The 115,343-nt window shown below is 40.6% G+C and carries 95 protein-coding genes and 3 pseudogenes (1 of these 98 running past the window's edge); 39 read left to right on the top strand and 59 right to left on the bottom strand.

All coding sequences use genetic code 11. The features are described 5' to 3' along the window. Window positions 1-97 carry the end of a polysaccharide deacetylase family protein gene (locus H5163_RS12255; RefSeq protein ID WP_182735235.1) on the top strand. The gene continues 728 nt to the left of window position 1, outside the view, so 97 of the gene's 825 nt are visible here — the last part of the coding sequence; its start codon lies beyond the left edge, outside the window; the stop codon is at window positions 95-97. On the opposite strand, the gene H5163_RS12250 is transcribed toward H5163_RS12255, so the two are convergent. The 14 genes from H5163_RS12250 to yceD all read right to left on the bottom strand — a co-directional run bounded on the left by H5163_RS12250 (window position 94) and on the right by yceD (window position 11,893). Continuing rightward, a complete protein-coding gene (locus H5163_RS12250) occupies window positions 94-1,947 on the bottom strand; it encodes a metallophosphatase (protein ID WP_182735234.1) in 1,854 nt (617 codons plus the stop codon). The two genes, H5163_RS12255 and H5163_RS12250, sit on opposite strands and share 4 nt — an antisense overlap. 7 nt (window positions 1,948-1,954) lie before the next feature. Then, the gene (locus H5163_RS12245; protein ID WP_145233593.1) at window positions 1,955-2,734 is read right to left on the bottom strand and encodes a TatD family hydrolase; all 780 of its coding nucleotides are present in this window, start codon (window positions 2,732-2,734) and stop codon (window positions 1,955-1,957) included. An 11-nt stretch (window positions 2,735-2,745) separates the two neighbouring features. Next, window positions 2,746-3,072: a PilZ domain-containing protein gene (locus H5163_RS12240; RefSeq protein WP_145233592.1), complete on the bottom strand. Its 327-nt coding sequence runs from the start codon at window positions 3,070-3,072 to the stop codon at window positions 2,746-2,748. A gap of 7 nt (window positions 3,073-3,079) precedes the next feature. Further along, window positions 3,080-3,976 (bottom strand): DNA polymerase III subunit delta', encoded by an 897-nt coding sequence (gene holB / locus H5163_RS12235; RefSeq protein ID WP_149982363.1) that lies wholly within the window; start codon window positions 3,974-3,976, stop codon window positions 3,080-3,082. Window position 3,977: 1 nt separating this feature from the next. Further along, window positions 3,978-4,607, bottom strand: a complete 630-nt coding sequence (tmk, locus tag H5163_RS12230; RefSeq protein ID WP_149982364.1) for a dTMP kinase — start codon at window positions 4,605-4,607, stop codon at window positions 3,978-3,980. Window positions 4,608-4,661: 54 nt separating this feature from the next. Next, window positions 4,662-5,663: an endolytic transglycosylase MltG gene (gene mltG / locus H5163_RS12225; RefSeq protein ID WP_149982365.1), complete on the bottom strand. Its 1,002-nt coding sequence runs from the start codon at window positions 5,661-5,663 to the stop codon at window positions 4,662-4,664. Then, on the bottom strand, window positions 5,657-6,499 hold the full coding sequence (pabC, locus tag H5163_RS12220) for an aminodeoxychorismate lyase (RefSeq protein ID WP_259399809.1): 843 nt from the start codon (window positions 6,497-6,499) through the stop codon (window positions 5,657-5,659). The genes mltG and pabC overlap by 7 nt, the downstream gene beginning before the upstream one ends. Window positions 6,500-6,553: 54 nt before the next feature. Next, window positions 6,554-7,792 (bottom strand): beta-ketoacyl-ACP synthase II, encoded by a 1,239-nt coding sequence (gene fabF, locus H5163_RS12215; RefSeq protein WP_149982366.1) that lies wholly within the window; start codon window positions 7,790-7,792, stop codon window positions 6,554-6,556. 118 nt (window positions 7,793-7,910) lie between these two features. Further along, entirely contained in the window at window positions 7,911-8,147 is a 237-nt protein-coding gene (gene acpP, locus H5163_RS12210) for an acyl carrier protein (RefSeq protein WP_016707440.1), read from the bottom strand. Between the two features lie 240 nt (window positions 8,148-8,387). Continuing rightward, window positions 8,388-9,134, bottom strand: coding sequence for a 3-oxoacyl-ACP reductase FabG (fabG, locus tag H5163_RS12205; protein ID WP_145233587.1), 747 nt, complete (start codon window positions 9,132-9,134; stop codon window positions 8,388-8,390). 12 nt (window positions 9,135-9,146) lie between these two features. Then, complete coding sequence (gene fabD, locus H5163_RS12200) at window positions 9,147-10,073, bottom strand: ACP S-malonyltransferase (protein ID WP_145233586.1); 927 nt, start codon at window positions 10,071-10,073, stop codon at window positions 9,147-9,149. Between the two features lie 59 nt (window positions 10,074-10,132). Then, a complete protein-coding gene (gene plsX, locus H5163_RS12195) occupies window positions 10,133-11,176 on the bottom strand; it encodes a phosphate acyltransferase PlsX (RefSeq protein ID WP_145233585.1) in 1,044 nt (347 codons plus the stop codon). Between the two features lie 12 nt (window positions 11,177-11,188). Beyond that, a complete protein-coding gene (gene rpmF / locus H5163_RS12190) occupies window positions 11,189-11,359 on the bottom strand; it encodes a 50S ribosomal protein L32 (protein ID WP_002962381.1) in 171 nt (56 codons plus the stop codon). Between the two features lie 9 nt (window positions 11,360-11,368). Further along, the gene (yceD, locus tag H5163_RS12185; protein WP_145233584.1) at window positions 11,369-11,893 is read right to left on the bottom strand and encodes a 23S rRNA accumulation protein YceD; all 525 of its coding nucleotides are present in this window, start codon (window positions 11,891-11,893) and stop codon (window positions 11,369-11,371) included. Between the two features lie 142 nt (window positions 11,894-12,035). Here yceD and H5163_RS12180 point away from each other — a divergent pair, with 142 nt between their 5' ends. After that, window positions 12,036-12,629 (top strand): nucleoside triphosphate pyrophosphatase, encoded by a 594-nt coding sequence (locus H5163_RS12180; RefSeq protein WP_182735232.1) that lies wholly within the window; start codon window positions 12,036-12,038, stop codon window positions 12,627-12,629. Window positions 12,630-12,647: 18 nt separating this feature from the next. Here the strand turns inward: H5163_RS12180 and H5163_RS12175 are convergent, their stop codons facing one another. Together H5163_RS12175 and rluC are read right to left on the bottom strand one after the other, a co-directional pair. Continuing rightward, window positions 12,648-13,292, bottom strand: a complete 645-nt coding sequence (locus H5163_RS12175) for an HAD-IA family hydrolase (protein WP_182735231.1) — start codon at window positions 13,290-13,292, stop codon at window positions 12,648-12,650. Continuing rightward, window positions 13,289-14,248, bottom strand: coding sequence for a 23S rRNA pseudouridine(955/2504/2580) synthase RluC (gene rluC, locus H5163_RS12170; RefSeq protein ID WP_182735230.1), 960 nt, complete (start codon window positions 14,246-14,248; stop codon window positions 13,289-13,291). The genes H5163_RS12175 and rluC overlap by 4 nt, the downstream gene beginning before the upstream one ends. Window positions 14,249-14,874: 626 nt before the next feature. Between rluC and rne the strand changes: the two genes are divergently transcribed. Next, a complete protein-coding gene (gene rne, locus H5163_RS12165; RefSeq protein WP_182735229.1) occupies window positions 14,875-18,342 on the top strand; it encodes a ribonuclease E in 3,468 nt (1,155 codons plus the stop codon). A 202-nt stretch (window positions 18,343-18,544) separates the two neighbouring features. On the opposite strand, the gene H5163_RS12160 is transcribed toward rne, so the two are convergent. The 5 genes and pseudogenes from H5163_RS12160 to yejK form a co-directional block, all read right to left on the bottom strand. Further along, window positions 18,545-19,003: a GFA family protein gene (locus H5163_RS12160; RefSeq protein WP_182735228.1), complete on the bottom strand. Its 459-nt coding sequence runs from the start codon at window positions 19,001-19,003 to the stop codon at window positions 18,545-18,547. Continuing rightward, complete coding sequence (locus H5163_RS12155; RefSeq protein ID WP_182735227.1) at window positions 18,984-19,715, bottom strand: alpha/beta fold hydrolase; 732 nt, start codon at window positions 19,713-19,715, stop codon at window positions 18,984-18,986. The genes H5163_RS12160 and H5163_RS12155 overlap by 20 nt, the downstream gene beginning before the upstream one ends. A 214-nt stretch (window positions 19,716-19,929) precedes the next feature. After that, complete coding sequence (locus tag H5163_RS12150; protein WP_182735226.1) at window positions 19,930-20,130, bottom strand: hypothetical protein; 201 nt, start codon at window positions 20,128-20,130, stop codon at window positions 19,930-19,932. 196 nt (window positions 20,131-20,326) lie between these two features. Further along, window positions 20,327-21,121 (bottom strand): annotated as a pseudogene (locus tag H5163_RS12145) (alpha/beta fold hydrolase). Window positions 21,122-21,418: 297 nt separating this feature from the next. After that, window positions 21,419-22,432 (bottom strand): nucleoid-associated protein YejK, encoded by a 1,014-nt coding sequence (yejK, locus tag H5163_RS12140; RefSeq protein WP_149982371.1) that lies wholly within the window; start codon window positions 22,430-22,432, stop codon window positions 21,419-21,421. A gap of 62 nt (window positions 22,433-22,494) precedes the next feature. Here yejK and H5163_RS12135 point away from each other — a divergent pair, with 62 nt between their 5' ends. The 7 genes from H5163_RS12135 to H5163_RS12105 all read left to right on the top strand — a co-directional run bounded on the left by H5163_RS12135 (window position 22,495) and on the right by H5163_RS12105 (window position 28,739). Beyond that, window positions 22,495-22,707, top strand: a complete 213-nt coding sequence (locus H5163_RS12135) for a DUF1414 domain-containing protein (protein ID WP_016707302.1) — start codon at window positions 22,495-22,497, stop codon at window positions 22,705-22,707. Window positions 22,708-22,712: 5 nt separating this feature from the next. After that, window positions 22,713-24,209: a DUF3413 domain-containing protein gene (locus H5163_RS12130; protein ID WP_182735225.1), complete on the top strand. Its 1,497-nt coding sequence runs from the start codon at window positions 22,713-22,715 to the stop codon at window positions 24,207-24,209. Between the two features lie 76 nt (window positions 24,210-24,285). Further along, a complete protein-coding gene (locus H5163_RS12125) occupies window positions 24,286-24,762 on the top strand; it encodes a DUF4124 domain-containing protein (protein WP_182735224.1) in 477 nt (158 codons plus the stop codon). 82 nt (window positions 24,763-24,844) lie between these two features. Next, the gene (aceK, locus tag H5163_RS12120) at window positions 24,845-26,563 is read left to right on the top strand and encodes a bifunctional isocitrate dehydrogenase kinase/phosphatase (protein WP_182735223.1); all 1,719 of its coding nucleotides are present in this window, start codon (window positions 24,845-24,847) and stop codon (window positions 26,561-26,563) included. 15 nt (window positions 26,564-26,578) lie between these two features. Continuing rightward, window positions 26,579-27,517: a LysR family transcriptional regulator gene (locus H5163_RS12115; RefSeq protein ID WP_145233562.1), complete on the top strand. Its 939-nt coding sequence runs from the start codon at window positions 26,579-26,581 to the stop codon at window positions 27,515-27,517. A 167-nt stretch (window positions 27,518-27,684) separates the two neighbouring features. Next, window positions 27,685-28,128 (top strand): PA2169 family four-helix-bundle protein, encoded by a 444-nt coding sequence (locus H5163_RS12110; protein ID WP_145233559.1) that lies wholly within the window; start codon window positions 27,685-27,687, stop codon window positions 28,126-28,128. A gap of 215 nt (window positions 28,129-28,343) precedes the next feature. Beyond that, the gene (locus tag H5163_RS12105; protein WP_145233557.1) at window positions 28,344-28,739 is read left to right on the top strand and encodes a biopolymer transporter ExbD; all 396 of its coding nucleotides are present in this window, start codon (window positions 28,344-28,346) and stop codon (window positions 28,737-28,739) included. A 57-nt stretch (window positions 28,740-28,796) separates the two neighbouring features. Here the strand turns inward: H5163_RS12105 and H5163_RS12100 are convergent, their stop codons facing one another. The 3 genes from H5163_RS12100 to H5163_RS12090 are packed head-to-tail and all read right to left on the bottom strand — an operon-like array spanning window position 28,797 to window position 33,468. Continuing rightward, the gene (locus H5163_RS12100) at window positions 28,797-31,796 is read right to left on the bottom strand and encodes a TonB-dependent receptor plug domain-containing protein (protein WP_404936312.1); all 3,000 of its coding nucleotides are present in this window, start codon (window positions 31,794-31,796) and stop codon (window positions 28,797-28,799) included. A 41-nt stretch (window positions 31,797-31,837) separates the two neighbouring features. After that, window positions 31,838-32,914 carry a FecR family protein gene (locus H5163_RS12095; protein WP_145233555.1) on the bottom strand — a complete coding sequence of 359 codons (1,077 nt, stop codon included), beginning with the start codon at window positions 32,912-32,914 and terminating at the stop codon, window positions 31,838-31,840. Beyond that, entirely contained in the window at window positions 32,911-33,468 is a 558-nt protein-coding gene (locus H5163_RS12090) for an RNA polymerase sigma factor (RefSeq protein WP_145233553.1), read from the bottom strand. The genes H5163_RS12095 and H5163_RS12090 overlap by 4 nt, the downstream gene beginning before the upstream one ends. Before the next feature lie 384 nt (window positions 33,469-33,852). Between H5163_RS12090 and H5163_RS12085 the strand changes: the two genes are divergently transcribed. The 8 genes from H5163_RS12085 (at window position 33,853) to H5163_RS12050 (ending at window position 45,650) form a co-directional block, all read left to right on the top strand. Continuing rightward, complete coding sequence (locus H5163_RS12085; RefSeq protein ID WP_182735222.1) at window positions 33,853-35,049, top strand: efflux RND transporter periplasmic adaptor subunit; 1,197 nt, start codon at window positions 33,853-33,855, stop codon at window positions 35,047-35,049. Between the two features lie 14 nt (window positions 35,050-35,063). After that, window positions 35,064-38,237, top strand: coding sequence for an efflux RND transporter permease subunit (locus H5163_RS12080; protein WP_182735221.1), 3,174 nt, complete (start codon window positions 35,064-35,066; stop codon window positions 38,235-38,237). Between the two features lie 123 nt (window positions 38,238-38,360). After that, window positions 38,361-38,993, top strand: coding sequence for a PilZ domain-containing protein (locus H5163_RS12075; protein WP_182735237.1), 633 nt, complete (start codon window positions 38,361-38,363; stop codon window positions 38,991-38,993). An 87-nt stretch (window positions 38,994-39,080) separates the two neighbouring features. Next, window positions 39,081-40,136, top strand: a complete 1,056-nt coding sequence (locus tag H5163_RS12070; RefSeq protein WP_182735220.1) for an agmatine/peptidylarginine deiminase — start codon at window positions 39,081-39,083, stop codon at window positions 40,134-40,136. Continuing rightward, on the top strand, window positions 40,133-41,026 hold the full coding sequence (locus H5163_RS12065) for a carbon-nitrogen hydrolase (RefSeq protein ID WP_145233544.1): 894 nt from the start codon (window positions 40,133-40,135) through the stop codon (window positions 41,024-41,026). The genes H5163_RS12070 and H5163_RS12065 overlap by 4 nt, the downstream gene beginning before the upstream one ends. Before the next feature lie 44 nt (window positions 41,027-41,070). Beyond that, window positions 41,071-44,544, top strand: a complete 3,474-nt coding sequence (mfd, locus tag H5163_RS12060; protein ID WP_145233542.1) for a transcription-repair coupling factor — start codon at window positions 41,071-41,073, stop codon at window positions 44,542-44,544. Continuing rightward, window positions 44,544-45,380 carry a peptidoglycan binding protein CsiV gene (locus tag H5163_RS12055; protein WP_145233539.1) on the top strand — a complete coding sequence of 279 codons (837 nt, stop codon included), beginning with the start codon at window positions 44,544-44,546 and terminating at the stop codon, window positions 45,378-45,380. Before mfd ends, H5163_RS12055 begins: the two co-directional genes overlap by 1 nt. A gap of 18 nt (window positions 45,381-45,398) precedes the next feature. Continuing rightward, entirely contained in the window at window positions 45,399-45,650 is a 252-nt protein-coding gene (locus H5163_RS12050; protein WP_182735219.1) for a DUF3862 domain-containing protein, read from the top strand. A gap of 45 nt (window positions 45,651-45,695) precedes the next feature. Here H5163_RS12050 and H5163_RS12045 read toward each other — a convergent pair whose 3' ends face one another. The 4 genes from H5163_RS12045 to H5163_RS12030 all read right to left on the bottom strand — a co-directional run bounded on the left by H5163_RS12045 (window position 45,696) and on the right by H5163_RS12030 (window position 51,746). Beyond that, window positions 45,696-46,244, bottom strand: coding sequence for an HPP family protein (locus H5163_RS12045; RefSeq protein ID WP_182735218.1), 549 nt, complete (start codon window positions 46,242-46,244; stop codon window positions 45,696-45,698). Window positions 46,245-46,314: 70 nt separating this feature from the next. Next, a complete protein-coding gene (locus H5163_RS12040; protein ID WP_182735217.1) occupies window positions 46,315-47,670 on the bottom strand; it encodes a hypothetical protein in 1,356 nt (451 codons plus the stop codon). 113 nt (window positions 47,671-47,783) lie between these two features. After that, entirely contained in the window at window positions 47,784-50,501 is a 2,718-nt protein-coding gene (locus H5163_RS12035) for a TonB-dependent siderophore receptor (RefSeq protein WP_145233519.1), read from the bottom strand. Window positions 50,502-51,323: 822 nt separating this feature from the next. After that, window positions 51,324-51,746: a hypothetical protein gene (locus tag H5163_RS12030; protein ID WP_145233516.1), complete on the bottom strand. Its 423-nt coding sequence runs from the start codon at window positions 51,744-51,746 to the stop codon at window positions 51,324-51,326. Window positions 51,747-52,084: 338 nt separating this feature from the next. Between H5163_RS12030 and ccoN the strand changes: the two genes are divergently transcribed. The 11 genes from ccoN to ttcA all read left to right on the top strand — a co-directional run bounded on the left by ccoN (window position 52,085) and on the right by ttcA (window position 61,989). Beyond that, window positions 52,085-53,518, top strand: a complete 1,434-nt coding sequence (gene ccoN, locus H5163_RS12025) for a cytochrome-c oxidase, cbb3-type subunit I (protein WP_145233514.1) — start codon at window positions 52,085-52,087, stop codon at window positions 53,516-53,518. 12 nt (window positions 53,519-53,530) lie between these two features. Beyond that, window positions 53,531-54,205 (top strand): cytochrome-c oxidase, cbb3-type subunit II, encoded by a 675-nt coding sequence (gene ccoO, locus H5163_RS12020; protein WP_145234075.1) that lies wholly within the window; start codon window positions 53,531-53,533, stop codon window positions 54,203-54,205. 6 nt (window positions 54,206-54,211) lie between these two features. Beyond that, complete coding sequence (locus tag H5163_RS12015; RefSeq protein WP_064667100.1) at window positions 54,212-54,397, top strand: cbb3-type cytochrome c oxidase subunit 3; 186 nt, start codon at window positions 54,212-54,214, stop codon at window positions 54,395-54,397. Beyond that, complete coding sequence (ccoP, locus tag H5163_RS12010) at window positions 54,394-55,359, top strand: cytochrome-c oxidase, cbb3-type subunit III (protein WP_145233511.1); 966 nt, start codon at window positions 54,394-54,396, stop codon at window positions 55,357-55,359. The genes H5163_RS12015 and ccoP overlap by 4 nt, the downstream gene beginning before the upstream one ends. 149 nt (window positions 55,360-55,508) lie before the next feature. Next, a complete protein-coding gene (locus tag H5163_RS12005) occupies window positions 55,509-56,000 on the top strand; it encodes a FixH family protein (protein WP_145233509.1) in 492 nt (163 codons plus the stop codon). A gap of 10 nt (window positions 56,001-56,010) precedes the next feature. Next, window positions 56,011-58,386: a heavy metal translocating P-type ATPase gene (locus H5163_RS12000; protein ID WP_182731416.1), complete on the top strand. Its 2,376-nt coding sequence runs from the start codon at window positions 56,011-56,013 to the stop codon at window positions 58,384-58,386. Continuing rightward, window positions 58,383-58,550 carry a cbb3-type cytochrome oxidase assembly protein CcoS gene (gene ccoS, locus H5163_RS11995; RefSeq protein WP_145233504.1) on the top strand — a complete coding sequence of 56 codons (168 nt, stop codon included), beginning with the start codon at window positions 58,383-58,385 and terminating at the stop codon, window positions 58,548-58,550. The genes H5163_RS12000 and ccoS overlap by 4 nt, the downstream gene beginning before the upstream one ends. Further along, window positions 58,543-59,214 (top strand): sulfite exporter TauE/SafE family protein, encoded by a 672-nt coding sequence (locus H5163_RS11990; RefSeq protein WP_182731415.1) that lies wholly within the window; start codon window positions 58,543-58,545, stop codon window positions 59,212-59,214. The genes ccoS and H5163_RS11990 overlap by 8 nt, the downstream gene beginning before the upstream one ends. A 41-nt stretch (window positions 59,215-59,255) precedes the next feature. After that, a complete protein-coding gene (locus tag H5163_RS11985; RefSeq protein WP_145233499.1) occupies window positions 59,256-59,990 on the top strand; it encodes an FNR family transcription factor in 735 nt (244 codons plus the stop codon). A 92-nt stretch (window positions 59,991-60,082) separates the two neighbouring features. Then, window positions 60,083-61,009 (top strand): universal stress protein UspE, encoded by a 927-nt coding sequence (uspE, locus tag H5163_RS11980; RefSeq protein ID WP_182731414.1) that lies wholly within the window; start codon window positions 60,083-60,085, stop codon window positions 61,007-61,009. A gap of 74 nt (window positions 61,010-61,083) precedes the next feature. After that, entirely contained in the window at window positions 61,084-61,989 is a 906-nt protein-coding gene (gene ttcA, locus H5163_RS11975) for a tRNA 2-thiocytidine(32) synthetase TtcA (protein ID WP_145233494.1), read from the top strand. A gap of 68 nt (window positions 61,990-62,057) precedes the next feature. Here ttcA and secF read toward each other — a convergent pair whose 3' ends face one another. The 4 genes from secF to H5163_RS11955 all read right to left on the bottom strand — a co-directional run bounded on the left by secF (window position 62,058) and on the right by H5163_RS11955 (window position 66,616). Beyond that, complete coding sequence (gene secF, locus H5163_RS11970) at window positions 62,058-62,984, bottom strand: protein translocase subunit SecF (protein ID WP_182735216.1); 927 nt, start codon at window positions 62,982-62,984, stop codon at window positions 62,058-62,060. Continuing rightward, window positions 62,981-64,834, bottom strand: a complete 1,854-nt coding sequence (gene secD, locus H5163_RS11965; RefSeq protein WP_182735215.1) for a protein translocase subunit SecD — start codon at window positions 64,832-64,834, stop codon at window positions 62,981-62,983. The genes secF and secD overlap by 4 nt, the downstream gene beginning before the upstream one ends. A 107-nt stretch (window positions 64,835-64,941) precedes the next feature. Further along, on the bottom strand, window positions 64,942-65,439 hold the full coding sequence (locus H5163_RS11960) for a hypothetical protein (protein WP_182735214.1): 498 nt from the start codon (window positions 65,437-65,439) through the stop codon (window positions 64,942-64,944). Window positions 65,440-65,566: 127 nt separating this feature from the next. Beyond that, window positions 65,567-66,616, bottom strand: a complete 1,050-nt coding sequence (locus tag H5163_RS11955; RefSeq protein ID WP_182735213.1) for an NAD(P)-dependent alcohol dehydrogenase — start codon at window positions 66,614-66,616, stop codon at window positions 65,567-65,569. Between the two features lie 222 nt (window positions 66,617-66,838). Here H5163_RS11955 and H5163_RS11950 point away from each other — a divergent pair, with 222 nt between their 5' ends. The 4 genes from H5163_RS11950 (at window position 66,839) to H5163_RS11935 (ending at window position 73,073) form a co-directional block, all read left to right on the top strand. Beyond that, a complete protein-coding gene (locus tag H5163_RS11950; RefSeq protein WP_145234073.1) occupies window positions 66,839-68,581 on the top strand; it encodes an ABC transporter ATP-binding protein/permease in 1,743 nt (580 codons plus the stop codon). 173 nt (window positions 68,582-68,754) lie between these two features. Beyond that, on the top strand, window positions 68,755-70,821 hold the full coding sequence (locus H5163_RS11945) for a M13 family metallopeptidase (RefSeq protein ID WP_182735212.1): 2,067 nt from the start codon (window positions 68,755-68,757) through the stop codon (window positions 70,819-70,821). Between the two features lie 175 nt (window positions 70,822-70,996). Then, window positions 70,997-71,710, top strand: a complete 714-nt coding sequence (locus H5163_RS11940; RefSeq protein ID WP_145233481.1) for a YebC/PmpR family DNA-binding transcriptional regulator — start codon at window positions 70,997-70,999, stop codon at window positions 71,708-71,710. Window positions 71,711-71,798: 88 nt separating this feature from the next. Beyond that, complete coding sequence (locus tag H5163_RS11935; RefSeq protein WP_182735211.1) at window positions 71,799-73,073, top strand: leucine-rich repeat-containing protein kinase family protein; 1,275 nt, start codon at window positions 71,799-71,801, stop codon at window positions 73,071-73,073. 198 nt (window positions 73,074-73,271) lie between these two features. On the opposite strand, the gene H5163_RS11930 is transcribed toward H5163_RS11935, so the two are convergent. The 7 genes from H5163_RS11930 to glk all read right to left on the bottom strand — a co-directional run bounded on the left by H5163_RS11930 (window position 73,272) and on the right by glk (window position 82,672). Next, window positions 73,272-75,026, bottom strand: a complete 1,755-nt coding sequence (locus tag H5163_RS11930; protein WP_182735210.1) for a hypothetical protein — start codon at window positions 75,024-75,026, stop codon at window positions 73,272-73,274. 187 nt (window positions 75,027-75,213) lie between these two features. Continuing rightward, entirely contained in the window at window positions 75,214-76,338 is a 1,125-nt protein-coding gene (locus tag H5163_RS11925) for a sterol desaturase family protein (RefSeq protein WP_145233475.1), read from the bottom strand. Window positions 76,339-76,617: 279 nt separating this feature from the next. Beyond that, on the bottom strand, window positions 76,618-77,622 hold the full coding sequence (gene gap, locus H5163_RS11920; protein WP_145233472.1) for a type I glyceraldehyde-3-phosphate dehydrogenase: 1,005 nt from the start codon (window positions 77,620-77,622) through the stop codon (window positions 76,618-76,620). Window positions 77,623-77,640: 18 nt separating this feature from the next. Continuing rightward, on the bottom strand, window positions 77,641-78,261 hold the full coding sequence (eda, locus tag H5163_RS11915) for a bifunctional 4-hydroxy-2-oxoglutarate aldolase/2-dehydro-3-deoxy-phosphogluconate aldolase (protein ID WP_145233470.1): 621 nt from the start codon (window positions 78,259-78,261) through the stop codon (window positions 77,641-77,643). Window positions 78,262-78,293: 32 nt separating this feature from the next. After that, entirely contained in the window at window positions 78,294-80,144 is a 1,851-nt protein-coding gene (gene edd / locus H5163_RS11910; RefSeq protein WP_145233468.1) for a phosphogluconate dehydratase, read from the bottom strand. 480 nt (window positions 80,145-80,624) lie between these two features. Further along, window positions 80,625-81,638 (bottom strand): LacI family DNA-binding transcriptional regulator, encoded by a 1,014-nt coding sequence (locus H5163_RS11905; RefSeq protein WP_145233466.1) that lies wholly within the window; start codon window positions 81,636-81,638, stop codon window positions 80,625-80,627. A 35-nt stretch (window positions 81,639-81,673) separates the two neighbouring features. After that, complete coding sequence (gene glk, locus H5163_RS11900; RefSeq protein WP_145233464.1) at window positions 81,674-82,672, bottom strand: glucokinase; 999 nt, start codon at window positions 82,670-82,672, stop codon at window positions 81,674-81,676. A gap of 339 nt (window positions 82,673-83,011) precedes the next feature. Between glk and H5163_RS11895 the strand changes: the two genes are divergently transcribed. Both H5163_RS11895 and H5163_RS11890 read left to right on the top strand, forming a co-directional pair. After that, window positions 83,012-84,028, top strand: a complete 1,017-nt coding sequence (locus H5163_RS11895) for a LacI family DNA-binding transcriptional regulator (RefSeq protein WP_145233462.1) — start codon at window positions 83,012-83,014, stop codon at window positions 84,026-84,028. 224 nt (window positions 84,029-84,252) lie between these two features. Further along, window positions 84,253-84,885, top strand: a complete 633-nt coding sequence (locus tag H5163_RS11890) for a trimeric intracellular cation channel family protein (RefSeq protein ID WP_145233460.1) — start codon at window positions 84,253-84,255, stop codon at window positions 84,883-84,885. A gap of 100 nt (window positions 84,886-84,985) precedes the next feature. On the opposite strand, the gene H5163_RS11885 is transcribed toward H5163_RS11890, so the two are convergent. The 7 genes and pseudogenes from H5163_RS11885 to H5163_RS11850 all read right to left on the bottom strand — a co-directional run bounded on the left by H5163_RS11885 (window position 84,986) and on the right by H5163_RS11850 (window position 92,695). Further along, a complete protein-coding gene (locus H5163_RS11885) occupies window positions 84,986-85,636 on the bottom strand; it encodes a membrane protein insertase YidC (protein ID WP_182735209.1) in 651 nt (216 codons plus the stop codon). A 584-nt stretch (window positions 85,637-86,220) separates the two neighbouring features. Then, window positions 86,221-87,075: a CPBP family intramembrane glutamic endopeptidase gene (locus H5163_RS11880; RefSeq protein ID WP_182735208.1), complete on the bottom strand. Its 855-nt coding sequence runs from the start codon at window positions 87,073-87,075 to the stop codon at window positions 86,221-86,223. A gap of 340 nt (window positions 87,076-87,415) precedes the next feature. Beyond that, window positions 87,416-87,736 carry a DUF2834 domain-containing protein gene (locus H5163_RS11875; protein WP_145233452.1) on the bottom strand — a complete coding sequence of 107 codons (321 nt, stop codon included), beginning with the start codon at window positions 87,734-87,736 and terminating at the stop codon, window positions 87,416-87,418. A gap of 837 nt (window positions 87,737-88,573) precedes the next feature. Beyond that, window positions 88,574-89,149 carry a hypothetical protein gene (locus H5163_RS11870; RefSeq protein WP_182735207.1) on the bottom strand — a complete coding sequence of 192 codons (576 nt, stop codon included), beginning with the start codon at window positions 89,147-89,149 and terminating at the stop codon, window positions 88,574-88,576. A gap of 548 nt (window positions 89,150-89,697) precedes the next feature. Then, window positions 89,698-90,447 (bottom strand): annotated as a pseudogene (locus H5163_RS11860) (hypothetical protein); the annotation flags it as partial. A gap of 352 nt (window positions 90,448-90,799) precedes the next feature. Next, a complete protein-coding gene (locus H5163_RS11855) occupies window positions 90,800-91,516 on the bottom strand; it encodes a hypothetical protein (RefSeq protein ID WP_182732678.1) in 717 nt (238 codons plus the stop codon). A gap of 3 nt (window positions 91,517-91,519) precedes the next feature. After that, window positions 91,520-92,695 carry an RHS repeat-associated core domain-containing protein gene (locus tag H5163_RS11850; RefSeq protein WP_182735204.1) on the bottom strand — a complete coding sequence of 392 codons (1,176 nt, stop codon included), beginning with the start codon at window positions 92,693-92,695 and terminating at the stop codon, window positions 91,520-91,522. Window positions 92,696-93,362: 667 nt separating this feature from the next. Between H5163_RS11850 and H5163_RS21350 the strand changes: the two are divergent. Continuing rightward, window positions 93,363-93,659: pseudogene (locus H5163_RS21350) on the top strand (transposase); the annotation flags it as partial. Window positions 93,660-93,869: 210 nt separating this feature from the next. Then, a complete protein-coding gene (locus H5163_RS21345) occupies window positions 93,870-94,433 on the top strand; it encodes a transposase (RefSeq protein WP_310736646.1) in 564 nt (187 codons plus the stop codon). 40 nt (window positions 94,434-94,473) lie between these two features. On the opposite strand, the gene H5163_RS11840 is transcribed toward H5163_RS21345, so the two are convergent. Continuing rightward, window positions 94,474-95,403, bottom strand: a complete 930-nt coding sequence (locus H5163_RS11840) for a toll/interleukin-1 receptor domain-containing protein (RefSeq protein ID WP_182735203.1) — start codon at window positions 95,401-95,403, stop codon at window positions 94,474-94,476. A gap of 251 nt (window positions 95,404-95,654) precedes the next feature. Between H5163_RS11840 and H5163_RS11835 the strand changes: the two genes are divergently transcribed. Beyond that, window positions 95,655-95,801, top strand: coding sequence for a phage integrase N-terminal SAM-like domain-containing protein (locus H5163_RS11835; protein ID WP_259398287.1), 147 nt, complete (start codon window positions 95,655-95,657; stop codon window positions 95,799-95,801). 105 nt (window positions 95,802-95,906) lie between these two features. On the opposite strand, the gene H5163_RS11830 is transcribed toward H5163_RS11835, so the two are convergent. From H5163_RS11830 to H5163_RS11800, 7 genes are all read right to left on the bottom strand, one after another. Beyond that, window positions 95,907-97,619 carry an alpha-amylase family glycosyl hydrolase gene (locus H5163_RS11830; protein ID WP_182735202.1) on the bottom strand — a complete coding sequence of 571 codons (1,713 nt, stop codon included), beginning with the start codon at window positions 97,617-97,619 and terminating at the stop codon, window positions 95,907-95,909. A gap of 69 nt (window positions 97,620-97,688) precedes the next feature. Beyond that, the gene (locus H5163_RS11825) at window positions 97,689-100,094 is read right to left on the bottom strand and encodes a glycoside hydrolase family 15 protein (RefSeq protein ID WP_182735201.1); all 2,406 of its coding nucleotides are present in this window, start codon (window positions 100,092-100,094) and stop codon (window positions 97,689-97,691) included. 14 nt (window positions 100,095-100,108) lie between these two features. Further along, window positions 100,109-101,593 carry an MFS transporter gene (locus tag H5163_RS11820; RefSeq protein WP_182735200.1) on the bottom strand — a complete coding sequence of 495 codons (1,485 nt, stop codon included), beginning with the start codon at window positions 101,591-101,593 and terminating at the stop codon, window positions 100,109-100,111. Next, window positions 101,583-103,475, bottom strand: a complete 1,893-nt coding sequence (locus H5163_RS11815; protein ID WP_145233436.1) for an alpha-amylase family protein — start codon at window positions 103,473-103,475, stop codon at window positions 101,583-101,585. Before H5163_RS11815 ends, H5163_RS11820 begins: the two co-directional genes overlap by 11 nt. Before the next feature lie 123 nt (window positions 103,476-103,598). After that, the gene (locus H5163_RS11810) at window positions 103,599-105,443 is read right to left on the bottom strand and encodes a glycoside hydrolase family 13 protein (RefSeq protein ID WP_182735199.1); all 1,845 of its coding nucleotides are present in this window, start codon (window positions 105,441-105,443) and stop codon (window positions 103,599-103,601) included. Between the two features lies 1 nt (window position 105,444). Next, window positions 105,445-106,944, bottom strand: coding sequence for a tryptophan halogenase family protein (locus tag H5163_RS11805; RefSeq protein WP_182735198.1), 1,500 nt, complete (start codon window positions 106,942-106,944; stop codon window positions 105,445-105,447). Window positions 106,945-107,042: 98 nt separating this feature from the next. Continuing rightward, window positions 107,043-109,829, bottom strand: coding sequence for a TonB-dependent receptor (locus H5163_RS11800; RefSeq protein WP_182735197.1), 2,787 nt, complete (start codon window positions 109,827-109,829; stop codon window positions 107,043-107,045). A gap of 713 nt (window positions 109,830-110,542) precedes the next feature. On the opposite strand from H5163_RS11800, the gene H5163_RS11795 reads away from it, so the two are divergent. Then, window positions 110,543-112,168 carry an alpha-glucosidase family protein gene (locus H5163_RS11795; RefSeq protein WP_145233428.1) on the top strand — a complete coding sequence of 542 codons (1,626 nt, stop codon included), beginning with the start codon at window positions 110,543-110,545 and terminating at the stop codon, window positions 112,166-112,168. Between the two features lie 271 nt (window positions 112,169-112,439). On the opposite strand, the gene H5163_RS21520 is transcribed toward H5163_RS11795, so the two are convergent. From H5163_RS21520 to H5163_RS11780, 5 genes are all read right to left on the bottom strand, one after another. Beyond that, on the bottom strand, window positions 112,440-112,889 hold the full coding sequence (locus H5163_RS21520; protein ID WP_182732461.1) for a transposase: 450 nt from the start codon (window positions 112,887-112,889) through the stop codon (window positions 112,440-112,442). 12 nt (window positions 112,890-112,901) lie between these two features. Next, complete coding sequence (locus tag H5163_RS21340) at window positions 112,902-113,027, bottom strand: hypothetical protein (protein WP_259397419.1); 126 nt, start codon at window positions 113,025-113,027, stop codon at window positions 112,902-112,904. 460 nt (window positions 113,028-113,487) lie between these two features. Continuing rightward, entirely contained in the window at window positions 113,488-113,727 is a 240-nt protein-coding gene (locus H5163_RS21335; protein WP_310736645.1) for a 2OG-Fe(II) oxygenase family protein, read from the bottom strand. Between the two features lie 116 nt (window positions 113,728-113,843). Beyond that, window positions 113,844-114,185, bottom strand: a complete 342-nt coding sequence (locus tag H5163_RS21330; protein ID WP_182760634.1) for a hypothetical protein — start codon at window positions 114,183-114,185, stop codon at window positions 113,844-113,846. A gap of 60 nt (window positions 114,186-114,245) precedes the next feature. Then, window positions 114,246-115,343 (bottom strand): TonB-dependent receptor domain-containing protein (locus tag H5163_RS11780; protein WP_182735196.1); only part of this gene is annotated, 1,098 nt, incomplete at its 5' end.

Genomic DNA, 115,343 nt, shown 5'->3' with positions numbered 1-115,343 from the left:
GCTTGTTTATCTGAAAGATCCTGCTAACGGTTATTGGTTAGATACAGTAAGTAACGTTAGCGACTATGTAAGACAACAGCGCAAACCATTAAATTAATCATTGCTTAAATCAAACTCTGTGGTGCGATTATCGGGATGGAGTAACTGATAACGCGCCAGCTTCCCTTGTTGTAATTCAATCAAACTAATCGCTGAATCACTCACCAAGTATTTTTGCCCCTCCCCGATGGTTTGATGTTTATCGACTTCCATCTGCCAACGCTTTGTAAAAAAGTTTAACGGGCTTTTCGGCGCGTATAAAATCGAGTCTAACTTATCCAGCACGTTAATTAATTTACGCGGAAACTCATTTTTAATACCACTGGCAGTAAGTTGCCAAATTCTATTGGGGTGCTTACCAAAGCGTTTCTGTACGGAAAAACAGAATGAGTAATGTACATCACCCGATAAAATAAGCGTTTCTTTAGGGGTATCGTCACGGCGAAAGGTATCCAGTAACTTTTTAGCTGAGCCTTCGTGGGCCATCCAGTTTTCAACATCAACTAATAATGGCTGTCCGCAAATATTAAACAATGACTGAATAGCTTCAATTGATTTAACGCCAAACACCGGTGCGGGTGAGACAATGATCACTTGTTCATGAGTCACTAAACTGTCTTCGAGCTCAGTGAGACGCTCCCAATCAAGTAGACCAGAGGGCTCATTAAAGTTTTGCTCATTACGCCAACGATGAGTGCGGGTATCCAGCACGACCACTTTAGGCACAGTATTCAGCTCATAATGCCAATGATTAAACTCGAGAATGGTTTTATCAAACGCTTTAAATTGCCATTGTTTTTGCTCAGAAAAACTCGTCTTAAACGCATCAAGTAAAGCGGCTGTTTTATGACCTGCATCATTGCCAAAGCCTTGCATCAGCCAATAACTGATCAAGCCATTATTAACAATACGGCGGCTAACTGGATGTTGGTAAATAACCTGCTCCCAACCAGCCGTCAAGTTCCAATCATCGGTAACATCATGATCGTCAAACATCATTAACGTTGAAATATTTGCCAGTAGCACCTGAACGTGTACTAAGCCATTTTTAAAATCCGTTAAAGCTGCTTTTTCATTATCAAAAACTTGCTGGCATTTGGGCGAGCTTGCTTGATAGCTAATACTATCAAAGTCAATTAAGTCCCACAGTAACGGGCTAAAATTGAGTAAATAAAGGGCTATAAACTCTTCAAAAAAGATCAAGTGATTTGCAGCTTTTAAGCTTGAAAAATGTGGCTCATCTTTTTTTAGCCAATAGCCAACCCCTATTTTATTGCGTTTTTGCCAAGGGACCGTCGGTAAATATAAGTGGCGCTGATAAAGTTGTTCACTTAACTGTGCAGGTAAATCAATTGCCAGTGGTTGCTCTTGGTATATTCCTAATACGCTGATCAGTCGTTCAATTGCTAATAACATCGCACCAGCAACATCATCGGCATACACTTGATCACCAGAGAGCAGTAAAACATCCGCCCCGGTTTGATTTACACTGCGATTTTGCTGTTGAAAATCATTCGCAGCCACTAAGCTATCTTTTGCAGGATGATGTGGGTTACGGCATGAGCCATGTAAAATCTGCTCAAGTTTTTGCGGGATCACAAATTCAGGGGTGGCTTTTCCTTGATAACAAAAATCACTCAAATCAACGTCTAAGTTGCTGTTTAATAGGCGGTAGCTGATCAGCTGATTAACAGGCAATGTTGCGGCAATCGGTTTTACGATCACAAAGTGCAAGTAAAGATGAGTACCTAAAGCAATGCTCTGTTGCTCACTAAAAACGTCTATATCATCAAATTCAATACTAAATTGTGATGCTACCGACGTTGAAAACTGTATGCAAACCTCTGCAGCATCAGCTCGGCGCACCATCGGCCCCATTATTAATAGAGGGAGTGATGCTGTGCTCATATGCTAATTAACCTTTGTTCACTAAGTTGAACAATGAGTAGAAGTTTTCCGTAGTCGCTTTGGCTAGCTCTTTGTAGCTAATACCTTTTAAATCAGCAATGTAATAAGCAACATCTTGCACATAAGCGGGCTGATTAGTTTTCCCACGATACGGTACTGGCGCTAGATAAGGCGAGTCTGTTTCGATTAATAATCTATCAAGAGGGATTTGTTTAACAACATCTTTAAGCTCTACGGCATTTTTAAAGGTCACAATGCCAGAGATAGAAATATAAAAGCCTAAGTCGATGGCTTTTTTAGCCATATCCCAATCTTCAGTAAAGCAATGCAATACACCACCACACTTTTGTGCGTTATGTTCACGCATTAAGTTTATGGTGTCGTCGCGCGCATCGCGAGTATGAATTATAAGTGGTTTTTGTAACTCGTTCGCCACTTCAATATGACCCACAAAACTTGCTTGTTGCACGGCATGGGTGTCTTTCGAATAATAGTAATCAAGCCCTGTTTCGCCAATTGCTACTACTTTATCGTGGCTTGCTAAATCAATTAAGCGTTGTTTATCAAGTGCGTCTTTTTGATCAAGCGGGTGAACACCACACGAGGCAGAGACATCACTATAGCCTTGAATTTTTTCTAGCATACTAGGGAATTGATCAAGTGTGACACTCACACATAAAAAGTGTTCAACTTGTTTAGCCCGTGCACTATCAAGTACTTGGTCTAAGTTTAAATCGAGTTTATCAAAATCGAGTCGGTCTAAATGGCAATGAGAATCTACAATCATGTTACTGCTTACTACATGGTATAAGTTGGATTACCAGAGTTTAACATAGTCCCTAGTAGTTTTTCGATCTTCACATTTAGGTTAGTTTTATCATCGATAAAACTAATACCAATGCCCGGTGGATTAGAACTTTGCGCGCCTTGTGGCGTGATCCATGTAACTTTTCCGGTTATTACATCATCTTCAAGCGCATCCGGTAATGTCACTTTTAATGCCAATGAATGACCCATCTCATAACGCATATTAGTGCGCACAAATAGTCCACCATTTTTTAAATACGGCATATAGCAGCGGTATAATTCATCTAGATCATCTAAATCGACTAATAATTCTTGCACAATAATCCTACTTATAGCTTTTACGTAAACGATACGCTAAACGAGACACGGCCAACGGCAAGTTCAATCCTAATATCTGTGTACTGTTTTGCACAAATTCGGCCAATGCATTTTGCGCACTCTGATATGAATCAAAATCCATTCCAGCAATGAGTTGTTGTTTTAATTGTTCGCTTAAAAATAAACAAAAGACGCGAACACGCTCTGTATCTTTACTGATAATATCAACTAACGCACTGAAATTATGGCCTTGTTTTAGCTCAGTTGCAAACTTATACAATTCATCGATTACTTCCAGCTGCTCATCTTGTTGCCAACGGGCAATCAATAATGGCTGCTGGGTAAACATTTTTAACCATGGATATGCAGGAACGTGCAGTTGGGAAATCCAATTCATAGCAACATTGGCGTCATTCACTTTTACTTGTGTAAGCGCGCAGCGACTTAAAATAGTGGCCGGTAATTGCGTTGTCGCACTCGTTGTTAGTAACAAAAATCGCTGCGGGCTGGGCTCTTCTAACGTTTTAAGTAAGGCATTGGCCGCCGCTGTGGTCATTTTATGGCAATCATTGATCACCACCACTTTATTGGCATTTTGCGCCGCTGATTGATGCATGAAATCGCTGACACTGCGAATATCATCCACACCAATGCTTTGTCCATCAGCTTGCACTACATATTTGTCAGGATGAGTAACCGCTTGATTTAAATGGCAGCTCTTACAATGCCCACAAGGGACTAAGTTAGTTGCAGACAAGCACAATAATGCATTAGCCAGCTGCTCCACTAAGGCGCGCTTACCAACACCTTGTTGACCATTAAATAATTGTCCATGGTGAAAACGCCCAGCATTAAAACTGGCTGCTAATTGCTGCTCAACATTGCTAAGCCAAGGATAAATCATGTTAATTGTTACTTTTCATAAATTGTTCAAGCACGGTAATAATATCTTGATGTACTAATTGCATACTTTGACCTGCATTAACTGTTTTAATAGTGTCATCACTATTTGCGAGTTCTAAATAGCGTGCGCGGGTACGTTCAAAAAAACTCAATGCTTGTTGTTCTATACGATCCAGTTCACCGCGTCCTTTCGCACGGGCAAGGCCCACCGCAGGTTCAATGTCCAAATAAATGGTCAGATCTGGTTTTAAACCTTTTAATACAATATTGGCGAGAGAATCTAACGTAGTAGCGGCAATTTCACGTCCGCCGCCTTGGTAAGCCTGCGATGATAGATCGTGACGATCGCCTAATACCCATTGTCCTTTAGCAAGTGCTGGACGAATAACATTATGTAGCAGTTGCGAACGGGCTGCATACATCAGCAGTAATTCTGTTTCGCTGGCAATCTGTTCGACATGGTTATCTTTTACAATAGTGCGCAGTGCTTCAGCGATGGGTGTGCCGCCGGGCTCGCGTACATTAATAAAATCAACTTTGTGCTGCTCTAAAAACTGTTGGCAAATTGCTATAGCTGTCGATTTACCGGCCCCTTCTAAGCCTTCAATCACAATAAATTTTGCTGCTGTCATGATCTCTCTTTTTAGTTTGAAAAAGCATTAATCGGCTTTCTCGTTTTATATTCTTTACTCTGATTTGCTTAACTGTTTTTGATAACGTAAGTAATCTTGTACTGCTTTGTTATGTTCTTTTAAGGTTTTAGAAAATTGATGGCTACCATCGCCTTTGGCAACAAAATAAAGGTACTCAGACTCAGGTGGATTGACTGCTGCAAGTATTGCCGCTTTTGACGGCATAGCAATCGGCGTAGGCGGTAAGCCATTAATTTTATATGTATTATACGGAGTATGATTAGTTAAATCTTTACGTTTTATATCACCATCAAAGTCAGCACCAATGCCATAAATCACGGTTGGATCAGTTTGCAAGCGCATTTTTGTATTTAGTCTATTAGTAAATACAGAGGCTATTAATGGCCGTTCGCTGGCAAGGCCTGTTTCTTTTTCAATAATTGAGGCCATAATCAATGCTTCGTAGGCCGTTTTAAACGGTAAATCAGCAGCCCTGTTTTGCCAAGCCTCATCAAGTACATTTTGCATTATTTTATGCGCTCGTTTGAGCACTGAGCTTGTCGTATCATTAGCATGATAATAATAGGTATCAGGAAATAACCACCCTTCTAAATGCTGCTCAGAGCCGACTATTTGCTGAGATAACTCACCAAGACTTAAATCTTGACGAAGATACTGGGCTTTACTTATTGCCGCTAACACGTCACGAAGTGACTGACCTTCAATAATTGTAAAACTAAAGCTTACTTGTTTACCTTGATTGATTTGCCGAATGTTATCAAGCACCGTGGCGTTATTAAGTTGATATAAACCAGCTTTTAAATCCGTCAGTGTCGGATCGAGTTTCGCGAGTATCTGATAACGTAAGCACCCATCTAACCATTTTTTTGCTTGCCACTGTTGGCAGAGTTGATTAAACCCCGTGCCTTTTTTAACTTCAAACAACGTATTCGCTGGCGCTTTTAAACTACTGTTAATAGTAGCTTGCAACTGTTGATAACCAACTCCAGTTACCAATAATGCTAGCAACACAATCGATATAATCACTCTTAACACGCAGACTCCTTGGTAAATAAACCATGCAATAATACTAAACTATTTGCTAACTCAAATTGCATACCATCAATCGCTGTAACAGGCACAATTCCCATTAAGCTATTACAACTAAATACTGCCTCCATTTGCAGCAATTGTTCTAGCTTAATATCAGTAAATTCAATGGTTAACTTATCACACAGTGATTGCAGATAAACCCCTTGAATGCCACAGTTTTGCAAACTTGGACTAAAAACTCGACCATTTTTAATAGCAAAAATATTTGCCGCAGAGGTTTCAATCACATTATTGTGATAATCACACACCAGTACATCATCACAATCTTGCCCTTGCATGACGCGTTTGATCATTACTTGCTCTAAACGATTTAACGTTTTCAAACCAGCAAGCAATGGTTGCGATGCAAGTTGCACAGGACTGATAGCGAGTTTAATACCTTGTTGTGCTAATTGAGCGTAGTGTGAAGGAAACGGTAATAGCGACAGTACAATCAATAAATTGCTTTGTTCAGGAAGGCCATAACCACGCCCTCCTTCACCACGTGTAACCACTATTTTTAATACGCCCAGCGAAACCGTCTTAATATACTCAGCGATTGCTTGCTGCAGCGCCGATAAATCCAGCTCACCAAAACTAAGTCGCTGCGCGCATTCAACTAATCGTGCACTGTGAAGTGGCCAATGCTCTACTTGAGCATCAACTATTTTTGCAGTTGTAAAAAAGCCATCGCCATAATTAAAGCCGCGATCATTGCTACTTATGCTAACGCCTTGCTGTGGCGTGACTAATTTTATTGTTTGCGCTATGTGAGTTTTTTGTTTTGGCATATTTTGCATATAAAAAAGCCCAGTAACAACTGGGCTCTTATTTTGTCTCGTTGTTAAAAAAGATTATACCTTTTTAAATACCAACGAGCCATTAGTACCACCAAAACCAAATGAGTTACATAATGCGTAATCAAGTTTCGCATCACGAGCCGTGTGTGGAACGTAGTCCAGATCACAGCCTTCATCAGGGTTATCAAGATTAATTGTTGGTGTTACTTTTTGATCTTGTAACGACAAAATAGTGATAATTGATTCAACAGAGCCTGCTGCACCGAGTAAATGACCCATCATAGATTTTGATGAACTCACCATCACATCTTTGGCAGCATTACCAAAAATTGACTTAACTGCAGAAGTTTCTGCTTTATCGCCAGCGTTAGTCGATGTACCGTGAGCATTAATATAACCCACTTGATCTGCATTGATTTGCGCATCGTTTAAAGCATTTTCCATTGCCAAGGCTGCACCGGCACCATCTTCTGGTGGCGACGTCATGTGATAAGCGTCGCCGCTCATACCAAAACCAACCAACTCAGAGTAGATTTTTGCACCTCGGGCTTTCGCATGCTCGTATTCTTCAAGTACGATAACACCTGCACCATCAGCAAGTACAAAGCCATCACGGTCTTTGTCCCATGGACGTGATGCAGCTTGCGGATCGTCGTTTCGGGTTGATAACGCACGTGCAGCGTTAAAACCACCCATACCAATTGGCGTTGAGGCTTTCTCTGCACCACCGGCAACCATCGCATCAGCATCACCATAAGCAATCATGCGCGCAGCGTGACCAATGTTGTGTAAACCTGTTGTACAGGCTGTCACGATAGAGATATTTGGACCACGTAGACCGTGCATAATCGATAAATGACCAGAGATCATATTGATAATGGTCGACGGCACGTAAAAAGGAGAAAGCTTACGTGGGCCACTGTTTAATAACTTTATGTGGTTTTCTTCAATAAGTGTTAAACCACCAATGCCTGAACCCACAGCAACACCAACGCGGGCTGCGTTTTGCTCTGTGATCTCAAGGCCAGAATCTTGTAGTGCTTGTACACCTGCTGCAATGCCATACTGGATGAACAAATCCATTTTTTTAGCATCTTTTGCCGGCATATAGGCTGACGCATCAAAATCATTCAGCAAACCAGCGAACTTGGTGCCAAAACTAGATGTATCAAAATGAGTGATAGTTTGGATACCACTTTTGCCATTTAACAAGCCTTGCCAGGTTGATTCAACATCATTACCTAGCGGCGTCAACATTCCTAAGCCAGTTACGACGACTCGACGTTTAGCCACGGTTTGCCTCCAATAAGGGAATTATTATTTTTCTGGTGGGTATTAATACCCAAATGCGTGGAAATACAGGGTATAGATAGATTAAGGGCAGCGAACGCTGCCCTTAATATGCGATTGATTACTCAGCGTGAGCCGTTACGTAATCGATTGCAGCTTGTACTGTAGTGATCTTTTCAGCTTCTTCATCTGGGATCTCAGTATCGAACTCTTCTTCAAGAGCCATTACTAATTCAACAGTATCAAGTGAATCTGCGCCTAAGTCATCAACGAAAGAAGCTTCATGCTTTACTTCTTCTTCTTTAACACCTAGTTGCTCAATGATGATTTTCTTTACGCGTTCTTGGATGTCGCTCATTCTTCTTTCCTTTATTAAAAACGCCAATGCGTTATTTTCAGATTGCGGCGTAGTTTACGGCGCATAATTCTGTGATTCAAGGATTTGCTGATAATTTTTTATCTGGTCAAACCTCTTGACGGTTATTTGTGTCTTTTATCGCTTATTTTCAGCACGAATTCAAGTATGTTTAAAGCAAGTTAACAAAAAATTCAACATTTTTCGACAAGCCGCCTCAAAACAAAATAGGAACAAAGTTCCTTACACCATGTACATCGCACCATTTACGTGCAAAGTTTCGCCTGAAACATACGCTGCTGCATCAGATGCTAAGTAACATACTGCGGCGGCAATTTCATCCGGTTGGCCTAAACGCCCAGCAGGAACATTAGCAAGCGTAGCTGCTTTTTGCTCGTCAGTTAAGCTGTCGGTCATATCTGTTTGAATAAAACCAGGAGCAACTACGTTGACTGTAATACCACGAGAAGCAACTTCACGCGCTAACGACTTAGAAAAACCAATTACACCCGCTTTAGCTGCTGCGTAGTTAGCTTGCCCTGCATTACCCATTGTACCAACAACTGAACCTATATTGATAATTCGACCGTTTTTCTTTTTCATCATCGGGCGTAACACTGCTTTAGATAAACGAAAAACTGAGCTCAAGTTAGTATCAATGATATCGTCCCACTCTGCATCTTTCATACGCATAAGTAAGTTATCGCGGGTAATACCAGCATTATTTACTAATACGTCGATATCGCCTAAATCTGCTTTTATCGCAGCAAGTGTCGCCTCGATCGACGCAGGATCAGTTACGTTTAACGCATAACCTTTACCATTCTCGCCTAAGTATTCGCTGATATTTGCAGCACCAGACTCGCTGGTTGCAGTACCGGCAACTTTAGCACCTTGTGCTACCAATGTAGTGGCGATTGCTTTACCAATACCGCGACTAGCGCCTGTAATTAGGACAACTTTGCCCTCTAACGAAAATAAATTTGCCATTTTTTCCTACTCTTATTTTGCTTCGTCAATGGCAGTTTGGCTATTCACCGAACCACATACCATTGCTTTATCAATGCGTTTAGCAAGACCCGTTAACACCTTCCCAGGGCCAAACTCGTAGCTTTGGGTAATGCCCTGCGCTACCAATGCTTGTACTGTTTCTGTCCATCGTACTGGACTGTATAGTTGACGCACTAATGCATCTTTAATAGCGTCCGCTGAACTTGCAGCTGTTACATCAACATTATTAATTACATCACACTTAGGTGTATTAAATGTTAAAGCAGCTAAATCTTTTGCTAATTTTTCTGCCGCTGGTTTCATTAGTTCACAATGTGAAGGTACGCTTACCGATAAAGGCAATGCACGTTTTGCACCGGCTTCTTTACACGCTTCTGATGCTCTGTCTACTGCGGCTTTATGACCTGCAATCACAACTTGACCCGGTGAGTTATAGTTTACTGGTGCAACCACTTCACCTTGTGCTGATGCCAAGCACGCGGCTTTAATTTCGTCATCACCTAAACCAATGATCGCAGCCATTGAACCCACGCCTGCTGGCACAGCTTCTTGCATATATAAACCACGGTTTTCAACCAATTTTACAGCTTCGCCTAAGCTCAACACATCAGCACATACCAGCGCTGAGTATTCACCTAAACTGTGACCTGCCATCGTTACGTCTGCATCTGGATTTGCAGCAAGCCATTGGCGGTAAATTGCCACTGATGCTGTTAATAATGCCGGTTGCGTACGATGGGTTTGATTTAATTCTTGTTCTGGACCATTAAGTACTAATGCAGCCAAATCATAACCAAGTGCCGCTGATGCTTGCGCAAACGTCGCTTTAACAATATCAGATTGCTCTAATAGTTCACTTAACATACCCACAGATTGTGAGCCTTGACCCGGAAAAACAAGTGCAATTTTTTGTGCCATACTTTGCTCTTTTAATTAAACAAATAAATAAATGTTTAAGTACACACCTGACATAGTAATTAATCGTCAGTTGCGACTTTTTTAGTTGAATGTGTTTGCTCGAAGATAGCTGCAATTTTTTCAGGAAGTTGACGTTCCACCTCTCTAGCAGCTTCGTCGATAGCAGCATGAAATGCTTTAGCTGAGGCATTTCCATGGCTTTTTACGACAATACCGCGCAATCCTACCAGAGAAGCGCCGTTATACTGGTCGGGGTTCACCCGTTTATAGAGTTTTTTTATTACTGGCTGTAACATAAATGCTAAACATTTATAGAAAAAGTGCTTTTGCAGTGCTTTGGTAAGCTTAAACATAATGAGCTTGGCAATCCCTTCACAGGTTTTCAAAGCCACATTGCCCACAAAACCTTCACAGACGATCACATCTGACTTACCAGTAAAAATATCACTACCTTCGCTGTAACCAGTATAATTAAGGTAGCTACATTGTTGCATCAGTTGTGCAGCTTGTTTGATATCTTCATGGCCCTTAATGTCTTCGGAGCCAATATTTAATAAACTCACTTTTGGACTATCACAGCCCAGTGCTTGCCCTGCGACAACCGAACCCATAATGCCAAATTGATATAAGGTTTGTGCATCACAATGCACGTTCGCACCTAAATCAAGTAAGTAAACCGGATTTTTTCGCTCAGTTGGCACAGCCGAGATCAATGCAGGACGTTTTACGCCTGGCAACATTTTCAGCACATAGTGAGCCATAAATAATAATGCACCGGTATTTCCGGCACTAACGCACGCTTGTGCCTCACCTGATTTAACTAAATCAAGAGCAACGCGCATTGAGGAATCTTTTTTAGATCGCACAGCAGAAGACGGTTCACAGCTATTGGTGACTACTTGACTACAATGACGAATTATTAAACGAGGATGAGATAGAGAATCGAGAGACTCGAGTTCTTTAGATATTACTTGTTCGTTGCCACATAAGATCAGTCTTAGGTTGGCATTTGCATTTACCGCGTTAACGGCTGCGGGGATAGATGAACGGGGGCCATAATCGCCCCCCATCATATCTAACGCAATTGTTAGATTGGTCAGCATAAAAGCAATCTCTTATTTAGAAATTACTTGAACGCCTTTGTAGTAACCATCTGCAGTCACATGGTGACGACGATGAGTCTCACCAGATGTTTGGTCTACAGTTAAAGTTGGACCACTGATCGCATCGTGTGAACGGCGCATGCCGCGTCTTGCACGAGACTTTTTGCTTTTTTGTACAGCCATAGTCTTCTCCTAAGAATCTTTCTTAAGTTGTTTCAAAATATCAAATGGATTTGGTTTATCATCTTCCGCTTTTAAAACACCAAAGCTGGCAGGCTTTGCTGAATAACTGCATGAAGCTTCGTTGTGGGTAGCAACTAATGGCACGGCTAAAATTAGTTCGTCTTCGATTAAATCAAAAACGTTAACTTCACCATTTTCATCAAGCGCTACTTCATCGTAGTCTTCTGGAAAAATCTCTAACTCTGTATCCTCACCGACTGGTGAATAAACAAAGTCTTGAACCAAATCCAACCCTAAATCACCATTACAACGTTGACAAGTGACAGTAACATGTGTGGACAAATTGCCTCTAATCACAGCGAAACCTTGATCATCGTTTTTGCAATGAATTTTTACCGCTATTTCACCTACTTCTTCCTGCACAACTTCCCGTAAACGAGTAAGTTTTTCAAGCGGTACAATGCCGTCATACTTTAAACGGTGTTGCGCTGCCTTGCCTGGATGAAGAGTGATGGGAATTTTCACCTTTTGCATAGGGGCTGCATCATATAGATAGTTACTTGGTTAGTCAAAGTAAAAAACCAATTTTAGCTGGTTTTTCGCGATTCATTTCTTTGTTTTGCCAACGGATCTGATTTATCCTAACTCAATCTAATTTTCATTAGGAAAACAATCCATGCAGCACCCGCTTATTTTAGCCTCAAGTTCACCCTTTCGTCAGTCTTTATTGCAAAAATTTAATCTGCCGTTCGACAGTTTTTCACCTGACATTGACGAATCAGCACTACCCAATGAAGCCCCTGTTGAACTTGTAAAACGCTTAAGTGAACTCAAAGCACGCGCAGCCACTGCCCTTTTTAAACAAGGCTTAGTAATTGGCTCTGATCAAGTTGCCGTATTTGAGCAACAAATCTTAGGTAAACCACACAACAAAGAAAATGCTATTAAACAACTGAGTTTATTTAGCGGTAATACAGTCACATTTCTAACGGGCTTATGTGTTTATGATATTCAAAGCAATAAAACAAAAACCCTAGTTGAACCCTTTAATGTTACATTTAGAACACTGACACAAGCACAAATATCTGCTTACTGCGACGCAGAGCAACCCTACAATTGTGCAGGCAGCTTTAAAAGCGAAGGCTTAGGTATTTGTTTATTTGAAAAGCTTAGCGGTGATGACCCTAATAGCTTGATTGGTTTACCACTTATCAAACTCAGCCAATTATTGACTGAGTTTGGTATGGATGTGTTAAGTAATCAAGACTAACTATTTATTCGCTACGACTTAAACTAAACGCGCAGCTAGTTGCTGATACGAATCAACTGTCGCAATCGGTATAAACTCGTTTAGCTGCTGGGCGTTATGCACCCCCATAGTTACACCTAAACGGTCAATATTGGCCGCTTTTGCCATCGCCATATCTATTTTAGTGTCGCCAATCATCAGCGCATCATCATGGCTAATATTAAGTTCATCCAGCAGTTGCAACAACATATCAGGAGCTGGTTTTGACAATGCATCATCACTGGTGCGGGTCGCTACAAAGTAATCCCGTAACTGTGTTTCATCCAGCAAGCGTTCAAGGCCGACTCGGCTTTTGCCGGTAGCAACAGCTAACAATACGCCACGGTTTTTTAATGCCGCTAAAGTCTGTTCTACATCAGCAAATAAGGGTGTAGGCGTATTATCAAGATGTTTATACTGATGCTTATAACCGGCGATTAAATCAGCGTGTAAATGGCTCTGCTGAGGAAATAACACCGTCACGGCCTGCTCAAGTGATAAACCAATGATATTTTTAACCGCCTCGTCAGTGGGGCAAACTACACCACAGACTCTCGCTGATTGATGCATACAGTTAACTATTTTAGCCACTGAATCCATCACCGTGCCATCCCAATCAAATATAACTAATTTATAGGGTTTCACGGTTTTGCGGCACGTAACGTTTTAATACAATTAGCCAGCGCTTTATCAAGCGGCGCTTCTACTCGCATAGTAGTTTCATTTTTTGGATGATAAAAACTCAAATCGTGCGCATGTAAAAATAATCGCCCTAATCCCACTTTACGCATCGCCGCATCAAATGCTTGGTTGCCATATTTATCATCACAAGCAATTGCATGACCTTTACATTGTGTATGCACACGAATTTGGTGAGTACGACCTGTTACTGGTGATGCCTGCACTAACGAACATTCAGCAAAGCGCTCCAGTACTTTAAAACGAGTATGTGAAGGTTTACCTTCAATGTTATCCACACGTACTACTCGTTCACCTGATTGTAGGGTGTTTTTACGCAGCCCTTCGGTGACATTTTTAGTTTTAGAATCCCATTGCCCATCAACCAATGCCCAGTAATTCTTTTCCATGGTTTTTTCACGTAACTGTTCATGCAAGCTGGTCAACACTGAACGACGTTTCGAGATTAACAAACAGCCTGATGTATCACGGTCTAAACGATGTACAAGCTCTAAACTGCGCTCATCTGGGCGCAATACGCGCAATGCTTCAATTAAACCATAACTGAGCCCACTGCCGCCATGCACAGCCATGCCTGATGGTTTGTTAATGACGATAAGGTATTTATCTTCAAATAAAATAGCCTCTTCAAGTTTGGTCACTACATCAAGATTTTTAGGCACAAACTCTTCACGTTCAGCTATTTGTATTGGTGGAATACGAACGATGTCATCGAGTTGTAATTTATACACAGGTTTGATGCGTTTTTTATTAACCCGCACTTCCCCTTTGCGAAGAATTCGATACACAGCGCTTTTAGGCACCCCTTTTAAATGAGTAATAAGAAAGTTATCAATCCGTTGACCTAAATGGTCTTCGGTAATCGTGACGAAAGATACTTGTAAGCCGGTTTTTTCTGACATTGCCTAATCACTGATTTAAGTAAAATAATTTTAGTTGCTAACACAGTTATAATAATGGGATAATCACCGTCGCAAATATATATTTGCAAATAACAACGGTGCTTTTTAACACATTAAAACATTCGTGATGCACATTCTGGGTAATTGATCATACAGATCCGAGATAAGTTTTCCAAAGCTTTTATACATACCCAGTTTACACGTGCCTTCAATTAACTCCGATGCGTGTAATATATCGCCAGTTAAGTTTGAGCATGAAGTGTTATTTAATGTTGATGAAAAAAGCAATTTGAACAGATAATTTGTCTGATCGTGACGGCGTACAATACGCCGTTCAGCAGATGTGTTGTAACCGTACAAGTTAATTTAATTAATGGTCGACTCTGGACAGAACTCGAATACGTCACTGTAAAAAAACAGCCGATAGTTTTGGCACCATAATAGAATTTAATAACGTGACAACACGTTATTGTCAGCCAGCACCATAAAGATACTTAGAGTACGGATACAGTACCAAGCTCCCCCCACAGACCCAGTCGTGAGATTGTACAAAAAGAAGCGATGGGAGCAACTGAACAGGCGAAAAGTTTCGTCATGTCAGAGACATAACACAGTAGAGTAACAATATGAAACGTATGCTAATCAATGCGACGCAGCAAGAAGAAATGCGCGTAGCACTGGTTGATGGCCAGCGCCTGTATGATTTAGATATCGAAAGCCCGGGTCACGAACAAAAAAAAGCCAATATTTATAAAGGCAAAATCACTCGTATAGAACCGTCATTAGAAGCCGCCTTTGTTGATTACGGCGCTGATCGTCACGGATTCCTTCCTTTAAAAGAAATAGCCCGTACTTACTTCCCACAAGGTTATACTTTCCATGGTCGTCCGAATATTCGTGACGTGATCAAAGAAGGTCAAGAAGTTATTGTCCAAGTAGACAAAGAAGAACGCGGCCAAAAAGGCGCAGCCCTCACCACTTTCATTAGTGTTGCAGGTAGCTACTTAGTCTTAATGCCTAATAACCCTCGTGCTGGCGGTATTTCTCGTCGTATCGAAGGTGATGAACGCACTGAACTTAAAGAAGCTTTAAGCCGTTTAGAACTGCCTAAAGGCATGGGTTTAATCGTGCGTACTGCCGGTGTTGGTAAATCGTTTGAAGAACTAAACTACGATTTAAAAGCGCTGCTTGTTCATTGGGATGCGATTCAGCAAGCCTCTGATGGCGGTAAAGCACCGTTCTTAATTCATCAAGAAAGCAACGTGATTTTCCGTGCGATTCGCGATTATTTACGCCGTGACATCGGTGAGATCCTAATTGATAAAGCCCGTGTATTTGAAGAGGCTAAAGCGCACATTGAGCGTTTTCGCCCTGACTTCATGAGCCGTGTAAAACTTTATCAAGGTGAAGTGCCTCTTTTTACTCATTATCAAATCGAAAGCCAAATTGAGTCTGCGTTTCAACGTGAAGTACGCTTACCTTCTGGTGGTTCAATTGTTATTGACCCAACTGAAGCACTTACTTCTATCGATATCAACTCATCTAAAGCCACTAAAGGCGGCGATATCGAAGAAACTGCGCTTAATACCAACTTAGAAGCTGCAGACGAAATTGCTCGCCAATTACGTTTACGCGACTTAGGTGGCTTAATCGTTATCGACTTCATTGATATGACACCACCGCGCCATCAACGTGAAGTAGAAAATCGCTTAAAAGATGCTGTTCGTCCAGATCGTGCCCGTGTACAAATTGGTAAAATTTCGCGTTTTGGCTTACTTGAAATGTCGCGTCAGCGCCTACGCCCTTCATTAGGTGAAGCGAGCCAAGGCCCATGCCCACGTTGTAGTGGTCAAGGTACTATTCGTTCAAACGAGTCGATTGCATTGTCAATCCTACGTTTAATCGAAGAAGAAGCGATTAAAGACAATACCTCACAAGTTAATGCCCAAGTACCTGTAGCGGTTGCCTCATATCTGTTAAATGAGCAACGCCGTAGCGTGCATCGCATCGAAAAACGTCATAACTGTGATGTGGTGATCATTCCAAATCAACATATGGATACACCACATTATGAAGTAATGCGTTTGCGTAAAGATGAAACAATTGAAGCAGCAAGCTACGAGCAAATCACATTACCTGAACAAGAAGTGTATGAAACATCAAAAACACCAACGGTCGCGGTACGTGAAGAGCCGGTGTTAAAAGGCGTAGTTATGCCATCGACACCAGCACCACAAGCTCAGGCTCAAGCAGCCCCAGCAGCGGCACCACAAAGTGTTGCAGCCCAGCCGCAGGTAAGTTTATTTACTACCATCAGCAATTGGTTTAAGGCTTTATTTGCAACGCCTGCTGAGCAAACAGAAAGTAAAGAGCAACAGCAGCAAAAAACAGCGAGTGAATCTCGTAATAATCCACGTCGTAACAATGACGGTGATACACGTCGTCGTAATAACCAACGTCGTCGTAACAATAATTCACGCACTAAACCGCAAAGCGAGCGTACAGAAAGCGTAGCTGAAGAAACGCCAGCAGTTGAAAACACGCAAAACAACGAGCAACAGGAAAGAAACGATAACCGTAACAAACGTCGTCGCAATCCTAACTCACGTAAGCGTAACGATAACCGTAACGATGACAGCAAAGTAGTAGCAGAAAAAACCGAAGCAAAAGCTGACGTAAAAGACGTTGCACCAAGCCAAGATGTCGTTGTTGAAGCAACGGAGCAAAAACCTAAGGTTCGTCGTCAGCGCCGTAACTTACGTAAAAAAGTTCGCCTACAAGATGAAAATGCACAACCGGCTACAACCAACAATGACGCAGAGCAACAAGCTACGCCAGTTGTTGATGACAAGCCAACTAAGCCAGTTGTAACTCAAACTGAAGAAGTTAAAGCACCTGTTGAGGCTACTGCTGTTGAAACAACGGCTGTTGAAGCGCCTGAGCAAAAAGCTGAACAGAGGGCACCAAACGAGCAAGAGACAGTAACATCGACTGATGAAGAGCAAGGCCAAACGCGTACGCGTTCACGCCGTTCTCCACGTCATTTACGTGCTGCTGGGCAACGCCGTCGTCGTCCTGAGGGTGAAGAAGCTACGCCAACGCAAGGTACACAACCACCAGCATTTATTCCAGTTGCAGATCAAGCCGCTGCTGAATATGAAGCTGAGTTAAAAGCCAAGCAAAATAAGCAAGCTGCAGAAGTAGTTGAAGAAAAACCTGCCGTTGCTGAATCAGCTCCAGAAGTGGTTGAACAAGCACCTGTTGCTGCTGAACCTACTCCAGAAGCGGTTGAACAAGCACCTGTTGCTACTGAACCTACTGAAGAAGTGGCTGAACAAGCGCCTGTTGCTGCAGAACCTACTGAAGAAGTGGTTGAACAAGCACCAGTTGCTGCTGAACCTACTGAAGAAGTGGTTGAACAAGCGCCAGTTGCTGCTGAAGCAACTGAAGAAGTGGTTGAACAAGCGCCAGTTGCTGCTGAACCTACTGAAGAAGTGGTTGAACAAGCACCTGTTGCTGCTGAACCTACTGAAGAAGTGGTTGAACAAGCACCTGTTGCTGCTGAAGCAACTGAAGAAGTGGTTGAACAAGCACCAGTTGCTGCTGAACCTACTGAAGAAGTGGTTAAACAAGCGCCTGTTGCTGTAGAACCAACTCCAGAAGTGGTTGAACAAGCGCCTGTTGCTGCTGAAGCAACTGAAGAAGTGGTTGAACAAGCGCCTGTTGCTGTAGAACCAACTGAAGAAGTGGTTGAACAAGCACCAGTTGCTGTAGGACCAACTCCAGAAGTGGTTGAACAAGCGCATGTTGCTGCTGAACCTGCTTCAGAAGTAGTTGTTGAGGAAGCACCAATGGCAGAGACTAAGCCTACTGCAAAACCTGTAGCGCACACTAAAACAGTGATCACTTCAGGTAAAGCAAGTGCGCCAATGGCACAACCTACTGCCGTTGCAGATAGCGAAGTCGCCCATACGCCAAAAGCGATGGCACACGACAAACGTGACGCTATTCCAGATAGCGGCTTACGTGCCGGTTCTATCAAACCAGCTGGTCGCGCGAATGCTGCAATGACTAAAACCATGAGTGTTGACTAACACTTTTGGTTTAGCTTAAAAGCACACTAAAAAGCCGCGTTAATGAAAATTAACGCGGCTTTTTTAATAGCAGTTATAAGGTTAAAAAGAACGATTTACTAGGCTCTAGCCTAAGCAGAGATATTAGATAAATAGTGATGGAAAAACAAACAGCACATTGCACTTGTTATTTATAAAAAGCGCATGAAGGATAATGCTATATTTATCCTTGTTTTTGCGCATACTCATGAAGCAATTCAGGAAACTTTTCCTGCGGTGGAAACTTACAAAAACTGTGCTTTGCCCCCGTACTCGCCCACTCAAGTTTTTCATCCGTGTAAGTTTCAATGAATGGTTTGTAGGTGCGAGAGTCATCTAGCATTGTTGAGCGAACATTTACAAAATCATCCAAACCTTCTAGGTGGGTAAATAACCAGCTCATACAATGTCCACAAAAAAAGTGCTGCGTACTACTGTCATGCAGCCCGCCAATAACAGGCGCTCCAGATGTAATAGAAAAGGCAGCTCGTTGAAATAATGAGCTTAAGCTAAATGCGCTAGACGTCATTTTCTGACAGCCAGTGCAATGACAAGCCATAGTGATCATTGGCTTTGCGCTAACTTCAAACTTTACCTGTCCACAACGACAATGGCCTTTTGTTTTATGAGATATACTGTCCATTATAATATTCCTTTAAGTTCAATTTTATCAACGCCGATGCTACGTTGAATCTATTACAAATAACCTTAGCACATGCTACAGGGTTTGATTGCGCTATAAAATGTCCGCCTTCAATCTCAACTTGGCTGAAGCTGGAACACATTGACGCTAAGTACTTCACCGCACTCGCGCTTACCAGTAAATCTCTACTAGGGCGAATATAAGTCACAGGGCAATCTAACTCGCACTGTTGTTTTGAAAGGCCAGCTATGTTGCCTAATCTTAATTTAAGTTTACGTTTATTCGCTGTTTGCAGCGAAGCAAATACGGGATAAACCAACGTTTGGCCACCCGTTAAACTAAAACCAAACAGATAAAGTAGCTTTTTACTTAAATAATTTGCTGACAGTAAGCTAACGGGTAAAAAGCCTGCCAACTTAGATAACAAAGAAGGCGCTGAGATAAAGCTGGCCAAAAATACGATGCCTTTCACACGACTGCCAAGTAGCTTATAAAGCTCACAAGCCACCGGCCCAGAATAAGACTCCGCGACAATATAAATATCAGTATCTTTAAAACGCTTTGCTATTTCTGCCGCTTGTTTAGCATAAGTTACGCCTTCAAGTGATTCATATGAGATCACTTCAGTATTTATATTTTCAGGCAAGTTTTTTGTCAATTTAGCAAACAGACGGCCAGTCCCGTCAAGGCCAGGAAGCAGTATAATTTTCATATTTAAATTCAGCACCCAACGTTAGCATTCAAATACTTGAACTTTGATTTTGGGCAAGTGCTTTTGTGCACAAAAATCATGAGCAAAAAATATGAAAAGTGTAAAAACAATTTAGCTTTGCTCATAAACACCTAGACTCGTTAAATTACACAGTAACTAATTGATTATCTAAAACGATGGCAAGTCGAAGGCTCATATTATTAGGGATGATTTGTTATTTTTTCTTTTCTTGTATTGCGGTGGCAACTGAAAGACCAATGCCAGTGCCAACAGCAATGCCAATAGCTAAACTAAAATGTAATACGTTAAAGATTACACCAATAACCACACCGATAGCAGAGCCAACACCACACCCTATTGCCATATATGCACCTAAGGTTTTATTTGCTGATTTACCTTCCTTTTTATTACTCATATCAGTCCTTAAATCATCACAGCTATGTCGGCTTATCTACAAGTCTAAAAAATGACTCGATTTGATTTATTTTCATTTGTAAACCAACCATAGCCTAGTTACTATTTTGGTTAAATTATTTGTAAGCACATAGCTAACTATACCGTCTCATCGCTTACTGCAGCGGCAAATCATGTAAATCAATTCCCTGCACTTATTAGTCTTTAATTCTTTTCAATAATTCAATTACTTCTTGCACCACCCTATCTGGTTCATCATTTTGAGGATAATGATAGCTCTTATCTGTTAATACAGCTTTACCTTGTGGAAAAGACTCAGCCCAAGCTGAATGCAATTCGCCCCACATTTTTCGGCCTTCATCAGTAAAAAAGAGTAATGGCGGATTTTTATACTTTTTCACGGATGCAATAACGGTTACTGGAATATCTGGGATCTGTGGATAATCTGGCTATGGTCTTTTCGCCCAAAAGTCCAGATACTGGTTGGACATACCATTAGCCATATCGTCTAATTTCACTTGTGCTATTTCTTTCTCAGCTTTTGCAAGATCAATTTGGCGCATGATATCAACATCATGCTCCGAAGCAGGCTCAATCAGCATGAGGGCTGAAACCCACTCAGGGTAAGTTGCAGCGAATCGTCTTGCGATATAAGCACCATATGAATGAGCAATATAGACGATTGGTTTTTCAACGTGTAACGCTTCAAGTAGCATGAGAGCTTCGTTTGCATACTCTTCCGAGCTGTAGTTTTTTCTCAATTGCGTAGAACCGCCGTTACCAATTTTTAAATAACGAATGATGCGGGCTTCCTTTGCAAGCTTTTCAAAAACCGGCTCCCAATCAAATAACCCCGCAGAGCCACCAGCCTCTAAAAATAGAGTATGCTTGCCACTCCACGCGATTTCGTACTCAATATCATAGCCATTAACCTTAATAAAATTAGGCTTGGCAAACACACTTGCCGTAACAAAAAACAGCAAAACATTAATCCAAATTTCACTTTTCTCCTTAAAGACTAGCAAGCCTGTGGATTAACTCATTTTATAATTCACTTTTATTAATAAACCATAGCCAAGTTACTATTTTGGTTAAATTATTTTTTGTATTAAAAGCTAGAGTAATAATCTTATTCGCGGTGGTTTTTTCATACAACTTAATTAATTTAGTATCGACTGTAACTATGCTTCGGCACACAGCAAAAACAAGAAAGCGCGGTGTAAACACCACGCTTTCAACTAATTCAAATCTGCTTAAAACTTACTGCTTATGGCTTATGGCTTATGGCTCTAGTCTTCACTTTCCATAAACCGTTGCAATTGATCTTTAAGGTTCGGCGGTATGCCTTTAATAACTAACGTATCCGTAGCTTCGTTGTACATTACCCGTTCGCCTAGATGTTTGCGTTCAAAGCTGATGCTCACGCCGCCGCCAAGGCCAGAGAATTTAACCATACTGGTAACGGTTTTTTTATCGACCGGGAATGACTCTTCTAGGTCATAGCTTTGCTCTTTGCAAAAGCTTTCAAATGGGTTGTCGTCACCTTTGGTGAGCGTTGCTGATAACTCGCTGACGTTAGCATCTTCACCAGTAGTAACGCAGTCATTACAGTAATCAAATACTTGTTTACGCAGATCGTCTTTTTCAGATTTATCAAATTGTTGCTCTGATAAATAATCTTCAACTGCATTGAGCATTACTTGGCTTTGCTGTTTTGGATCGATGCCTTCTTCGCAACCTAAAAAGTCTAAGAAGAAGTCGGCGACTTTGCGCCCTGCTCGGCCTTTAATAAATGAGATATAACGATTGTCTTCTGCTTGGGTGTCCCACGCAGTTAAATCGATGCGTGCAGCTAGTTGCATGCGGGAAATATCTAAATGGCGTGACGAGGCTAAATCAAGCTCAGAGGTAATAGAGTAATGCTCTTTGATGTTGATCATTGCAATCAGCATATAATCGGTTGCTACGTATTGATAATGACAAAATACTAAATAGCCAGTTTCGTTAAACGCGTACTTATCAAGTTCCTCTTTAAGTACAGCTGAAGCTTGCTCTGTCATGTGCCAAAAGCCAAGCTCGCTGTTGCGGTAACTTTGCATGGCTGATGCAACTACAGAGTTTTTATCACCACTAAAAGCACAGTACCCTTTACCTGGTTTGCCGTTGTATGCGTGATGAAGTTGCTCGATGAATACAGCGACTTTATCATTCACTGCCATTTCGTCATTGCGCAAATGAATTTGCGTATCGTCGTCTTTTTTGTCTACATAATGAACGACTAACTTTTTAACATCTATTGCCATCTTTGTTTTTCACGCCTCTGGTGTTAAAATGTGAGAATATAACTCTTTTATTGAACCAACTGATGCCAATCTTATCAAAATATTCTAATGATGAAGTAGAACAAATCGTCGATCAGCTCATTGATGTGTTAACTAAGCACAATGCGCCGGTTGATTTAAGTCTTATGTGTTTAGGAAATTCTATCACGCATATCTTAAAAGAGCATGTACCAACAGGGAAAAGACAAGCGGTTGCAGACAATTTTGCCAAAGCACTTGCGCAATCGGTTAAATAGACTTTATGAATTTATCGCAGCACAATCAGTTTTCGTCTAAAGCGAGTCAATTATTAAGTTGGGGGCATTTGTTTACTTTTGCCAATATCGGCTTAGTGTTGCTCATAAGTTTAAGTTACTTATTTGCTGACTCTCCACCTACCAGCTTTATGGGTATTCTTTATATGCTAGTGACATGGCTTAGTCACACTAGTTTTATTACCTTTATTGCCTTTGTACTGACGATATTTCCGCTAAGTTTAATATTTCCTTATCCACGTCATATCCGCGGTATGGCTGCAATACTTGCCACTTGTGGTGCATCACTACTGACGCTTGATGCCTATGTGTATTTTAACTTAGGCTACCATTTAAGTAGCTCTGCGTTACCTGAGATTATTACCTTATTGTGGCATCGTTTAACTAGCTCTCCAGCGCTGACAACCCTGTTCGCTGGGGGAATTGTAATGCTTATTTTTGCATTTCAGTTATTAGCAAGTAACTATACATGGCACCATTTAGCTCGCTTAAAACAATATAAATTTGCTCGCTACGCCGGCTCATTGTTATTGGTATGTTTTGCGATGAGCCACAGTATTCATATTTGGGCTGATGCAAATTTGAAGTTTGACATTACTAAGCAAGATAATGTTTTACCCTTGTCCTACCCAACGACAGCAAAAAGTTTATTGGCAAAAAATGATTTACTTGATATTGAAAGTTACGAGCAAGCACATAACGTAAAGGTTAATACACAAAATGTAGATTACACGGCTCCAACACCAATTGCTCGCTGTGAAGACTTTACTGCTGCGACAGTCGATATTTTAGTGTTTAGCTCTGCACCTGCGTTAACTAATTTTGCTAAACAGCACAAAAATTTAAATAAAACAGAGCAGTTTTTACAACCCGTTCACCATCAAGATGTGCTATTTAGCTTGATTTACGGTTTACCTGCATACTACAAGCCAGCCTTAATGACAGAGCAAACATTGCCGGTGTGGCAAAGTAATCGTCGTAGTATTAGTGTCAGTGGCTTTGATGATTTTAACTATATCAATAATACAACAGCGGGTGATGCAGCAATTCGTATCATTAACGCCGATGAAAACACTGCGCTTCGAGAGGGAGTCAATCAAGTATTTGCATTTAGTTTAGCCGATGTTGATCACGGTATTGTGAGTGCTTCATCTTTATACAGCACGGATAGAAAAGTAACCCGCACTGAAGGCTTGATCCAGCCAAGCGATTTAATTGCCACAAGCGTTGGCCAATATTTAAATTGTGCTGATATCGCAAAGCAAAGCATGCTAGGCGTTAATCTGTATAACAAAAAAGGCGATATGGGCGTTAATTATTCGCAAGGCGTATTTATTGCCTATAAGAAAGACCGTATTACATTAATTGATTCTGATGGTAATTATAAAAATATCTCTGCTGCTCAAGGCTTTTCAATAGAGCAAGGTTTAGATATTCCGTTTTTAGCACAAAGCATTAAAAAGCTAAAAACCTTTACCGAATAACTGCCACTGGCAATTTACCCAAGTTAGGTTATAGTTTTTGTATATGATTATGCCCTAACTAGGGAAGGCTAGCGTAATGAAACTGTGTACTCTTTTCGTTATTTTTATTAGTTTGCTATTTGTTGCTGATCAGGCGGCTTCCGCAGATCAATATTACAAGTGCGTAACCGACAGAGGTACTACTTTTAGCCAATTTCCCTGTGGCGGGCAGGCAACGCAACATAAAATAGCACTGTCGCCCAACGTCACTCCGGCCAATGTAAATCATGTCAAAGCGCTTAATTCTCTTGAGCGTGAACAAATTATTCGTAATCTCAACGCTGAGATACGCAGCGTTAAATATAAACTCGCCATTTTGAGTCGTGACCGTGATCGCGCTGAATACGAGCAACTGCAACGGCTTAATCGTTTAATGAGTGATGATGATAAAAAAAAGCTTAGTAAAGAGATAAAAAAGCAGCTAAAAGTGATCAATAAAACGTTTGCCAAAAACACCAAAACGACCAACAAACAGCTCTCTGCACTCGAAAAAAAACTGAAACGTTATGAATAAACTATTGGGTTTTACCAATATTTAGCATACTCTTAACATGTGTAGAGCATATACTCTACAGGTCATTTTGGAGTACCCGTTCATGCAACCACAAAACATTGCCGAGCTAATTTTAAATGGCTTTAAAAAGCATTATAAATTATTTCAGCAGATCACCGCACAAGCACCTCTGGCATTTGCAAATAAAAACTGGACAAAAATGCACGACATTAGTCGCTTGCGGATCACTTATTACGATGATCGGGTTAACGAAACCACCCAGCAACTACAAAATCAGCAATTAGCCAATCAACTGGATGAATCACTCTGGCTGCAAACAAAACAAATCTACCAGCACTTTTTAACGTTTCATCCACAAGCAGAATTAGCCGAAACATTTTATAACTCTGTGTTTTGCCGCTTATTTCATCGACGTTATTTTAATAATGATTTTATTTTTGTAAAAGCCACCTTAGCAGATGCCCCTGCGCTTCCTGTAGAAGCAGAATACCGCAGCTACTTTCCTGTTGTAGACGGCTTAAAGCCCACTATCCGTAAAATAATTAATCAATTTGATTTTAAAGCCGATTTTGTTAATTTAGAGCGCGATATACGACTTTTAGTAAAGGCGTTTTATAAACAAGCACCCGACACCCATCACCGTGCGTGGCAAATGCGCTTTGACATATTACAAACGCCATTTTATCGCAACAAAGCAGCCTATATTGTCGGCCGTGTGGTATCACAAAGTGGTGTGCAGCCATTTATTATTGCGGTGTTACATCATCAAGAGCAAGGTCTGTATCTCGATGCTTTACTGACTAACTCATCGCAAATGCGGGTTATTTTTGGCTTTGCTCGCGCTTATTTTATGGTTGAAACCCACGCTCCTTCCGCATTAGTTCGGTTTTTAAACCAACTAATGCCCAACAAAACCTTAGCAGAGCTTTACAATGCCATTGGCTTTCATAAACAAGGTAAAACCGAGTTCTATCGCGAGTTTTTAACCCATTTACAACGCTCCAGTGATGATTTTGTGATTGCCCCTGGCACACCGGGCATGGTGATGATGGTATTTACCCTACCTTCATTTGATTATGTATTTAAAATAATTAAAGACAAATTTGGTGAAAGTAAACCATTTGGCCGCGATACCGTTCTCAAACGCTACCAATTAGTTAAAAGCCATGATCGGGTTGGTCGTATGGCAGATACCATAGAGTATTCTAACGTCGTATTCCCTGTTGCGCGTTTTAACGCTACATTGCTTGCACTGCTTAAACAAACTATTGGTTCATCAATGATCATCGAAGGCGACTTACTGATCATCAAACATATGTATATTGAGCGACGCATGACGCCACTGAATTTATATTTAGAAAAAGCTAATACTGAAGATGCCGCTGTTGCCATTGCAGAATATGGCCAAGCACTCAAGGAAATGATCGCCGTTAATATTTTCCCAGGCGATATGTTACTTAAAAACTTTGGTGTCAGTAAACACAAACGCATTATTTTTTATGATTATGATGAAGTGCAATATTTAACAGACATGAACTTTAGGGCATTGCCTAAAGCAAAAAGTTATGATGACTACTTAACCAATGAGCAAAGTTACTCTGTGGCACCACAAGATGTATTTCCAGAGCAGTTATGCACTTTTGTAATGCCAAACCCGCAATACAAAGCAGTTTTCAGCCAAACACATCCAGAACTATTAGACGTCGCATTTTGGCAGCAAGCGCAACGAAATATAAAAGCAGGGGTCGTTAGCCATATCTACCCTTATCCAGCAGCGCAGCGTTTTATCCATCAATGGTAGACGAAAGGACACACAATGAATATCAGTAAAATAGATTTAAACTTACTCGTTTATCTCGACACCTTATTACGCGAATGTAATGTTACTCGCGCCGCAAACCAGCTTAGCATTACACAGCCGGCAATGAGTAATGGTTTAAAACGTTTACGTAACCTGTTTAACGATCCGATCTTAGTACGCACCAGTGATGGTATGGTGCCCACTGAACGAGCTATTGAATTGCAGCCGGTGATCCGTGGCATCTTAATGACATTAGAAGAAACGCTTGCACCAAACCGTGAATTTGAGGCCAGCCAAAGCAAACGGGTATTTAGGATTATGGCCAGTGACTATGCTGCCAGCACCTTAGCACCTAAGCTACTGAGTAAATTACACGATGAAGCGCCGGATACCACACTCGATATTCTCACTCCAAGTGATGTTACTTTTCATGATGTAGAAAACGGTAAAGTTGATATGGCAATAAATCGTTTCGAAAACCTACCGCAGTCGTTTCATCACAAACGTATTTGGAAAGATAGCTTTTGTTGTTTAGTAAAAGCTGACAACCCGATCATTGAAAATTTTAGCCTCGATAGTTATTTAAAAGCTCGGCATATTTGGGTAAGTAAAACAGGTTTTGGTGTCGGGGTTGGTATGGATCCTAAAGACGTACAAAAACTTGGCTGGGTTGATGAAGCGCTCGCCCACTTTGGTAAACACCGAAATATTGCCACATTCACCCGTAATTACCACGTTGCAATACATCTAGCGAAAGAGAAGAACCTGATTGCGACACTCCCTTCAAAAGCCGCTAATATTTATTTAGATGATCCCGGTTTGCAAATTCTGGAGCCTCCCTTCCCTATACCACCATTTGAGTTAGATATGATTTGGAGCCCATTACTTCACAGAGATGCCAGTCATATTTGGTTACGCCAAAAAGTAGCCGAAGTTGCAGATGAATTAAAGTAACGCTCTTACAAAAGCCCTGTAAAATTTGCTTACTGGTATTTTCAAGTAAGCAAACATCAATTTAAAAGTATTAATAATCATGATGTTAAAATAATTTAAAAATGGAATGGCAATTGCTTTAAGTTACTTGAACTTTAATATTCATTTAACTTAAAGAGGTCAATATTATGAATGCCCAGCAAGGAAACGAAGTAAATCATATCACTGACATTATCCAAGTAATGAACAGCGGCATCGACTTTTATGAAAAGGCGCAGGAAAAAGTACAAGATCCAGCCATTGGTGCGCTATTTCAGCGTATGATAGACGCACGTAAAGTCAGCGTTGAAAACTTACAGCCTTACGCTATTAATCAGCAAGGTGAACGAGAAGATGGTTCGTCTTTTGCTGTTGAAGCTCGCCGAGCATATACCGCACTGATCACAAAATTTAGTGCCAACAACGACCAAATTTATGTCAAAGAGCTTGAAGAAGTGGAAGATAAAACACTTGAAGAAATTAAAGCTGCCATGAAAAAACCACAACCGCACGATTGTGAAGCCGCCCTCGCTAAAGTATTACTGACCATGCAAAGCTGTCATACGGAGATGAGCCGTATGCAGAAGCATTAACCACAATGCTTAAATGAGAGCCCAGCCACGCGCTGGGCTTTTTTATGCTCATAATTATAGTTAAATGATTTTTATAACAAAACAATGCAAATAATTAATAAAAATAGCATATTTATTTAACCACAGCATGATTTTAATCGTCTAGGCTTATTAATAGGTACCTACTATCCCGCTGTGGCGCCGCAGCATTTTATCAAAAATAACAAGGTTCCATTATGAGAAATAAACAACATGTAAACCCACAAAACGCTGACGTTGATATGACGCCGATGCTTGATATTGTATTTATACTTTTAATATTTTTTATTGTTACAACTTCATTTGTAAAACCTGTGGCAATAGAGCTGCAACGGCCTGTAGATAAACCCAGTATTGATAAACAAACTAAAAGTGCTCATTTTAGTATTGACCAAAGCAATGCGGTGTATTTTGCGGGGCGATTAATTGACTTAAACCAAGTTGCCACTAACCTTGCGATGTTTGCTGCGAAGTATAATATCGCCACAGTACAAATAGCTGCAGACGAAAACAGTACGCATCAAACTTTAATGACAGTAATGAATAATATCAAAGAGTATGATAACTACCCCATCGCACTCACATCACACTAAAAGCAAAAAAAGGGCCAGACGGCCCTTCAAAACTAAATAACGTAGGAGAAGTTATTTTTAGAATCGGTATTCAGCACCTACATAGTAGTAAGCACCGTTAAAACCAAATGGTGCTGAACGGCGTGAGTACTCAAATACACCGGTTGAACTGATAATAGTATTACCAGAAGCATCAACAATTGTGCCTGAGCGAGAATTACCTATGGTATTTTTATCAGGGTAAACGTCAAATAAATTGTTTGCACCAATATTTAGTGACAAGTTATCTGTGACAAAATAGTTTACTTTTACATCGGTAAGAATTTCAGCGCCGTAAGTCTGGCGACCGCCATCTTCAACCGTGTATTCGCCATAACGATTTAGCGATAAGTTTACCGTCCAATCTTCAAGGCGATATAATGCACTTAAGTTTACTCTGTCTTGTGGTTGCCATTCTTCGATGATTGAGGTTTCTTGCGAAGAAAATACATCTTCGACAGGGATAGTTTCCAAACCACTGCCCGCAGGAGTAAATAAATCAACCACATCGGTTTCAGTAAAGTTAGCCGCTAATGTAAAATCTAGGGTACCGCCGAAGCCTTCCGTGTTCCATGTCGCAACAAAATCCACACCTTGCGTTTCGGTATCTGCACCATTTAAGAAAAACTGCCCTGCACCTGCGCCAGAACTAACCAATGCAGCATCTAGCGTTGATGACAACCCTTTACCTAAACGGTTACTGATCACAATACGATCGTCAATATCAATTGAATAATAATCAACGGTAACATTAATATTATCCGTCACGTTATACACAATACCTAAGCTCATGTTTTGTGACTTTTCTTCTTTAAGTTTTGGAATACCAATACTCTGTGCAAGTGTGCTGTCGTTTCTAAAAGTACCAACTTCTTCTGCAATTAGATCGCCATTAGGACCGACTACAAACTGAGTACTAATATTATTGAAGTACAATTGCTGCATTGATGGTGCTCTAAAACCAGTACTCACCGCACCGCGCAGTGAAACGTCATCAGTCACCGACCAGTTACCCGCTAACTTAAAGTTAACCGTATCACCAAAGCCTTTGTAGTTATCGTAACGCAGTGCGCCAGAGATAATTACATCATCAATAATGTAAGTTTCAGCATCAAGGTAAAACGAAATCACATCACGTGATTCATCCACAGAAGATTCCGGCGATGAACCACCAAAACCTTGTGTACCACCTGCTGCATTTTCGCTGCCAATACCACCGCTCATACCATCGTAAATATTAACACCATTATTAGTATCATAATCACGGTAAGCGTATTCACTGCCTTCTAAAATACGATATTCATCGGTGCGAAGCTCGGCACCCATTGCCAGTGAAAAATTATCATAGTCTTGTGTAAAATCAAGATTGATTGTTTGCAGTGATAACTCCATGCCATACGCATACGCTTGGCGAGGAATAGTGGCACGAATATCATCAGCACTTAAACCTTGATCATAACGTAATAAATTAGCGTATGAACCATTGATAGTGTCACTAGTGGTATAATCGATGCTGTTTTCACCATAGGTGTATGACAGGTCAAGACTAGAGCTATTATCAAACTCTTTTTTAAAGCCAAAGTTATACGAGATATCATCAATGGTGGTGTTGATCATTGGCAAGAAGCCCATCGGGATCACCGCATCACCATCTTGTAAAACTGGGTTGCCATCAGCATTGGCATTATGACGGAAGAACGCGGCTGATTCGTTATCTCGGGTTGAATAAGTAATAAAGCCATAGAGCTCACCACCAGCAAGTTCATAACCGGTATTCACCGTTAAAGCAAATTGTTGCGAGTCTGCATCACCAATTCTAAACGTATCACGTGGTGCAGTCAGCTCACGAGGATCGCCCGCTAACAGCGTGCCATCATCAAGCTCTGTGCAACCATAAAACTGGCAAGAGCCATGTAAACCGGCACGATTTGTAGGTGCACGGTCGCGGTAGTTGATAGTGGTATTTAAATAACCATCATCGCCTAAAGCAAAGCCTTTATTAAAATCAACCGTAACGGTTTCGCCATCACCTTCAGAATACTGGCCATAGTTAACCGCGGCTTTACCGCCTTCATCAGCATCTTTTAATACGATGTTGATAACACCCGCAATCGCATCTGAACCATATTGCGCAGCCGCACCATCACGTAATACTTCGATACGTTTAATTGCAGCAGCTGGGATCGCATTCATATCTGTACCTGCGGTACCACGACCTACAGATGTATTAATATGGATAATGCTGGCTTGGTGACGACGTTTACCATTGATAAGTACTAATGTTTGATCTGGCCCTAAGCCACGTAAAGTAGCAGGTCGTAGTGCATCAGTACCGTCACTGATCGATGAACTTGAAAAGTTAAAAGACGGTGCGATAGCTTGTAACATACGGCCGACTTCTGTTTGTCCGGTATTTTCTAGCGCTTCAGCACTTAAAATATCAACAGGTACGGGTAAGTCTTCGACCGAACGCCCTGCTACACGGCTACCAACGATGGCGATTTTTTCAATATTTTCTTGAGCGGCTTGTTCTTGTGCATTAGCAACTTGGCTATTGGTTGCCATTAAAAGTGGTATTACAGCAGCACTGACCCCTGAAAGCTTTCTCATGTTGTTATCATTCCTATTGATTTGTTTGAGTTTTATACTCAGTAAACCATTTTGATCAACAACCGCATCGAGTTCAGTATTTTTCAGCATTGTACTAAGCGCTTCTAACTGAGTGTAATAACCATACACTGATTGAGCTTGGTATTGTTTTGCTAAATCAAACGAAAAAACCACGGTTTGTTCTGTTTGTTTTGCAAACTCTATCAATGCTTGATCTGCTCGCTGCGCTTTTATATCAAATTGTACCATCTGTGGATTTGCAGCCTCAGCCTGAACATTTAGGCTAAATACTAAAGGTGCTAATACAATTAACCCACAAATTGGATACGTTTGGTTACTGCGCAACTTATACAAACAGTTGAGAAAGAATAATCCGCTATGCAATCCTATTTTTTTATTAATTATTTTTTTACTTTTTATATTTACCATTGTAACTTCTGACACTTTAAATCAAAGAGCAAGCATAAAGCTTAGCTGTGATCACCGTGTTTTAGGCTCACGATATGTTCACCTAAACGTTCATGCTCAATGGCTAAATTGATGCGCAGGCTATCAAGTAAACCGATAATATCACCGGCTTTAAACACCCCAGCCACTTTTAAAGAAGCTAATGCAGGATCAGCAAGTTCAAAACGCGTTGCGGTATAGCGACTCACTTCTTGCAGTGCTTCGCTTAACGACTCGCCATTAAAAATTAGCATACCTTGTTGCCATGCCAGATCCCGTTGTACATCATCTTGTGTTAACCGTTTGATTGGCTTGGTAATACTTTCTTTAATTAATGCTTTTTCGCCAGAGATAACAATACTAGCATTAATTTTTTTCACACTGTCTGTATCATTACTAGCACTTTGTAATTGTACAAAATCATCAGCATTTACGGCAACCGAAGGATCCGTGATCATCACTTTACCCTCAGTAACAACCAGCTCAAGATCCGATGCTGCATTACGTTGCACATTAAAAACAGTCCCCAGTGCGGTAAATGACTTATCGCCTGCCATCACCGTAAATGGACGTGCGGCATCTTTAGCAACATTAAAACGTCCTTCGCCTCGACTTAAAATCAGTTGTCGGCGGTTTTTTGTATACGCAACTTCTAATAAGCTATTGGTATTTAATTGCACAATCGTACTATCTGGTAGCACAAACGTTGCTTGCTCACCGACTTTAGTACGGTAAATTTTACTGTACTTGGCTTGTTCTTGTGGTGTAGTTGGCCACTGCTCAATACCAACAAATATAAAGCTGGCAACTAGCAATGCGGCAAAGACACTTGCCGCAATCGAAAAATTAATTTCTCTGCGGGCAGGCTTATTGATGCTGTTTTTATTGGGAAATAAGCTACTCAACTCATTTAATACGCTCAGTTCATCCCATAACTGGGCTAACTCAAATACCGCATCTTGATGGGCTTTATTTTGTTGCACCCAGTGCTGAAATTGCATACGTTCTTGCTTTGATAAGCCCCTATCCATAGCACTTATCCAACGACTGGCATCTGCTTGAATAGCATCTTTAGACGAAAATTGATGGATATTACTCATTTTCCCACCCTCCTGGCAGGTTCAATAGTGGCACTGCTGTGCTCACCTAACTGCTCATGTTGCTGCATGTAGCGCATAGATTGTAACAAACCTTTGGCAATATGTTTTTCAACCGTACTTTCACTTAACTTCATTTGCGCTGCGATTTCTTTTTGGCTCATGCCATATACTTTCTTTAAAATAAAACATTTTCGCACTGGCTGGCTTAGTTGCTCAGTAGCACGGCAAAACAATAAAAAGCGCTCTTTTGAGGTCACTTCGTCCTCAAGCTGCATAGATCTCAACGACTGCTGATAATCATCAGAGGTATCTAATGAATCGCAATGCTGATTATCCCATTTAGCAATGTGGTTAAGCGCCAAATGCTTAGCAGTCTTTAGCATATAACTGCGTGTATATTTAATATCTTGTTTTAAATCAGCTTGATAGCTCTTAACAAAGGTTTCTTGTACTATATCTTCCACGTCATCTGGTTGTACAATGCGCGAAACAAAACGTCGCAACTGTGAAGACAGATCAATAAATGTTGTAGATAATGTCGGCTTGCGCGTCATTATTAACTTTACCCTTGCTATTATTATTACGCCTAGGGTACGAGTTTTAGCGCCAATTACAAGGCAATTTGTTAATTTTGTGGTTATTAAAGCTGTTTCGCTAACAAAGCACTTACAGCACTTCATAATTAAGCTATTGTCATACAAAGTAATGACTTCATTACTTTATAAACAGCTTTACAGAATATCTAAATTCTAAGGTATCAAACTACTTTGAGCTTTAAAAAATACTGAAAAATAAACACGAGCCTGTACCTGTAAAAATTTAGGGTATACACTCGTATTTAACTAAGCTATACGGATTAAGCACCACGTAAGCCATGCTTTTAGCTTATAAAACATTATAAATTATTCATACTTAACAATTGGAACTGTGGAGTAACCATGCGTCTGTCTTTCGCACCATCAAAATTATCTTTATTCTTATTTACTTCGGCTTCGTTGTTTCTACAAGGTTGTAGTGAAGCACCTAAAACTGAGCAAGCAGCAATGCATCCAGCAGCTGTGGCAACAACCATAGCAACCTATGAAGATGCCCCATTCACTATTGAACTACCGGCAACCTTATCAGGTTCTAAAGAAGTTCAAGTACGTGCCAGAGTAACGGGGATCCTAGAATCTCGTAACTTTGATGAAGGCCAGACAGTTAAGCAAGGTCAGTCACTTTTCACTGTGGATTTAGCCCCCTATCAATTGGCGGTTGAAAGCGCGCAAGCAGCTCTTAATGGTGCAAAAGCATCTTTAGTGCAAGCCGAACGTGAAGTGAAACGATTAGCCAAACTACGTGCTGAGAAATCAGTCTCACAACGAGATTACGATAACGCCAGCTCCACCCAAGATATTGCTAACACGACGTTAGAGGCCGCGAAAGTTGCATTAAAAGAAGCCCAACTGAATTTAGAATATGCGCAAGTAAAAGCACCTGTCGCTGGGGTGGTGGGCCGTGAATTTGTGTCGGTAGGTACTTTTGTATCAGGTCCCGATCTATTATTAACGCAAATTACCCAGTTTGATCCTATTCGTTTACGATTTGGTATTTCTGAGCGTGAACAATTACAAATGCGTCAAGATGTTGCAAATGGCTCTTTAACGCTGCCAGAAAAAGGTCAGTGGCACACGAGCATAAAATTACAAGACGGTTCACTCTCCAATAAAAGTGGCAAAGTTAACTTCTCTGATGTACGTATTAATCCAAATACCGGCACCAGCGAACTACAAGCAATTATCCCCAACACTGATTTTGAACTTCGCCCAGGTCAATTTGTGCGAGTGATGTTAAGTGGTGCGGTACGCAAAAATGCATTTGTAATACCGCAACGTGCGGTACTTGATAATGGCACTGGTAAATTTGTTTATGTAGTCGCTAAAAATGAACAAGGCGGCACGATTGCGCGCCCAGCTCCCGTTGAAGTAGGTGAGTGGATCCAAAAGCCAGATAATCAAGGTGATAAAAACTTTTGGTTGATTAAATCAGGCATACAGCAAGGCGATGAAGTGATCATCGATGGTATGGCAAAGATTTTCTTCCCGGGCATGCCAGTGGCCGTTAACAATGCAACAAACAACGTAAGCGCAGAATAGGCGCAGGGAGTTTTATGTTTTCTCGTTATTTTATCGACAGACCTATTTTTGCGTTTGTGATCTCAATTGTTATTGTGCTGGCGGGCCTGGCTGCCATGCGCAGCTTGCCGATCGCACAATACCCTGAAATTGCCCCACCCGTTGTGCAAGTGACAGCAGCCTATCCGGGTGCGTCGGCTGAAGTACTCGAACAAACCGTAGCCGCGCCGATTGAAAATGCGATTACCGGTGTTGAAGGCATGATGTATATGTCTTCAACCTCGACAAGCTCTGGTGCGACAACTATTGAAATAACGTTTGAAATTGGCACCGATATTGACCAAGCAGCAGTTAACGTCAATAACCGTGTAAAGCAAGTTGAAGCTCGTTTACCTGAAGAAACACGGCGCCAAGGCGTAGTGGTGCAAAAAGGTTCATCGAGTTTTTTGCAAGTTCATGCGTTTTATTCACCGGACGGCACTCGTGATAGTCTATGGACTTCAAACTATGTCACCCTGAATATTTTAGACCGTATTAAACGTGTTCCTGGTACAACGAGCGTACAAATTTTTGGCGCGAAAGATTACGCCATGCGTATTTGGCTGCGTCCTGATGTAATGAGTCAGCTCGGTGTTACTGTTGAAGAAGTCGCAGGGGCAGTTCGCAGCCAAAACTCTCAATATGCAGCAGGTTCGATTGGTGCAACCCCCACTTCACAATCAGCGCAAGAGCTGGTTTACAGTGTTACCGCTCAAGGGCGTTTATCAGAGCCTGAACAATTTGAAGAAATCATTATTCGTTCAAACCTTGATGGCAGTAGCTTACGTTTAAAAGACATTGCCCGTGTTGAACTTGGTGCAAAAGATTATAACTTCAGAGGCACTATCAACGGCAAAGAAGCAGTACTATTAGGTATTTTCCTACAACCTGGTGCCAATGCACTTGATGTAGCAGCAGAAGTTAATGGCGTATTAGCAGAGTTAACTCAGCAATTTCCCACTGGACTTGCTCACTTAAATTCGTACGATACCACCCGTTTTGTTGAAGTCTCGATCCGCGAAGTAGTGAAAACACTACTTGAAGCAATGGTGCTGGTTTTCTTAGTGGTGTTCTTATTTTTACAAAATTGGCGCGCCACACTGATCCCAACTCTTGCCGTACCGGTGTCATTACTTGGTACGTTTGCTGGCATGTATATGCTTGGTTATTCTATTAACTCATTGACTTTATTTGGTATGGTACTGTCTATTGGTATCGTAGTGGATGACGCCATAGTGGTACTTGAAAACGTAGAGCGTATCATGCACGAAGAGCATGTGAGCGCCCATGAAGCAGCAATAAAAGCGATGAAAGAAGTATCAGGACCTGTTGTTGCTATTGTTCTAGTACTTTGCTCAGTGTTTGTGCCAATTGCATTTCTAGGTGGCTTAACTGGCGAACTATTCCGTCAGTTTGCGATCACCATTTCAATTGCTGTGAGCTTATCTGGCATAGTTGCACTAACAATGACCCCTGCTTTATGTGTGCTTATTTTAAAACAAGAGCATAAACAAACCGCAAGCTTCTTTTTATGGTTCAACCGTGTATTTACTAAAATAACCAGTAAGTATGTGGGTGCTGTTGGTTTTATGGTGCGCCGTGGCGCATTAGGTTTATTGCTGATGATTGGTATGGTGTCAATTACCATTGGCCTTTGGAAAAGCACTCCAGGTTCATTAGTGCCTGATGAGGACCAAGGCTACTATATTTCAGCTATTTTCTTACCTGATGGCTCATCCCTTGAGCGTACAGAAAAAGTAGTAGCTGAAGTTATTAGCGCCGTACAATCTAATCCTGCCAATGAAAATGTGGTGGCATTTACAGGCTTTGATTTTATTGGCGGCGGTTATAAAAACAGTGCAGCCACCTTATTCGTCACCCAAAAACATTGGGATGAACGAGAGATTGATACTAAAAGTTTGGTTAATGAGCTGTTTATGAAAACTGCGCATATCAACGAAGCACTTGTTTTAGCGTTTAACCCCCCTGCTATTTTTGGTTTAGGGAGCACTGGCGGATTTGAATTTTATATTCAAAACAAAGGCGCAGGTGGCCCAGAAAAACTGCAACAAGCCATGGGTTTAATGATGGCTGAAGCACAAAAAAGCCCTATTTTAAGTGGCCTACAAACGTTGTGGCGACCAAATGCACCGCAACTTAAAGTTGATGTAGATCGTGAACAAGCCCGCGCGATGGGCATTGAAATTGACGATGCCTTTACAGCCCTTGCCGGCACACTGGGTACATATTATGTGAACGACTTCAATAAGTTTGGCCGAGCTTGGCAAGTACTCATGTCAGCAGAAGCTGAATTTAGAATGAAGCCTGATGACATTGGACGAATTTATGTAAAAAACAGTCAAGGTGCTATGGTTCCTATGTCTGCGTTTACTAATATTGAATATAGTCGCGGACCAGAAAGTCTAAATCGTTATAATAACTTGCCTGCGGTAAAACTGCTCGGTAATGCTGCACCCGGTTACAGCTCTGGCCAAGCAATTGCTGAAGTTGAACGTATTGCAAAAGCAGTATTACCACCTGATATGACCTACGACTGGACCGGCTCTGCGTATCAAGAAAAACGCAGCTCAGGTACCACAGGAATTGCTTTAGGCCTTGCGGTGATCATGGTTTTCTTAATCCTTGCAGCACTGTATGAGCGATGGTCATTGCCACTCTCGGTGATGCTAGCATTGCCATTTGGAACCTTTGGCGCATTGGTATCAATCTGGTTAGTAGGCATGACTAACGATGTGTACTTCCAAATCGGCTTAGTGACCTTACTTGGTTTAGCCAGTAAAAATGCCATTTTGATTGTTGAATATGCATTGATGAAACATCAACAAGGTTGGAGCGCAAGCGCTGCAGCACTTGAAGCTGCCCGTCTTCGATTTAGACCCATCATCATGACTTCGATGGCCTTTATTTTAGGTGTAGTGCCATTAGTATTGAGCTCAGGCGCCGGTGCAGGTGCACGTCATAGCGTTGGTACTGGCGTTATGGGCGGCATGATGGCAGCAACCTTCCTTGCCGTGTTCTTTGTACCACTGTTCTTTTATTGGTTAACTGAGCGCAAACTTACTGAAAAACGTTCGCGAGCAGATTTATCCGATGAAATTGCAAGCCACCACAAGCGTGAACATGTCGACACCCAAGAGGGTAATTTATGATTTAAGCTCAGCTACAAAAATATAAGGGCAAACAGTGGTTTGCCCTTTTTTATGGTAATTTGATAACTAGCAATTTTATGCTGTCGGCGCTACTATTAAGCTATTGCGTCGAGGAGCCTTATGATGAATAGTGAAAAATTAACCGAGTTTGAGCAGTACTTTCAGATTGATGAAAGTAATCGAGTAAATTTATTTGCTGTTGACGATAGCAAAGTTCCTACTACCTTAGCGCAACTAGAAGCAGATATCCCACCGTTATTTAAATTGGCCAATGAGGTTAGTGAATTAGAGCAAAGCTCGTTAAGACCATTGCGTAGCCTTGGTGATTTGGCACAAGAGCTTGCCGTATTTTTACAAGCACAATCGCGTAAAATCGACTTGATCATGAGCCATATATTGGCCTCAGAGCAGCCCGAAGATAACGCTATTTATTGTGATAGCTACGGCGGTGGCGGTGTCAAACTAACCGATACAAAAGTCTACTCTATTGGCCAAGCATTTCGCACTAAATTATTTTTACAGCATGAAGCCTCTGCTATTTATTGTTACACCGAGGTAGTTGCGGTTAATAAGATTGACGATGAACACTACCAATACACCCTACTTTTTAAAGCCATCCGCGATACTGATCAAGAACTTGTGGTACGTGCTAGTTTACATGCACAAACCAGACAACTGAAAAAGCGTCAGCTGCTGCAACATGAAAGCGACAACTTTGATACCCAAGACACAACAGAGCCAACAAAACCAGAATAATATAGCTACTAGCAACCCTCATTTTGAAGTGGCTTGGCTATAGTTGAAATGCTAAACTAATAGCACCTTTGTTTGTTTATTAAATTCATGAACTTTAGACTTTTACCCGAATGGGCTGAGCAAGACGCCGTTATGCTCACTTGGCCACACCAAGCCACTGATTGGTGCGACAATTTAACCGCTGTAGAGCCTGTATACGTGCAATTATGTCAGCATATTTGTAATGCAGAGCAATTAGTGATCATCGCTCATGATGAAGCCTTAAAAACACACATTAGCCAGTTATTGCATAACAACGCTGTTGATTTGAGCCGCGTGCATTTTGTTGTTACACCCTGTAACGATACGTGGGCACGTGATCATGGCCCATTAACCTGCGCCGCAGTTGCTGATAATAGCCAACTAAAAATTGTTGATTTTATCTTTAATGGCTGGGGTAATAAATTTACCAGTGAATTAGATAATAAAATTAATGCGGTACTAGTTAAACAACTTGCCGATACGCGCAATCAATACCAAGCGCTTGATTTGGTTCTTGAAGGTGGCGGTGTAGAGATTGATCAACACGGTGTACTATTGACCACCAGTGAATGTTTGCTTAATCCAAATCGTAATCCAGATCTAACCCAACAAGACATTGAACAGTGCTTGCGTGAACAACTTGGCGCCACCGACTTTTTATGGGTTGATCATGGCTATTTAGCTGGTGACGATACCGACAGTCATATCGACACTTTAGTGCGTTTTGCGCCCAATGATACCTTAGTGTATGTAAAGTGTGATGATAAAAATGACCAACACTTCAGCGCTCTTGATGCCATGGAAAAGCAGTTGCAAGGTTTTAAAACAACAACAGGTAAACCTTATACCTTAATTGATTTACCATGGCCAAAAGCCGTATTTAATGATGATGGCGACAGGTTACCTGCCACCTACGCAAATTATTTAATCATTAATGGAGCTATACTTGTGCCTATTTATGCTGATGCCAATGACGAATTAGCCTTAGCACAAATTCAAACGGCCTACCCTGAGCATCAAATAATAGGCGTAAACTGCTTACCAATTATTCATCAATTTGGTAGTTTACACTGCATTACTATGCAATTACCCCGTGGATTTTTAGCTGGAGCATCATTATGAGCAGCCCTGCAAATTTAACCGTTGCCTTAGTGCAGCAAAGTAACAGTGATAATGCCGCACAAAACATGGCAAAATCAATTGCCGGTATTCGTGATGCCGCAAGCCAAGGAGCACAACTGGTGGTGTTACAAGAATTACATCGCAGTCTGTACTTTTGTCAAACCGAAGATGTTGATGTATTTGATTTGGCAGAGACTATTCCTGGTCCAAGTAGCGACACTTTAGCTGAGCTTGCAAAAGAATTAAGCATTGTTATTGTTGCCTCTTTATTTGAAAAACGTGCCACAGGGCTTTATCACAATACTGCGGTAGTGCTTGAAAAAGACGGCACAATTGCGGGTAAATACCGTAAAATGCATATCCCTGACGATCCAGGCTTTTACGAAAAGTTTTATTTCACTCCGGGTGATTTAGGTTTTGAACCAATTCAAACTTCTGTCGGCAAACTTGGTGTCTTAGTGTGTTGGGATCAATGGTTTCCAGAGGCTGCGCGTTTAATGGCAATGGCCGGTGCTGAACTATTAATTTACCCAACCGCAATTGGCTGGGATCCACGTGATGACGAAGGCGAGAAAACACGTCAAAAAGATGCGTGGGTAATATCGCAACGCGCACATGCGGTTGCCAATGGCGTACCCGTGATTAGTTGTAATCGTGTCGGTCATGAAAGTGATCCAAGTGGTCAAAGTGAAGGTATTCAATTTTGGGGTAACTCTTTTATAGCGGGTCCTCAAGGTGAACTGCTAGCAGAAGCCAACAACACTGATGAGCAACTGTTACTTGTTGAACTTGATCAAAAGCGTTCTGAAAATGTAAGACGCATTTGGCCGTACCTACGCGACCGTCGTATAGATCATTACCACGATTTAACCAAAATATATCGCGATTAAGAATAAATTAGCGCCTCAGTAGAGGCGCATTAAAGGAGTAGTAAATGGCGTTTGCGCAATGGGCAGCCTTGCCTTGGGTAAAATCTCAAAAAGATAAAATTCAATGGGGGCAACTCACTGGCAGTGGTTTAAGTATTGCCATTGCACAAGGGGTTAAACAACAAGATGGCTTAGTGCTTATTGTTACCCCTGATACACCCAGTGCACTGCGCCTTGAAACAGAGTTGGAGTGCTTGCTACCCGAGCATCCAGTAATGATATTCCCTGATTGGGAAACGTTGCCTTACGATCATTTCTCACCCCATCAAGATATAATTTCATCGCGCTTAGCCACCTTAAATACTTTAAAGAAAGAACAACAAAGTGTATTAATTGTGCCTGTGTCTACCTTGATGCTACGTACCGCCCCTGCTTCGTTTATTTATGGTTCAACCATTAATTTTAAAGTCGGTGATATTCTCGATACCCACAAACTTCGCAGTAACTTAGAGCAAGCAGGCTATTTGCATGTGCAACAAGTCATGGAGCATGGTGAATACGCCATTCGTGGCTCGATTGTTGATTTATATCCAATGGGCAGTCCGCATCCATTTAGACTCGATTTTCTTGATGACGAACTTGATACCATTCGTTTATTTGATGTTGAAAGCCAACGCTCGGATGAAAAAGTCGATAAAATTGAATTACTACCTGCTCATGAGTTCCCTACCAACGAAGCCGATATTGAACGATTTAGAATAAACTACCGTGAAAAATTTGGTGCCAGCTCATCGCAAGATTCCGTGTATATGCAAGTGACCAAAGGCAATTGGCCTGCTGGTATCGAATATTATATGCCGCTGTTTTTTGAGCAATTAGCCACTATCTTTGATTACCTGCCAGATACTGCAACAGTGATGCAACTAGGAGATTTAGAAGATGCTGCGGAGCATTTTTGGCATGATATTAATGTGCGTTATGAAAACCGTCGAGTCGATCCACTGCGCCCGTTACTTGAGCCAGTTGCACTTTATCAACCCATTAATGAACTGTTTGAAAATTTAGGCAACTTTGCTCGCATTCGGTTATCGCAAGCAAAACTCGCGACAAAAGCAGGCAATAAAAATCTAGTCACCAGCGAGTTACCCGCAATACGCATTGATCATAAACTACATGAACCCTATCAAGCATTTATAAATTATGTAGCAGCGCAAAAGAAACAAAAAGGCCGTATCTTACTGTCAGTAGAATCCGATGGTCGCCGTGAATCTCTGCTCGCTATACTTAAACCCAGCGGCTTAAAGTTTAAAGAGTTTTCATCATTCGATGAATTTGTAAATAGCAGTAGCGATGTTGGCTTAATTGTCAGCCCACTAGAACAAAGTGTAGTACTTGGTACAAAGCCCGCATTATCCATAGTTACTGAACAAGAATTACTTGGCATTAAAGTATCCCAGCGTCGCCGTCGTAAACATAAATACGAAGCTAGCCAAGATGCGCTCATCCGTAACTTAGCTGAACTTAAAGTTGGCCAACCGATTGTACACTTGGACCACGGTGTAGGCCGCTACCAAGGTCTGCAAACGATTGATGCGGCGGGACTGATCACTGAGTTTGTAACCATTACCTATGCCAATGAAGCAAAGTTGTATGTGCCAGTGTCAGCCCTGCATATGCTCAGTCGTTATTCTGGTGGCGAAGAAGCCAGTGCACCGCTGCATAAACTGGGATCTGATGCTTGGGAGAAAGCGAAAAAACGCGCGGCTGAAAAGGTACGTGATGTGGCCGCTGAATTACTCGATATTTACGCCCAGCGTCAAGCTAAAGCTGGTAATGCATTTGCCCTTGATGGTGCTGCTTATCGCGTATTTAGTGATGGGTTTCCATTTGAAGAAACTGACGATCAGCGTAACGCCATCGAAGCTGTGCTAGGTGATATGCAAAGTAAACAAGCAATGGATAGGTTAGTCTGTGGTGATGTAGGTTTTGGCAAAACTGAAGTTGCGATGCGCGCCGCCTTTGTTGCTGTAAACGACAATAAACAAGTAGCGGTTTTAGTACCAACTACCTTGCTTGCACAACAACACTTTGAAAACTTTAAAGATCGATTTGCCGACTTACCCATTGAAGTCGGTGTGCTGTCTCGCTTTAATTCGCCTAAAGAACAAAAAGACACCCTAGAAAAAATGGCTAAAGGTACCTTGGACATCGTCATTGGTACTCACAAATTGATCCAAGCCGATATTATATTTAAAGATCTTGGCTTGCTCATTGTCGATGAAGAACACCGGTTTGGGGTACGTCAAAAAGAGAAGATAAAATCACTGCGTGCCGATGTTGACATTTTAACACTCACTGCAACACCAATCCCACGTACATTAAATATGGCCATGAGTGGTATGCGTGATCTTTCAATCATCGCGACCCCTCCTGCAAAACGCTTAGCGGTTAAAACATTTGTTCGTCAACGCGATGCAGATTTGATCAGAGAGGCGGTATTGCGGGAAATAAAGCGCGGTGGCCAAGTATACTTTTTACATAATAACGTTGAAACTATTGACCGCGTGGCAGAAGAAATTAGTGAGTGGGTACCTGAGGCAAGCGTCGCTTCTGCCCATGGCCAAATGCGCGAACGTGATTTAGAACAACTGATGAGCGAATTTTACCACCAGAAATACAACGTACTTGTATGTACTACCATCATTGAAACGGGAATTGATATCCCCACAGCCAATACAATTATTATGGATAGAGCCGATAAACTAGGCTTAGCGCAGTTACATCAGTTACGGGGTCGAGTTGGTCGCAGCCATCATCAAGCTTATGCTTACTTATTAACGGGTAATCCTAAAGGGCTGTCGAAAGATGCTGTAAAACGCCTTGAAGCCATCGAGTCACTGGAAGATTTAGGTGCCGGTTTTGCACTCGCAACCCACGATTTAGAGATCCGTGGTGCTGGTGAGTTGCTTGGTGATGATCAATCAGGACAAATGCAAACCATCGGCTTTAGCTTATATATGGAAATGCTTGAGCAAGCTGTGAAATCTCTTCGTGAAGGCAAAGAGCCTACCCTTGATAACTTGCTACAACAACAAAGTGAAGTGGACTTAAAATTAGCCGCTTTACTCCCTGAAGATTATATTCACGATGTAAATGCGCGACTAGGTATTTACAAACGGGTTGCCAGCTGCGCTAACCTAGATGATATGGACGAATTACAAGTTGAGCTGATTGATCGCTTCGGTCTGCTGCCTGATGCAACTAAAAACCTATTTAGTTTGCAGCAACTGAAACTCAAAGCCAGCGAATTAGGCATCAAAAAAATTGAAGCAAATCCAAAAGGTGGCTATTTTGAGTTTAGTCAACATACTAAGGTTAACCCTAGCTTCATTATAGGTTTGATACAAAGTGCACCTAAGGTGTATAAAATGGATGGTGCAAATAAGTTGCGCTTTGCGATCAATGAAGCGAATGCCCGCGAACGCTTAAAAATGGTCACTGCAATGATTGCGGATTTCGAAAAAAAGGTTAGCCATTAATGTTGCTTAAAAAATCTCTTATCCTACTATGCTGTGTATTTAGTAGCACAGCATTTGCAGAACGTTGGTTTGAAGTAGAAATACTGATATTCAAACAGCGCCCAGCCCCTTATTTGCAAGAAGACTTTAGCTTAGCTAAAGAACCAATTAACGCTAAACGTAGCATTGATTTACTGACACCACTTTATATTGAACAAGCTAAGCAGGAATGTATCAACGGCGACACTCGCTTTAATTCACAGTCGTTAACCGATTCTGTGATTGGTGTAAACCGCTCTAATTTGTGCGATAACAACATCGATTACCTGCGCAGTTATTCAGTGTTACCACTGAGCCCATTAGCGCCTGTTAAAGATGATATGGAGCAAACCTACTTACTTGCTCCCGAACAGCTACAATTTACATCACAGCAACAAGAACTACTGCGTAAAGGCCTCAAACCTATACTTCACACCGGGTGGCGTTTTGAAGGGGCGAGCCAATCTCGTTCTGAAAGTATTAAACTGTTTGGTGGTAAATTATTGCACGCACCTGTGATTGCGCAAACGCCACAGTATACAAATAATGACTTTATTAGTTTAGTCAGTCCTAATCAGTTCATAGCCCCTGCAATTGAGCAAAATGCAGATAAGTGGGAATTAGATGGCACTTTTAATATTTATTTGCGCCATTATTTATTTATTAATGCCAGCTTTGACGTAAATGAAATCCAAGTAACTGGTGAAATCCAACACGCTCGGTTCTCACAATTCAAACGTGTGATAAGTGGCGACATTCATTATTTTGATCATCCAAAAATGGGCATGATTGTACAAATTAGAAAATTTAACCACTAAATAAAGGAAGATGACCGAATGAAAAAACTTTTAATTATTGCTGCAACATTAAGCCTAGCAGCTTGCTCAAAAGTAAACTTAGAGAATTACGAGAAAATCGAAATTGGCATGGACAAAACTGCAGTAGAAGCAATTTTAGGAAGCGCTGATAATTGTGTAGAAAAAACCCTACACACAAATTGCACATGGGGCGATGACAGTAAAAACATTGAAATAACCTTGGTATCAAACAAAGTATCTTTGTATAGTAAAACTGGTTTAGAAAAATAAACCATTGCAGTAGGTAGTAACGATGTTGCCACCTACTGACAGTTATTACCACCAATAGACAGGATAATGACGCTTAGGGTTACGTGATAAATTATTAACTAGCAACCCAACTAACAGCATAATTGTCGTACCAAACAATACAGGGCTTACGACATAGTAATAACCTAGCTGTTGTATACCGCTACCACCAATAACCGCAATCAAAGCAGTAGCGCCACCCGGTGGATGCAAAGTACGCGTTAAGTGCATAACCGCAACTGATAGTGAAACAGCCAAAGCACTTGCCAACATTAAATCGGCAGTTAGCAGTTTTGCCACAGTAACACCCACCAACGCACTGAGAACATGACCGCCAATAAGATTACGCGGTTGAGAAAACTCAGCCAATGGCGCACCGTAAACAAGCACAGCAGTCGCACCTAAAGAACCAATTAAAAATAAATTAGTTAACGGATCAAACTGTAAGCTTTTGCCAATTATTGCAACTAAATAAATGCCTAAAAATGACCCAATTAAAGACCACATGATTTTACTCATCGGTTTACGTGGTGGACATTGACTAGTTGCGGCCATCCTGGAAATCAGAAAGCGCATATCACTCCCCCTCAAGCTGTGTAAAAAGAGGGAGATAATACCTGATAGATAAGAAAATCGACGACAACATTTATTCCATTTCGCTATAAATCAGTTCAATGCTAACTATTTTACTTCTATTTAAGGTGATTTTATAACGCTGGTACTTTATCTCTTCGTCATTTTGATATGAAAGCACTACATTTAGTTGATAGCGCCGCTCCACACTTTGTTTAGATATTTTATTATTATCAAGATGATACAGTTTACCTTCGCCTTTTTTTAAGTTCCGCGCAAACGCCGCTAAACTAAACTGCAAGGTCTGTTGCAAGCTATCATAACCAGGTAAGAACTCTTTTGCATTAACCCGTATTTCACTGGCAAAGTGCAGCCATTGCGCTGCTTGTTTATTTTGTTGACGTCGTTTTGAAAATATTTTTCGTACATCCTCTGGAATATGTTTAAAGCGTGTATATTCAAGCCAGATGTATTGTGTAGCTATTTTATCTTTGGTAACGCTATTTCGAAATTGAAATCGCCATTTTGGGCGCCCTTTCACAATAGCTCGCCAAATAACTCGTGTTATGTCTTCTTTAAAAATTTCTCGCATCCCGTAAATAGCGCCCAAAATGATCACTAATGTTGCAGTCACTTCGGTAAATGAGATCCGCGCATTCAGAACCACAACCATAACAAGCGCCATTATAATCGCTGTAACGGTTCCTTTAACCAATCGTTTTAAATAACTATTAAGGTAACGAGTATTACGATTTAACACCACACCATGCTCAATCAAACGCTGTAAAAGACGCATCTTATTGGTGATCCGGTTTGCATCCTGAAGGGTTGATTCCGAGTTATATTGCAGCTCATGTCGATAATCTTGCTCGGCTTTACAAAAATTCATCAGATCATTACGCTCTTTCGCGTAATCACTGCTACGTGGCCCTTCGTCAAGTAATTTTAAAAACGACTGCTCAATATGCCAACTCAGATAGTTATCTGCATTGGTATAAAACGAGATCAGTTTTTCATCATCAGGTGTGTAACGCCTTAGCTTTTTAAGTAAGCTTTGACTTTGTTCACATAATTCAATAGCGCGCTGATAAAACTCATCAACTTCTTCAATCTTTAATGTATCTTTGATATCAGTATCAATCGCTAGGCGGACTTGATAACAATACAAGTTGAGGTTTTGCCGATAGTCTTGTTGTTCACCTTTATTTTTACTAACAAAGCGACTGCGCACTAAAGGTAAATGGATATTATTGGCGTTATACGCTAAATACGATTTGAAGTGGTTATTAAAATACGATTCTTCTGTTAACGTTTGCGGATTGATGCCCATTTCATTCGGAATAGAAAAGTACATATCAATGCGCTGTTCAGAGCGCGGGCTCAATTCAGGTTCAATTATAAAGGATAAGTTTTCATCCTGTTTTAGCAATCAGCTCTCCTAATAAGTAAAAAGATGCATCTAGTTTACTGCCACACTTTCATTTGTTCAATAAAAAAGGCCTAGTAAACTAGGCCTTCATAAGAATCCAATATTCTTACTAATTAGAATTTAACATTCACACCAGCGAAGAAACGACGACCCAGTACATCGTATGTGTACGGGTCAGTGTTTGAATCATTATTACCTGTGTAGTAAGGAGGTTGCTTATCAAATAAGTTGTTTACACCTGCAGATAATGCAACAGTTTCATTGATCATGTATGAACCACTGATGTCATGGTAGATAACAGTTGGTGTAGACGGCGCATAACACGTGTCTTTACCGATACATGAGTAACTATCCATACCAGAGATGTAACGAGCTTGATACTGTGCATCCCAGTTATCGCCAGCTGCATTTAGTGTAAAGTTAGACTTAAGATCTGCATAGCCACCAATGTTTGAAGTTATCAAACCAGCGTAATCAACAGTATCATCAAGAACAGTTACAACATACTCGTCTAGGTAAGTAGTGTCTAAACCTGCTTTCCAGTTAAGGCCTGCAGCTTCAAAGCTATATGATAAGTTTAAATCTACGCCAGACGTTTCCTCAGCACCAACATTTTGCAGCTGATTGTTGAAACTAATTCGACCTGTGCTATCCATGCCGATATTAGCTGACTGACATAATACAGAATCAGCATTTGCAGTTGTTGCTAAACATTGATCGACAATATATTGCTCGTTAACTGATGCAATCGCATTATCAATCTCAATTTTGTAATAATCAATTGTCATGCTGAAGCCGTCAAACCACTCTGGCTCGTATACGATACCTGCTGTGAAAGTATCCGCTTCTTCAGGAGTAAGTAATGAGTTACCACCTACTGTTACTTCAGCTTGATCTTGTGCACCAGGGAAAGTTACACGTTCAAAAGAAGGTGAATTACCTGAATAAAGCTCAGAAACGGTTGGTGCTCGGAATGCTGTAGATACTACACTACGGAACATTAGTTCGTCATTTGCTTTCCATGTTAAACCTAGCTTCCATGTTTCGTCAGAACCAAATGTGCTGTAATCAAACGCACGGATTGCAGCGCTAAGCTCTACGTTTTGAGCAAATGGTGCATCAGCAAGTAATGGGATTGCAAATTCAACATACGCTTCATTTACGTCAAAGCCGCCAGCGGTTGGTTCAACCATAGGGTCATTTGCAAGGCCTTGCGCTGTTAGTGAATCTGGTGTGTACCATGCTTTCTCTTGACGGTGCTCAACGCCCGCAGCAAAAGCAGCATAACCTGCTGGTAATTCAAACATTTCACCTGATACAGATGCTGAAACTATAAATAACTGACTACCACCATTGTTTACTTCAGTGTAAACATTTTTACGGAAATCTTCAGATGTCCATGCAGCTTGATCAAGCGGGTTAAATGTACCTTCAGTGATTTGTTCTTGGATAGCACCCATATTGTGAAGGTTGGCTGTCTTATCAACAGAATCGTTACGACCGAAGTTAGCTGACACATCCCATGAGTAATCACCTACAAAACCTTCTGCACCAATTACCGCACGAACAGTGTCTACTGACTGTTCGAAATAACGAGGGCCAGTGTCTGACATACGACGCCCATAAGAGATATCATCACCATATGCGTAATTTAATGTGTCAGTAATATATTTACCGTCTGCATCACGATCTGCAAGACCATCGCCATTGCGGTCAACTTTACCTACATAAGTTTGACCAAGTAATGAATCGCCCATATTTTCATTGTACTTGAAATCAAACCATACTGGCTGTGCAGCCATTTGCTGTTGCGACCAACGTTTTGTGTAGGTAAATTCCGTAAATACACGTGTATCGTTTGAAATTTCATAACTTGCAAGGCCAGTTAAGTTCAAACGCTCCATTGGCGTGTATAAGTAGCTATCTGGCGCAAAGTTATAAAGGTCTGAATCTGTATACGGATGGAGTCCACCAAGGCCGCCTAAACCATCATCGGTTGGGGCAAGACCTGAAGTAACAGGGTTACCATCAGCATCAACTGTTGAACCATCTTCATTTACATCACCAATTACACCACCTTGCCAAATATGGCCACCTGGGCTGTATGGAGAACCACCGTTACAATTTAGACCGTTAGCACCTTCTGCAATAGGACAACTTGAGAAATCACGATCTGATTGCTTTGCTTTACCACGGTCAGTGTACTGCATACCGATAACAATGTTACCTTTATCGAATGAAGAACCAACTGTAAAATCGAATGAACTTTCAGTTGCATCGCCTTCGCCTGTGATTGCCGAGTTGACGTTCATATCAAGGCCTTCGAAATCATCTTTTAGGATGATATTCACAACACCTGCAACCGCATCCGTACCATATACAGCAGATGCACCATCTTTAAGTACTTCTACAGATTTGATCATTGAAACAGGGATCGTGTTTAGGTCAACAGTTGATGCAGCGCCAGTACCTGAGGCAATCATACGACGACCGTTTACAAGTACTAATGTTCTACTAGAACCTAGTCCACGTAAATCAATACGTGCATTACCACCAGAACCATTGTTAACGCCAGGGTTTGTCATTGCACCGCCTGTGGCGGTCATTTTTTGTAATACGCTATCGATGCTTGTGGCACCCATTGCTTTAATATCATCTGCGCCAATTAATGTAACTGGGCTAGCGTTTTCCATATCTGAACGCTTAATGCGAGAGCCCGTAACTTGGATTTTTTCAATTGATTGGGCGCCATCTTCCGCAGCCACTGCTTGCATTGTTGAAAACATAGGGATAGCTGTAACTACAGCTAAACCGATAATAGATTTTTTCATGTGAAACCCTACTTGTTGGAGAAATACCTTGCTCAGGTAGCGCTCGTTTTATTTGAGAATATCGAGTCAGCGAGGGCAACTTAGGCGGACTTAACTGAATGAAATCTGAATGAGCGGTTAATAATTACCTTCGCAATTATTGATAAACCCGCAATAGGTACATTGGTTAATGAATGTTTCATTGTTAACTAGTTAATACAGCTTATATTCAAACACTTAAGTGCGAAGAAAAACATTTTAAACATGTATGAAATCAAACTAATGGACTTTGTAATTATATGTAATTAACGTATAAAAATACCTAAATCAGAAAATTTCACAAGTTAATCACATCATTTTATTAAAACTGCAAAACTGACCAACAACTGCTAACCATAGTTATGCAATAATTTTGCGTATTTAAGCTCTATGCAACTTTTTTGATAGCAATATAGTGGGGTTTAGCTTTGTTCATTGCAGCTTAATGTCAAAATAAGGTGGTTTTATGCGCACTCTATAAATTTAACTGAAAATATAAAAATTCAAGGCGAGACTTAAACTAGAAACCCTGATTTACAAATAGATACTCAACTTAATATTCAGCGTATTATTTCAGTAAATATTGCTTTGAAGTGTTTTGAACCGTTAAAGGATCAATTAAGAAATGGGTCCAGTGCATTGTTAATGCATTAAGTCAGCTAATACTTAGCAAATGAAGGTAACAAAAATAGCGTGTTTGGATAGGCAGAATAAGTGATAACGGACATTTGCAACTCTATGCCCTAAGCTTCGGATAGCAACTTTCTTAACCAACACTCCGATTTAATATGGATTAAACTGATATCAATAAGTCGCATCAAAGTAATAAAATACATGCTTAAGTTGACCCTGTGGATTTTTAACTTCGAGTGTCAATTTCCAGGTCATATTGCGCTCGGAACAAATACCAACCATACTTTGTGCGACTAAAATATCGTCAAGCGGCTCAAACAACACCGGAATATATCCCATATACATAGTGATGCCTTCAAGTTTTGCACTGTGAACTAACAATGAGCTTGGTAACGATAAATTTATCTCAAAAGGCGTTTCTGGCGTTATTTGTTGCTCACTCAACCAAATTTTCACCTGATTATCATACTCGCATAACTGATTTGGCTGACAGCTTGCACCTTGGCGTTGCTCTTCTATACTTAGCGATTGTGGGCCACATGCAATTAACAGGTTCAATACGCTTAAAAACACAACTAAAAGCTTAATTGGCATAATATTCCCTAGATAAAGTAAAGGCTGATACTAATCAGCGCAGTGTTAAAATACAACCACAGAACTAAATTCTTACACAAATGTACAAAAGTGCATCAAAAAATAACCAACTGCATGTGAAAAATTGATTGATGTCATAATTTTATGCAATTGACCTATCTTTTTTAGGCCAAAAATTTTATCATTTCCCCGCAAAAATAAGGGTTTCTCGAGTTTGTTTTCTGAAGCAGTCAAAGCTTTGAGGGTTTTTGATAACATACTTAAGAATAATAGTAGGCCCCACTTTATATAGTGGGTAATTCATTTCTAAACGCATTTATTGCAGCGGAAGCCAGAAAATGAGCCAAACAGTAGCATCACAAACTGAGTACAACTATAAGGTTGTACGCCAATTCGCTATTATGACAGTGATTTGGGGCATCGTTGGCATGAGTATTGGGGTTCTGATTGCTGCCCAATTAGCTTGGCCAGCACTTAACTTTGATACACCATGGTTAACATACTCTCGACTACGTCCGTTACACACGAACGCAGTTATTTTCGCATTTGGTACAAGTGCACTATTCGCGACATCATATTATGTCGTGCAACGTACTTGCCAGACGCGCCTTCTCTCAGACAAATTAGCCGCCTTTACCTTCTGGGGTTGGCAGTTAGTTATCGTACTTGCGGTTATCACTCTACCTCTAGGTATAACAAGTTCAAAAGAATATGCTGAGCTTGAGTGGCCAATCGATATCTTAATTGCTGTAGTGTGGGTTACCTATGCGGTTGTGTTTATGGGCACCATAGCTAAGCGTAAAGTATCGCACATTTATGTCGCTAACTGGTTTTATGCTGGCTTTATCATTACTGTTGCAGTGCTTCACATTGTAAATAGTATGGCTGTGCCTGTATCGTTAACTAAATCATACTCAATCTACGCAGGTGCAGTAGATGCGATGGTTCAGTGGTGGTACGGTCATAACGCTGTAGGTTTCTTATTAACGGCTGGTTTCTTAGGTATGATGTATTACTTTGTACCAAAACAAGCAGGTCGTCCAGTTTATTCTTACCGTTTATCTGTTGTTCACTTTTGGGCTTTAGTATCACTTTATATTTGGGCAGGCCCTCACCACTTACACTACACTGCACTTCCTGATTGGACACAGAGTTTAGGTATGGTTATGTCAATCATCTTATTCGTTCCTTCTTGGGGTGGTATGATCAACGGTATCATGACGCTATCTGGCGCATGGCATAAACTACGTACTGATCCAGTACTACGCTTCTTAGTTGTTTCATTGTCTTTCTATGGTATGTCTACCTTTGAAGGCCCGATGATGGCGATTAAGTCTGTAAATGCCCTTTCTCATTACACTGATTGGACTGTTGGTCATGTTCATTCTGGTGCACTTGGTTGGGTTGCGATGATTTCTATCGGTGCTATTTACCACCTTATCCCAGCGTTATTTTCTCAAGGTCGTATGTATAGTATTAAACTGGTTAACACACACTTTTGGTTACATACCGTAGGTGTTGTTTTATACATTGTAGCAATGTGGATTTCAGGGGTTATGCAAGGTCTAATGTGGCGCGCAGTAAATGCTGACGGTACATTAATGTACAGCTTTGTGCAGTCACTTCAAGCATCACATCCATTCTATGTTATGCGCTTCCTAGGCGGTGTGTTCATCGTGGTAGGCATGCTGGTTATGGCTTATAACGTTTACCGTACTATTTCTGCGAAGAATGATTCGTTGAAATTAGATGCGCAAGCACAGTTAGCATAACGGAGTGAGATGATGAGCAATAATAATTCACAAAACAAACATGAAATAGTCGAAAAAAATATCGGCCTTATGGCTATCTTGACTGTTTTTGCTATCAGCTTCGGCGCACTAGTAGAGATAACTCCACTGATGTTCCAAGATGATACAACAAAGCCAGTCGATGGTTTACGCCCACTAAACGCGCTTGAAATGGAAGGCCGTGATATCTATGTACGTGAAGGTTGTTATAACTGTCACTCACAAATGATCCGCCCTTTCCGTGACGAAGTTGAACGTTATGGTCACTACTCGGTTGCTGGTGAGTCGGTTTGGGATCACCCATTTCAATGGGGTTCTAAACGAACTGGTCCAGACCTAGCACGTGTGGGCAAACGTTACTCGGATGACTGGCATTATGCTCACTTAGTGAATCCACGTGCTGTGGTTCCTGAGTCAAACATGCCAGGTTTTCCTTGGTTAGCAGAGGATCGCGTTGATACTAGCCTTACTCTGAAAAAGCTTAAAATTTTCCGTGATACATTTGCTATTAATCCACAAAATCCAGCTCACCCTGGTTTAGGATATGGTAGTGATGAAGAACTAATCGCTGACGTTGCTAAAGTTGATGCTATGAATGACGGTAAGGGTGCAACAGAAATGCAAGCCCTCATTGCTTACTTGCAACAACTTGGCACGCACTTGAAGTAATTAATTATGGATTACGGAACATACAGAGGCATTTTAACTCTGGTAATTTTAGTACTATTTATTGTCATTGTTGTGTGGGCATATAGTAAGCGTAGTAAAACACGTTTTAAAGACGCCGCTAATGTCATCTTTGAAGATGAGAAAAAACATAATGATACAATCTCTAACGAGGAAAAGGGGTCTGAGAAATGACTAGCTTTTGGAGTATATGGGTTATTGTATTAACCCTTGCATGCTTATTTATCATTTTTGGATTACTAGTGTGGAATTTAACAAACTACACTGGTGTTAAAGAAGGTGAAAGCTGCGGGCACGAATTTGATGGTATTGAAGAACTAAATAATCCACTACCTAAGTGGTGGACTTACATGTTCTTTGCAACATTTGTATGGTCAGTTTATTACTTAGCAGCATATCCTGGCCTAGGTAACTGGGAAGGTATTGCTAAGTGGAGCAGTTCTAACCAGGGTATAACCTCTTTAGCTGAATCTAAAAAAGCAGTTGAAGAAGCTAAAGCGAATGGCGAATTTGTAAAGCTTGATGCGGAATATCGCGCTGCAGATGAGCGTTTTGGTCCTATTTTTGCGGCTTATGCTCAGCAAGATATTGAAACACTTGTTACTGATGAAAAAGCACTGGAAATTGGTCAGCGTTTATTTGCTCAAAACTGTTCACAGTGTCATGGTTCTGATGCTCGTGGTGGTCAAGGCTTCCCTAACCTAACTGATAAAGATTGGTTATATGGCGGCACGCCAGATAAAATCAAAGAAACACTTTTATATGGTCGTATTGCTGCAATGCCACCTTGGGGTGCTGCATTGGGTGAGCAAGGCGTTAAAGAAATGACTGCTCATGTACTAAGCTTATCAGGTCGTACCGTTAACCAGAAAGATGCAGCAGCAGGCGCAGCTAAGTTTGCAATGTGTGCCGCGTGTCATGGTGCTGATGGTAAAGGTTCAGTTGCACATAACTTACCGTTTGGTGCACCTAACTTAACTGATAACATCTGGCTGTATGGTGGTTCTCAACGTGCTGTTGAAGAAACACTTAATAACGGCCGTGCCGGTGTTATGCCTGCATGGAAAGATATTTTAGGTGAAGAAAAAATCCACCTATTAACTGCATACGTTTATAGTTTATCGCAAGATAAATAATTAAAATGTTAATGGGTTGTTTATATTTTAATGTTTTAATTCAATAGATTAATTAAGATCAAAAAAGCCTCCATCTGGAGGCTTTTTTTTAGTCTTTTCAATTTAAATCCTATAAAATGCCCTTATCGCAAAACAAATTAAGTGTATTTATGACCTCTACTCCTTGGTATAAAAATTTCTGGCCGTGGTTTTTAATCTTTTTTCCGCTAGTTGCCATCATTGGCTGTATTTCCCTCTTTATAACTGCGATCGGCAATGGCCCTGATATGGTGGTTGATGATTACTATAAAAAAGGCAAAGCAATTAATTTAGAATTGAGCAAATTTGATAAAGCCAAAGCGTTATATTTACATGGGGAATTAAACGTCGAAACAGACAAAGTAAGCTTTAAATTCAATAAAGGGGATACCAGTAATATCCATTCTTTAAAGCTATCGTTTTACCACCGTACAATCCAGGCCCATGATTTTAGTACTCATTTAACCCCTAATGCAAATGGTGAATTTACAGCAATTATTGATCCATATAGTGATGGTACTTATACTGTATTTATTGAGCCAATAGACGGTAGTTGGAAGTTAAAAGAAAACATCACTTTGCCAAGTAAGCAAAGTATTACCATAAGTCCTGAATATAAGTAGTAAAGCTATCATGTCTAATAACTGCTTTCATTGCCTTGAAAGTGTACCATCTGGTTTTAGCGCGACTGTTGTTATAGACGCAAGCGCGCAACCGATGTGTTGCATTGGCTGTCAAACCGTTGCCGAGACAATTGTTGCTCAAGGTATGACAGATTATTATAAATTCAGAACCGTACGCGCTGGTAAAGTAGAACAGCTAGTACCAGAGCAATTAGCATTTATTAGCAGTTACGATAATCCAGATATTCAAGACGAGTTTATTTCTCAAACCAACGACATCAGTGAAGTGTTATTGACCGTTGAAGGGATCACTTGTGCCGCCTGTGCATGGTTGATTGAAAGGCAGCTGTTAAATATACCCGCAATCAAACGCGTTGACGTAAATACATCAACAAACCGTGCGATGATCCAATGGCATAAAGATCAGACACCACTAAGCGACATTATCAAATCGTTATTAGAAATTGGCTACAAGGCCTACCCGTTTCAAGTCGATATTGAAGCAAGTCAAAAGCAGCTAGTTGCCAAATCGTACATTCGCAGGCTCGGCGTAGCAGGCTTAATGACAATGCAAGTGATGATGTTTGCTTTCGCCATGTACTTTGGCATGTTTTCTGGCATGGAAGAAAGCTTTGAACAGTATTTTCGATGGATCAGCTTAATACTCGCTTCACCGGTTATTTTATACAGTGCTATGCCCTTTTTAACCAATGCAATTAATGGCTTAAAAGCCAAGCAGTTAAACATGGATCTTCCTGTATCCCTGGCTATTTTTGGCGCATATGGCGCAAGTAGTTACGCCACAGTGATGGCCGTGGGCGAAGTGTATTTTGAATCAATTTGTATGTTCACCTTCTTATTATTGCTAGGTAAATATTTAGAGTTTAGGGCTCGACTGAAAGCCAGTGAGTTTACTGCTAACTTACAAAAGTTATTACCACTTACAGCCCGTACTTTGGATGAAAACGGCCACGAACATATTATTGCAGCTAAAAAATTAAAACTCGGTGACCGAGTCTTAATTAAAGCCGGAGAAACAATTCCTGCAGATGGTGTTATTTGCTCTGGCAGCACCACCGTTGATGAAGCAATGATGACAGGTGAGCATTTACCAGTTAGTAAGTACATTGATCATCAAGTTTTTGCCGGTACCGTGAATCATGATGGTGTAATTGAAATTCTTATCAATAAAATTGGTCAAAATACTCTTTTAAACCAAATAATTAAATTGCAGCACAGTGCGCTTGCCACCCGTCCTAAACTGGTGGAAATCACCGACAAAGTGGCACAGTGGTTTGTTGCCTGCTTGCTGGTATTTGCCTCACTTACCGCCATCGGCTGGTATCAAGTTGACCCTGAACATGCCTTTTGGATCACCATTGCGGTCCTTGTTGCAACTTGCCCATGTGCGCTAAGTTTAGCAATTCCAACCGCCTTAACCTGCGCGGTGGCTACCTTAACCCGCAAAGGAATACTCATTAAGCAGTCTCATGTGCTAGAAACACTACCACAATTAACGCGCGTTGCTTTTGATAAAACAGGCACGTTAACACAGGGGCGTTTTAGCCTAGATGCTGTGGACTTATTAGCAAATTCTTTATCTAAAAAACAGATTTTGGCTCTTGCAGCACAACTTGAAAGTTACTCCGAACACCCTATTGCGACTGCATTTAATGAGTTCACACCCACACAGCGCGACTTAACGAATATTAAAATTCATCCTGGCTGTGGCATCACCGGTGAAGATGACAATCATAACTATGCAATTGGTAAAAGTGGTTGGTTCAACAGTAAAAAAAGTAATGCTCAAGCAACGTTCTACATTGATCAACAACCGGTTGCTAATTTTTACTTTGTAGATGAAGTAAAAAGTAATGCTGCAAACTTAATTACCTCTTTACAACAGCAAGGCTTAACCTGCCACATGCTAACTGGGGACGCCTCAAATGCAGGGCAACAAATTGCTAAGAAGCTCAAACTTGATAGCTTTAAAGTAGGCTGTCTACCAGAGGATAAACAAAGCGAAGTGAAGCTGTGGTCAAGCCAAGGTGAAATTGTTGCTATGGTAGGAGATGGTGTCAACGACAGTCCAGTGTTTAATAGCGCGCATTTATCTATCGCAATGGAAACCGGCGCTGATATTTCCAAAAACACCGCCGATGTGGTATTACTCAATAGTGATTTAGCCGCTATAGAGCATTTATTGACGGTATCGAAAAAAACACGCCGAATAATAAAGCAAAATTTAGCGCTTTCATTGCTCTATAATGGTTCAATCTTACCGCTTGCGGCATTAGGCCTAGTTGCACCTTGGATGGCTGTGATTGGGATGTCTGCCAGTTCCATCATTGTGATCAGTAACTCACTAAGGTTATTAAAATTATGAGTATAATTTATATTCTAGTTCCAATTGCTATTTTATTTGTACTGATCGCGATTGGAGTGTTTTTTTGGGCCGTTCGCGGTGAACAATTTTCAGATTTAAACAAACAAGGTCATAGCATTTTGTTTGAAGATGATAAAGAGCAGCACAAAAAAAGTAATGATTGACCCCTTATTTGTCAGCGCTTTTATCATGGGCCTTATTGGCAGCGGACATTGCATAGCAATGTGTGGTGGTATTGCCAGCTCCTTACAATTAGCCACAGATAAAACCCGACCATTGCAGTACTCCATTGCGTATAACATCGGTCGTGCCGGCAGTTATATGCTCGCAGGGGCGCTCGTTGCTGGGATCAGCAGCCATTTTGCCACCCAAAGTCATTGGTTCGCGTTAATTTTAGCGTTTTTAAGTGGCCTGTTTATGATTTTGGTTGGCTTGTATATCATGCGGTTAGGCGCAAGCTTACAATGGCTGGAATCGCTAGGGAAAACCTTGGTGTGGCAGCACTTGGTAAAACTAAATCGTTTTATAATGCCAATCAACTCATTACCTAAAGCAATGGCTTATGGCGCATTATGGGGTTGGTTACCCTGTGGTTTAGTTTATTCAGCGCTAACCTGGGCGATGACCAGCAACACAGCCCTTGATGGCGCTCTAGTCATGCTATTTTTCGCGCTTGGTACGTTTCCCGCGATGTTAAGTATCGGCATGGGCGCACAAGTATTACATAAAGTATTAAATCACCCATGGGCACGAATAGCACTGGGCAGTGTACTTATTTGGTACGGGATTTATTTACTTATCATTGCAACTGACAAGCTGCTGCATTAATCTTAACAAATTAATGTGACAACATTTAATGGACTGAACTAATGGATTTATATCAAAACAAAGCCAAAAATAATTGCACAATCAGCTGCAATGACTGCAGCATAAGTCAACTGTGCTTACCTTTTACCCTCAATGGGCAAGAAATGGATAAACTTGATGAAATCATTGAGCGTAAAAAACCATTACACAAAGGGGATTTTCTTTTTGAATCAGGAGCGCCACTGAACGCTATTTTTGCTGTTCGTTCTGGTTCATTTAAGTCCTACACCCTTTCAGAGCAAGGTGACGAGCAAATTACTGGCTTTCACCTCGCAGGAGATTTAATCGGCTTTGATGCAATAAATAAAATGGCACACCAAAGCTTTTCTCAAGCGCTCGAAACCTCAATGGTATGCGAAATTCCATTTGAAACACTTGATGATCTAGCGGGTAAATTACCAAAACTACGCCAGCAGATTATGCGCCTGATGAGCAGTGAAATTAACTACGACCAAGAAATGTTTTTGTCACTGAATAAAAAATCAGCCGAAGAGCGCTTAGCTAGTTTTATCTACAACTTGTCAAATCGCTTTGGCGAACGCGGGTTTTCTCGTAAAGAGTTTCGCTTTACCATGACCCGTGGTGAAATTGGTAATTACCTTGGTTTAACCGTTGAAACGATTAGTCGTTTACTGAGTCGTTTTCAAAAAGCTGCTTTAATAAAAGTGGAAGGTAAGTTTATCACTATTCTAGATAGTGATGGGTTATCCGCAGCTGCAGCAATCCACCCAAAATAAACTTGATCTAGCGCAACTAGTTGTTAGCTGTTACTTTAACTACTCACGTTATACGTTACACTCTAGCTATAAAGTAGTTAAAGGAGCAGCTTATGAACACCATCAAACAAATACTCGCCATTATTGATCCAACCGCTGAGTCTCAGCATGGTTTATCTCGCTCTATCGAATTAGCCAAAAAGTCCGGTGCCAGTATCACCGCTTTTATGAGCATTTATGATTTTTCCTATGAGATGACGACCATGCTCTCTGGCGATGAGCGCGAGGCAATGCGCAATGCCGTCGTTAAAGACCGTCAGTTATGGCTGGATGAAATTTTGCAACACTACCCAGACGTCGATATTAACAGCCAAGTGGTTTGGCATAATCGCACTTATGAAGCGATCATCGATACGGTAATAGACCAACAGTTTGATTTGGTTGTAAAAGGAACTCACCAGCACGATACACTTAAGTCAGTAATTTTTACTCCAACCGATTGGCATTTAATTCGTAAATGCCCAGCCCCGGTATTATTGGTAAAAGAGCACGCTTGGCCTTCGCAGGGTAATATTTTAGCTGCTGTTAACGCTGTAAGTGAAAACCAACAGCACCTTGATTTAAACCATCGTATTATTCAAGATGCGCAGTTTTTATGTGAACTGGCTAACGCAAGCCTTAGTATCGTTAACGCCTATCCTGCGACACCGGTAAACATTGCAATTGAAATCCCTGAGTTTAACCCCAGTATTTATAACGAATCGGTAAAAAAACACCATATAGAATCGACCCATGAGTTAGCAGCTAGTCATCAAATCGCCCAGCAAAACTGTGTCATAGAAGAAGGTTTACCAGAGGACGTGATCCCTGATGTAGCAAAGCGCCTTAATAGTGAATTAGTGGTGATTGGTACGGTTGGCCGCACTGGATTAAGTGCAGCCTTAGTAGGTAACACCGCAGAGCATGTCATTGACAGCCTTGATTGTGACGTATTAGCCTTAAAACCCGACGGCTATGTGAGCCCGCTGGCAAAAGATTAAATAAATTTTGTTGATTGAAACTTTAGGCATATAATACGCCCCTTTATTTTACCCATAGTTCTAAAGGGGGCGTAATGTCGCATTCTGTTCAAGCCAAAGCTCAACATAGCTTATCTAAGTTACAAAAACGCTTACGTCGTCAAACCGGTCAAGCGGTGATGGACTTCAATATGATTGAAGAAGGCGACCGTATCATGGTGTGCCTCTCTGGTGGAAAAGACAGTTATACTCTACTTGACATGCTGCAGCATTTACAGCGTGTTGCACCTATTAAATTTGATTTGTTTGTTGTTAACCTTGATCAAAAGCAACCAGGCTTTCCTGAACATGTATTGCCAGCATATTTAGACACTCAGAATATTGAATACAAAATTGTTGAAGAAGACACCTACAGTATAGTGACTGATATTATTCCTGAAGGTAAAACAACCTGTTCGCTATGCTCACGCTTACGTCGCGGTATTTTATATCGTACCGCAAATGAAATGGGGGCCACTAAAATCGCCTTAGGTCATCATCGCGACGATATGATCGAAACCCTATTCTTAAATATGTTTTATGGTGGCAAACTGAAAAGCATGCCAGCTAAATTAATGAGCGATAACGGCGAGCACATGGTAATTCGTCCATTAGCCTACTGTAAAGAAACAGATATTGAACAATATGCTATCAGCCAAGCATACCCTATCATTCCATGTAATCTGTGTGGCTCACAAGAAAATCTGCAACGCAAACATACCAAAGCGATGCTTGCACAGTGGGATATTGAGCACCCTGGTCGTATTGAGAGTATTTTTACTGCAATGCAAAATGTTGTGCCTTCGCATCTAGCAGATAATGAGTTATTTGATTTCACCAACTTAAAAACCGGTGAAGTAATTGATGGCGGCGATATTGCGCTTGATAAACCAGACATACCAAAACAACCTGTACTTAACGATGATGAAACAGCTGATGTTGTGACAATTAATTTAAGTTAACAAATTAACTTAAATAATAACAATGCCGCGTATATCGCGGCATTTTTGTTTTTCGTTGATAAAGTTAGTTACGGCATATCCATCAACGCTTGGCTTTGCTCATCGACCTTAACTTGATAGTTTTCATGTCTTAAACCAAGTAACTGCGGTAACGTTGCAGCAATACAAATTGACGATAATGTTCCCACAACAATTCCTACAAATAGTGCGATAGAAAACCCCTGTAACGGCGCACCAGCCAATAACCACACACTCGCCACTGTAGCAAGAGTAGTGCCTGAGGTGATCAAAGTACGGGTCAAAGTGCTCTTAATTGATTCATTAATCACCGTATTCACGCTAGCTTGTTGTGTTGTGGAATCTAAGCGCAGTAGCTCGCGTACCCTGTCCCCGACAATAATTGAATCATTTAATGAATAACCAATGATTGCCAGTAAACTCGCTAACACGGTTAAGTTAAAATCAAGCTGTAACCATGCAAACAAACCAACTACCACCACCACGTCATGCATTAAAGCCACAACCGATCCCAACGCTAAACGCCACTCAAAGCGTAGCGCTAAATAAACCATCACGGCAACCATTGCCGCAAATAATGCCAAACAGCCTTGTTCAAATAATTCATCGCCAACTTGAGAGCCTAAGTAAGAAGATGACAACACTTCAGCACCCAATGTCTCATCTTGCGTAAGCGTTGCTAACCAAGGCGATGTACTGGCTTGCTCTGCCTCTCTTAACTGAAAGTGCTGGCTAGATTGAGCGCTTAAGGCAAAGTCATCATGGTGATAATAACTAATTTTTTTCGCCAGCTCAGCCTCACTAATTGGCACTGCAGTGGTAAACTCCGTTAAATAGCCACCAGTAAAATCAAGGCCGAAATTCAATCCTTTTGTAGCAACCCCTATTACAGAGAGCAGCACTAGTAGGATAGATAAAACCAACCCCGATAAACGTAAGCGGGTTGTGGTGCTCATTTTTTCATTTGAATTGCTCATGCGCGAGCTCCTCGCTTATTTGCCAATTTTAAATACAAAGTCTGACTCAACGCCTTAGAAACATACACCCCGGTAAATACGCTAGTGATTAGCCCTAACGCCAGCGTAATTGCAAAGCCTTTGATTGGCCCATAGCCAATACCATATAAAATAATTGCCGTGATCATAGTGGTAATATTAGCATCAAAAATTGTCGCAAATGCTTGTTGGTAGCCCTGCTCTATCGCTTGATATGGTGCTCGGCCTTTACGGCGCTCTTCTTTGATCCGCTCAAAAATAATAACATTAGTATCAACAGCCATACCGATTGTCAGTACCAGCCCGGCTATGCCCGGTAAAGTTAGCACCACGCCAGGCAGCAGTGACATTAATCCTACTAAAGCTGTTAAATTCAATAATAAGGCAATATTTGCCACCAGCCCTAAACGGCGATACCACAGCGCCATAAAGGCTAATGTAATACCCATTCCCAACATCAAGGCCGCGAGCCCATTATGTATGTTATCTGCGCCCAAGCTTGGCCCAATGGTTTGTTCTTGTACGATTGTCACCGGCGCAGTTAATGAACCTGCACGTAATAGCAATGCTAAATCCTGCGCCGCTTGTGGGCTTTGCATATTAGTAATACTAAATTGGCTACTCAAATGTTGAGCTATATTGGCAACATTAATCACTTCACTTTTTTTAACTACTTCACCTTTGACATTTTTATAATATTCAGAATACACCGTTGCCATTGGTTTACCGATATTACGTTTGGAAAATGCCGACATCGCCTCGCCACCTTGGCTATCAAGGCTAAGTTGCACTAGCGGCTTGCCCCATTCATCGCGCCCTGCATGGGCATTATTGATGTGTTGTCCCGAAAAAATAGCAATTGGGTCTAAATTGATCGAGCCACCATTTTGCAGGTTAAAGGTTTTTCCGCCGATTTCTTTAAGCTGATAAAAATCAAGCGACGCTGTTGCACCTATAATACGTTTTGCTTCACTTGGATCTTGTACACCGGGTAACTCAATACGAATACGTTGTTTACCTTGGCGCTGGGTAACTGCTTCAGTAATGCCTAATTCTTCAATACGGCCTCTTAAAGTGGTTAAGGTTTGACTCATTACTTCTTTATCAAACGCATTACTACCTTGTTCACTAAAACTAAATGCCACCGTTGTTAAATTACCCTGTGAATGCGCAGTTGCCATTAAACGCTCAAAACGCTTTAGTACATTCGCCTGTACTGCGGCTAAGTCACTTTTAGCAGCAGGCAACGCATGTAATTCAAAACCATGGGCATTTTTTTGTACACGAACACCTCTGGCTTTTTCATCACGAATAATTGTTTTAGTTTGTTCATACGCACTATCAAGTTGCTCTTGTTGCGCTTTCACTAAATCAACATCTAATACAAATAACACACCACCATTAAGATCAAGACCTAATTTTATAGGTGCTAATCCTAAGCTTTGTAACCAATCGGGACTTGTTTGATGCGTAACTATTTTTGCATTCAACTGCGTAAATTCACTTTTTAACGCTTGTTGCGCTGCGGCACTTTTGGTTGGCTCTTGTAGTAACACATTTAATGAAAGGCTGTTTTGCGCCACTTGAATTGATTGCTCAACCAGAAACCCATGTTGATTTAAAAAATCAATAACAGATTTTTGCGAAGGAGTATTCGCTAGTAACTGCTGTGAATGTGGCTGGCTCTGCGTTGTACTCAGATGCAGCCACGATTTTGCTGGATATAAATTTGGTAAGGCACTGATCGCTAATAATACCAGCGCCAAAAACATCGCCATATAGCTTATTTTAAAACGCTGTAGCAGCGGTTTTTTTGATGAATTTTTTAACATATTGCTTCCTTTAAACCAATGCAAGCATCGGTTTCTTGCCTCATAGGCGCAGTAATTTATTTGCTTTAGTTGAATGACTAAAACATCGAAAAAATTAGTAGGAAGAGTTAACTGTAGTAAGTAAGTACTGCACGGTATTGTAAGTTGGCGTCTTTCCAACCACTAATCCGTGATTTTTTACCTTCGTAGGCTACAAACCAAGGTAATGTTATTGGCGGTTCAAGGGGTTGTAAGTAAAGTTGGCGCGCAAGGCTAGGTACAAAAAACTCAAATATTGCCACATAACTTGGCTCAACTTGGCTTTGATACAGAAATAGCGATGAATTACTCGCTGAAAAGCGTGGCTGTAAAGACTCAAACCCCGCGCCTTCTGTTTGTTGATCAGCCGCCGCAATTGGTACCTTCTTGGTAAAAGGGGTGATATCTGATACTGAAGTATCAAATACCTTAACCTCTAAAGCACTCAAATCAGATAACATCGCCGACTGAAAAAAAGCGGTAGGCTGGCTCACATTAGCCTCAGCGTTGCTCACAGCATTAGCCTGCACACTAAAAAGTGCAGTAAACAGCAGTAATACAGTAAGGACTAAGCGAAAACGGATCATTTTATTATCTAAATAGTAAGCTGGTATTATAAATGGGGAGTAATTGCCCTATTTCAATAGCTAATTTGCAATTGAACAAAAAAAACCGCAAGTAAAACTACTTACGGCCAAAAATCACAGTCGATAATTAAGCGACTTCAAGTGAGGACATGTCAATGACATAACGATGAGACAAGTCACCTTCTTTTAAGCGTTCAAAAGCCTGATTAATGTCTGCCATATTGATCATCTCTACTTCCGGTAAAATATTATGCAGCGCACAGAAATTAAGAATTTCTTGAGTTTGTGCAATACCACCAATCAAAGAGCCAGCCACGCGGCGACGCCCCAATAATAATGGCACCGAGTTTGATTCAGCCATCTCACCCACTTGTCCGACTAATACTTGAGTACCATCAATATCTAATAGGGGCATATAAGGGGTAAAGTCATGCTTAACTGGAATAGTATTAATGATCACATCAAACTGATTAGCGTATGCTTTCATGGCTTGTTCGTCTTTAGATACCAGTAAACCTTCAGCGCCATATTCCAACGCTTGCTGTTTTTTATCATCTGATCGACTAATAGCTGTCACATGGGCACCCATTGCCGCAGCGATTTTAATTGCCATATGGCCTAACCCACCTAAGCCAATAACGCCAACTCGGCTACCAGGCCCGACATTAAAAGTACGTAGCGGCGAATAAGTGGTAATACCCGCGCATAAAATTGGCGCACACTTAGCAAGATCAAGTGATTCTGGAACGTTTAAAACAAACTCTTCGCGCACTACAATGTGTTTAGCGTAACCACCTTTGGTTGATTCACCAGTGATACGATCTTTTCCTGAATAAGTTCCGACCATCCCTTCGCGACAAAATTGCTCTTCGCCTTTGTGGCATTGGTCACACTCAAGGCAGCTATCAACCATACAACCAACTGCTACATTATCGCTAACTTTGTATTTAGTCACTTTGCTGCCAACCTCAGTGACACGACCTACAATCTCATGTCCTGGTAAAATTGGGTAACTGGTGCCACCCCAATCATTATTTACGGTATGAAGATCTGAATGGCACACCCCGCAATATAAGATTTCAATCGCAACATCTTCATCGCGCAAATCGCGTCTTTCAAAATGAAATGGCTCTAATGGCGTATTAGCTTGATGTGCTGCGTATCCGATAGTTTTCATCTGCTTTCCCTTCTTTGTTAAAAACTGAGTTTAATTAACCACTCTAAAACATTGTCTTAAGCTGCCTAAACTGTACTATGTGCTGTTAGTAGTATAGCCCTAGATACAAACTGTTAAAGTTTATACCCTAGGCTACTAGAAAAAGTTTAATGCAGACTTAATAGAGTTAGAGAAAATATGCGCGGAATGGGTAAACAAGAAGCAATAAAACATCATGATGCGATGAATTTAAAGCAAAGCATTGTCACCTTGTGGCCTTACTTAGTTGCTTTTAAAGGCCGTGTAACACTTGCAACACTGGCATTGATCGCCGCAAAGGGTGCCACTTTATTGATGCCATGGGCGCTGAAAGAAATAATCGACAGTGTTGATCCAAGTTTACAAAATATAGTCATCGTACCCATAGCTTTACTGTTACTGTATGGCGGACTACGTTTTGCGAGTGTGTTTTTTGGTGAAGTACGTGATGCGTTGTTTGGTCGTGTAACTGAACATGCTATGCGCCATATTGGCCTAAAAGTATTTAATCACCTACACAGCCTTGAGTTGTCGTTTCATCTTGATAGGCAAACTGGCGGCATTAGCCGTGATATAGAGCGTGGCACCAGTGGCTTAAGCTTCTTAATGCGCTTTTTAATGTTCAATATTGTGCCAACTTTATTTGAAATAGCCGTAGTTGCGATTATTTTTGCAACTTTATTTTCGCCGTGGTTTGCCGTAGTTACCCTGCTTGCAGTGGCTTTATATATTACCTTCACGGTTGTTGTAACACAGTGGCGCAACCGCTTTATTCGCGAAGCAAACCAAGCCGACAATAATAGTAACAGCCGTGCTATTGACAGCTTACTTAATTATGAAACCGTTAAATATTTTAATAATGAAAAGCATGAAGCACAAACATATGATGGCTTTTTAGCTAGTTGGGAGCAAGCCCGGCTTAAAAACCGCTTATCGTTGCTTGCCCTTAATTCAGGTCAAGCCTTGATCATAGCAGCAGCGATCACCGCTTTAATGTGGCTTGCTAGTATTGAAGTGGTTAAAGGCACACTCTCTATTGGTGAGTTGGTAATGATCAACGCCTATATGATCCAATTATTTTTACCGCTCAATTTTTTAGGCTTTGTTTATCGAGAAATTCGCCGCGCCTTAACCGACCTTGAAAATATGCTCGGACTATTAACCCGTAAACCACTCATTTCAGATAAAGCAAATGCACAACAGCTCAATATACAACACGCTGATATAGAATTTAAAAACGTTAACTTTGGCTACCATCCATCAAGACCTATCATTAAGCAGCTTAGTTTTTCTATTAAAGCAGGCAGCAAAGTCGCGGTGGTGGGCGCCAGCGGTGCAGGAAAAAGCACCCTAGCCCGTTTACTGTATCGCTTTTATGATATTGACAGCGGTGAAATACATATTGATGGTCAACAACTTACTAGCGTCACACTCAACAGCTTGCGACAAGCGATTGCCATTGTGCCACAAGATACTGTGTTATTTAATACCAGCATTCGCGACAACATTGCTTATGGCCGTCCAGATGCTACAGCACAAGACATTGATAATGCTATTAATATGGCGCATTTACGCAGCTTTATTGATAGTTTAGATAAAGGTGATCAAACCCTCGTTGGTGAACGAGGTTTAAAAGTTTCAGGCGGTGAAAAACAACGCATTGCCATAGCCCGAGCCATTTTAAAACGCTCCCCTATTATCATTTTTGACGAAGCAACATCAGCGCTAGACTCTCATTCCGAGCAAGCAATATTAAAAGCCATGTCTGCACTAGCCTCTAATCATACCAGTTTAGTTATTGCCCATCGCTTATCAACAATAACAGATGCAGATACGATTATTGTGCTCAAAGAGGGCCAGTTGATCGAGCAAGGCAAACATGATGAGTTACTTAAATTCAATGGTGAATATGCGCGCATGTGGGAACTTCAACAAAAAACAGCATAAACATGGAGACTCATCTTCGGCGCGGGATACACACTGTATGCCGCGTAGTTTGTTGTTTCACCTAACTGAGAAGTAATTCACCTCAAAAGTTTGTCTGTTTTTAGGTTATCAATAACAATCTGAGTTAGAAAACGTGCAATAAAAATAATTAAATTACATTCAGGGGAAGTCCAATGAAAAAAACACTTATTGCAGCAACACTTGCTGCCACATTTCTGACCGGCTGTTCAGAGCCTAAAACAACACAAGCGCAACAGCCTAGTACCGAAACCCAGACAGCAAAAGCTGAATTAGGTGGCTTTGGGGTAGATTTAACAGCCCGCAATGAAGCCATAAAACCAGGTGATGACTTTTTCATGTACGCCAGTGGCACATGGTATGACAACTACGTTATGCCTGCCGATAAAACTCGCTACGGTGCATTTGCAGGATTGGCAGAACGTAGCGAAGAGCGTGTTAAGGCAATTATTGAAGAGATCGCAGCCCGTAAAGATTTAAATACTGAAGAAAAGTTAGTTGCCGATTTCTATAACGCGTATATGGATACCGATACCCTTAATAAGCTTGGTGTGTCGCCAATTAAACCACTACTAACGGAAATTAGTAACGTTTCATCAACCGATGATCTAACCAAATTATTTGGCCAATCGTGGTTAACGGGCGTTAACTCGCCTATTGGTGGTGGCATGTGGTTTAACCGCTTAGACCCAAATAAATATGAAATGTCATTAGGCGCTGGCGGCTTAGGTTTACCAGATCGTTCTTACTACCTTGAAGATTCTGAACGTTTTGTTAAAACTCGTACTGCTTATGTAGCCCATATCGCCGACATGCTTAAATTTGCAGGTGTTGACAATACAACTGAACGTGCTGAGGCAATTTTAGCCCTTGAAACCAAAATAGCACAAGGCCACTGGCCACGAGAAAAACGTCGTAACCGCGACCTTACCCTAAATCAAATCGAACGCAGCGAGCTAAGCTCTAGCTACCCTGATTTTAATTGGGATCTGTATTTTGAACAAACAGGATACCAAGTACCACAGTTAAATGTATCGCAACCAGAGCCGATCAAAGCAATGATTGCATTGATCAATCAAGAAGATGTTACTGTATGGAAAGATTACTTAACCTATCACGCACTAAGCTCTAATGCAGAGCTACTGTCTGAAGATGTATTCAATACTAACTTCGCATTTTACGGAAAAGAGCTAAATGGCCAGCAAGAGCCACGCCCACGCTGGAAACGCGCTATCAGCCAAATGTCGAGCACTGATTCATTAGGTTTTGCCATTGGTAAAGTGTATGTAGCACGCTACTTCCCTGAATCATCAAAACAACAAATGTCAGCATTGGTAGAAAACCTGCGAACGGCTCTGGGCGAACGTATTGACAACCTAGACTGGATGGGCGCAGAAACGAAAGTAAATGCCCGCGCTAAACTCGCTGCGTTTGTGCCTAAAATTGGCTATCCCGATGTATGGCAATCATTTGATGGTTTAAGCATAAGTAGCAATGATTTGATGGGCAACATCAAAAATACCCGCGAGTTTTTCCGAGCTGAAAGCGCTGCAAAAGAATTGCAAAAAACCGACCGTAACCGCTGGGGCATGACACCACAACGTGTTAACGCTTACTACAACAGTTCGTTTAACGAAATTGTATTCCCTGCAGCAATTCTACAACCACCATTTTTCGATCCTAATGCCGATCCGGCAGTAAACTATGGTGGCATTGGTGCCGTGATTGGTCATGAAATGGGCCATGGTTTTGACGATCAAGGCTCTAAATCAGATGCTAACGGCGTACAACGTAACTGGTGGACAGATGCCGATCGTGCTGCATTTGATGCCAAAGCCGACCAACTTGCTGCACAATACAGTCAATACGAGCCAATCCCTGGTAACTTCGTTAATGGTCGTAATAGCTTAGGTGAAAACATCGGTGACGTGGGTGGGTTAGCAATGGCTTATCACGCTTACAAACTCAGCCTAAACGGTAAAGAAGCGCCTATTATTGACGGCCTTACGGGCGATCAACGGTTCTTCCTAGCCTGGGCACAAGTATGGAAAGAAAAACGCACTGAGCAAAGCATGTTAAACCAGCTTCGTGGTGGCACACATGCACCCGGTCGCTTTAGAGCACAAGCACCACGTAACCACGATGCATGGTACAAAGCATTCAATGTACAACCGGGTGATGCCTTGTATTTACCAGAAGATCAACGCGTACGTATTTGGTAATAACCCGATACATTTCGATTGAAAATATAACCCGCAACTGCGGGTTATATTTTTTGTGCTGCTCACTCAAAGCAACTTTAATTCCCACTGAATTCTGTATTTCCAAGCGAGTTGGGTATAGAATACGGCACTACAAAATTTATACTTTTAAAAACATATTTAAGGCGAAACGCAGATGGGAAGAGCTTACCAAAACAAAAAAGATTCAATGGCTAAGACTGCGGGTGCTAAAACTAAAGTTTACTCAAAGTACGGTAAAGAAATTTATATTTGCGCAAAAAATGGTGGTATTGATCCCGATGGCAACCTATCGCTACGTCGTTTAATTGAACGCGCTAAAAAAGATCAAGTACCAGCACACGTAATTGACCGCGCAATTGATAAAGCCAAAGGCGGCGGCGGTGAAGACTACTCAGCAACTCGTTACGAAGGCTATGGCCCTGGTAACTGCATGATCATTGTTGATTGCTTAACTGACAACAACAAACGTACCTTTGCTGATGTACGTGTATGTTTTACTAAAGCAAACGCTAAAATTGGTGCACAAAACTCGGTATCTCACCTATTTGATCATTTGGCTATTTTTGTATTTGATGGCGATGATGACGAAGCCGTGCTTGAAGCACTAATGATGGCTGACGTTGATGTTACTGACGTAGAAGTTGAAGCCGGCAAAGTCACTGTTTTTGCTCCGCATACTGAGTACAACAACACCCGTACCGCACTTGAAGAAATGGGCGTTACTGAGTTTGATGAAGATTTGATCTCTTTTGTGCCACAAGTTGAAGCACCAATTGCAGGCGAAGACGTAGAAGTAATGGAACGCTTTTTAGCGATGCTTGAAGATTGTGACGACGTACAAAACGTGTATCACAACGCACAATTTTAATTTTATTGACTAAAATTATGACTAAGGCCAACTTGATTGGCCTTTTTATTTTCTTATTGTTAAACCCCTAAATAAATGGATTTGTATTTTGAATACCGTTGAACAGCTTCGTAGTGGTAAATTAGCTGGCACTAAACGTTTACAGCTAGTTGAAGAGCTAACCACATTCCCAGACGAAATTTTTACCCTTGCAGATACCCTCGAAGTACTCGATTTATCAAATAATAACTTATCTGATTTGCCCGACGAATTTGCTAGTTTAACTAAATTAAAGCGGGTGTTTTTATCATTCAATCAGTTCCAGCATATTCCTGCTGTATTGGCAAAATGCCCTTCCCTTATTATGATTGCATTTAAAGGCAATAAAATCAGTGAATTTACCGAGCATAGTTTGCCGCTTTCGACACAATGGTTAATTTTAACTGACAACCATATTGAACAATTGCCAGACTCTTTTGGTGAACTTACGCAACTGCGTAAACTTGCCCTTGCTGGTAATCGACTAACGACTTTGCCACACAGCATGCAGCAGTGCCAAGCGCTTGAACTCGTGCGTTTATCTGCGAATAACTTAACTGATGTTAATGACTGGCTGTTTGAATTACCAAAACTCAGTTGGCTGGCTTTTGCAGGCAATGACTTTAATAAAGCACAAAGTTTACAACAAGTTCAATTAGCAGCCGTACAACTAAACGAGTTTTCACTTGTTGAAAAAATTGGTGAAGGTGCGTCTGGGATTATTCACTTAGCACAGTGGCAGCACAATAATGTGGCGTTAAAACTGTTTAAAGGCGCGATCACCAGTGATGGCTATCCACTTGATGAAGTAAACTGTTGCTTGCAAGCGGGCGAACATAAAAACCTAATAAACGTTCTCGCCTATATCGATAACCCAGAGCAACTTGGTCTGGTTATGGAGCTTATCAGCAAGGACTATCAAAACCTCGGCTTACCGCCGTCACTTGATACTTGCACCCGCGATACCTTTTTTGAGCATACACAGTTTACTGCTCACGCCATTAAACACATAGCTAAGCAAATGGTCAGCACCCTTGCCCACTTACATATCAATAACGTAAGTCATGGCGATGTATATGCGCACAACACCATGATAAACGATGAATACACAGTATTGTTTGGTGACTTTGGCGCAGCAACTAACTTAGACTCTCTGACCGACTATCAGCGCCAACAAATGCAGCGTATTGAAGTCAGAGCGATTGGCTGCTTAATTGATGATTTACTGAGCGTGTGTTCTGAAGTTACGAGCGATGCAACACAGCTAAGAAAACTTGCTCAACAATGTATGAATGCAGATATGAGCCAACGACCAACTCTTAAAGCACTAATAGAAAAACTATAACTTTTATGCGCGACTCTACCTCTGAGTCGTGCTTTACCGCCTTGCTTTGCTACATAGCTATAAAATAAAACTGAATATAAATAAGCCTTGGTCTACTTATATGGCTTTCGTGTCTGGTATGCTTTTATAATATCAGTAACTTTACTGAGCTTTGGTCAAACTAATTCACCCAAAGCTCAGTTGGTTAATAAAATAGCGTTAATCAAGCGTTATTGTAATGACTTCGTTGGCAAATTCGCTATACACCACAAGGTGTTTTTCAGAAATAGTCTCAAAATGAAAGTCTTTCATTGAATAACTTTCCCATGACACATCAGCTTTGATCAAATACTCTTTATCCGCTGATAGGGCCCACAGTTGCCCCGTAGATTGATTAGATGACGCATCACCTACATAAACCAATAAATAGCCTTGTTCACTCACAATAGGAGTTATTTTTTTAGTATTACTTCGTGCATAACTCGCAATTGTGCGCCATGTTTCATTATAAACTCTGATCGGTTGAGTGGTATTTAACCGTGATTGCAACTGCAATTCTGACTGCTCTGTACCAGCCTTACGTAAATATTTAAGCACGGCATATTTTATCGATGCTGTCTCAACAAAATCACCCGCTAGTAAAGTATCTAAGTCGCCGCCAATCCAATCAGGAGTTATTTGTCTTAACGCGGTTAAATCGAATGCAGTACTTGTCTCTACTTGTTCTCGTGTGAATTTAAACTGTTCAATGCCACTGTCTTGGTTTGTAAATAAGAACTGGTTATTACCATTTTGCCAAATAGTAGCATTGCGTACATTATTCAATGAAAACACAGCGTCATCGCGCGCACTTGGTATAACGTCCATTACATTTATAAGCAACTGCTCATCAGTACCAAAACCTAGACCAAATGTGATGTCATCATATTCAAAAAATGGTGTATGACTAAATGTACTGATCTGCTTACTCAATACAGTTCTCCCTCGGATCTGAGCATTTATGATCTGTATATACGATTTTGATGAAACCTCATTATTATCTTCAAGCGCTAGATAAAGGTCTTGATTATTTGCAATAAATTCACTTTTCAAAACCCCATCGTTGATTAGGTTAGATACTGCTTTCCATTTACCACTTTGCCAACTATAAACACCATCAGGAAAAGACGTTAACGCAAATAGTTTACCGCCTGAAATAGCTAGACTTGAAGCGTTAATATCATGGATTTTATAATTACCTAATTGGCCATTATCAAAAGAAGCAGAGTGTAATTTGTATTGCGTAGAGGCGCCTTCAGTAATAAACCAAACTTGCTCATCAAACCATAAATATTCAGATTCAATTAACCGCTCTTTGTCGGGGTTATCAAACAATAATTGCTTTTCTTGTTCACTAAACACCAAATACAATTTACGTTTTTCATACACCACAGTATAAGGACGGCAAGCTACTTTAAACTTAAGATTAGAGGAGTCATCAACTTCACAAATCTGTGGCCCGCCAAGCGCTGTAATTTCAGGCTCAATCATTGTAAGTGGTGGAACCGAGACTGGAGAGTCTTTTAACTGAATACTTTGCTCGCCATAACGAATAGTTACAGGGTATGAATAAGGGGTTGTTTGTGCAAAACTCGCCTGAGAAGATACACATTTAACAGCAAGGCTATAATTCAACGTTGTTGTATTGCTCAGCTGTGTGTCGCACGTGATACTTTCTGGTATAGCTAATAAGGTTGGTTGTACAAATGTTTTTGACGTTGCGCTCAGTTCAATAACCTTGTCTGCAGTAAGCTTCGCTTTGTTATCCATCCATGACACTTCAAGTCCTGCGGCAACACCATTGGCTGTTATTTTGAGCGTAAACGTTTGCTCTGAAATAGCAGGTGGCTTTGTGTCTTGACTGTCTCCAGAAGAGCCGCCGCATCCACTTGCAGCTAAAATAGATAAGCTCGTTAATAATAATTTAAATTGCAAAATAGAATCCTTGTGTTCGATTAGTTTAAAAAAAGTCGCTAGTAATACATATTCCTTCAGTTATCAATTATTACTACTAGTACCTTTTTTAGCAATATATTTTTTGATTATTATCTGTCCATACCAATACTCGATAAAATATGACTACTATCGAAAACACTAAATTGAAAGGATTCCCATATCGCGACTATTTTTGCTTTTTAAACGGAAACAGCTGCTGTTTTAACATCCCAGTTGGTACATAGTCCCCGACTACGCCATAAGCTTCTGGCCATTCTTGTTGGCCTTTTACGGCTGTGCCAAAAACATAATCTAACAATGAAAAGTGCGCAGCATAATTACGGTCAATGGCCGCTTTATCTGAAGAGTGATGCCAATGATGAAACTGTGGCGTAACCAATAAATATTTCAACCAACCAAATTTCACCCGTACATTGGCATGGTTAAATACCGCCTGAAAACCCACGATTATCACATATAAGCTGATCACTTGTTGCGAAAAACCCAGCACGAAAATAGGCGTAAGTACTAAACTGCGCGTCACTAAAATCTCTAAAATGTGCTGGCGAGAGCCTGCAAGCCAGTCCATTTCTTTTGCACTGTGATGAATACCATGAAAACGCCATAAATAAGGCACTTCATGATAAGCGCGGTGTACAAAGTACTGCATCAAATCAGCGACTAAAATAATTAACAGCACTTGCAATATAAAAGGTAATTTACTGATGTAGCCCTGCACAGTGCTTGACACTGCCCAACCAAAACCATAGTGCACAAAGTGATTAGTCACTAATAACACAAACCCAATAATCAAATGGTTAACAAAAAAGTGGTTTAGATCACCGCGCCATTCACTACGTAATATCTTTTGTTCTTTGCGGTGCGGTAACAGCTTTTCAATGAGAATAAATATTAAGGTTGAACCCAATAAATCTAATATAAACCAGTCTAGGCCTATATAGGGTGTGTTATCAGCAAAATCATTCACCTCAACATTAGGGCCGCCAAACGCAATGGCCAGCACAATAAAAAACCACGCAGTTGCACCTAAACGTTTATTTTTGTTACGTACAAAGTTAAGTAATCCCAAACTACCGGCCACGATAAGCGCACCAAACATCAGTTGACGTAAAAATTCTACACTGTAGCTCTTTCTCAGTTCCGGTGTGGTTAAATATTCTGGAAAATGAAAGGCGAGCACGCCTAAACAAGACAGCATCGCTAAAAAGCAGCCGATATAACCGCTAATATTACCTTCACCTATTTGTAGGTGGTTAGTACGGAACAGGTGAGTTTTTAGAGTATTTTTCATTAGTAATTCCTTTTATACCAATCGTGTTAAGTTACTGACCATTTATAGCGACAGATAAATACAGTGATAACAAGGCGTAAATTTTGACATGTAGTTGTTCTACATGAAAATCATAACGCAGTTAGCGCTTTATTTAGCTCGCTAGAATGGTTAAATATTTAAGTCGATTGGTATTAAAACAGCTCGCAGAATACCATATCTACAGCCCAGCGCTAGACACAAAAAAGCCGCGATAGTCGCGGCTTGGTTGGATAAAGCTAAATTTTTACGTGGTACTTATTACAAGTACTGACCTAACGCTTTAACTTGGTCTAACATGCGGTTTGAGAAACCCCATTCGTTATCATACCAAGCCATCACTTTAACTAGTTTGCCATCAGCTTTCGTTTGCGTAGAATCAAAGATTGACGACGCTGGGTTATGGTTAAAGTCAATAGAAACAAGCGGTAGCTCGTTGTATTGTAAAATATCTTTCATAGAACCAACAGATGCTGCTTTCATGATTTCATTGATTTCTGTAGCAGTTGTTTCACGCTTTGTAATAAACGTAAAATCAACCAATGATACGTTGATTGTAGGTACACGAACTGACATACCATCAAGTTTACCAGCAAGCTCAGGTAACACTAAACCAACCGCTTTAGCAGCACCAGTTTTAGTTGGGATCATTGACTGCGTTGCACTTCGCGCTCGATACAGATCAGGATGATAAACGTCTGACAAGTTTTGGTCATTAGTGTAAGCATGGATTGTCGTCATGCTACCTTGCTCAATACCGACTGTATCGTTAATTGCTTTGGCAATTGGTGCTAAACAGTTAGTTGTACATGAAGCATTAGAAATAATGTTGCTATCTGCAGTGATCACATCACTGTTTACACCGTGAACAACAGTTGCATCTAAATCAGTACCAGGGGCTGAAACGATTACTTTTTTCGCGCCTGCTGTAATATGTTTTGCAGCATCTTCACGCTTAGTGAAAAAACCCGTACATTCTAAAACGATATCAACGTTTAATGCTTTCCATGGTAGGTTAGCTGGATCGCGTTCTTGGGTAAGAGTAATAACGTCGTCGCCAATCAGCATGGTGTTATCAGCAAGCGTTACTTTATGAGAAAATTGCCCATGCACTGAATCATATTGTGTTAAATGTGCATTAACATTAGCGGGTGCTAAGTCGTTAATTGCGACAATTTTAATTTCATTATTTTGTGCAGACTCATAAAGCGCGCGTAGAACATTGCGACCGATACGGCCATAGCCATTAATTGCTACATTAATCATTTCAAAACTCCACTTAAATTATTTAACTTCACTTGCTTGGCGAGCAAGCGCTTCAATGGCTTGCCAGTCTTTATTTTCAATTAGTTGTTTATCTAGCATCCAGGTACCACCAACACAAATAACATTGCTAAGTGCTAAGTAACTTGGTGCTGTTGCTAGGCTAATGCCACCGGTTGGACAAAATGTTACTTGTGGTAATGGCCCACCAATCGATTTAAGCATTGCTGTTCCACCTGCAGCTTCTGCTGGAAAGAACTTTAAAAACTTAAATCCGTGACTGGCTAATTTCATCACTTCACTTGGCGTTGCGGCGCCCGGTAGAAATGGAATATCAGTGCCTTTTGCCAGTGCTAAAAGTTCATCATTTACGCCTGGGCTCACCATAAAATCAGCACCTGCGGCAACTGATGCATCAAAGCTTGCTTTATCTACCACAGTCCCGGTGCCAACATAGGCTTCTGGTACTTCGGCTTTCATTAGCTTTACAGCTTCTGCAGCAATCGGTGTACGCAGTGTAATTTCAAGTGCTTTTAGACCGCCGTTATATAGCGCTCTTGCTAGTGGCGCTGCATCTTCTAAATTATCAATTACCACCACTGGCACTACCGGTGCCGATGATAATATTTTTTCTATGCTCATAGTGTGTTCCTCATACCCAGTTTGGCGAATTATTATTCTATTCCAAAGGCGCTAGCGCCCATGTCTGCGCTACTTACGATATTTCTAAATCCGGTGAACAACTCTCGGCCCGTACCAAACGTTAAGCTAGGTACGCTAAGTTGTAATTCACGTTGTGCTAATTCTTCATCACTTACATGTACTTTTAAGATACCTGCTGGTGCATCAAGAGTAATTAAATCACCTTCCTGAATCTTAGCAATAATGCCGCCTTCAACAGCCTCTGGTGCTAAGTGGATTGCCGCTGGCACTTTACCTGATGCGCCTGACATACGACCATCAGTTACGATCGCTACTTTGTAACCTTCATCTTGCAAGGTTGCCATTACTGGCGTGAGCTTATGCAGCTCTGGCATGCCTTTGGCTTTTGGACCTTGCTCTTTCAGTACAGCAATAAAGTCTTGGTTTAGCTCACCGCGTGTATAGGCTTCTTGTAATGCACTTTGTGAAGCAAAAACTTTTGCTGGTGCTGTAACAACTTGATGTTCAACTGCAACCGCAGACACTTTGATCACGGCTTTACCTAAGTTACCAGTTAGTAACTGTAAGCCACCTTGTTTACTGAATGGGTTGTCAATTGGACGAAGTACATCTTCGTCTAATGAATTCTCTGGACACGGTACCCATTTAACTTTGCTTGGGCCTGTTGCGCTCGTCATGATCAGGTTACTGTCAGTATCTAAACGTGGTTCTTGGGTATACGCCTCGAGACCTTCGCCAACAATGGTTTTAACGTCATTGTGCAAGAACCCTGCACCAACGAGTTCTCTCATAAGGAAACCCATGCCGCCGGCTGCTTGGAAATGATTTACATCAGCAGAACCATTTGGATAAATACGTGTTAGCAGTGGCACCACTTCTGATAAATCCGACATATCTTTCCATGTCAGCTCAACGCCTGCCGCTTTGGCAATTGCCACTAAGTGAATTGCATGATTCGTAGAGCCACCCGTTGCTAACAAACCAACTAAACCATTAATAATGGTTTTTTCAGTTACAACATCCGCTAAGCAATTAGCATCTTTACTTTGAATCAATTGTTTAAGCATGGTTTCTACCGCATTACCGGTTAAACCATCACGCAACTCTGTATATGGATTGATGAACGAGCTACCAGGAAGGTGCAAGCCCATAATTTCCATCAACATTTGGTTACTGTTTGCAGTACCGTAAAACGTACAAGTACCCGCGCTGTGATAAGACGCACTCTCCGCTTCTAAAAGCTCATCACGGCTTACTAAGCCTTGAGCAAACTTTTGACGAATACGGGCTTTTTCTTTATTTGGAATGCCTGACTGCATCGGGCCTGCTGGCAAAAAGTACACCGGTAGATGACCAAATGATAAAGCACCAATTAATAGACCAGGGACAATTTTGTCACACACACCTAAGCAAAATACGCCATCAAACACATCGTGTGATAATGAAATAGCTGTCGACATCGCAATTACATCACGAGAAAAAAGTGATAACTCCATGCCATCACGGCCCTGAGTTACGCCATCACACATGGCTGGCACGCCGCCTGCAACTTGAGCTGTGGCATCGTACTTTGTAGCAATGTCTTTAATTAAATCTGGATAATCTTTGTATGGCACGTGCGCAGATAGCATATCGTTATATGAATTGATAATCGCTAAGTTTGGTTGCTCATCAGCTTTTAAACGTGCTTTATCATCACTGCTACACGCAGCCATAACATGGGCGATATTGCCACAACCTAAACCAGAACGAACTCTTGTTTGTTTTTTTGCATGATTGATGCGTTCTAAATAGGCTTGGCGAGTAGCTTTACTGCGTTCAATGACGCGTTCGGTGACTTCTTGAATACGAGGATGTAACATAAAATTCGACTCATCTCTAAGGTTAGAGGATAAAGGCTCAGTGGCAAGTGCATACTCCACGAATGAACTTGCACTGAGCATCTTTGATTTACCCGTTCAAAGGTATACGTTGGCAGGTTGTCTCTCACAATCAACCTGACACCGGTGTCACTGTATTAACGCATGACTGTGACACCGGTGTCAACCCTATCCTATAAATTTAGTTTAAATATTTTAAATGACCAAATAATGAACGAAAATAATTTTTCATAAGGGGATCTAGCTTGGTCACTAAATTGTGTTGCTGGAGTGCTAGAAAATGTGAGGAGTTTTTACTTTAATGCATTGATTATAATATGTTTTTATAAGCGAAATCATATCAATCGTAAGTACCTATGAGCGGATAATAAAACCCATATAGCAACAACATGCAGACTGCTTTGTTAAGCAAAAAAATGCCCGAGTAAGCGTCACTCAAACTCGGGCAACTGTGAAAAGCCTTTATCTAACTTGTGCGGTAGACTCGCGTGTGATTAATCGCGCTTCAAGCGTAACCTGATACGGTTGCTCTTGCGGATCACCAATATGCTCAATCAGTTTAGTAACCGCTTGTTTAGTCATTTCTTCAACCGGTTGCGCTATGGTAGTAAGACCAGGCCAAATATGACGAGCAATTGGCGCATTATCAAAACCCGCGATAGAAATATCATCGGGTACTTTAAATTGACGTTGTGTTGCCAATTTTAATACCGCCGCAGCCATGTAATCATTTGATGCAAATACCGCGGTTGGACGTGGGGTTAAGTCTAAAATGCTGCGCGCACTATCGACCCCAGAATGATAACTAAAGTTACCCTCTTCAACCAAACGTTCATTAAATTCAATGCCGTGCGTACTAAGTGCTCTGCGATAACCTTTGAAACGCTGCTCAGTGGCACTGTGATCTGGGTGGCCTTTAATAAACGCGATCGCTTTATGACCAAGCTTAATTAAGTGCTCAGTGATCTCAAATGCGCCCTGCTCATCATTACTGCGTACTGAAATTGAATCGTCTTCAAGCACTGCTGATGCAACTCGTGCATACGGAATTTTTTTACTTTTGAGAAAATCGACTAATACCTTAAAATCTGAAAATGGCGGCGTCAATACCAAGCCATCAAGACGAGAAGATTGTAGTAAATGCTCAATATTACTGATCAACGCATCACCACGTAAATCACATGGGTGGATCAACAAGTTATAGTTGTTTTCTTGACACGCAGCAAGCGCACCAGTTTGCACCCGGGTGATATAACTTTTACTCGGGTTATCGTAAATGCAACCAATAATAAAACTACGATTTTGCGCCAAACCGCGGGCGATCGGGTTAGGAGTGTAATCTAGCTCTTTAAAAACCTTAAGAACTTTTTCACGGGTTGCATCACTAACATTAGGTTCATTATTTAAAACCCGAGACACGGTTTTTTTAGAGACCCCAGCATAACTTGCAACACTATTTATTGTAACTTTCTTCATCCAACCTTCCCAATAACACCCCTATGAGCGATGTATTATGACTGCTCATTGACGTGCAAACATGCAGCAGCACCAATAAGTGGAATATTATCTTGTGTGACTAACGTCACTGGTATTTGGCTCACATACTGCGACATGATCCCTTTAGCACCAAAACGCTCAACAAAACGACTAGCAAGTAAACGAGCTTGCATACGCGGTAAAATACCGCCACCAATATACACACCACCTAACGCACCAAATGCCAGTGCTAAATCGCCTGCGACACTGCCAATCCAATCACAAAATTGATTTAACGTAGCATCGCAAATGGCACATTCACCACTATTTGCTAATTCGCTAATTTGTGCAGCGGTTAAATTCTTAGCATCGACACCTTTTACAGCTGCCATGGCTTGATACAAATGAGCAATACCCGGCCCTGAAAATACTGTTTCGACCGATACATGTGGCAATAGCTTACGTAACTCGATGATCAGCTGAGTATCTAATTCACTCACTGACGCCAACGTTATATGCCCACCTTCACAACTCAAAACAGCACGTGATTGGCTAGTACGCACTAAACACGCCGCACCAAAACCAGTGCCCGGACCCATGACTGCAATATTTGCATCAGTATCGGCTTGTCCTGCTTTAACTGCAATGTTTTGTTGTGGATCTAAATAAGGTGCTGCATAGGCAAACGCAGCAAAATCGTTGATCACTTCCAGTTGAGCTAAATTAAACTCAGCTTTTACTTGTTCGACACTAAAGTGCCAACCTAAATTAGTTAAATGTACTTGGCCTGCTTTTATCGGTCCAGCCACGGCTAAACACGCGCGTCGAGGTTGAATATGACTAACTTGAGATAAATAATGCGTTATTGCCGCTTCCAATGAACCAAAATTGGCACTGGGGAAAATGATATTATGCTCAATAACGAATTGTTTTTCTTGTAGGTTAAAAGCAGTAATTAAAGCAAAACGGGCATTAGTGCCGCCGATGTCGGCCACTAAGATAGGATCGAATTCTGAATTTGGCTTGGAGTTCATCGTGTTTTCTCTTTTGTCTAAGCGGTTTATATACTTAGCTATAACCGTGCTTATTATTTTAATTTCAATGGTCTTGCTATCGCTATGAGATAAACTTTGAGCTATCACCTCAAAGTAGTTACTCTAGTATAAAAAATGCTGCCCAACTAAATGGGCAGCCAATACGTTTTGACAACAAAATGATAAAACACCCGCATTATGACACCGGTGTCAGGGTTGAATCAATAAAAATTTTAGATTACTGATAAATTACTGATAAATAGCTTGTAAAAATCAGCAAATAAACGAGAATGACACGAGTTATTTGCACTTTAGTTAATTGAAATAGTTAGGTTGTGTATGAAAGGTAAAGCTACATCGTTTGACATTGCACACTACGCAGGGGTATCACAATCCACTGTCTCGCGCGCCTTGCGCAACAGTCCATTGGTTAATGAAGAAACCCGCAAACGTGTTTTTGAGGTAGCCAAACAGCTTAACTACAAAGTAGATAAAAATGCGAGTAACCTTCGAACTCAACAAAGTAGTACATTGGCTTTGTTACTGTTTGAAGATCCCACAGCAGATGAATCACAAATCAATCCGTTCTTTTTAGCGATGCTGGGCAGCATAACGCGTGCTTGCGCAAAAGAAGGGTATGACTTATTGGTATCGTTTCAATCTGCAAGCTCAGATTGGCAAGCGGACTACGAAGACAGTCACCGTGCTGATGGTATTATTTTATTAGGTTATGGCGATTACATTGATTTTCAGCCTAAGTTTAATACCTTGCTTGAACAAAACACCAAATTTGTATGCTGGGGAGCAACGGTAGATAATCGTGCCGATTTAACAATTAGCTGTGATAACTATGGCGGCGGCCAACTTGCTGCTACGCATTTAATTGCCCAAAACCGCACAGACTGCGCTTTTATTGGTGATGCATCTGATCATAGCCCTGAATTTTTTGCCCGTTTTAATGGCTTTAAAGACAAGTTAAAACAACATGCTATTACCTTAAGCGAGCGAAAAATAGCGAATGCGATTTCGACCGAAGAGTCTGGTTATCATGCCACACGTTCGCTTATTGCCAACAATATTACCTTTAATGCCCTTTTCGCAGCTAGCGATCTGATTGCTATAGGTGCAATACGCGCTTTAAAAGAAGCCAATATTAACGTGCCAAAAGATGTAGCCGTGATAGGTTTTGATAATATTTCGATTGCCAGCTATGTAAACCCGCCACTCACAACCATAGAGCAAAACACCACAATTGCAGGACAAATGCTAGTTGAAAACTTACTAAAACTAATTCGTGGTGAACAAGTACAAAGCACCCTACTAACGCCACGATTAATTGCACGAGGTTCTAGCTAACTACATATATTTTATTACATTATTTACGGTCTTTTGTCCTTATTTTTTTATAATTACACGCTAGGTAAACGTGCTATTAACAGCCAATTCACACGTTAATTTCACATTAGTTTTTTTTATCTGAAACTGAGCATTTTTAGTGTAATTTCTCACTCGTCTTTTTATTACTTTCTCTCTACAATCGCACTTTTATTTTTGCTCTTAAAAATTCAAGTGAATATCTTATGCTATTAACTATTGTTTATATTATTGGTATTACAGCCGAAGCCATGACCGGTGCGCTGAGTGCTGGGCGCAGAAACATGGATTGGTTTGGGGTTATGTTAGTAGCTAGTGCCACTGCAATTGGTGGTGGCAGCGTACGCGATATTTTACTTGGCAATTACCCTTTAACTTGGGTAAAACATCCAGAATATTTATTGATCACCTGCGTTGCCGGTATTATTACAACTTGGCTTGCAAAATGGGTGGTTAAATTTAAAGGCATTTTTATGCGTTTAGATGCCCTTGGGCTTGCCGCATTTAGTATTATTGGCTGCCAAGTAGGGCTTAATATGGGTTTGCACTATGGTATTTGTGTAGTCGCTGCTATTGTTACCGGCGTATTTGGTGGATTATTACGTGATTTAATTTGTCGCCAAGCGCCGCTAGTATTACATCATGAGCTTTACGCCAGCGTAGCGCTGATTGTAGCTTGTTTATATCTAGCACTACACCACTACAACATTGATGACAACATCAGCGTTATTACAAGCCTAGTTGTAGGGTATTTAATACGTATGGCATCGGTACGCTTCAAATGGCGCTTACCGACGTTTAGTTTATTAGAACCAGCTAATTTGAAAAATGAACAGTAAAGGCAGTCGTTTATTAACCCCTGCTCATAAGCTTTTCAATAGTCCAATTACTTTTTAGGCTATTGAAACAGCCAAAAAATATTATTTTCATACGTTAAAACTAAATAGTTTTACCGGCTGTTTTATTTTGAAAGTAATTATTGAGTAATAAAGATTGCAATAAACTTGTACCACTTGATGTTGCCCAATATAAACCAATAGCAGAGGGGAAGTTTATTAAGGTAATAACACAAATCACAGCTGGAATAATAAATAATAAGGTACTGGTTTGCTCAGCAGTTCCAGGCATCATCGCCATAGAAAAATAAGTGATCACACCCACCAACAATGAAAGTGCAATATCGGGTTTTGCTATGCTCGCAATCCACGCAAACTTACTATTAAACACGATTTGTTGAAGAGCTTGAAACGTACCAAAGCCAAATAAACCTTGACCTGCCATATTTAACACACTCTTTTTATCAATAAATTTAATGTTGTGCTTTTTATAGAGCGCCATTGTAGATTTAGCTATTGCACTGGGTTGATCTTTATATTTGTTTTTTATTTCATCAAGCTCAGGCTTTAATACAGCTATCGCCTTTTTGTTACTAACTGTTTTGGCCATCGCTAACAAGTTAATCGGCATTAAAACTAAGCGACCAATTAGTGTAAATAAAATAATAGCTAAAGCTTGGCTTAGCCCGACTTCTTGAGTAAAAAAGGCGATAGACTGCACGATAAAGTTCGTAAAAAAATTCCAAAGTTCCATTTACACTTCCCTTTCAGTTTGATGTATTAAAAGTAAACACCTCGACATATTATGTCAAGCAGTTTATTAATGTCCATTATCACGCTGATGGATCGTTTTTAATGATATTTACCAAATAAGGCTATTTTTTATCATGATAAAGACATTTAAACGTTTCTTACTTATGAGCTATATCGAGTTTCTAAAGCTGAGCAAATAACCTCAAGTAAGCGAAGATTCGGAGCTAGTTTAACTCTCGATCACTTATTGATAACTAATATTTGCACAATAAATTCAAGTAAATTATTCACTGCAGGGAAGATTAACGAATTTTGTATTAAGATCGTTTTCTACCTCAACCCAGTACTTAACTTCTATATTTAACACAGCCTTTGAAAATAATTTCTCCTTAAAAATCATGGGCATGTTGTGAATCTGCTTTTAAGTAGATGACATTTCCTTTTGTAAGCCCAGAGACGGATAAGCAGTAGTCGTAGCAATAAATAGCAATGTTGTCTGTGATGCTCAGAACAACATTTTTTAGTTATTTCATATCAAATCATGAACTTAAATGACACCATCAGTAATTGATAGCATATAGTTATTTAATAAGAGGGTGTTGCAAGCATAGGGTAAGTAAATAAGAAAAAGTGAAACACATTAACGAACCAATGGCATAAAATAGCCCACTCTAAACGCTGAGTTTTATAAAAAATGTATCCATAGCCAAAACCTGCAACAGCTGCCACTAGCATGTAACTAGCTCCAGCTGAAAAGTGTGCGAGTGAAAATAAACCAGTAGTGATCACAGGCGCTAGTAATGCAAACCGAGCCGAGATTATCACTTTCGAAAGCTTAGTTTGTATTATCCCTCTAAATAACGCCTCTTCTGCAACGCAGGTAAAAAATAGATTAATTGCTATAAATAAAAACCAAAATTCGGGTACTTTAGGCGCAAACTCCATAAGGCCCAATATTAAAGCAGTGATGAGTGCAGCTAAAATCGTGATAGCAATAATCAAAAGTGGATGCCCTACCATTATTGGTTTTAGCGTTTTATTTTTTGTAAAAAAATAAGCGCTCAGCATCAAACCCGCTAATGCTTTATCGAAATTAGCATACAGGGTAAATGTAATCGCATTGCTAGTAAGCTGTTCATTAACAACAATAGGCTGGTTATTAAAACCGGGGAACCAATGTAAGGCTAAACCAAGTGAGGCTATTACAAACAAAGGCGTTGAGATGCTGCGTATTAACGCAGAGGTTGCAGATACCGAAAAGTGCAATAAGCCTAAATAAAACACAATAACAATAACTGCGTATAAGTTTATATATTCCTGATAATAGGCAGTTATAACACTTAGCAGCAGTAAGTATTGCCAAATTGGTTGGCGTAAAATTACTATCTTACAAAATGGAAAAACGCATAAAATAGATAGCGCTAGGAAACAAAAAGCCATGAATGTGTAATCTTATGTTTTAGATTTTAAAAAGGCTTTTTACTTTAATTAACGCCTTTTACAGATCCGACCAGCAGCATGGCATTTATAAAAGTAAAAAAGTTCTATCCGCTTTTTGCATTTAATATCAATGATACAAAGCACTATAAATGGCATTAGTATCGAAATAAATAACACCATTGAAGTACCAATAGCGCTAAAAATAGGGCTACCACCAGTAACTACGTCCCATTGCTTACATCTGGAAAATTATGGCGATTTTAAATTCAGTACCAATAAGTAATAAAATATAAAAACCGCCAGATACTTGAAGATAACTATTAACGCCATAACTTATTTGTTAGGGCTGTGATTCAAGGGACTGCTTTTCTTTGAGATAAAGATAAAGTGGAAGCCCAAACGACACACCCACAAACAACGTGCCCAGCACAGCAAAATATCGATATGTCACTTTATTTCTGCGACCATCGACAATGATAAAAACCAACAAAACAACGGCAGACACTACAACATCAAGCCAAGCAAATACGCTGATAGAATTTGTCACCGCATCATTAAACAAGAGACCAAGATCTAAGCCATTTGTAACTACCCAAGGAACAAATGCGCCATAGGGCAATAAAATGCCTAATAAAGTAAGTACCAGATAAAACCTAACCATTTCACCATCCTTGCAACTATTTTTAGTAAGCCATAATCAATCTGTAGAATAACTCGTATTTAATTTATTTTTATTGATAGTTTAACCATAGGCGAGTTCCTATTTTGATTCAATCGGTTACTTCGATTTACGTAAAATATAAAAGGTTGTCATTGCCTCATTGACAGTCTATTTTGACCATGATTTTATCTAACAAGTTAACCGTAGGTTTAGAATAATATTTATTACGGAAGATGAACCATCCACTGCACTTCCTGTTAATTAAAAGCGCATCATAGATGTTGTTGGGCTAGGGATTAGAAAGCTCAGGCTAACCGATTATCTGCTCTTTTCTGGAGCGTAGGTAAAGACTATATTTATCACTACTTTTTTGTCTGCTTTACTTATATTTGAAATATCAAACGGTTCCTATACTTAAATAGCTTTTAACGCTTCTTTTTCTAGCTCTTTTTAGCCTGTAGAACACACAACTTAGAAAAATTTAGATAACCATTATCTTCAAGGTTTATATGTACCTGCACTTTTTGACCAAAACAAGTTTCGCAAACAAATAAATGTGATTCAATTATACTCTTATTCTTACTAACCCACTTTGGAACATCAGATTTCTCGTTAAAATCCACAACCTTTCTAGTTGAGAACTTCCTCCAGGTAGTTAATGCTTCATGGTTGAAGCACAGCCTATCATGAGCAAAACAAGATATAGTTTGATTAGATGTTTCATAATTCGCTAGAGCATATATCAAGCCAATTACTTGATTTAAATTTGACCGTCACGGTATGAAGACGGCCAAAAAAACTCTAATGTCTAATGACAGTAGTTAAGATCAATATATGCTATATTTTTGTGACTAGCTCTGTTTTTACAGGAGCAATTAACTCTTTAAATTTAGGGTGTGTAATTAAATCGCGAATCAAAAGCTGAACAGCAGGTGAAAATTCTTGAGCAACTTGTTGACAGGCTTTATCTGCGACCCAATTGGTTGAAAACTCATGTCTGGTCGATATTTTCACAGCGTTATCATTGTTTGATGATGCCGTAAGTTCAAACATCCATTTCCCATTGCCTATATTGGAGTTGAAGTCTATTTCAGTAAAATGTCCATTTAAAATAATCTCCGATTGCTCTTCGTATACACCTGCAACTTTCAACTCTGAAACAAATGCACTGTGAATGTAACTTTCAAAAGACTCTTTATTAGGAGTCTCAACTGAGCCAGCTCCTCTACATGATATGCCACTTTGTCCTGGCTTTACTGATGTAAATGGCTTAACAGCAACTTGTACACCCTTATAATTTTTAAGTGTTTCTATATTTTCAAACGATGCGCCATATTTTGAGGCATGGAAAGAACAACCTGAAATATATATAGCAGTAATCCCTATAATCATTATTTTTATTGTTTTATGCATTCTACCTTCCCTTTTTGTATTTAAAAAATTCAGTTTACGACCAAATTAAATAAAAAATATAACGAGCCTATAGAATTACTCGTTTTAAATTTATTTTTATTGATGTACCGACCATAGCTGAGTTCCTATTTTGATTCAATCAGTTACTGCTATTTCACGTAAAATAAAGAGGACTTAGCTATGTTTTAATTGTTTTTTGCAAGGTGTTAGAGTGACGTCTTTGAGTGGATAAGCACTTCCCTTTCTTAATGTATCGTGTTTTGCAGTGTTTCTAGAATAAAAAGGACATACACAAATAAAAAGGACAGACACATATTATGTGTCAGAAAATTTAGCACCTCTTCCGTTGTGGGTAACCGTATCATTATTTTTTTGCACACTGTTAGTTACAAAACTGAGAATTCAGTGGCTTGGAAGGAGTTTTAGGCAAATAAAGGCAAAGCTAGGTCATCACTTTATTTAACATCGTGTTTTTTAAACAAACCAATCAAGATGCAACTGTTCAGCCTGCGCCTTTGTACCATTTTACATCATTTCTAGCGACTTGCTGCTTTAACCGTGTCTGTGGTAAAGGCTTTAAAGTGCGCTTTACGTTCTTGAATTGAGGTTAAATCACTGTCTTCAAGCGTATCGGCTGTGTTTGCTCTGATAGGGTTCAAATCAACGTAGGCCATGCAACTGAGCACTGCGGTTTCATCTAATAATGCTTGCGACTATTCTTTATAAGTAATGCGCCCTTCCCACAAATTTATAAGGAATAAATTTGAATGCCGTCAGGCAGCCCGAAGGGTGAGCGCCAAGGATGGCAGCGAATAAAATTTACCCGTGCAGTTATCTTCTTTATTGGCTTCGCGAGCAATGTATTCATTAAGGTTTTTCATATACCAGCTGATGTCATAAAGCCTTGCGCGCCATTTAGCGATGATCTCATCAAAAAAGAGCACACTCGCCTTATCTAGCTGCTCACCATTTAAGTAACGATCAACTAAAACATGGCCGTTATAAAGTTGATACCAGCGTTCAATTACTTCATCATCAGACCAATCAAGTGCTTGTCGCCTATTGACGTTCACAACACGATGGTAGTAATTGCTCATAATCGCGTAGGCAGCTATCTCTATAGCGAAAACGCTACTTAGTAACTTAATTCGCTCTACTAACCACACTCTACGGTGATCAAAGTTTTTACCTGTGTATTTATCATCACCACACAAAAACGCTCGCCTAACGCATCGTGAAATTAAGTGATAATAAGATGTGGACGCTAAATCAATAAGCTTTTTTCTTGCCCGGGTCATACATAGCAACTCCTGTTAAACTGTATATAAAAACAGTAGTTGATACTATGGATTTTGCAAAAAATTTGCAAAAAAATGCGCCTGTCCTATTTTTCTCGTCTCACGCATCGTGAGATTAAGTGATAATAAGATGTCGATGCTAAATCAATAAGCTTTTTTCTTGCCCGGGTCATACATATCAACTTCATTAGCACTGTATATAATAACAGTAGTTGATACTATGATTTTTGCAAAAAAAATGTGCCTGTCCTTTTTTACGCCCTATTTTTCTCTGAAGAAAGATAATTCAAGACTGAATTACCCTTAGCCCCGCGAATGCGAGGCTTGGATTCACAGAGCTTTGCTGAAGTTTTTAATTCCATTCTCTAGTTTTCATAATAAACTCCATTACATTTCTTGCTTTATGCGCCTCAGCTTCTACATCTTTCTTACAAAAGACATTGTTAGATGTTCGGCACATATCATCAATCCTGTCTTTTTCAGACTGCCATAATGCTGGATTTTCAAAAAATTTGTAAAGTATCGAGTGTTCGTTGATGTTCAAACTACTGACCGCATTTACTTTTAAAACCTCACTATCTATCTCTTTTTTATTAAGCTGTTTAGAGGAAATAAGCGTGTAATAATAAAATCCAGATAAGTACCTAGACAAGTTCCGACCTACCCAAGCCTCTACTTCACTGCCAGCGACTTCAACTTTAATTCTATTTCTATATTCATATTCTTCTTCTTCTGCGGCATATCCAAATTCTACATTAGCGTTAGCGTATGCCGTCAGTATTTTCTCAATACAAACATCATCTATTGTTTCACTAGAAAAAAAGCAAATAGTTGAAAAATTATTATCGTGCAATGAAACGTCATAAAGACCACTGTTGGAGTGCAGAAAGAATCCTTCTTTATGGGTATTAATAAAGCTTTCAACTTTAGCGTGTTCGCCCAAACAAACATCTGACTTGTTGGCCTTTTCTGATTCACCGATCGTTAGAGCATTGCAGGAGTCTAGCTCTTGCAACGCTTGAATTAAGTTGAATAGATTTTGTTTTTCAAAATATGCGTAAACTTTCATTCTTTAATTAAGATCTTTTTCTTTAATAATAACATCAAAAGCTTCTTTAGCTGGACCAGATATTTTTTCGTTTTTATCTGTTACAACTAAGACAGAAGTTTTACCCTCAGCTTTGGCAGACTGCGTCTGAATTCTCAACTGTTTAGTCAAACTAACATTTTTAACATCTTTTACTTCTACGGACATTGTATCAGTTAATGCGTCAGGAACAGAATTACCTTCTGAGGTACTAACTTTGCTATTATTTTTGTCCAAACCCATTTTATTCAAAATACGTTTTTCAGAAGCTCGACCTCTTGCCATAGCTTTTACGACATGCTTACCAATTGCTTTTCCGGCATTTTTGACAGTTGGCATCGGAACGCCTGTTGTTTGTTCAACAACTTCACTAGCTCCTTCTTTAAGAGCAAAGACAACGATAGGTATTAATATAGGAACTTTTCCATCAGGGTCTGTATATTTATAAGGGTTATTATATGCGTAGTTATATCTATTGAATCCTTGAACACTTCCACGCCCTAGGTGTGACATAGCATCTACAGGATCATTAGAATAGAAGCGCCCGATAACTGGATCATAGTATCGTGCCTGCATATAAGTTAACTGCAGATCATCATCTTCCAAATGCCCTGTATACCCAGGACTATCTTCACTCGTTGTTACTTTACTTTCTTTGGCAATAAGCTTATTACCTAAATAAAAATACTCCGTTAAACCATTGTCACCATCAGTTAACAATAGCTGCCCTGTACTATCATAGAAGGTGTACTGGATTTTACCGTTACTGCTTTTCTTAATACGGCGATTATATCCATCGTATTGATAACTGTTACTACCTGAACTAATAAGCTGATTACCCAAATTAAAGCTAAAGGCTCGCACACCATTACTAATGACATTACCACGGCTATCATAATCAAAACTTCTATTTATATTTCCTGTAACACCCGCTAGGCGGTTCTTCGTGTTGTAAGCATAAGTCAGACTTTGGTTGCCGAGTACTTTACTTTTCACGTTACCCAATAAATCATAACTGAAACTACCATTGCCCCAAAATCCGCTAGCTGTATCCAATCGGTCTAGGCCATCGTAGGTGAGCGTGACATCTTTTGCTGGTTCAACTAAGTCACGGATAGTGAGAATATTGTGGTTATCATCATATTGATAAAAATGGCTCAATACTGCTGTGCTACTTCGCTGAACCGTCTGAGATTCTGGTCGTTGCTGATTATCCAGTATTTGGTCGAAGGTTAATCCATTACCATAATTAAAGCGAGTCAGATTCCCATTAGTACAAAATTAAAGATGGGTGTCTTATTTATTTGTTCTATATCGATAATTTCGGATTTAGCGTCCTTGGGCTAAGAGGGTAAGACACCCGACACTTCGCAGTCTTTTGATATCAATTTTTTAAGAGCTTCGACCAAGCCTATGTCCGACTCGACAGAACCATAGAGGTTTAACCAGACTTCATAGTTGATCCCATATAGAAGATGCTGAATTTTCTTGAACTCTTCAAGCCTTTTATCTCTCACGATTATCATAGAGCCCTAACGCACGCCTAAATGGCGAGCAACTTGTTGCGAGTCCAGCGGCCGCAGGCCGCGATGTTTAAGGCGCTTATAGTTACTCCGTTCCATTAATTAATGTATTTACCTAACTCATTAATACATGGAATATGCTTCTGTTGGTCACGAATATTTGAGCGGAACACGATATTTGTGAAGTAAATCGCGATACAAACACACAACTTTTAAGTGTCATTTCATCTGAACCTAAGTCAATTAATGCATGAGCGCTTGAGTTAAAACACCGCTACAACGGCAGACCTGTTGCTGTAGCGTGTGAGCTTAAAAAAGGCCCACTCATATACGCTCTCAGTAAATTTAAGCACATCGTATTATTTGTGATTAATCCATCCAGTGTCGCAAAATACCGTGCAGCATTTACGCACAGTGGAGCGAAATATGATCCTACCGATGCGATTATTCAAGTTGAAATTTTACAACTTCATATGGATAAATTAACGGTTATTAGGCCTGACTCAGAGGACGTTAGGTGTCTTGCGCAACTGGTCGAATATCGTCGTAAATTAGTACAAGAGCGTGTTGATTTAACCAATAAAATATCCACAACGCTAAAAAATTATTATCCTCATGTGATTGATTGGTTTAAAGAAAAAGACACACAAATCTTTTGTGATTTCTTACTACGTTGGCCTTCTCTTGCACAAGCTAAAAAAGCACGAAAGCAAACCTTGCTCGACTTTTTTAATCAACACAACTCGCGTTACCCACTCGTGAATGAAAAACGGATAAAAGAAATAAAGGACGCTGAAATACTCACTGATGATATGGCTGTGATCAGGCCCAATTTATTGCTTATTGAATGCCTTGTTCCTCAACTCAAACAGCTAATGCTCGCAATAACACGATTTGATGACGAAATTAAAACACTTTACAGGCAACATGAAGATCGCGTTATTTTTGATAGTTTACCCGGTGCGGAGCCACAATTAGCCCCTCGATTATTAGCGGCAATGGGGTCTAATCGTGACCGTTATTCGTGCGCTGCTGAGATACAAAAATACGCAGGCATTGCCCCTGTTACCGAACGCAGTGGCAAGAAGGAATGGATACATTGGCGATACTCGTGCACTACATTTTTAAGGCAAACATTTGTGGAATGGGCAGGACTCTCTGTGCGTTATTCATTCTGGGCCAAAGCCTATTATCGGCAACAAGAAGCAAAAGGAAAGCCCCATAATACCATCATCAGAGCGCTTGCATTTAAGTGGATACGAATTCTATTTAGGTGCTGGAAAACACACACGCCCTACGATGAATCAACTTACTTAACGGCATTGAAAAGTAAAGGATCACAGCTGTTAAAATTTGCGGTGGGAAGTGAGCTTTAGTGCTTGGTGTCCACCTCAGGGCGTGTTGTTATGTGTGCTTTTAGAACGGTATTTCGTCCCATTCTTTTTGCTTGCTAGGCACACCAACCAGTAATTTACTAACTTTAAACTTAGTAAGCAGAATATTTAACTGTTTTATGAAATCTTGAGAATCTGTTAAAAGCTTATTGTCTGCGACTTGTACTTTTAAGTTTTCTAATATATCTGCTGGAATAAACTCTAGTGAATTAATAATGGCAACCTTATCCAACGCCTCTTCTGGTGAAGTTGCATTTACAATTGAACCAGAAATAGCCAAAAGCATTTTGTTTTTAGTTTTAGGGGCTTTCACTAACGTTTGAAATATTGCTTCTGCAACCTCTCCGATATTTTTGCCGTGGGCTTGAATACCTTGATATTTACCGATGAAACCATATGGATCTAAACCTCTTCGAATAGGAATAATAAGAACATCCCTTCCTACGGCAACCCCTATCTCTTGATCACACCAATTACTCTCTTTAAAGCCCGGCATTAAAATAGCGGCAAGTGCGTCCATCGTTTGAAGACCAGCTTCAATTTCTTGCTGCCACTCTTTAGTTGGTTCAATATCTTCATGAGCTACAAAACTTGAAATTGCATATTTTCTTAATGCTGCCTGTAAGTGTGACGTTTGGACTTTAAACGTAGCCAGATGACTTAAGAAAAGTTTGAAATGACCGGTTTTCCAGAAAGTTACTTCCTTTACTGGGACTTGATTTGACGAAGGAGCACCAAGCACACCAAGTTCATTTGCAATTTTGAATAATGTTTCTTCATCGACATTAGCAAGCATGTCCTTAGAATAAGATCGCTTACTATTTTGTGGGTAATCGTCTTGGGTAGGTACACCATGCCCCTTGAAATATGCATCTATATCATTAAACGTCATTCGTCCTTGCAGCTCTAAAGCAATAGAATCAAGGAACTCTAACTTTTCCAATCCATTCATAAGTTAACCTTTAGCTCCTGCACACATAACAATTTTATAGTGCGCTCGTCGCGTACATTTCTGCCAACGTCACGCTAATATATTTATTAATTACTTTTTTAACAAATAACTTAACTCATTGCCAGCTAAAATTTTTTCTTGCTACTAAATATAATAAGAAAGAAGAAAGTGCGCTCAGCGCTCATTTTCTTGAATATGGGAGCAAAACAACTAGACTGTATATTTATACAGCCTTCAATATTGGTGATGATATGAAAATGCGTTCCCCATTTTTAAATTATATCGCTGATTATATGTTGGTACGTCAGTATTCATTACGTACCGTGGACACCTACCTGAGGTGGATTGCATCTTATATTCATTTTCATGATAAGTGCCATGACGCCAGAGGAAGTTAAGCGACTTATGACTCATTAAAATGCGCTATAACTTGGGGGTAATGCAATTATAGTATACACACAAAAGGGGCTAACGAATGTTAGCCCCTTTTGTGTGTATTTTATTTACAGTGTGTTATTCAGTAACAACAAACCATAAGCTGCGAGTTGCTCGTCATTGAGGTCGTGTTGCCAGCTAGGCGTTAACCCCTGACGTTTTATACCGCTGATGCTTTGTGACTTAGCGGTTAAATTAAGTATAAACATCGATTTACTGCCGTTTAACTCGCGGGTTATTTCAACTAGGCCGTTATCGTATTGATTTAACGCATAACTGCCTTTTATACCCAGCTCTGGGCGCTGTTTTTTCTGCGAAATTAAGTGCTGATATAAACGCCAAAGTGAATCAGAGTCTGCTTGCTGTACTTTAACATTGCGATCGCCTGCGCTAAGCTGCTCGGCTAAAAATTCAGGCCACCAGCTGGTAAAGTCTTTACCAAATAATTCACTTTGTTCAACCCAGCTCGTTTTAGCTTTGGTAAAACCGGCTTGATTGCTGTTGTCCCATTGCATAGGCGCACGTTTATAAACATCATGGCCTGTGCCACCTTGTGTTAAGCCAATTTCTTCGCCGTAATAAATATACGGTGTACCAGGGGAGCTAAATAACATCGCAGCGGCAAGTTTTGCTTTATCGTCGTGCTCTGCAAGTTGATAAGCGATACGTTCTTGGTCGTGATTAGTTAAAAACGGCGCAAAAAAATCAAGCGGTGCGGCTGAGTCAATACGTTGCTGTAAATTTTGTTTGAGCACATTGGCATCAACTGCGTTGATTTGTTGGTTAGATTGCATGGTGCCAAATTGCGCTTCGCCACTGGCATCTGGTTTTAACAAACCCAGTATTTTATAGCCCACTTCAAAATCAAAGCCCTGATCAAGCCCCTTCCCTGCACCATAATACTTGGCTGCCACAGGAATATCGGCCCAGGCTTCACCTACTAAATACGCCTCAGGGTTCACACTTTTTACATACTGATTAAAGTGCTGCCAGTAAGCTATGGTTTCGTCTGTGTCGGCCTGTGCATTGCCGCCGCTTTCCATGGCAAAGCGCACAGCGTCTAACCTAAAACCTGCAACGCCTTTATCAAGCCAAAACTTAGCCATTTTTTCCATTTCAGCAATAACATCAGGGTGGCGTAAATTTAAGTCAGGTTGGCTGGCACCAAACGCGCCGTAGTAATATTGCTGGCGTGTTTCATTCCAATGCCATACGGCATCGGGCTTGTCGTTATCACTCCATGCGTGGCCCCAACCGCTACCGGCTTTTGGCATATCGTCGCGCCAAATAAAGTAATCAGCAAAAGGGGCTTGTTGTTTTGCTGAACGCTGAAACCATTCATGGTTACTTGATATATGATTAATAACTAAATCAAGTATGACTTTCATGCCTTTATCATCAGCGGCTTTTATAAAGGCTTCAAACTCTGCCATGCTGCCGTAGTCGTTTTCTACTTGGTAAAATTCAGTAAAATCATAGCCATGATACGACGGTGCTTCAAACATGGGGGTTAACCACAATGCGTTAACGCCGAGCTCTTGCAGATACGGGAGTTTTTGGGTCATACCATTAAAATCGCCATGGCCATCAGCATCGCTGTCGTAAAAACTACGTGGCCAGATTTGATAAAATACCGCATTTTGCCACCAAGGCGTTGCGTGTTGCTCAGTGTTTAATTGCGATGTTTCGGTGTTATTAGTGTTGTTATTTAATGATGGTGCGCTTTGGCAGCCTGTTAGCATGAGTGCCAGTGCCAACACGCTTAAGGTAAAGGTTTTCATTACAGCCTCGTTGTTATTGTTATAAACAAAATAGCCGTATTTCACTACGGCTATTTTATTAGTTTGCGTTTATTTTAGTGCTTTAGTAACAACTGGGTAATGATCCCATACTTGCTTGTCACTTAATGAGCGAACTAGCTTCACGTATTCAGCATGCGTCCACGCCAGTGGTGTGGCCGAGTTAGTGCCCTCGCCTAACGTGTATCCTGCTTTATTGTTGCCTACGCCATCCCATACTTGTTCTGGTAGCATCATGCCTTCGTTAGCAAATTGCTCTAGGCCTTTTACATAGCTATTTTTAATAGCCTGCTGTTTTGTTGCATCTAATGTATTATTGGCATTCGCGGCTGCAATTTCATAATGACCTCGCTCACCAGTAAAAAATGGCCAAACTCGCCCACGTTGCCCTGGGCTATTTTTTCCACCTTGCGCATAGTTAGCGCCGGTTACTTCGTCTTCACCGTATCCGTCGTTACCATAACGGCGGTAGCCTGCAAATGTGCCGCTGCCATCAGTAAACTCAAAGCTGTATTTAACTTGTAGGTTATCTGTTAGGGTTTCGTCATCATATTCTGGCAATGTTTTTACTATGCTAGGTGCTAGTGCATCACGTACGCCATAGCGAACCAACTCTAAAAATCCACCATCAAGTATTTGTTTTTTGTTAAACCCGTCACGGCCATTATTAGCGTTAATTTTGGTATTTGAGTTGGCGTTTTTATCTTGGCCAATGCGAATAAAATACTCGCCGTCTGAAGCGTTTGATTCTAAATTACCTGCGGTGGTAAACATCATACTTTCTATATCGGCGTTGTAACTTTTTGCTGTTGCAAGGTAGCGTTTAGCATTCACCTCATCTCCTGCTAGTTTAGCGATATCGGCTGCGGTAATTAAACCGGCAACAACAGCAGCGGTGGTTGATGGCGAATACCCTGCTTGCTCTTCCCAGCGCTCTTGTTGAGTCGCAGGTGGGGTTATTTGCATGTCGTTCCATAGAATTTTAGCGCGCCCACCGTCTACCAAAAAGTCAGCGGCCGGTTTTAACATGCGGGTATACCAATCAGTTAGCTCAGCATCACTTAACACATCTGCCTGATGAAGCTTCCACGCTAGCATGATAGGCATAGCGGTTTGGTCTAGCTGTACGCCTACCCATTCAAGCTCGCCATCTACGTGTGTTTTTTGTAAAAACCACCCTGTGTCGCCGTTGTTGCCCGGGGTTTTGCTGTTTACTTGTACTTTTTCAAGGTATTCAAATGCGGTTTTGGCTGTTGCAGTATCGCCCATGGCCATAAATGCCATGGCAACTTGATAAAAGTCACGCACCCATACGGCTTTATAACCGGTAGAGCCCGTTTTAGCTGACACTGTTTCGCCCCATGGGTTAGATAAAGACGCAATAAGCGCCCCTGCATGGGTCTTGTCTTCTTGGGCTTTTAACACCATAGCACTGGTATAAAGTAATTTGCCGTTATCAGCGGTTTGCTCGCTCATGCTAGTCAGTGGTGCAAGGCTTTGCAGGTAGTCTTGCCAACCAAGGGCTTCGCCTTTACCGTTGTAACTATCAAGCACAGCTTGGTAACCTTTGGCTAGCGTAGCTTGGCCTTCTTTAAAACTTGCTTGCTGGTTGTTGCCAAAGCTTAGGCTTAAATCGAATTGACTGTTTTTACCAATTTCACCTAGCTCTGCTAATAAACTAACATTCCCCGATTGTTCACCGGTAGTTTTATAAACGCGGGTAAGCTGCTGAGTTGTTTTAAGCTGGCTTAAACCATCACTCACGCCCGTAAAACCGACACTTGTTTGTTTAAATGGCTGTGCACCTTGCAATGACAAGTAATTATCCCCCTGCCACGCTACCAGCCCTTGCTCGGTGGTTTTTGCAAAGTCATCTAAGCCGTTGTTGTTTATATAAGGGTTAACTGTTACATAAGCTTTTACACCGTCGAGCTGGGTATTAAAAATACTGCGTACAAATAAGCTTTGCCCGTCTGGATCGGTAAATATATGTTTTTCTAGGCTAAAGCGACCTTGTTTGTCTTTGCTTACTACTTTGTATGCTAATGATAACGGGCGGCCTTTATCGTCTTTGTATAAGTAGTCAATAGTAACGTCTAAATCATCAGCTTCGGTGACTGTAAAATCTTTTCCTACTACAACAAATTGCATGTCTTTAATTTGCGCTTGATGAATAAGCCCAAACATGGTTTCGGTGATCATCCCTTTAGCAATCGAAAACCATACTTTTGACACTTTAGCTGTTGGCGCGTCGTCACTGTAATGGCCATTTTGGTATTGCTCAAAAGACGTGCCTATCCCGGTTTTACCTGCGTATGCCCAAAATGGTGCTTCGCCTGGTGCGCCTGGCGCACTCACTGATGTTTGCGCTACTGCACTGGTTTGCGTATTTTGCACGCCACAACCTACAAGGCCTGCGGCCAATATTGTCGTGGTAATTAGGTTATATTTTTTCATTTTAGACCCTTAAATTAAGACTGTTTAACACGCAGTACGGCAACCGCTGCAAGTACAAAAGACACAGCACCTAGCATCAATGCGTAAATAGGTTGATTTTGGAAAAAGTGACGAAGTATAAGGCCAAGTACACTGGCGGCTAATAATTGTGGGATCACAATAAAAAAGTTAAATATTCCCATATACACACCCATTTTATGACTCGGTACTGAGGTACTTAACATGGCGTAAGGCAATGACAAAATAGACGCCCACGCAAAACCAATACCTATCATTGGCCAAATAAGTAAGCTCGGATCTTGTATAAACATAAAGCTCGCCAAACCTAACGCACCTAAAATAAGGTTAAGTGCATGCGCTAGTTTTAAACCAACACGCTTAACGATGATCGGGATACATAAAGCCGCCAATGCAGCAAAACCGTTGTAAGCCGCAAATAAAATACCCACCCAGTCTGCACCGTTGTTATACGCCGCTGAACTTGTGTCGCTGCTACCATAATGAAAACTGGTTACCGCTGAGGTGGTGTAAATCCACATGGCAAATAATGCAAACCAGCTAAAAAACTGTACCCAAGCAAGTTGTTTCATCGCCTCTGGCATGGTAAATACATCGTTAACGACTTGGTAAAAGCCACCGCTGGTGTGGTTTTTTGCCTGTAGTGCGGCTGCAATAAATTGAATAACGCCAAAACTCACTAAGCCAGCTGCCAATAGGTACAGCTCTTTTTCTAGGTTTAATCCCATGACTAAACCAAGTACGGCAAGCCCTAAAACAGTAAATACACTGCCGCCTTTACTAAAGTTAATTTGAGCAGATACAGCCTGTTCAGCCTGAGTTTGCTCTTGTTGATTAAATGCGGCCAATTCTTCAGGTGAATATTCTTTGGTGGTTATAATTGTCCAGCCCACTGCGACCAGCAATACAACTGCACCAAAGTAAAATGAGTACTTTACTGAATCAGGAATTTGCCCTGCAGCGGCGGTGTTGGCAATATCAAACCAGTTCGTCATCATCCAAGGGAGTGCAGAAGCAACCACGGCGCCTACGCCTATAAAAAAGCTTTGCATTGCATAGCCAGTAGCACGCTGTTTGTTTGGTAGGTTATCGCCTACAAGGGCGCGAAATGGTTCCATAGTGACGTTAATCGATGCATCCATTATCCATAGCATGCCCGCTGCAATCCAAAGTGTTGGTGAGTTTGGCATAATAAATAACGATAATGTGGTTAAAATAGCGCCGTATAAAAAAAACGGACGACGGCGGCCTAATTTGCCCCAGGTTTTATCACTCCAGTAACCAATAATTGGCTGTACAATTAACCCTGTGAGTGGTGCTGCTACCCACAAAATAGGAATGTCATCTACATTAGCCCCAAGGGTTTGAAATATTCGGCTTACATTACCGTTTTGCAGTGCAAAGCCAAATTGAATGCCTAAAAAGCCAAAGCACATGTTCCATATTTGCCAAAAACTTAGATCTGGTTTGTTATTTTTCATTATGAGCTCCAGTGGTTAATACTGCACTGCTAAGCGCATTTAAAGTTAAACTAATGTGTGCCTGCTCAGCTGTAATAGTTAGCTCGGCGTTTTGATTCGCCTCTAGCAAATCAAGCAATTGTAATTTTTCGCTGGTATTTTGCGTCAGTGTGTTAAGTGGAATATCAATACTGATCTGACTGACTTGCTCAGCAAAATTACTCACCACCCAAATTTGTTGATTACCGATACTGCGGCTAAACGCAGCAACTTTTTCGCTGCCAGTAACCATCAGTGGTTGCATGTCACCAGCTACAACTGCAGGATGTTTACTCAACGCCATAACGGCTTTGTAATATTCACGTAATTGACCTTGTGCCGGTGTTAATAAAGCACCATCAAACTTGCCGTTGTTCATCCACGCTTGATGCGCTGGCACGCCAATGTAGTCAAAAATACTGGTGCGAGTTGGTTTGCCAAAGCCTGCATCTTCAGAGCCATCTTCACCCACATCTTGAGCAAAATATAATAGTGTTGGCGCACGGCTAATAAGGTTTGATACTACTAATGCGGGTTTGCCCTTTTCACTACTACCTGCAAAGTCAGGGCTGGCGATACGTTGTTCGTCATGGTTTTCTAAAAAGTGCAGCATATGCTGCTCTATGTCAGCCACTTTTTGCTGAGCATTAAAAATAGTGTCTGCCGGTTGCGTGCCTTGCATAACAGCTTTTAAGGTGTCGTAAAAGCCGACTTTATCGTACAAGTAATCCATTTTTCCTTGCTGGATATACGGGCGATATAGTGCGGGATTGTATACTTCGGCTAGTAAAAATGCCTCTGGGTTGTGCATCTTGATTGATGAGTTTAGAAAGCTCCAAAACTCTACAGGTACCATTTCGGCCATATCATAACGAAAGCCATCTACGCCTTTATCGAGCCAATATAGCGCGATATCACGAAACTTATACCAGCTGTTTGGCAACTCTTTATCCTGCCAAAACTCAAAGTGCGCGCGTAAATCTTTAGTAGCATACTCATCGGGCAGAGTTGGAAAGTCATAACTACCGTCAGGTTTTACGCCATAATTTACTTTAACTGTTTCGTACCAGTCGTTTATATCAGGCTTAGCAGCACGGGCACCATTACCAGTCCATTTTGCAGGCGTTTCAGCAAATAAGCTATCAGCAAGTGGGTGGGCATTACCGCCTAGCACTTGGTAGTTTTCAATGGTTGGTACTTGAAATGACTGCCCAGTAACGTAATAAAAGTTATTATCGCGGGCATACTCTACGCTGGTGTCATCTTGCTCACCAAAATCTTTAACTCCAGCGGGTTTAGCGGTTGATTGATAATGACGCGCCACATGATTTGGCACAATATCAATGACCACTTTCATACCGTGTCGATGGGTGCGCTCAATTAATGCAGCAAACTCTTCGAGGCGGCGCTCTGGATTAATGGCTAAATCTGGGTTTACATCGTAATAATCTTTAATTGCATACGGCGAGCCGGCACGGCCTTTCACTACATCCGGGTCATCTTGGCTAATTCCATATTGGCTGTAATCGCCGACCAAAGCATGGTGTAACACGCCGGTATACCAAATATGGGTGGTACCAAGTTCTTTAATGCCACTTAAAGCAGTATCATTAAAGTCACTAAATGTGCCTACGCCATTTTGCTCTTTGGTTCCCCACGGAATATTGGCTGTTTGCGTATTACCAAATAAGCGCGTGAATACCTGATACACAACCGGCTTTGAATGCTCGTTAACTTGTTCAGCTACCTTTTTGTCAGTACTGGGGGTTGTTGGCTCATCTGAGCAGCTCGACAATAACAAGCTACTAGCTAATACCCATGAGCCATATTTGAATGTACTAATTGTGGTTTTATTTGTTGTCATAATGTTCTTACTTAGATCTGACGTTTTAATGGGTTGTCATTTAAACGTCATTTTTATTATAAATTTAATACTAAAGTGAACTGCCACTGACTGACAGCGGCTGCATACGTATTCACACAGGCTTTATTCAATTATTAATACCGTTGCACTCATAGGCGCTAAGGTCACTGTATCTGTTATATTTATTTGCTGTTCAGTAAAAAGACTCACAGCCTGTTTGTATTGCCCAATAACCTCTTGCAGATACGCTAATGACCAGTTTTTTGCTGCGGTATTTTTATTTAAAAACACCAACAAAGTTTGCTGTTCACTTATCCGCGCGTAACTGTATATACCTGATTTAGGACTAAAATGAACCAGTTTACCTTGCGCTATTGCTGGGCTTTGCTTTCTAAAATTAAGTAAGGTGGTGATGGTTTGCTGCATATCACGCTGCTCATCTGATAACCCTTGTCCTGTAAAAGCATTACTTGGCTGACCTTTAAAACCACCGGGGAAATCAATACGGATATCACCGTGATCATTACTGCCCGTATTATCAAGCAATACTTCGGTGCCATAATACATTTGTGCAATACCACGAGTGGTAAGCAACATAGTCATCGCCATTTTCGTTTTAGCAAGATCTTGCTTAAGCTGAGTGTAAACTCGGCTCATATCGTGGTTATCGGCAAACACGAGCAAGTTGTCTGGATTTGGGTATAAAAAGTCATTGGCGATTGATTGATACACTTTTACCCAGCCAGTGTTCCAACTCTCCTCTTCATTAAGTGCTTGAATAACTGACTCTTGTAATGAAAAATCCATCACGCTTGGTAAGCTTGAGGTATAGCCGTCGTTATTTACCTTTCCTGCTTGCCAATATGAAGCAATCGCAGGATTGGTGGTCCACTCTTCGCCAACAATATTAAAAGCGGGATACTCAGTCATTATGGCTTTAGTCCAGTCAGCTAAAAAGGCTTTGTCTGAATATGAATAGGTATCAACGCGAATACCGCTTAAGTCGGCGTATTCAATCCACCAAATAGCATTTTGGATAAGGTAGTTTGCTAATAACGGTTGCCGCTGGTTTAGATCCGGCATTGTGGCTACAAACCAGCCATCGCTGAACTGGCGTTTATCAAACTCACTTGCATGTGGGTCTTGAATGGTTTGACGAGCATGGCTGGTAGCATGTTTACCGTTTGCAAACTCGCCATTAAAATTGATCCAATCTGATGTGGGTTTATCTGTCATCCATTCATGCTCAGAGCCAAAGTGATTAAGCACTAGGTCCATCACTATACCAATACCGTGTTGTTTCGCTTTGGCTGATAACTCGCGATATAACTCATTTGAGCCCATGCGTGGGTCGATAGTGTAAAAATCGGTAATTGCATAACCGTGATAAGAGTAGCTGGGCATATCATTTTCAAGCGGTGGTGTTAACCAAAGCTGGGTTACGCCCAGTTTTTGCAAATACGGCAGTGCGTTAATTACACCTTGAATGTCGCCACCGTGACGCCCACCTCGCTCAATTGGATTTGCAGCCTCAAGCATTCCTTTTACTGTGTCGTTGCTGCTATCGCCATTAGCAAAGCGATCCGGATTAATTAAGTAAATGGTATCACTGCTATCAAAACCGTTACGTTTACTGCTATTAGCTTTACGTGCATGCAATTGATACTCAAAACGCTCCCCTGATTTGCTGCTAAACACTAAAACACCTGGCTTTGCGATTGGATTTATTTCAATATTTAAAAAAGCGTAATTTGGGTTATCTGTTTTAGTTACACTTTTTAAACTCACCCCTGAGTAAGATGCTAATTGCCATTGTTGCTTAGCAATACCTTGATCATGCAGCATAATTTGCAAGGTATTATTTTGCATACCAACCCACCAGTTTTGTGGTGATATAGTTATTGCATTGGCGTTTAAACACATCCCTAAAAGCGTGCTTAATAAAAAGATATGAATGAGTGATTTCATATTAATTATTTTTCATCCTCGCTAAAAATTCACTATGAGTCGGCAATTTGTTTACCGTACCACTAATCAGAGTTTTTAAATTACCAAATAACTCTGCGAGTTGTTCATCACTCAGTGCATCTGCGAGTGGGTGATAATCCTGCGCTCCAAGCCCTTGACCTATCATTACTTGCTGCCATGCAACTTCGGCAAAAAGTTCATCATCTTCTCTAATTAATTTACCTGTTTGCTTAAATAAATCGATTTTAGTTTGCAGTGATTTAGGTATATTCATTTGCTTACACTGGCGCCAAAATGCGCTGTCAGTGCGCTCAGTCAATTTGTAATGCAAAATAATAAAGTCGCGGATCCGCTCAATTTCGATTTGGCTTTGCATGTTATATGCATCTATTAATGACTGCTTAATTCCATTATTCGGAAAAAACTTTATTAACCGAATCACGGCGGTTTGAATAAGGTGGATACTGGTCGATTCTAACGGCTCTAAAAAGCCGCTAGATAAACCAATAGCGACCACATTTTTATGCCATTGCTTTCGCCTTCGCCCTGTTTTGAAACGAATCACTCTAGGCTCTGTAATTGGTTCACCGGGAATATTATCAAGCAGTTTCAGCTTCGCTTGCTCATCGGTTAAGTGTCGACTTGAATATACTAGGCCATTACCTACACGATGTTGTAATGGTATTTGCCACTGCCAGCCTGCGCTATGTGCAATAGAACGCGTATAAGGCACTGGCTCTGTAGCCGTTTTAGTTTGTACCGCAATAGCACTATCACATGGCAGCCAATGTGACCAATCCTCAAACCCCGTATTTAAGGTCTTTTCGATTAGCAGTGCGCTTAGCCCTGTGCAATCTATAAATAAATCGCCTGAAATTATTTGCCCATCTAACAGCTCAAGTGCCTTTACAAAACCGGTCTCTGGGCATTGCTGAACATCAGCAATTTTACCCTCAATGCGTTTAACACCGCGTGATATAGTCAGCTCTTTTAAAAATTCTCCGTACAAGGTGGCGTCAAAATGATAAGCATAACTTAGACCTGCTAGCTGTGTATTAGGTATGTATTTTAAATGAGTAAACTTATGCTGTTTTGCTGCTTGATAGTTAAGTGAAAAGTCCCAAAAATCTGTCTCACTACCTTGCTGCTTAGCCTTCAGCCAAAAGTGGTAAAACTCACAAAATGGGAAGTCTTTCCCAACATCACCAAAGGCATGCATATATTTGTGATGCTTTTCGCGCCAATTTTCAAACTCAATGCCGAGCTTAATTGTTGCTTGTGTTGCTTTGATAAACTCACTCTCGTGGATTCCTAATGCCGCGTTTAGGTGAAGTATCGGCGGAATACTAGCTTCCCCAACTCCGACCGTACCAATTTGATCCGACTCAATGAGGGTGATATTAACTACTTTACCTAGCACTTTATTAAGTAACGCCGCAGTGATCCAACCTGCAGTACCACCACCGGCAATAATTATGTGTTTTAACTTTTGCTTTTGCATTCACGCTTCCACCGTTATGTACTTTTATCAGTGTAGTTGAGCGATATAAAAAAGCCCTTGTAAAACAAATTACAAGGGCCTTTCAACGCTAAAAAAAATTATAGCTTATAGCTAAAGCCAAGTAGGAAAGTACGGCCGTAATCTTGGTAATCACGTACTTGTAAATCACTGTTGCCTTGAAGCGATACAAATGGTTCTTCAGTGATATTTTGCACTTGGAACGTAACACTCAAGCCGTTCAAACTTTCAATGCTACCTTCACTAAAGTCATAACCAATTTGAGCATCCCAGATAGTTTCGCCTTTGATATCAACCTGTGTTGTCGCAAAACCCAAACCGTAAACATCGCCTTTGAAGTCGCTACGTTTTCTCATACTTGTACGTGCTTGAAAACCGCTACGCTCAAAATAAACCGTTAAGCTGTCAATTTGGTCTGATAACCCTGGTAGTTCATACTCGTTACCATTTTGATCAGTCAGGTCTTGCTCTACACCAGTATGACTTGCAATTAAGCCAAAACCCTCTAACGATGAGTGAAAAATATTAAACGGTAATGCCAGTGATAGTTCGTAACCCCAAAGATCACCTTCGCCACCATTTACTTTACCTGAGCCAGAGCCAGTTGAGTTAGCCGGAATTTGACCTGTTGATGGGTCTGCAACTCCAGACATATCAACTTCATAACTACCATCAAAAATCCATTGCGTAATATCTTTATAGAAAAACGCTGCAGCAAAGTAACCTTCTGCATTAAAGTAATTTTCATAGCTTATATCTAAACCTGTGGCTTCTTTAGGCTCAAGCTTCGGATTACCACCTGATACGCTCCAATAATTACCATTTTCATCTGGTTGCTGATTATATGAAGCATTAATTGATGCATTCATTTCGTCAAGACGAGCACGTGAAATAGTTTTTGCAGCACCAAAACGAATGGTTTGGTCTTCATCAATTGCAAACGATAGATTTATACTTGGTAAAAAGTGGCTATAGTCATGACTTACATCTGTAGATGAAACAACCACTAGACCATCAACAGTATTTGCTGCAAAACCTTGCGAGGATTGATCTGTTTGTACATAGCGAGCACCAATATTACCTCTGACCGGTATTGATCCGAGTTCAGCATTGATATCGAGTTGTGCGAATACTGCAGTAACTTCTTCTTTGACTGTCCAAGATTGCGTTTTATGTTTTTGATCAGTCAGGCTTTCTTGTAGTAAATCATAGTAACCGTCGTTTACTAAACCGTTAGTGTCATAAGCAACCATGTTGCCCATGCCGATAAAATCAAGGCTAGCTGTACCTTTACGATATTGTTCAGGAATCGATAGCATACCTGGGTTTGATAATGAAAAGTCTTTTAAAGTCATGAAGTAACCTTCAGACACTTTACTCTTTTCGCGGTCACGGTATGAAATACCAAAGCTTACTTTACTAAAATACTCGTTTTCAAGTAATTTGCTTGCCGCTAACTTTAATGTAATTAGTTCATCATTAATTTCAGGGGCATTAATAAAGCCATCTTGTGCAGTATTTTCGTAAGCTGTTCCTGATAAGCCATATTTATTGTTTAGAGCTGCACTTGACCCCCATGATAATGGACCACCTAATTGAATTAAGCCATAATCACTGTAGTCTAGCTGAGGAGAAAACTGTGCACCGGTGTTCCCACCATCAAACTCATAACCAATGTTATCAGCAATACCATTTGCATCGCCTCGGCCAGTACCAGAATAGCTTTCGATACTCCAAATTTGGCGTTCAACTTCAGAGCGGCTGGCGTCAAGTTCAACTGACCAAGAATCATCTATGTTATATTTAGTGTTAAAACCAAACTGCGTTAAATCAGCATTACGCTCTTCGTAGTCATTACGTACTACTACACGTTGGCCTTGGGTTACAGCACTAGTAATAAAGCCACTTTCAGAGTCAACTACGGCTGAGTTAGGATCAATTGTACCTTGTCCCCATGCAAATGGAACTTCAATACCACGAAGGATTTTTTCATCTGAAAAATCAACATAAAGCGCATCAAATGTCATACTTAAACGATCGGTTGGTGCTGCTTCAACGACTAACATTGCAGAATCGCGTTCTAGAGTAGATGATCGCACGAACGGTTTTGCACCACCGAGTATTGAATACGTTTGGCCGTCATCACCCGTAAACTCAGGATAACCCCAAGAGTTCCAGCGTTTTTCTTGGTTTGGTGAGCTCATTTTGTTGTAAGCAAATGCAACACCAATTGTATCGTCTGCAAATTGGTCGATATACGATACTGTACCCCGAAAACCTTGGTCATCACCATCTGGATTTAATTTATCAAAACCTGTTTGCTCTAATTGACCATTAAACATGATCACGCGCTCACCTTTACTTAAAGGCTTTACAGTTTGCATGTCGATAACACCGGCGATACCTTCCGCGTCTAGGCTTGCACTTGGCGTTTTATATACGGTTACACCGCTCATTATTTCTGACGGATAAAGGTCAAACTCAACACCACGATTGTCACCAATCGATACTTGCTCACGACCATTAAAGGTTGTAGCACTTTCATTTTCGCTAAAACCACGCACACTTACTCGGCTTGCTCGACCATCTAAACGCTGTGCAGTAAGGCCTGGTAAACGGGCAATTGACTCTGCAATTGATGAGTCTGGTAATTTACCAATATCTTCTGCAGAGATAGATTCAACCACCTCTGATGAAAAACGCTTTGTATTGATTGACTCTACAACGCTGCCGCGAAAACCTTTAACTTCGATGACTTCAACGTCATTCTTTGCGGTTTGTTGCTCTTCTTGTGCGTATGAAGAGAAACTGCTAATACCTGCGGTTGCAAGTGCAATTGTTAATATACTTGGTTTGAACATAGACATGATGTGTTTCCCGTTACCCAATTTTATATTACTAACTTTTAGCGAGTTGCTTGTGATAGAAGCAAACCATTTGTTAGCTATTTTGTTGTCAGGATGAATATTAACGCCCGTTTTATTTTATTAACAACTTTATGCATACGTATTCAGACTAGTGTAAAACCAATAACTTTAACAAAAAATTCACACAAATAATGGCAACACCTTGTTTTTATAGGTATAAAGATGAGGCAATTGATCATTCTATTTTATAAAAGAAATATGCACTGCTTCGAGCTCCTTTGGTGCGGCAATTTACAGTTTAATACCTTAATTATTAGTGCATTCACACTTTACATTCGAGTCCTGCTCGCTCCTCTTACAAAATGCCAATTGGTAAGACCATTAATTGCAATGCACCATAACGCTACAGAACCCATATAATATGCACCAAGTTGGATTTGCTACTTTGTTAATGATACGAAAACGAGAATTGGTAAACATTCATTTGCCGCTCACATACCTTTATTCGTAGGTTTTTCAGAAGCTGTTTTCCTTATTAAAGCGATCTATTTAGCATGCATACGTATGCATCCTTTTTACAGTATCAAGCCCTTCACGTATGCTTTTTAAAAAATAACGTAGTTCGTTTCAATCGAACTGCTAACAAGATTACGAACACACCATTTCTAAACAGTAATAATTAAATGGGAAGTGTTGTCACGATGGAGAAAAAAATGGCTCAACAGCAGTGGTATAAGGGCGCCGTGATTTATCAGGTTTATCCGCGCAGTTTTCAAGATACCAACGGTGACGGCATTGGTGATTTAAAAGGGATCATCAGCCGGATAGACTATATTAAAAGTCTGGGTGTTGATGCTATTTGGATCTCACCATTTTTTAAATCACCAATGAAAGACTTTGGCTATGATATCAGCGATTATCGTGACGTAGACCCTCTTTTTGGCGATCTTAATGACTTTGACGAGCTCATTGCACAAGCTCATCAACGTGATATTAAAATTATTATTGATCAAGTATTGAGCCACACATCAGACCAACATCAATGGTTTTTAGATAGCCGAGAAGACAAAACTAACGACAGATCTGATTGGTATGTATGGGCTGATGCAAAACCAGATGGCACACAGCCAAACAACTGGCTTTCAATTTTTGGTGGCCCTGCTTGGCAATGGGAGCCGCGTCGTGGCCAGTATTATTTACACAACTTTTTTACTGAACAACCGGATCTTAATTTTCATAATCCAGATGTACGTCAAGCAGTATTAGATAATGTTGAGTTTTGGCTTAAAAAAGGGGTAGATGGTTTTCGCCTAGATGCAATTAACTTTTGTTATCACGATGCACAGCTACGTGATAACCCAGCCAAACCACCAGAAAAACGCCAAGGCCGTGGTTTTAGCGAAGATAATCCATATGCATTTCAGTATCATCATTATAATAATACCCAACCTGAAAATATCAGCTTTATGCAAGATATTCGTACCCTGTTAGACAAGTATCCTGGTACCGTGTCTTTGGGTGAAATATCATCCGAGGATTCACTTGCTACTATGGCTGAATACACAGCCGGTGGCGATAAATTGCATATGGGTTACAGTTTTGAGCTACTAACCAATGATTATAGCAGTGAGTATATTCGTACAACAGTTAAAACATTGGAAGAACGAATGACAGAAGGCTGGCCATGCTGGGCCTTTAGTAACCATGATGTAGAACGTGTTGCTAGTCGTTGGAGTAACAATGGTGAAGTAAACTCAGAGCAGTGTAAAATGCTTACCGCCCTACTCGCTTCATTGCGCGGTAGTGTATGTATGTACCAAGGTGAAGAGCTAGGTCTTGGCGAAGCAAGTGTGGCGTTTGAAGACTTACAAGACCCATATGGGATAACTTTTTGGCCAAACTTTAAAGGCCGAGATGGCTGTCGTACGCCTATGCCATGGCACAATGATGACGGTGAACAGGCCGGATTTTCTGCAACGAAACCTTGGTTACCTGTTGACGAAAACCACAAACGCCAGACTGTAAGCAAACAAGATAGCGATAGCGATTCGATTCTAAATGCGTTCCGCCATTTTATGACATGGCGTAAGCAACAAGCTATCTTACTCGAAGGCGATATTGAATTTATTAATACCCCTGAGCCATTGTTAGCTTTTTACCGTCGTTTTGCAGGCCAGACTATGTTGTGCGTATTTAACCTAGCTCAAGAGCCTGCAAGCCTCAACATTGAACACACTGATATTGTGCAACATACAGAATTGAATCATCACAATGGCAGCTTAGAGAAACAAACCCTTACCCTACCCGGTTTTGGTTGTTTTTACGCAGCAGTTAGTTAATTTCAAAATCTAATTACAACACTGCATATATAAAATTAAGAAACTAACCATTGTTATAGACTATCATAACTTAGTTCTTAAGGAACGCAGGTCGTGTGATCTACCTATTTTAAACGGCAAATATCATTATTTTTTCAATGAATTGCCGCTTACAATTTACCGCTAGTTGATCAAGTACACGGTGTATCTTATAATTACACTGTGTTCGCAGTATGCTCAGCCAAACCAGCGATTCTGCAATATGCGGTTTTTTTTAATAAAACCCCTTGAGTTATTCCATGACTCTAGCTCTTTGAAAAATAATCGATTTGTCAACGAGTCGCGTATATATCGAGTAACTCATCAAGGTTAAACTGTATTCTTTTAAATTAGTAACAGGGGAAACGGGGCGCTTTTCATTGGGTAGATAAATAAGCATATACTCGGATCCATTTTTCTTCCAGCGTACTGTTAACTCAAGTGGCTGACTACCCCACTTCTCGGGCAAATTTTTGAGTTTACTATTATTTTCTTTAAGCTCTACACCAGCGTAATAAGCTGATGTGACGGTTGGGTTAATGTTTTTATTCGCTCTGACCAAAAAGTAGCCGCCATCTTGAGATATTTGCTCAAAGTAATCTAAGTCAAAATACCCTGTATCAGCAAGTAATAACGTATTTTCTAGTGTGTGACGACCAGGTAAAAAGGCTAGCTCAGTGTCAACATCAGGACGGGTATCTATTTCACAAGGCTGTTAGTTTAATAGGTCGTAGGTAACATGCAACTCAATTTCGGCAGGACTTATAGCAGTAAAGCGACCAGCAAAAACCACAGCTAATTCATCATGTAGAACAAATGATGAGCCATCTTGCAATAACACTCGCTGTATTCCTAGCTGGGTAAAAAAGGTTTTATCCAGCGTGTTACAGTCAATTTAGACATCGCTTAAGTAACGAGTTCACGGACTAGTTCAGTCAAGGCAGGTTTCTAATCTGATTATGAAAAGGTTTATAGTTTATCGTGCAATTAGCCTGCGTTCGCAGGTTCTGATGGATATCTGGCAAGTTAGCGTCTTGCAAGCAAGATAAGCTTTTGAATACAGCTTTGAGCAGATAAACAATCAATCGGCAACGGTGTCGAATTTGAAATCCAGAGGTTTTTGCAAGCTTAATTAGATGCTTTTCTGAGATAAGGGCTTTAAATTGATTTGAAACTTGGTTAATCTGCGGCTGAACTCTGTTTTTGGTCATGTTTTTATTGGCGTAACTATTTGATCATTAACATAGTTCAACTTCAATTTTTCTTAAGATCTAACCTATGAATATGCCTTAAATATAAGGCTAAATTACATTGAACCAACCAGTAATAGAATATCTTGGATACTTTGCGAAAGGTGTTACGTAACTTACTGAATGTGGTAAGTTTACATCAAATAAACTAAGAGTATTATTTTTCGGGAAAAATGTATCAACCATCCCCCCTTCAGCATTAAAAAAGTGTAGTAAACCACCCCAATCAGGATGCCAGTTTGGTGTAAAACCAAACACATAGGCAATAGCTCTACCTTCACTAGGTGGCACATCATTATGCCTTGTTAAAAAATTACCTGATATATAGCGTGTTACTTGTACACTTGCACTAATTACATTTTCATTACCAGTGATCTGTCGAATAAAGTTAAGGCAAACATCTGAATTCAGATAATTAAAAAGAGCTTTATATAAAGAAAATTCTGTATTTTTATTGATATTATGTCGCCCATAAAAAAGCCTATTCCATTTGAAGCATCTTTATAGATTGTCCTTTGGAGTTCTCTTTTTTCTTCTGTAGTCATATTCTCTAATTCACGATCTGAAGATTGAATATATTTACCATCTATAGCAAAAGCATTTAGAAAACTCGTCTTATTTTCGACCGCTTCGTGCAAAAGTGATGCACTTTCATCTGTCCATACGTCTGAGAGTATGACCTTTTTATTCTTCATATACTCTTTTTGTATACACTCCAGCTTTTCAGTTGTATTTTTTAACTCAACCATTTTTTACCTCATAAAAAAAGCCACTCTAGAGTGGCTTTAAATTAAATTATTAATAATGCATTAAAATTTAATCGTTGCTCGTAAATATACAAAGCGGTCCATATTCACATCATACTCAGTAACTGAGAAGTTGTTTGTAGATGTTGCTACATCGTTATTGCTATATTCTGGCGTTGGTTCTTTAGCAAATAAATTCTCTATACCTAATGAAAGCTTTGTGTTATAGGCATCTAGCGCATAACCAACTGAAACATCATGCACAAAGTAAGAACCGATCTCCGCAGCCATACCTGGATAGTTCTCAGCTCCATATAAAATATCGTAGTTGTTATGTAAACGATCTACATAGCGTGTTTGCCAATGAGCGTCAAAATCACCCATCGACCAATCAACTGCAAATGTACCTTTATATTCAGGGAAACCTCCATTCCCATACTGAATACCAACTTGGTCTTCACCATCAAATTCATTTGTCATCACATATGACAAGTCTAGTGACGTTTTAAAGCTACCGTATTCAGTATCAAATTTATAAGCTGTATAGAAATCAATACCTTCAACATTATAATCACCTGAATTCTGCAGGAAGTTACGTAAATCTGTAACATTACCATTAGAGTCCCGTTCAATATAATCACAAGACTTAGCATTTTCACCAGTAGCACATTCGCTCAATATACGTGGAGAGCCATATCGACCGATTGAATTTGTAACTTCAATGTCATAGTAATCGATTGTGAACTCTAAACCATCAACATAACTAGGATTGTATACAACACCAAATGTTTTTGATTCTGATTCTTCTGGTTTTAAATCTGGAGTAGAAACGCGAGTTTCACGAATTTGCGTATTAGCTTGTGAGTATCCATCTGGAACGCCTGCACAACCAGGAAGGTTAGGTACAACACCGTCCACTGAATTACATGGATCTGTTAATGTAGGAAATGAATCAGAATTACCTGCATATAAATCCGAAATTGAAGGAGCTCTATAACCTTCAGCCCATGTACCACGAAGTAGAATGTCGTCGATAGGACGGTATTCTACACCCACTTTAGCAGTAGAGTTGCTACCATATGCACTGTGATCTGAGAATCGAATTGCTGGTGAAATAGTTAAGCCTTCAATAACAGGAATTGATAGCTCAACATATGCCTC

Source organism: Pseudoalteromonas sp. SG44-8 (assembly GCF_014164125.1).
Taxonomy (GTDB): Bacteria; Pseudomonadota; Gammaproteobacteria; order Enterobacterales; family Alteromonadaceae; genus Pseudoalteromonas; species Pseudoalteromonas rhizosphaerae.
This window is presented reverse-complemented; position numbering and strand designations above follow the sequence as displayed.

Excerpts from the sequence above, each read along its gene's own strand:
- H5163_RS11940 (WP_145233481.1), top strand. The coding sequence starts at position 70,997 with ATGGGAAGAGCTTACCAAAACAAAAAAGATTCAATGGCTAAGACTGCG.
- H5163_RS12070 (WP_182735220.1), top strand. The coding sequence starts at position 39,081 with ATGAACTTTAGACTTTTACCCGAATGGGCTGAGCAAGACGCCGTTATG.
- H5163_RS11840 (WP_182735203.1), bottom strand. The coding sequence starts at position 95,403 with ATGAATGGATTGGAAAAGTTAGAGTTCCTTGATTCTATTGCTTTAGAG.
- H5163_RS12110 (WP_145233559.1), top strand. The coding sequence starts at position 27,685 with ATGAATGCCCAGCAAGGAAACGAAGTAAATCATATCACTGACATTATC.
- uspE (WP_182731414.1), top strand. The coding sequence starts at position 60,083 with ATGAACACCATCAAACAAATACTCGCCATTATTGATCCAACCGCTGAG.
- H5163_RS12105 (WP_145233557.1), top strand. The coding sequence starts at position 28,344 with ATGAGAAATAAACAACATGTAAACCCACAAAACGCTGACGTTGATATG.
- H5163_RS12115 (WP_145233562.1), top strand. The coding sequence starts at position 26,579 with ATGAATATCAGTAAAATAGATTTAAACTTACTCGTTTATCTCGACACC.
- rpmF (WP_002962381.1), bottom strand. The coding sequence starts at position 11,359 with ATGGCTGTACAAAAAAGCAAAAAGTCTCGTGCAAGACGCGGCATGCGC.
- H5163_RS12090 (WP_145233553.1), bottom strand. The coding sequence starts at position 33,468 with ATGACGCGCAAGCCGACATTATCTACAACATTTATTGATCTGTCTTCA.
- H5163_RS12095 (WP_145233555.1), bottom strand. The coding sequence starts at position 32,914 with ATGAGTAATATCCATCAATTTTCGTCTAAAGATGCTATTCAAGCAGAT.
- H5163_RS12100 (WP_404936312.1), bottom strand. The coding sequence starts at position 31,796 with ATGGTAAATATAAAAAGTAAAAAAATAATTAATAAAAAAATAGGATTG.
- pabC (WP_259399809.1), bottom strand. The coding sequence starts at position 6,499 with ATGCAAAATATGCCAAAACAAAAAACTCACATAGCGCAAACAATAAAA.
- glk (WP_145233464.1), bottom strand. The coding sequence starts at position 82,672 with ATGAACTCCAAGCCAAATTCAGAATTCGATCCTATCTTAGTGGCCGAC.
- H5163_RS21345 (WP_310736646.1), top strand. The coding sequence starts at position 93,870 with ATGGCTGTGATCAGGCCCAATTTATTGCTTATTGAATGCCTTGTTCCT.
- H5163_RS12005 (WP_145233509.1), top strand. The coding sequence starts at position 55,509 with ATGACCTCTACTCCTTGGTATAAAAATTTCTGGCCGTGGTTTTTAATC.
- H5163_RS11815 (WP_145233436.1), bottom strand. The coding sequence starts at position 103,475 with ATGACAACAAATAAAACCACAATTAGTACATTCAAATATGGCTCATGG.
- aceK (WP_182735223.1), top strand. The coding sequence starts at position 24,845 with ATGCAACCACAAAACATTGCCGAGCTAATTTTAAATGGCTTTAAAAAG.
- ccoP (WP_145233511.1), top strand. The coding sequence starts at position 54,394 with ATGACTAGCTTTTGGAGTATATGGGTTATTGTATTAACCCTTGCATGC.
- H5163_RS12050 (WP_182735219.1), top strand. The coding sequence starts at position 45,399 with ATGAAAAAACTTTTAATTATTGCTGCAACATTAAGCCTAGCAGCTTGC.
- H5163_RS11955 (WP_182735213.1), bottom strand. The coding sequence starts at position 66,616 with ATGAAAACTATCGGATACGCAGCACATCAAGCTAATACGCCATTAGAG.
- secF (WP_182735216.1), bottom strand. The coding sequence starts at position 62,984 with ATGAGCAATTCAAATGAAAAAATGAGCACCACAACCCGCTTACGTTTA.
- H5163_RS12250 (WP_182735234.1), bottom strand. The coding sequence starts at position 1,947 with ATGAGCACAGCATCACTCCCTCTATTAATAATGGGGCCGATGGTGCGC.
- H5163_RS11855 (WP_182732678.1), bottom strand. The coding sequence starts at position 91,516 with ATGAAAGTTTACGCATATTTTGAAAAACAAAATCTATTCAACTTAATT.
- ccoO (WP_145234075.1), top strand. The coding sequence starts at position 53,531 with ATGAGCAATAATAATTCACAAAACAAACATGAAATAGTCGAAAAAAAT.
- H5163_RS11880 (WP_182735208.1), bottom strand. The coding sequence starts at position 87,075 with ATGGCTTTTTGTTTCCTAGCGCTATCTATTTTATGCGTTTTTCCATTT.
- gap (WP_145233472.1), bottom strand. The coding sequence starts at position 77,622 with ATGATTAATGTAGCAATTAATGGCTATGGCCGTATCGGTCGCAATGTT.
- H5163_RS11890 (WP_145233460.1), top strand. The coding sequence starts at position 84,253 with ATGCTATTAACTATTGTTTATATTATTGGTATTACAGCCGAAGCCATG.
- H5163_RS12030 (WP_145233516.1), bottom strand. The coding sequence starts at position 51,746 with ATGCCAATTAAGCTTTTAGTTGTGTTTTTAAGCGTATTGAACCTGTTA.
- H5163_RS12085 (WP_182735222.1), top strand. The coding sequence starts at position 33,853 with ATGCGTCTGTCTTTCGCACCATCAAAATTATCTTTATTCTTATTTACT.
- H5163_RS11805 (WP_182735198.1), bottom strand. The coding sequence starts at position 106,944 with ATGCAAAAGCAAAAGTTAAAACACATAATTATTGCCGGTGGTGGTACT.
- H5163_RS11875 (WP_145233452.1), bottom strand. The coding sequence starts at position 87,736 with ATGGTTAGGTTTTATCTGGTACTTACTTTATTAGGCATTTTATTGCCC.
- ccoS (WP_145233504.1), top strand. The coding sequence starts at position 58,383 with ATGAGTATAATTTATATTCTAGTTCCAATTGCTATTTTATTTGTACTG.
- H5163_RS11925 (WP_145233475.1), bottom strand. The coding sequence starts at position 76,338 with ATGAAAAATACTCTAAAAACTCACCTGTTCCGTACTAACCACCTACAA.
- H5163_RS12000 (WP_182731416.1), top strand. The coding sequence starts at position 56,011 with ATGTCTAATAACTGCTTTCATTGCCTTGAAAGTGTACCATCTGGTTTT.
- H5163_RS21330 (WP_182760634.1), bottom strand. The coding sequence starts at position 114,185 with ATGGTTGAGTTAAAAAATACAACTGAAAAGCTGGAGTGTATACAAAAA.
- H5163_RS12075 (WP_182735237.1), top strand. The coding sequence starts at position 38,361 with ATGAATAGTGAAAAATTAACCGAGTTTGAGCAGTACTTTCAGATTGAT.
- acpP (WP_016707440.1), bottom strand. The coding sequence starts at position 8,147 with ATGAGCGACATCCAAGAACGCGTAAAGAAAATCATCATTGAGCAACTA.
- H5163_RS12160 (WP_182735228.1), bottom strand. The coding sequence starts at position 19,003 with ATGGACAGTATATCTCATAAAACAAAAGGCCATTGTCGTTGTGGACAG.
- H5163_RS12045 (WP_182735218.1), bottom strand. The coding sequence starts at position 46,244 with ATGCGCTTTCTGATTTCCAGGATGGCCGCAACTAGTCAATGTCCACCA.
- rluC (WP_182735230.1), bottom strand. The coding sequence starts at position 14,248 with ATGTCAGAAAAAACCGGCTTACAAGTATCTTTCGTCACGATTACCGAA.
- H5163_RS12035 (WP_145233519.1), bottom strand. The coding sequence starts at position 50,501 with ATGAAAAAATCTATTATCGGTTTAGCTGTAGTTACAGCTATCCCTATG.
- H5163_RS12065 (WP_145233544.1), top strand. The coding sequence starts at position 40,133 with ATGAGCAGCCCTGCAAATTTAACCGTTGCCTTAGTGCAGCAAAGTAAC.
- H5163_RS12130 (WP_182735225.1), top strand. The coding sequence starts at position 22,713 with ATGAATTTATCGCAGCACAATCAGTTTTCGTCTAAAGCGAGTCAATTA.
- rne (WP_182735229.1), top strand. The coding sequence starts at position 14,875 with ATGAAACGTATGCTAATCAATGCGACGCAGCAAGAAGAAATGCGCGTA.
- tmk (WP_149982364.1), bottom strand. The coding sequence starts at position 4,607 with ATGACAGCAGCAAAATTTATTGTGATTGAAGGCTTAGAAGGGGCCGGT.
- H5163_RS11835 (WP_259398287.1), top strand. The coding sequence starts at position 95,655 with ATGAAAATGCGTTCCCCATTTTTAAATTATATCGCTGATTATATGTTG.
- H5163_RS11895 (WP_145233462.1), top strand. The coding sequence starts at position 83,012 with ATGAAAGGTAAAGCTACATCGTTTGACATTGCACACTACGCAGGGGTA.
- H5163_RS12055 (WP_145233539.1), top strand. The coding sequence starts at position 44,544 with ATGTTGCTTAAAAAATCTCTTATCCTACTATGCTGTGTATTTAGTAGC.
- H5163_RS12080 (WP_182735221.1), top strand. The coding sequence starts at position 35,064 with ATGTTTTCTCGTTATTTTATCGACAGACCTATTTTTGCGTTTGTGATC.
- eda (WP_145233470.1), bottom strand. The coding sequence starts at position 78,261 with ATGAGCATAGAAAAAATATTATCATCGGCACCGGTAGTGCCAGTGGTG.
- H5163_RS11990 (WP_182731415.1), top strand. The coding sequence starts at position 58,543 with ATGATTGACCCCTTATTTGTCAGCGCTTTTATCATGGGCCTTATTGGC.
- H5163_RS12125 (WP_182735224.1), top strand. The coding sequence starts at position 24,286 with ATGAAACTGTGTACTCTTTTCGTTATTTTTATTAGTTTGCTATTTGTT.
- mfd (WP_145233542.1), top strand. The coding sequence starts at position 41,071 with ATGGCGTTTGCGCAATGGGCAGCCTTGCCTTGGGTAAAATCTCAAAAA.
- H5163_RS11905 (WP_145233466.1), bottom strand. The coding sequence starts at position 81,638 with ATGAAGAAAGTTACAATAAATAGTGTTGCAAGTTATGCTGGGGTCTCT.
- H5163_RS12245 (WP_145233593.1), bottom strand. The coding sequence starts at position 2,734 with ATGATTGTAGATTCTCATTGCCATTTAGACCGACTCGATTTTGATAAA.
- H5163_RS12150 (WP_182735226.1), bottom strand. The coding sequence starts at position 20,130 with ATGAGTAATAAAAAGGAAGGTAAATCAGCAAATAAAACCTTAGGTGCA.
- H5163_RS11870 (WP_182735207.1), bottom strand. The coding sequence starts at position 89,149 with ATGCATAAAACAATAAAAATAATGATTATAGGGATTACTGCTATATAT.
- ttcA (WP_145233494.1), top strand. The coding sequence starts at position 61,084 with ATGTCGCATTCTGTTCAAGCCAAAGCTCAACATAGCTTATCTAAGTTA.
- H5163_RS11985 (WP_145233499.1), top strand. The coding sequence starts at position 59,256 with ATGGATTTATATCAAAACAAAGCCAAAAATAATTGCACAATCAGCTGC.
- H5163_RS12135 (WP_016707302.1), top strand. The coding sequence starts at position 22,495 with ATGCCAATCTTATCAAAATATTCTAATGATGAAGTAGAACAAATCGTC.
- H5163_RS12015 (WP_064667100.1), top strand. The coding sequence starts at position 54,212 with ATGGATTACGGAACATACAGAGGCATTTTAACTCTGGTAATTTTAGTA.
- H5163_RS11830 (WP_182735202.1), bottom strand. The coding sequence starts at position 97,619 with ATGAAAACCTTTACCTTAAGCGTGTTGGCACTGGCACTCATGCTAACA.
- yceD (WP_145233584.1), bottom strand. The coding sequence starts at position 11,893 with ATGCAAAAGGTGAAAATTCCCATCACTCTTCATCCAGGCAAGGCAGCG.
- fabD (WP_145233586.1), bottom strand. The coding sequence starts at position 10,073 with ATGGCACAAAAAATTGCACTTGTTTTTCCGGGTCAAGGCTCACAATCT.
- H5163_RS11960 (WP_182735214.1), bottom strand. The coding sequence starts at position 65,439 with ATGATCCGTTTTCGCTTAGTCCTTACTGTATTACTGCTGTTTACTGCA.
- plsX (WP_145233585.1), bottom strand. The coding sequence starts at position 11,176 with ATGCTGACCAATCTAACAATTGCGTTAGATATGATGGGGGGCGATTAT.
- fabG (WP_145233587.1), bottom strand. The coding sequence starts at position 9,134 with ATGGCAAATTTATTTTCGTTAGAGGGCAAAGTTGTCCTAATTACAGGC.
- edd (WP_145233468.1), bottom strand. The coding sequence starts at position 80,144 with ATGTTACATCCTCGTATTCAAGAAGTCACCGAACGCGTCATTGAACGC.
- H5163_RS11820 (WP_182735200.1), bottom strand. The coding sequence starts at position 101,593 with ATGAAAAATAACAAACCAGATCTAAGTTTTTGGCAAATATGGAACATG.
- H5163_RS11885 (WP_182735209.1), bottom strand. The coding sequence starts at position 85,636 with ATGGAACTTTGGAATTTTTTTACGAACTTTATCGTGCAGTCTATCGCC.
- H5163_RS11795 (WP_145233428.1), top strand. The coding sequence starts at position 110,543 with ATGGCTCAACAGCAGTGGTATAAGGGCGCCGTGATTTATCAGGTTTAT.
- H5163_RS12155 (WP_182735227.1), bottom strand. The coding sequence starts at position 19,715 with ATGAAAATTATACTGCTTCCTGGCCTTGACGGGACTGGCCGTCTGTTT.
- holB (WP_149982363.1), bottom strand. The coding sequence starts at position 3,976 with ATGATTTATCCTTGGCTTAGCAATGTTGAGCAGCAATTAGCAGCCAGT.
- H5163_RS11945 (WP_182735212.1), top strand. The coding sequence starts at position 68,755 with ATGAAAAAAACACTTATTGCAGCAACACTTGCTGCCACATTTCTGACC.
- H5163_RS11810 (WP_182735199.1), bottom strand. The coding sequence starts at position 105,443 with ATGAAATCACTCATTCATATCTTTTTATTAAGCACGCTTTTAGGGATG.
- yejK (WP_149982371.1), bottom strand. The coding sequence starts at position 22,432 with ATGGCAATAGATGTTAAAAAGTTAGTCGTTCATTATGTAGACAAAAAA.
- H5163_RS12180 (WP_182735232.1), top strand. The coding sequence starts at position 12,036 with ATGCAGCACCCGCTTATTTTAGCCTCAAGTTCACCCTTTCGTCAGTCT.
- H5163_RS11800 (WP_182735197.1), bottom strand. The coding sequence starts at position 109,829 with ATGTCTATGTTCAAACCAAGTATATTAACAATTGCACTTGCAACCGCA.
- H5163_RS11825 (WP_182735201.1), bottom strand. The coding sequence starts at position 100,094 with ATGAAAAAATATAACCTAATTACCACGACAATATTGGCCGCAGGCCTT.
- ccoN (WP_145233514.1), top strand. The coding sequence starts at position 52,085 with ATGAGCCAAACAGTAGCATCACAAACTGAGTACAACTATAAGGTTGTA.
- H5163_RS11950 (WP_145234073.1), top strand. The coding sequence starts at position 66,839 with ATGAATTTAAAGCAAAGCATTGTCACCTTGTGGCCTTACTTAGTTGCT.
- secD (WP_182735215.1), bottom strand. The coding sequence starts at position 64,834 with ATGTTAAAAAATTCATCAAAAAAACCGCTGCTACAGCGTTTTAAAATA.